The organism is uncultured Luteimonas sp., assembly GCF_947492465.1.
Lineage (GTDB): Bacteria > Pseudomonadota > Gammaproteobacteria > Xanthomonadales > Xanthomonadaceae > Luteimonas.
On sequence record NZ_CANLNF010000001.1, the window covers coordinates 341,597 to 453,588 of the forward strand.

A 111,992-nucleotide genomic window follows, 5' to 3' on the forward strand; every position below is an offset into this window, starting at 1 on the left:
GATCTCGCAGGCGCTGCTCAAGCGCGTCGGCGGCGGCCGCACCGCGGCCTGGGAAATCATGGTGGGCATCCCCGCCATCCGCAACCTGATCCGCGAGGACAAGGTGGCGCAGATGTATTCGTCGATCCAGACCGGCCAGCAGCACGGCATGATGACCCTCGACCAGCACCTGCAGGACCTGGTCAAGCGCGGCATGGTCACGCGCCAGCAGGCCAGGGAATACGCGAAGGAGAAGCGTCTTTTCGAGTGAGCGAAAAGACGCCGGAATTCGGGAATCGGGATTCGGGATTCGTAAAGGCCGGGAAGCGGGCGAAGGGTAGAGATTCGACGGAAGCGCGAACGCGCTTTCCCGAATCCCGAATTTCGAATCCCGAATCCCGGCTCCGCAGGAGCCATACATGAGCAGCATCGATTTCACCTCGTTCCTCAAGCTGATGGCGCACCAGAAGGCGTCGGACCTGTTCATCACCGCCGGCATGCCGCCGTCGATGAAGGTCCACGGCAAGATCCAGCCGATCACCCAGAACCCGCTGACGCCGCAGCAGTCGCGCGACCTCGTGCTCAACGTGATGTCGCCGCCGCAGCGCGAGGAGTTCGAGAAGACGCACGAGTGCAACTTCGCGATCGGCGTCTCCGGCGTGGGCCGCTTCCGCGTGTCGTGCTTCTACCAGCGCAACCAGGTGGGCATGGTGCTGCGCCGGATCGAGACCAAGATCCCCAGCATCGAAGAGCTCAACCTGCCGCCGATCATCAAGACGCTGGCGATGACCAAGCGCGGCATCATCATCTTCGTGGGCGCCACCGGTACCGGCAAGTCCACCTCGCTGGCGGCGATGATCGGCTACCGCAACCAGAACTCGACCGGGCACATCATCACCATCGAGGACCCGATCGAGTTCGTGCACAAGCACGAGGGCTGCATCATCACCCAGCGCGAAGTCGGCATCGACACCGACAGCTGGGACAACGCGCTCAAGAACACCCTGCGCCAGGCGCCGGACGTGATCATGATCGGCGAGGTGCGCACCCGCGAAGGCATGGATCACGCCATCGCCTTCGCCGAGACCGGCCACCTGGTGCTTTGCACCCTGCATGCCAACAACGCCAACCAGGCGATGGACCGCATCATCAACTTCTTCCCCGAGGACCGGCGCAGCCAGCTGCTGATGGACCTCTCGCTCAACCTCAAGGGCGTGGTCGCGCAGCAGCTGATCCCGACGCCGGACGGCAAGGGCCGGCGGGTGGCGATGGAGATCATGCTCGGTACGCCGCTGGTGCAGGACTACATCCGCGACGGCGAGATCCACAAGCTGAAAGAGGTGATGAAGGAGTCGACCAACCTGGGCATGAAGACCTTCGACCAGGCGCTGTTCGAGCTTTACCAGGCCGGCGAGATCTCCTACGAGGACGCGCTGCGCTTTGCCGACTCGCAGAACGAGGTGCGCCTGCGGATCAAGCTCGCCCAGGGCGGCGATGCGCGCACCCTGTCGCAGGGGCTGGACGGGGTGGAGATCGCCGAGGTCCGTTGACCGGGCCCGCGGCGCCGCAGCGGGCCGCGTACCGTCGCGGGCTCCCGGTCGCGTGGTTGCGATGACATCCGACGCCGCGCCTGGCATCGGCCCGGAGGTGGACCTGCTGCGCAACTGGCTGGACCCCGCCGCGGCTTCCATCCTGTTCGACACCCTGCACGCGACCCTGCCCTGGCAGGTGCACCGGGTGCGGATGTTCGGGCGCGAGTTCGATTCGCCGCGGCGCAGCTGCTGGATCGGCGATCCGGACGCGGCCTACCGTTATTCGGGCGTCCGCCACGAACCGCATCCCTGGCCCGCGGTCCTGCTGCCGCTCCGCGAGCGCCTGACGCGCGAGACCGGCGTCGCGCTCAACAGCGTGCTGGCCAACCTGTATCGCGACGGGCGCGACTGCATGGGCTGGCACAGCGACGACGAGCCCGAACTGGGTGAGCGACCGGTGATCGCCTCGCTGAGCCTGGGTGCGACGCGCCGGTTCCTGCTCAGGCATCGCCGCGATCCGTCCAGGCGGCTCGCCCTCGAGCTGCCGCACGGCAGCCTGCTGCTGATGCAGGGAGACACCCAGGCGCATTGGCGGCATGCGCTGCCACGCACGGCCAGGCCGGTGGCGCCGCGGATCAACCTGACGTTCCGTCGGATCGGGCCGCCTGAGAACGCAGCTGGCGGACCGGCGAGCGCCTAGGAGCGTTCCTCCGGATGTTCCTCGCGCTGGTGGGCATCGCCCGCGCCCAGGATCCAGTGCGCGAGTTCGCCGGTCAGCTGCTCCATGCCGCGCGAAAACGCGTCGGCGACCAGCCCGATCTCGGTACCCGTCGCCGGCTCGGCGTGCCGGAACGTGCGCGAGGCGACGATGAACTGGTCGCGCGAGTGGATCAGCTTGGCGTTGAACTCGATCGTCGCCGCCGGGACTGCATTGCCGGCGTAGTCGGCCTCGAAGCGGCGTACGTCCATGACCAGCTTGTAGTCGGCGGCGATGCCCGACCCCTGGCGGGCGACGGCGCCGATCCGCCCCGAATCCTCCAGCGCGCGCAGCAACGCGTCCTGCAGCATGTCCGGCGGCGGCTTCGCCCAGCTGGCGCCGCGATAGACCTGCAGTTCGCCCGGCGAAGGGCGCACGGCGATGCGCGAGCTCTCGATCATGCGCGCGGCCTGCGGCGCGGCCAGCGCCAGCTGCCAGCGCACGGTGGGCGCCGAGGCATCGAGCGTGACGCGCGGATCGGGCGCGTAGATCGTGGAAGGCTCCCCCTTGCCGCCGCCGAGCAGCGAGCAGCCGCCCAGGGCCAGCGCAAGCAGGGCCGCGGTGGCGGCGCGAAGCGGCGGCGCGGACGATGCCGGCCTGCGGATGGCGGTTCCCGGTCTGATCACGGTTCGAACTCCTTGGGGGCATCGCGGCCGAGCAGGTACTGCGCGGGATTGTCGTCGAGCCGGTCGCTGATCCTGCGCAGGTCGCGCACCAAGCCGCGCAGTTCGCCCAGGGTCGGGCCGAGCTGGGCGAGGCCGTCGTTGGCGAAGCTGCTGATCGCCGCGCGGTTCTCGTTGAGGATCGCGTCGGCGCCGCCGGCAGCGGAATCCAGCCGCCCCAGGGTGGTGTCGATCTTGGCCACCAGCGACGGCAGCTGCTGGACGAGTTCGCGGTCGAAGGTGTCCAGGGTGCGGTTGGCCGAGGACATCGTGACGTTCAGCTGTTCGCTGGCGGTGCGCGCGTTGATCAGGATCTCGCGCATGTCCTCGCGCTGTTCGGCGATGGTCCCGGTCATGCTCTGGATGTTGTCGAGGGTGGCGGTGAAGCGCTGCACGTTCTCCTCGCTGAGCATGTTGTCCAGGCGCTCGACCAGGCGGTTGGCGGTATCGGCAATGTTCTGCAGCGCCGAGGCCTCGGTTTCGATCACCGGCAGGCCGCCGTCGGGACCCGGGCGCAGCGGCGCGGCCTCCGGGCTGCCGCCGGTGAGCTGGATGATGGGCGGTCCGGTGAGGCTGGTCAGCGACAGGCGCGCGCGCGTGTCCGACCTGACCGGTGCGTCGGCCTGCAGCCGCAGCCGGGCGATCACCTGGCGCGGGTCGTTGGGCGCCAGCATCAGGTCTTCCACGGTGCCCACCGCGATGCCGTTGTAGTGCACGCTGCCGCCTTCGGTGAGGCCGGTGACCGGTTCGCGGAACACCACGTGGTATTCGTGCCAGTCGCGGTCGGAGGAGTACTTCGCCGCCCACAGCGCGAACAGCAGCAGGAACAGGGTCACCCCGATGGTGAACGCCCCGATCAGCACGTAGTTGGCCTTGGTTTCCATCTCAGGTGTCCTCAGCGATGGCCGCCGCCGCGTGCGCTGCACGTCCGCGCGGGCCATGGAAGTAGTCTTGGATCCACGGGTGGTCGGTGCGCTCGATCTCGTCCAGCGGCGCCACCGCGACCACCTTGCGGTCGGCCAGCACCGCGACACGGTCGCAAATCGCATACAGCGTGTCGAGATCGTGTGTGATCAGGAAGACGGTCAGCCCCAGCGCTTCCTGCAGGGTGCGGATCAGGCGGTCGAACGCGGCCGCGCCGATGGGGTCCAGGCCCGCGGTGGGCTCGTCCAGGAACAGCAACGGCGGATCCAGCGCCAGCGCGCGGGCAAGCGCGGCACGCTTGCGCATGCCGCCCGACAGCTGCGACGGCAGCTTGTCCAGCGCGTCGGCCGGCAGCCCGGCCAGGCGCACCTTGAGCAGGGCCAGTTCGTAGCGCAGCGATTCGGGCAGGTCGGGATGGTGCTCCTTGAGCGGCACCTGCACGTTCTCGCCCACGGTCAGCGAGGAGAACAGCGCGCCGTCCTGGAACAGCACCCCCGTGCTGCGCTCCAGGTGCACGCGATCGCGGGGATCGTCCGACCGCGGATCCACGCCCAGCACCGAGATCTCGCCCTCGTCGGGCTGGCGCAGGCCGATCAGCGACCGCATCAGCACCGACTTGCCGCTGCCCGAACCGCCCACCACGCCGAGGATCTCGCCGCGGTATACGTCCAGGTCCAGGTCCTCGTGCACGGTCTGCGCGCCGAAGCGGTTGACCATGCCGCGGACGGTCACGATCGCTTCGCGATCGTCGGGACTGGGGAGGACCAGACGTCCGTCTGCTGAAAGCGGGGATTCGGGATTCGTCAAGACGATGCCTCCCTTGCCCCCGCGCCCTGCGCGTTTGCGAGTCCCGAATCCCGAATTCCGAATCCCGGCTTCTCCATCACCAATCCATGTACATGAACCAGATCGCCGCGAACGCATCGAACACGATCACCAGCGAGATCGTCTGCACCACCGACGAGGTGGTGCGTTCGCCCACCGATTGCGCGGTGCCCTTGACCTGCATGCCTTCCAGGCAGCCGATCAGGCCGATCACCATCGCGAACAGCGGCGCCTTGGACATGCCGATCAGGAAGTGGCGCAGCTCCATCTCCTGTTGCATGCGCGCCAGGTAGGCCTGCGGCGGGATATCGAGGCTGAAGGCGCCGACCGACAGGCCGCCGAGCAGGCCGGCGACCATGGCGATGAAGGTCAGCAGCGGCAGCATCACCAGCAGCGCGATCACGCGGGGGATGACCAGCAGCTCGACCGGATCCAGGCCGAGCGTGCGGATCGCGTCCACCTCCTCGCGGCTGACCATCGCGCCGATCTGCGCGGTGAACGCGCTGGCGGTGCGGCCGGCCAGCAGGATCGCGGTGAGCAGCACGCCGAACTCGCGCAGGAAGGCGATCGACACCAGCTCGACCACGAAGATCGTGGCGCCGAAATCGACCAGGATCTGCGCGCCGAGGAAGGCGATCACCGCGCCGACCAGGAACGACAGCAGTGTGACCAGCGGCACCGCGTCCAGGCCGACCTGTTCCATGTGGTGCACGGTCGAGGTGAGGCGGAAGCGGCGCGGGTCGACGATGGTGCGGCCGAGCTTGTACAGGGTCTCGCCGAGGAAGCTGACCAGGGCGACCACTTCGCGGCCGTTGTCGTGGACGGCGTGGCCCAGTCGCGCCAGCGCGGCGGCGAAGCCGTACTCGCGCCTGGACTTGGGCCGCTCGTCGTGGATGTCCTCGATCGCGGTGACCAGCGCGCGGTGGTCCTCGCGGAAGCGGAAATCCTGGTAGTCCAGCTCGCGGCGCTTGGCGTAGCGCAGCAACTGCAGCACGCCCAGCGAGTCGAGCCGGTCGACCGCGGTGGCGTCGATGCTGGTGATCGAATCGGGTGCGTCGCGCAGCGCCTGGCCGATGGCGGTGGCGTGGTCGAGGGTCCAGCAACCGGCCAGGCGCAGCAGCGCTTCGTCGCCGGCATCGGCTCCGGCGGTGGGCGGTGGCGGGGCGGGTGCAGTCATCATGGGCGAGGATACAGGCAACGCCGTGCAAGGGCAGGTCATCGCCCGTCGTGCGACGCGGGGGCGGGCCATGCGATCCTGTGGCCATGCCCGCCGACACCATGCCCGCCACCGCCGCCTACGCGATCCGCATCGCCTTCATCGTGGAGCTGGCCGGACACCTGCACCGCCACGGCACCACGGCGCAGCGGCTGGAAGGGGCGATCGTGTCGGTCGCGCGCCGGCTCGGACTCGACTGCGAACCGTGGAGCAATCCGACCGGGCTGATCCTGAGCTTCAACGACCCGCAGCGCCCGCCCGGCGAAAGCGACACCACCCGCGTGATCCGCCTGCCGCCGGGAGAGACCAACCTGTCGAAGCTGTGCGAGGCCGACCGCATCGCCGAGGAGGTGACCGCCGGCCGGCTCGGCATCGCCGAGGGCCATGCCGCGCTGCGCGCGCTCGACCGCGGCGCGGACTGGCGCGCGCACCTGCGCCAGACCTTCGGCTTCGGTCTGGCGGCCGCCAGCGTGGCGGGCCTGCTGCGCCTGCCCTGGCTGGATATCGGCACCGCCGGGGTGATCGGCACGCTGATCGGCCTGCTGCTCTGGGCCAGCCGCAACAGCGCCCAGATGAAGGAGGCCGACGACGCCATCGCCGGCATGCTCGCCGGCGGACTCGCCGCCCTGGTGGCGGTTTTCGTCGGGCCGCTCAACCTCAACACCGTGGTGATCGCCTCGATGATCGTGCTGATGCCGGGGATGGCGCTGACCAACGCCTTCAGCGAGCTCACCAGCCAGCACCTGATGTCGGGCACGGCGCGCTTCTTCGGCGCGATGACCACCCTGCTCAAGCTCACCGTCGGCACCATGATCGCGCTGACCCTGGTGCAGCTGGTCGGCCTGGAACCGCAGGTGCGGGCCTGGCGCCCGCAGCCGGACTGGGTGGAATGGTGTGCGGTGATCACCGCGGCCTGGGCGTTCGCGGCGCTGTTCCGCGCCGCGCGCCGCGACTACCTGCTGGTGATGGCCGCGGCCATCGTCGGCTACCAGATCTCGCGGCTGGGCGGGCAGTGGCTGGGCAGCCCTGCCGGCGTGTTCCTGTCGGCGCTGGTGGTCACCGTCGCCGGCAACGGATATGCGCGCTGGATGAACCGGCCCGGTGCGCTGATCCGCGTGCCGGGCATCATCATGCTGGTGCCCGGCAGCACCAGCCTGCGCAGTCTGCTGGTGGCGGTGCAGCAGCAGGATGTCGCGGCCGGGCAGGGCGCGGCGATCACGGTGCTCAACGTGCTGCTGGCGCTGGTGGCGGGACTGCTGATCGGCAACCTGCTGCTGCCGGCGCGTCGCGATCTCTGAGGCGGCCGCGTCGTGCGGCGGAAGTTTCCGCTGGAAGAAGAATCGTTGTTGCGGACGATCGGAATTACCGGATCGAAGGGGGCGGGTGCTGTCGACCCGGTTTTCCCAACGGGGGCGCGAATGCCGCGTCGCCGTCCTCGCAGCTCATTGGCCCAGGAAGTGTCGCGGGGAAATGGCCGCATGGCGGCAACCGCTTGTTTCCGCTGGCACCTGCCGGAATGGGCGCTGCCGCGGCCGGTGCGGGTGACGGCGGAAAGCCCTGCCTTGCGGCCGGGGACTTTCCGCCGATGCCAGCCGTCCTACTTCTTGATCAGGAAGTCGTCCGGCTTCTTGCCCTTCTTCACCAGGGCCGCCATCCAGCGCGGCTGCTTGCCGCGTCCGGTCCAGGTTTCTTCCGCATTGGCGGGGTTGCGGTACTTCGGCGGCACCTTCCCGAGCTTGCGGCCCTGGGTGGTCGCGCGCTTGGTGGTCGCCTTCTTCGCGGTCCGTGCGCCGCCGGCCGCCTTGCCGCCGAACAGCTCTTCGACCGAATAACCTTCCGCCGCGGCGAAATCGACGATCCGCTTGCGGATCGCGGCGATGGGCTTGCGCTTCCTCAGCGTGGTCTTGCGCTGGCGTGCGGCGCTGATGAGCGCATCGAGTTCCTTGGGGGAAAGTGCATTCAGATCGATTGCCATTCAAAAACTCCGTGACGGGGAAAGGGGAATGGCCGCTCCTTGGCGAGGCGACATGGTAGTGGAATATGCCATGCGATCAAAACCGGGCCGTCACGACTCGGCGGACGGTCGATTATCCACGGCATATTGGCGCGGGATATCCGCCGGGGATTCCCGTCGGATTGTCAGGGAAAATCGCGGGCGGCTCTGCCGGCCGCATCGCCGCGTGAACGAGGCCGCCACCGCGAGACGGAACGCCACTCGAAGAGCGCGACCGCCCACCCCACAGGCACAGGCGAGCAAAGCCGTCAGCTGGCAGCCACGCGCGCCAGCAGCCCCTCGCGGTCGAGGTTGGCCGATTCGGCTTCGCCGCGCGCGCGATATTCGAAGGTGCCCGCGGCCAGGCCGCGTTCGGACACCACGATCCGGTGCGGGATGCCGATCAGTTCGATGTCGGCGAACATCGGACCCGGGCGCAGGCCGCGATCGTCCAGCGCGGCGTCGATGCCGCGCTGGCGCAGTTCGCTGTACAGCGCCTCGGCCGCGGCGGCGACCTCGGCGTTGCCCTTGGGATTGATCACGCACACCACCGCCTGCCACGGCGCCATCGGCGCGGGCCAGACGATGCCGGCGGCGTCGTGGTTCTGCTCGATCGCCGCGGCGACGATGCGCGACACGCCGATGCCGTAGCAGCCCATCGCCGGATGCACCGCCTTGCCGGCCTCGTCGAGTACGCTGCATCGCATGGCCTCGGAATAGCGGCGGCCCAGCGCGAACACGTGCCCGACCTCGATGCCACGCGCCAGCGACAGCGTGCCGCGGCCGTCCGGCGAGGGATCGCCCGCGACCACGTTGCGGATGTCGGCCACGTCGGCGGGCATGGGCAGGTCGCGCTCCCAGTTGACGCCGGCCAGGTGGAAGCCGTTTTCGTTCGCGCCGACCACGAAATCGGCCATCGCCGCCACGCTGCGGTCGGCGACGACGCGGACCGGCCTGCGCGGCCCGACCGGCCCGAGGAAGCCGGGATCGGCGCCCAGGTGGTCGCGGATCTCGGCTTCCGTGGCGAGCCGGTAGTCGGCCATGCCCGGCAGCTTGGCCAGCTTGATCTCGTTGACCACGTGGTCGCCGCGCACCAGCGCCAGCACGAAGCCGTCCTCGCCCCACAGCGCCACCGACTTGACCGTGCGCTGCAGCGCGACGCGCAGCAGTGCGGCCACGTCCTCGCAGGTCTTCTGGGTGGGCGTTTCGACCTTGCGCAGCTCCTCGCCCGCGGCCGGGCGTTCGCCGGCGGCCACGGCTTCGGCCAGCTCGACATTGGCCGCGTAGTCAGAATCCTGCGAGAACGCCAGCGCATCCTCGCCGGACTCGGCCAGCACGTGGAATTCGTGCGAGGCGCTGCCGCCGATGGCGCCGGTATCGGCGGCCACCGCGCGGAACTTCAGGCCGAGCCGGCTGAAGATCCGGGTGTAGGTGTCGTACATGTTGCGGTATTCGCGCTGCAGGTCGTCGTCGCCGACGTGGAACGAATACGCATCCTTCATGATGAATTCGCGCGCGCGCATCACCCCGAAACGCGGGCGGATCTCGTCACGGAACTTGGCGGTGACCTGGTAGAAGTTCACCGGCAGCTGCCTGTAGCTGGCGAACTCCTGGCGGAAGAAGTCGGTCACCGCTTCCTCGGCGGTTGGCGTGAAGCAGTAGTCCTGCTCCTTGCGGTCGCGGATCTTCAGCAGCTGCGGGCCGAACTTCTCCCAGCGCCCGGTTTCCTCCCACAGCTCCTTCGGCTGCACCGAGGGCATGGCCATCTCGATCGCCCCGGCGCGGTCCATCTCCTCGCGCACCACCGCCTCGACCTTGCGCAGCACGCGCAGCCCCAGCGGCGACCAGGTGTACAGGCCCGCGGCCAGCCGGCGCACCATGCCGGCGCGCAGCATCAGCTGGTGGCTGACGACCTCGGCGTCGGCGGGGGTTTCCTTTTCGGTACGGAGGTGGAACTGCGACAGGCGCATCGTCGGGCTCGGAACGGCGGGACGCGCATTCTGCCATGCGCCCCGCGCGCGTTCCGGGTGGCGCGCTCAGGGAGCGGCTTCGGGCACCGGATCCGGATCGATGAGGTTGCGCCGCTCGAGCGCGGCCACGTCCACGACCGTGTACTCGCGGCCGTCGGGCGGGATGTCGGTGATCTGGACGATGCCGGCCTCGTCGCGCCAGCGGTACAGCGCCGGCCCCGTGGCCGGACGGGCGGATGCGCCTGGATCAACGGGCGTGGCCGTCGCGCCCGGGACCGCCGGCTGCCCGGCTGGCGTGTCGCGCGCCTGCCACCAGGCCAGCGCGCCGGCGCCCAGGACGCCGGCGACGATCGCCCAGGCCGGTCGCATCGTCAGGTGCCGGGCGTACCGGTGACGCTGTCGCTGCAATAGGCCTTGACCGCGGCGTTGGCCAGCTCCAGCTGGCTGGCGCGCTCGGCGTCGTTGAGTGCGCGGCCCGGCTGTCCGTCGCTGCCGGCCTCGTGGACCGGGCGACCGCTGCCCAGCGCGGCCAGGTTGGCCTTGGCCGTGGCGCACCTGGACTCCTCGGTGGCGGTCGCGGCCTGGGCCACGACCGGCTGCGCGGTGCCGGCGCGGTCGGCGCTGATCACGCGCTGCTGGTAGCTGCCCCTGGGGGGCGGCGTCTGCGAATAGTGGGTGACGCCGTTGGCATCCTTCCACTGATAGACCTCGCCGCCCTGCACGGCGGATGCGGCCAGCAGGCCGGCGGCGGCGAGCGCCAGGATCGGAAGGCGGGGCATCGACTGACTCCTGGAGGACGCATGTGTCCGGCGCGATTGCAGCATTGCGCAGGCCCCCGCGCAAGCATCGCCGGGCGGAAACGTGAACCGAGCATCGCGCGGACGCGCGGTGGCGGGCCCGCCGGTCGCCCTCGGCGTCGCGCCGTCTGGCGCTACACTGCCCGGATGGATCACCCGACCCCAGCGCCGGCGCGCGGCCGCGGCATCTACCTGCTGCCCAACCTGTTCACCACCGGCGGCCTGTTTGGCGGCTTCTTCGCGATCATCGCCGCCTCGCAGGGGCGTTTCGGCGCGGCCTGCATCGCGATCTTCGTCGCCGCGATCCTGGACGGAATAGACGGCCGCGTGGCGCGCCTGACCAATACCCAGACCGAATTCGGCGTGCAGTACGACTCGCTGGCCGACCTGATCAGCTTCGGCATGGCGCCGGCGCTGGTGATGTACCACTGGGCGCTGATGTCGATGAAGCTCGACGGCCCCACGCTGGGCAAGATCGGCTGGCTGGCGGCCTTCCTCTATGCCGCCTGCGCGGCGCTGCGGCTGGCGCGCTTCAACAGCCAGGTCGGCACGGTGGACCGGCGCTGGTTCATCGGCCTGGCCAGCCCGGCCGCGGCCGGATTGATGGCCAGCTTCGTCTGGACCTGCGACGAACTGGGACTGGTCGGCGAGGAGCTGCGCTACGCCGCACTGGCGGTGACGGTGATCGCCGGGCTGCTGATGGTCAGCCGCCTGCGCTACACCAGCTTCAAGGGCAGCAGCACCGGGCCAAAGGCCGAGCGCGTGCCGTTCGTGGCTCTGCCGATCGCGGTGGGCGTGTTGATCGCCCTGTGGGTCGATCCGCCCAAGACGCTGCTCATCGCCGCCACCCTGTATGCGCTGTCCGGGCCGGTGCTGTGGTTCTGGCGCCGCCACGAGGGTGCGCGCGCGGAGCCGACGTGAGCTGGGATCTGTTCCAGCGCGACGCCCTGGAGGCGATGGGCCTGCGGCTGTACGCGGTCCACGGCACGCACGCCGGCGCAGTCGCGCCGGCGGCGTCGGCCGATGCGCCAGCCGCGCCCGACGTGGATGCGGAGTCGGGCAAGACGGTGGACGCCGCGGTGCTGCACGCGCTGCTGCGCGCCTGCGGCCGGCGCGCGGACGATGAGGCCGCACTGGCATTGTGCCGATCGCTGGTGCCGGCGGGCGGCCTGCGCGACGCCGCGTCGCGTCGCGCGCTGTGGCCAAGGCTGCGGGCCCTGCGGGCCAGGCCGGCACGATGAGCGCGCTCGCGTCCGACGCAGGGCAGGCCCGCGCCGCGCTGCGGCCGATGCGCGAGGACGACTTGGACACGGTGATGCGCATCGAGGTGCGCGCCTACCCGTTTCCGTGGACGGCGGGCATCTTCCGCGACTGCCTGCGTGCCGGTTACCCGGCCTGGGTGCTGGCGCAGGATGGCCGCATCTTCGGCTACGGCGTGCTCAGCATCGCCGCCGGCGAGGCCCACGTCCTCAACGTCTGCATCGATCCCGACGACCAGGGCCAGGGTCACGGCCGCCGGCTGCTGCGCGCGCTGGTGCATGCGGCGCGCGGGCAGGGCGCGCAGCGGGTATTCCTCGAAGTGCGCCCGTCCAACCCCGGCGCGATCGCGCTCTACCACGACGAAGGCTTCAACGAGATCGGGCGCCGGCCGCGCTACTACCCCGCCCGGGACGGACGCGAGGACGCGATCGTGATGGCGCGAGAACTGGTCGCCGACGACATCAGCCGGATGCCGCCGCTGTAGCGGCGGCGGCACCGTCTTTCCGCGGCCCGGCGCGCGGCGCCGGGGGGTTGCTGCCTACGCCAGGCGCGCGCGCTGGCTGGCCAAGGCCTCGTGCTGCGCGGTCCAGTCGGCCAGGCGCTGGCGCTCCTGTTCGACCACCGCTGCCGGCACCTTGTCGCTGAACCTGGCCAGCTTGGCCGCGCTCTTGTCCTTCTCGGACGACACGCGCGCAAGCTCCTTGTCCAGGCGTGCGCGCTCGGCGTCGAGGTCGACCAGGCCTTCCAGCGGCACGAACAGCCGCAACTCGCCGACCAGGCCGCCGGCCGACGCCGGCGGATCGCCGTCGACCGCCTCGATGCGGTCGAGCCGGTTGAGGAAGCGCAGCTGCGCATCGAAACGCTGCAGGCGCGCGCGATCGTCGGCGCTGCCGGCCTGCACCAGCAGCGGCACATGGCGCGAGGGCGACACGCCCAGCTCGCTGCGGATGCGGCGCAGCGCGGTCACCATCTGCTTGAGCCATTCGACGTCGGCATCGGCGCGGGCGAAGTCCGCGCCGGCGTAGTCGCCTGGCTGCGGGTAGCGCTGCAGCGAGATGGTGTCGCCGGCCACGCCCAGGCGCGGCGCGACCTGGCGCCACAGCTCCTCGGTCACGAACGGGATCAGCGGATGCAGCAGGCGCAGCAGCGCCTCCAGCACCTGCAGCAGGGTGCGGCGGGTGCTGTCGGCGGCCGCGGCGTCGCTGCCCTGCAGCGCCGGCTTGGCCAGCTCGACGAACCAGTCGCAGAACTCGTTCCACGCGAACTCGTACAGCGCCTGCGCCAGCAGGTCGAAGCGGTATGCCGCGAAATGCGCTTCCGCCTCTGCGGCGGTTTTCGCCAGACGGGAAAGGATCCAACGCTCCGCATCCGTCGCCGGCGAGTGCTTTCCCGATTTCAGATTCCCGGTTCCAAATTCCCGGCCCTCCGTGTTCATCAGCACGAAGCGGGTGGCGTTCCACAGCTTGTTGCAGAAATTCTTGTAGCCCTCGGCGCGGCCGAGGTCGAACTTGATGTCGCGGCCGGGGCCGGCGAGCGCGGCCATGGTGAAGCGCAGCGGATCGGCGCCATGCGCGGCGATGCCCTCGGGGAACTCCTTGCGCGTGGCCTTCTCGATCTTCGGCGCATCGGTCGGCTTCATCAGGCCGCTGGTGCGCTTGGCGACCAGCGCATCGGCGCTGATGCCGTCGATGATGTCGAGCGGGTCGAGCACGTTGCCCTTGGACTTGGACATCTTCTGGCCGTCCTTGTCGCGCACCAGGCCGGTGATGTACACGTCGTCGAAGGCGACCTTGCCGGTCAGCGCGTCGGTCATCATGACCATGCGCGCGACCCAGAAGAAGATGATGTCGAAGCCGGTCACCAGCACGCTGGTCGGCAGGAACTCGTCGAAGCCGCGCTCGCGCATCGCCGCCTCGTCCGGCCAGCCCAGCGTGCTGAACGGCCACAGCGCCGAGGAGAACCAGGTCTCGAGCACGTCCTCGTCCTGGCGCAGCACGACCTCGTCGCCGAGTCCGCCGCGCGCGCGCGCCTCGGCCTCGTCGCGGCCCACGTAGACGTTGTTGGCCTCGTCGAACCAGGCCGGGATGCGGTGGCCCCACCAGAGCTGGCGGCTGATGGTCCAGTCCTGGATGTTCTCCATCCAGTGGCGATAGGTGTTGATCCAGTTCGGCGGCACGAACTTCACCGAACCGTTCTCGACCAGTTCCATGCCGCGACGGCCCATCTCGTCCATCGCCACGAACCACTGGTCGGTGAGGAAGGGCTCGATCACCTGGCCGCTGCGGTCGCCGAAGGGCTGCATGATCGGCTTGGCGTCGACCACCGGCTGGCCCTCGGCATCGGTCACGGCCAGGCCTTCGGCGGTGATCGCCGCAACCACGCGGGCGCGCGCCTCGTAGCGGTCGAGGCCGCGCAGTTCCTCGGGCACCAGGTTGATCGCGCCGACGTCCTCGTGGCTGCGCTCGCCGCGCGCGATCGCGCCGGCGATGGCGGCGCTCTCGGCGTAGGACAGGCCGTCGCTGCGCATGCGCGCGGAGCCGTCCATCAGCGCGTACAGCGGCAGGTGGTTGCGCTGCGCGACGCCGTAGTCGTTGAAGTCGTGCGCGCCGGTGATCTTCACCGCGCCCGAGCCGAAGGCCGGATCCGGGTATTCGTCGGTGATGATCGGCACCAGGCGCCGGTGTTCCTTCGGTCCGACCGGGATCTCGCACAGCTTGCCGACGATCGGTGCGTAGCGCGCATCGGACGGATGCACCGCCACCGCGCCGTCGCCGAGCATGGTTTCGGGGCGGGTGGTGGCGATCGAGATGTAGTCGCGGGTCTCGCGCAGGGTGACGTTGCCGTCGGCGTCGCGCTCGACGTACTCGTAGGTCTCGCCGCCGGCCAGCGGGTACTTGAAGTGCCACATGTGGCCGGGCACCTCGCGGTTTTCCACCTCCAGGTCGGAGATCGCGGTGTTGAGCACCGGGTCCCAGTTGACCAGGCGCTTGCCGCGGTAGATCAGGCCCTTCTCGTGCAGGCGCACGAAGGCCTCGATCACCGCCTGCGACGGGCCTTCGTCCATGGTGAAAACCTTGCGCGACCAGTCGCCGGACGTGCCCATGCGCCGCATCTGCCGCTCGATGGTGTCGCCGGAGTGCTGCTTCCACTCCCAGACCTTGGCGATGAATCCCTCGCGCCCGAGCGAGTCGCGGGTTTCGCCGGTGCCGGCGATGGCGAGGTTGCGGCTGACCACCATCTCGGTGGCGATGCCGGCGTGGTCGGTGCCCATCTGCCAGAGCGTGCGGTAGCCGCGCATGCGGTGGTAGCGCACCAGCGCGTCCTGCAGCGTGTGCTGGAAGGCGTGGCCCATGTGCAGGGTGCCGGTGACGTTCGGCGGCGGCAGCAGGATGGTGTAGGCGGGGCCATCGCCGCGCGGCGCGAACGCGCCGCCGGCCTCCCATTCGGCGTAGAGGCGGGATTCGAAGTTGCCGGGGTCGTAGCTGGAGGCGAGGGTGTCGGTCATGGCGTGCATTGTAGGTGCGGGCCGTGCCCGCGACGGGTCTCCGGGCGGCTCGCCTTGGTCACGCGTGGCGACGCGTCCGCCGGTGCCGGAGGTGGGACGGGCCTGGCGCAGGCGCGGCGGGCGCCGCGCTCACATGTCGTACTTGTTGGGTTCGATGCCCTGCGCCTTGTAGTGCTTCCAGCGCTCGCGCAGCGGGCCGCGCGCGGATTCGTCGGCGGGCACCACTTCCAGCACGCGCTCGAAGCCGCCGGCCACCGGCGCATCGCGCAGGTTGATCACCAGTGGGCGCATCGGCGCATCGGCCTGCGGGTCGGCGATGAGCACGGGGGTGACCTCGTCCTCCTCGTCGCGCCCGGCGATCTGGTGCGGGATGTACTCGTCCTCGCCCATGTCCCAGAGCAGGTCGTCGAGTTCCTCGGCCTGGGCCGCGTCGCGTGCCAGCACCAGCGTCCACAGGTCCGCCGCGTAGGCCTTGCGCACCAGTTCGCAGACCAGCCGCAGCGGCTGGTCGCGGAAACGCGGCTTGGCGATCAGGTAGAAATCGGCGCGGGCCATGGGGCAGGGGGTCCGGGTGCGGGGGCGAGGGGGTCAGAGTGCAATTTCGCTTGCGAAATTGCACTCTGACCCCGGTTCTCCCTCAGCCCGCAGCCGCGCCGCTGGCACGATCCAGCAGCCACTGGCTCAGCAGGCCCACCGGGCGGCCGGTGGCCATGCCCATCTTGCCGTCGCCGCTGGCGCTGCCGGCGATGTCCAGGTGCGCCCAGCGCTGGCCCTCGGTGAACCGCGACAGGAAGCAGCCGGCGGTGATCGCGCCGCCCCAGCGGCCGCCGATGTTGTAGACGTCGGCGAAGTTGGACTCGAGCAGGGTCTGGTATTCGTCCCACAGCGGCAGGCGCCAGGCGCGGTCGAACACATGCTCGCCGGCTTCCAGCAGCTCGGCCGACAGATCGTCGTGCTTGCTCATCAGGCCCGAGGCGTAGCGGCCCAGCGCGACCATGCAGGCGCCGGTGAGCGTGGCCACGTCGATGAGCGCCTGCGGCTTGAAGCGCTCGGCGTAGGTCAGCGCGTCGCACAGGATCAGGCGGCCCTCGGCGTCGGTGTTGCCGACCTCGATGGTCTTGCCGGCCATGCTGGTGATCACGTCCGAGGGACGGTAGCTGTTGCCGTCGATCGCGTTCTCGACCGCCGGTACGATCACCACCAGGTTGATCGGCAGCTGCATGCCGACCGCCGCGACGAAAGTGCCGAGCACGCCGGCCGCGCCGCACATGTCGAACTTCATCTCCTCGATGCCGCCCTGGGTCTTGAGGTTGACGCCGCCGGTGTCGAAGGTGATGCCCTTGCCGACCAGCACGTAGGGGCTGGCGTCCCCGCCGTTGTTCCACTTCAGCACCACCAGGCGCGGCCGGTTGGCCGAACCGCGCGCCACCGCGAGCAGGGCGCCCATGCCTAGCTGCTCCATCTGCGCCTCGTCCAGGATCTCGGCCTCGGCCCGGTCGAAGCGCGCGGCGAACTCCTGCGCCTGCTGCGCCACGTAGGCGGGATTGCAGATGTTCGGCGGCAGGTTGCCCAGCTCGCGCGCGAACTTCACGCCGGCCGCGATCGCCTTGCCCTGCGCCAGTGCGGTCTCGTCGTCGCCCTGCACCGCGAATGCGGCCAGGCCGGTTTCGCTGCGCTTCTTGTTCTTCGCGCCCAGCGTGGTGGTGTAGCGGTAGGCGGCATGGTCGGCGGCGATGACCGCCTGGCGGATGTTCCAGGCCGCGTCGCGGTCCTTGACGTCGAGTTCGGACAGCGTGAACAGCGCCGACTTCGCCGGCCCGGTGCGCAGTGCGCGCACTGCGTCGGCCACGGCCTTGAGGTACTGCGCGACCCCGAACTTGGCCTTCTCGCCCAGCCCGATCACCAGCACGCGCGGCGCGGACACGCCGGGCAGGTCGTGCACGATCTGGCTGCGCCCGGTGGCGCCGGAGAGGTCGCCCCTCGCCACCAGCGCGGCCAGCCGCCCCTCGCCGTCGAGCGCCTGCGCGGCGGGGCTCAGCGAGCCGTCGGAGAACGCGCCTACCACGACGCAGTCGGTACCGGTGGTGCCCGGAGCCGAGCGGTTCAGGGTGAATTCGAGGGTCATCAATCAGATTCCGATGGGTATTTCCGTACAATCGGCGCCCGCCCAGTGCAGGGCCGCCGGCCGCGTCGATCAGGGCCGCAGTCGCGGCCGGACGCAATACCCTAGTCTAATCGAACCCCCCGCCCGATGCCGAAGCTCGACAGCTACCTGTTCCGCGAATTCGCGCAGACCACGTTCGCGGCGCTGGTGGTGCTGATGGTGGTGAGCCTGGGCGGCGTGTTCGCCGACGTGCTCAAGGACATCGTGGGCGGCAAGGTGCCGGCCGGCATCATGCTGACCCAGCTCGGCCTGCAGCTGCTCAACTACCTGCCGCTGATCCTGCCGCTGGGACTGATGCTCGGCCTGCTGCTGGGCGTGGGGCGCCTGTACCGCGACAGCGAGGCGCCGGTGCTGGCCTCGATCGGGGTCGGGCCGCGCCGGCTGCTGCGGCCGCTGCTGATGCTGGTGCTGCCGTTCGTGCTGGTGGTCGGGGCCTGTTCGCTGTGGCTTGGCCCGTGGGCGCGCGCCTATTCGCAGCAGATGATCGAGGCCGGCCAGCGCACGCTGCTCGTGTCCGGCCTGGAGGCCGGGCGCTTCGTCGAGCTGCCGGGCGGTGGCGGCGTGGTCTACGCCAATTCGATGTCCAGCGACGGCACCTACCTGGGACGGGTCTTCATCTATCGCCAGGACGAGGGCCGGATGGACATCACCTCGGCCCGCACCGGCACGCTCGCGGTCGACGGCAACACCCGCTACCTCAAGCTCGACGAAGGGTTCCGGGTCGAAGGGCCGATGGACGGGGGCAAGGATTTCCGGTTGATGCGCTATGCCTCCAACGAGGTGCGCCTGCCCGACGCCGAGAGTTCCGACGGCGACAACGATCCGGAGCTGATGCCCACCCTGGCGCTGTTCTCCGACGGCCGCCCGGAGGCGAATGCGCAGCTGCATTTCCGCGTCGCGCCGCCGCTGCTGGCGCTGGCCTTCGCCCTGCTGGCGGTGCCGCTGGCGCGCAGTCCGCCGCGCCAGGCGCGCTGGGGACGGATCCTGCTGGGGCTGCTGGCCTACGTCTTCGGCATCAACCTGATGCTGCTGGGCACCAACGCGCTGGCGTCGGGCCGGCTGCCCGCGCCGCTGGGCCTGTGGTGGCTGGTGCTGCCCCTGCTCGCGTTCGGGCTGTGGATGTACTTCACCGATGGACGCGTGAAGCGCGCCAGGCTGCCGCGCGTGGCGGGGGCGGCGCGATGAGGCCGTTCCCGAAGCTGCACGACCTGCTGGTGGCGCGCGTGGTCATCGGCACGGTGCTGCTGACCTGGGCGGTGCTGACCGGGCTCGACCTGGTGCTGGCGATGGTCGACGAGCTGCGCAGCGTCGGCCAGGGCAGCTACGACTTCCTCAAGGCGGTCAACTACATCGCCCACACCACGCCGCGCCGCGCGTACATGATGTTCCCCACCGCGGCGGTGATCGGTTCGCTGATGGGGCTGGGCCAGCTGGCCGCGAGTTCGGAGCTCACCGCCCTGCGTGCCGTGGGCGTCTCGCGCCGGCGGCTGAGCCTGTCGGTCGCGCTGCCGCTGCTGCTGCTGACCGGCCTGATGATGGTCAACGCCGAGACGGTGGGGCCCTGGGCGCAGCGCAGCGCCGACATGATGAAGTCCGCGGCGCGCTCCAACGACATGATCGTGGCGCAGTACTCGGGCCTGTGGGCGCGCGAGGGCGATACCTTCCTCAATGCCCAGTCCGGCCGCGAGCGTACCGAGGGCGGCGAGCACTGGCTGGAACTGGACGACGTGCGGCTGTTCGAGTTCGACGAGGATGGCCGGCTGGCCTCGGTCGCCCGCGCCCGCGTGGCCGAGCATCGCGCCGACAGCGGCTGGCTGCTCCGCGACGTCCAGCGCACCTGGTTCGAGGAGCGCGCGGTCAGCCAGACCGACTCGGCCGAGGAGCGCTGGGAGTCGAACCTGGATTCGGCGACCCTGGCCGCGAACGCGAGCAACATCTGGCGGCCGCGCTACATGACCGCCGCGGAACTGCGCCAGGGCATCGACTACCGCAAGCGCAACCAGCTCGACGCCAGCGAGTTCGAGGAGCACTACTGGGGCCACTGGTTCTACCCGCTCAACGTGCTGGCGCTTTGCCTGGCGGCGATTCCCTTCGCCTTCGGCAGCCTGCGCAGCGGCGGCCTGGGCCGGCGCCTGTTCATCGGCGTGGTCTTCGCCTTGGGTTTCTGGCTGCTGCAGACCCAGGTGGTGAAGCTCGCGGCCGTCTACGGCTTCGACTACCGCCTGGCTTACCTGATTCCGCCGCTGGCGATGCTGTCGGTCTCCTGGTTCCTGTTCCGACGGCGGAGTGGGTGAGGAGCGCCTGCTTGCGCGGCACTGCCGCGCAGGCGCTCCGAACGCCCGGCGCGCTGCGCCGGGCCGGATAAACCGGCGACGCTTGCGCGGCACTGCCGCGCAGGCGCTCCGAACGCCCGGCGCGCTGCGCCGGGTCGGATAAGCCAGCGACGCTTGCGCGGCACTGCCGCGCAGGCGCTCCGAACGCCCGGCGCGCTGCGCCGGGCCGGATGAGCCAGCGACGCCTGCGCGGCATTGCCTCGCGCTGCCCCGAACGCCCGGCGCGTTGCTCCGGGCCGGATAAGCCAGCGACGCTTGCGAGGCCCCGATCGGAGCAGGAACATGCGACACGCTGTGTGGACTCCCCTGTGGGAGCGACCTCGGTCGCGAAAGCCTTCGCGCGCGAGCGCGCTCCCACACCAGGGCCTTGGAACCTCCGCGCGCGAGCGCGCTCCCACAACAGGGCCTTGGAACCTTCGCGCGCGAGCGCGCTCCCACGTGGACGACGGTCCCGCCGGCCCGACTCACCGGCCCTTCGGCACCCGCACCACCCGCGTCCTGCCGGCGCGGTCGTGCCAGGTCAACCGGTCGCGATCGAACCAGGCCCACCAGAACCCGGCGCCGGCCGCCAGCAGCGACAGCGTCGCCACCGCGTAGCGCCGCCACGTGGCCGCGCGCGTCGGCGCGCCGCCGTCCATCGACACGACCCGCAGCCGCCACGGCCGCATCCCCAGGGTCTGGCCGCCGCGCCGCCAGCTGACGGTCGCATACAGGCCGGTCACGCCCCAGCACGCCAGCCACAGCAGCCACTGCAGCAGGCTCAGCGGGCCGATGTTGTGGCGGACATCGCCGCTCAGCGCGACGTCGACCAGCACGAACGGCACCGCCACCAGGAACCACAGCGCCACCGCCACGAACAGGTCGTACAGCAGCGCCAGCAGGCGGCGACCGATGAGGGCGGGCTGCTGCTGGGGTGCGGCGTGGTCTGCGGGCTTGGCGTGCATCGGCACAGGATAGCGGCTGGCGGCGTCGGCTAAGCTGCGCCGATGCCGAGCACCACGCCCGCCGAACGTCGCCAGCGCAGCCTTCAGCGGCCGCCGCTGCGCGCCGCCGACGGCGATGCCATCGACGGCTTCCTCGACGCGCTTTGGGCCGAAAGCGGCGTCGCCCGGCAGACGCTGGACAGCTATCGGCGCGACTTGGAAGGGCTCGCGCGCTGGCTGGACGGGCGCGGCGGCGGACTGGCGGCGGTCGATCGCGCGGCGCTGTTCGACTATCTCGCCGCGCGCACCGCCGACGGCTATTCGGCGCGCAGCAATGCCCGCCTGCTGACCGCGCTGCGTGCCTTCTTCGCCCACCTGCGCCGGCGCGGCCTGCGCGCGGACGATCCGGTCGCGCTGATCGACCCGCCACGGCTGCCGCGCTCCCTGCCCAAGGCGGTGGGCGAGGGCGAGGTCGAGGCGCTGCTGGCGGCGCCCGATATCGAAACGCCCGACGGCCTGCGCGACCGCGCCATGCTCGAACTGATGTATGCCTGCGGCCTGCGCGTGAGCGAGCTGGTCGGGCTGCCGGCGACCGCGGTGAACCTGCGGCAGGGCGTGCTGCGCGTGACCGGCAAGGGCGGCCGCGAACGGCTCGTGCCGCTGGGCGAGGAGGCGCAGCACTGGCTGGAACGTTACCTCGCCGAGGCGCGGCCGCTGCTGGCGGGCAGGCGGGTGCTGCCGTCGCTGTTCCTCACCGCCTCGGGCGAGCCGCCGACCCGGCAGCGGTTCTGGGCGATCGTGAAGCGGTCCGCGGCGGCGGCTGGCCTGGACCCGTCCAGGCTCAGCCCGCACGGTCTCCGCCACAGCTTCGCCACCCATCTGCTCAACCACGGCGCCGACCTGCGCGCCCTGCAGATGCTGCTGGGCCACAGCTCGCTGTCGACCACGCAGATCTACACCCTGGTGGCGCGCGAAAAGCTCAAGCAGCTGCACGCCCGCCACCACCCGCGCGGCTGAGCGCGTCCGGGTCGCCAGTCGCGTGGCGCTCGATGCTGCGCTGCCGCAAGCAATCCCGGCATGGAATGTTAGCGTTAACACTCTTTCCAGGGGAGCCTCCGCACATGCCGTATCCAGCCCGTCGCCGACTGCTTGCCGCCGCCCTTGCGCTTGCGGCGGCGGGGCCGGCGCTTGCCGCGCCGCCCGCGCTCAACGAGCTCGAGTATTTCAGCAAGCCGGGGCTGGACGTGCTGGCCTTCAACAACTACTACGACGGGCTGTTCAGCGATGCCAAGCACGCCGGCGTGGAGCTGATCCACCACGGCGTGCGCACCGCGACCAACGGCGACGTGCGCCTGAGCCCGACCCCGGAGCAGTGGGATCCGGTGGCGCTGATGGTCGATCGCAAGGTCGATGCGCGCACCAGCACGGTCACCACCCGCCTGGGCTACGCCGCGCACGATTTCGAGTACGACATCCGTGTCTCGCCGGCCGGGGAGGGGGTGAAGCTGCAGGTGGTGTTCGACAGGCCGCTGCCGCGCGCGCTGGAGGGCAAGGCCGGCTTCAACCTCGAGTTCCTGCCGTCGGCCTACTGGGGCAAGGCCTGGGTGACCGACACCGGCAGCGGCCAGCTGCCGCTGTATCCGGCCGGGCCGACCACCCGCGGCAGCGACGGCACGCCGGTGCGGCTGCCGATGGCCTCCGGACGCAGCCTGACCCTGGCCCCGGAGGACCCGCAGCGCCGCGTCACGATCGCCGCCGGCAGCGGCGAGCTGGCCATCTTCGACGGCCGCAACCAGGCGCAGAACGGCTGGTACGTGGTGCGCGGACTGCTGCCGGCCGGCAAGACCGGCGTGGTGCTGGAGTGGACGCTAGAAGGCAATACCGTCCCCGGCTGGACGCGGCCGACCGTGATCGGCCATTCGCAGGTGGGCTACCACCCCGCGCAGCGCAAGGTGGCCGTGCTCGAGACCGACCGCCGCGCCGCCGCGCCCGGCACAGCGCGCCTGCTGCGCATCGACGCCGATGGCCGCGAACATGAAGCGCACGCCGCCAGGGCCGAGCGTTGGGGTCCCTACCTGCGCTATGACTACTACACCTTCGATTTCTCGGATGTGCGCGAGCCGGGCATCTACGTCATCGAGGCCGCCGGCCAGCGCAGCAACGCCTTCCGCATCGCTGCCGACGCCTACGCGAACGCCTGGCAGCCGACCCTGGACGTGTTCTTCCCGGTGCAGATGGACCACATGTTCGTCAACGAGGCCTACCGCGTCTGGCATGGCCGCTCGCACATGGACGATGCGCGCCAGGTGGAACCGAACAAGGAACACTTCGACCTGTTCGGGCAGGGGCCGGACCTGGATTCGCCGTTCCAGCCGGGCGAGCACATCCCCGGACTGAACTACGGCGGCTGGTTCGACGCAGGCGATTACGACATCCGCACCCAGACCCACTACGCCACGGTGCTGTCGCTGGTGGAGACATGGGAGCAGTTCCGGCCCGAGCGCGACGAGACCTCGATCGACCAGGACAGGCAGCACGTCGAGCTGCATCGTCCGGACGGCGTTCCGGACATGCTGCAGCAGATCGAGCACGGCACGCTGGCGCTGATCGCCCAGCACCGCGTGTTCGGCCATGCGATCCCGGGCATCGTCGAGCCCGACCTCGGCCAGTACACCCACCTGGGCGACGCGGCCAGCAAGACCGACGGCAAGGTCGACGACCCCAACGATCCCGACTCGCCCCGCGACGACCGCCTGGCCTTCACCACCAACACCACCGCGCTCAACTACGGGTCGGCCGCGGCGCTGGCCGCCGCCAGCCGCGCGCTGCGCGGCCACAACGACGCGCTGGCCGACGAGTGCCTGGCCACCGCGCAGAAGGTCTGGGAGTTCGAGCATGCGCGCGAGCCCAACCTGTTCCGCGTCGGCAACACCACCGGCGGCGACCCGCAGGACGAGGAACTGCGCGCGGCGGTGCAGCTGCTGCTCGCGACCGGCGATGCGCAGTACGGCGCGCGCATCGAGGCGCTGTGGCCGGCGATCGACGCGCGCTTCGGCTTCAATGCCGGCCTGGCCATTGCGGCCCTGCCGAAGATGGACGCGGCCTTCGCGACGAAAGTGCGCGCGCGCGCGGAAGCCTTCAAGGCCGAGCGTGCGCGGATGGTGGCCGAGAATCCCTACGGCGTCCTCATCACCCGCGGTGGCTGGGCCGGCAACGGCGCGGTCATCGGCATGGCCAACACCAACTACCACCTGCACAAGGCCTTCCCGGACCTGTTCGACATCGAGCCGACCCTGCAGGGGCTGAACTACCTCTACGGCACCCATCCGGACTCGAACGTCTCGTTCGTCTCGGCGGTCGGCGCGAAGTCCAAGCAGGTGGCCTACGGCATGAACCGGGCCGACTTCAGCTTCATCGCAGGCGGCATCGTGCCGGGCGTGCTGGTGCTCAAGCCCGATTTCCCGGAGAACAAGGAGGACTGGCCGTTCTTCTGGGGCCAGAACGAGTACGTGATCAACCTCGGCGCCAGCTACATCCACCTGGTGCACGCAGCCCAGGACCTGCTGTCGCGTCAATAGCCGGCAACGGGGCCGGCCGGTGGAACCGGCGGCCGGCCTCAGCCCTGCAGCGAGTTGAGCAGGGCGAACGCCACCGCCAGCACCAGTGCCGCGCGCAGCAGCACGATGCCGGCCTGTTCGCCCAGTTTGCGCAAGGGAAGATCGGGTAGGTTCATGGCTGCGGTCGCCGGTCGGGCCGTCACCGCTGTTGACGGCGCGGGTACGGCAAGCAGGAGTCGTGCCTGGCCGAACTGCGACCGGCAGCGCGCTTTCCCGCGCAGAAGCTGACGCTGGCCGGCAATTCGCGGCATCGGCGCGCGCGGATCCTGACCCTGGTCCGGGCGCGCATGGCGCCGGGCGGGATCCGGTGGCCGGGGTTTCCGGCGGATCGGGCGAAGCCGCCAATACGCAAAAGCCCCCTTGCGGGGGCTCTGGCGGATCTGGCGGGGAGGGGGGGATTCGAACCCCCGAGGCGCTATAAACGCCTGCCTGATTTCGAGTCAGGTACATTCAACCGCTCTGCCACCTCCCCGGAATGCGGATGTCGCGCGGTCCCGGCGCTGAACGCCGGGGGCGCAATCATACGGGGGCGGCTGCCGCCGGACAAGGCGCGGAGTAGACTGGCCGGCCCGATTTTCCGCAGGAACCGCGTCATGTCCGAGATTTCCGTGCCCGTGTCGTTCGGCGAGCTGCTGGACAAGATCGCGATCCTGCAGATCAAGTCCGAGCGCATGACCGATCCGGCCAAGCTCGCCAACGTACGCAACGAGCTGACGGCGCTGGAGAACACCTGGATGGCGCATCCCGCCGCCGGCAAGGACATCGCCCGCCTGCGTGCCGACCTCAAGGCGGTGAACGAGCGCCTGTGGGTGATCGAGGACGACATCCGCCTCAAGGAGAAGGCGCAGGCCTTCGACGAGGAGTTCATCCGCCTGGCGCGCAGCGTCTACTTCGAGAACGACATCCGCGCCCGGGTCAAGAAGGAGATCAACCTCGCCCTGGGCTCGGCCTACGTCGAGGAGAAGTCCTACCAGGACTACGGGACCGGCAAGGGCGCCTGAGCGACGCAACACCCGGCAACGGTCCCGGCACAACGCCCCGGCAAAACGGCCCGCCGCAGCGGCACGGCAACCACCCGCGCGACGCCACGGCGCTGCGTGCCGGGTGATCGGTTTCGCACCAGGTTGCATCGGATCGCACTGCAGACATGGTTTCCGTCGCCGTGCTCCTTCCCCCGCCGTGCGGGGGAAGGCCGGGATGGGGATGCGCCGCAGGCGCGTGCTGGAGACCAATCCCCCGGGTTATCCGCCGTGATCTGCCCGGCAGCGCTCGAACGCGGCGATGGCGTCGTCCACCGTGACCAGCTCCATCACCCCGTCGAACTCGATCTTGGTACCCCACTTCAGCTCTGCGGCGGGCTTGCCCAGGTACTTGCGCGCGGCATCGTCGTAGCGGTCGACGCAGTAGCGGCGGTCGGAGTAAGGGCCGCTGCGCGCCGGGTTGCTGGCCGCGTGCAGGCCCAGCACCTTCGTGCCCATGGCGTTGGCGATGTGCATCGGGCCCGAGTCCGGGGTCATCACCAGCGCGGCGCGTTCGAGCAGGGCAGGCAGCTGTTTGAGCGTGTCCTTGCCGACCAGGTCCAGCGCGGGCGACGACATCGCGGCCTGGATCGCATCGGCGGACTCGCGTTCGAGCTGGCTGCGGCCGCCGCACAACACCACGCGCCAGCCCTGCGCCGCGGCGTGGTCGGCAACGGCGGCGTAGCGGTCGGCGAACCAGTTGCGGCGCACGTGGCTGGAGCAGGGCGAGACCAGCAGCGCCGGCCGCCCGTCCTCGGGCCACTGTGCGCGCGCCCATTCGCGGGCTTCGGCCGGAACCGGCATCTCCCAGCGCACCGGCTGCGGGCGCAGGCCCAGCGGTTCGCAGAAGCTGCCGATGGCGTCGAGCACGTGGATGCCGGGGCGATCGGGGATGCGTTCGTTGATGAACAGCCCATGCAGGTCCTTGGAGCGCGAGCGGTCGTATCCGATCCGTCGCCGCGCCGGAATGAAGGCCGACAGCAGGTTGGCCCGCGCCGCCACCTGCATCTGCAGCAGGGCGTCGAAGCGCCGGTCGCGCAACCCGCGGCGCAGGGCGCGCATGCCGGCCAGGCCGGTCTGCTTGTCGTAGACGATGAACTCCACGCCGGGCAGGCCGTCGAGCAGGCGTTGTTCGCCCTTGCCGATCACCCAGGTCAGGGCGACGTCCGGCCAGGCCGACCGCAGCGTATCGACCAGCGGCAGCACGTGGGTCACGTCGCCGAGCGCCGACAGGCGCAGCAGGCAGATCGAGCGCGGAACGGGAGGAGGTTGGGCCACGGCTTGCTAGACTCGCTGGATGGTCGCGTTCGACGCCACTGAGAGCCTGACGCCCTTCCGCGATCCGCGCGGCAGCGGCGAGTATGGGGCGATTCTGTTCGACTCCACGCAGTTGCGGCAAGTGGACCCGCGCTGGTTCGACGCGGAGGAGTGGGGCATGCGCGCGCGCGCGGTCACCGGCAGCGGCCGCGGCAACGCCTGGTTCATCGACGCCAGCCACGGCCCCTGTGTGCTGCGCCAGTACCTGCGCGGCGGTATGGCGGCGAAGTTCAGCCGCGACCGCTACCTCTGGCGCGGCGCCGATCGCACCCGCAGTTTCGCCGAGTTCCGCATCCTGCGCGAACTGCTGCGGCGCAAGTGCCCGGTGCCGCAGCCGGTCGCCGCCTGCTACCTGCGCGGACGCTTCAGCTACCGGGCCTGGATCATCGTCGAGCGCCTGCGCGAGGTGCGTTCGCTGGCCGACCTGGTGCGCGAGGCGCCTGCCGACGCGCCGTGGGAGGACACCGGGGTGCTGATCGCGCGCTTCCATCGCGAGGGTCTCGACCACGCCGACCTCAACGCGCACAACGTCCTCTACGACGCCCGCGGCAAGGGCTGGCTGATCGACCTGGACAACAGCCGCATGCACATCCCGGCCACCGCCTGGCGCGAGCGCAACCTGCAGCGCCTGCTGCGGTCCCTGCACAAGGTTGCCGGCGCGGCCGAGGCCGTGGCGGTGGAGGCCGGGTTCGCCCGGCTGCGCAAGGCCTACGACGCGCGCTGGGCGCGCGGCAACTGAAGATGGCGCGCCGGCTGCTCCACATCGTCTTCGCGGGCCTCGCGCGGTGAGCTGGGCGCTGCGCTTCCACGGCGTGGGCAACGCCTCGGCGGTCGAACTGGGTTCGCCGATGGCGACGATCGAACGCGACGGCCTGCCCTGGCTCACCATCGACTGCGGCAACGAGGGCCTGAGCGCCTTCCTGGCCCACTACGGCCAGCCACCGCCGGCGCTGTTCATCACCCACACCCACCTCGACCACGTCGGCGGATTCGAGCGGCTGTTCGTATCGGAATATTTCGATCCCGCGCGGCGCGGGCGGATGCCGGTGTACGTGCCGGCCAGCGTGGTCCCGCTGCTGCACCAGCGCGTGGGCGCGTATCCGAACGTGCTGGCCGAGGGCGGCGCCAACTTCTGGGACGCGTTCCGGGTGATCCCGGTGGGCGATGCGTTCTGGCACGACGGCCTGCGGCTGGAGGTGTTCCCGGCGCGCCACCACTGGCCGGACACCGCCTTCGGCCTGCGTCTGCCCGGCAGCCTGGTGTGGACCGGCGATACCCGGCCGATTCCGGAGCAGCTGCGCAGGCACGCCGACCGCGACGAGCTCGTCGCGCACGACTGCGGCCTGCACGGCAATCCCTCGCACAGCGGCCTCGACGACCTAGAGCGCGAATACGCACCGTCGCTGCTGGCGCGCTGCGTGCTGTACCACTACGCCAGCGCGGCCGACGGCCAGGCGATGTCCGCGCGTGGCCATCGCGTCGCACTGCCGGGCGAAACGTTCCCGCTGGGGGAGCCGGCTGCGCCTCCCGGAGCGCCGGCATGAATGCGCAGCCCGGCTTTCCGGTCGCGCTCGCGGACCGGCTGGCGCGACCGCTGCGCGACCTGCGTCTGTCCGTGATCGAGGCCTGCAACTTCCGCTGCGGCTACTGCATGCCGGCCGACCGGATTCCGGACGACTACGGCCTGGATGCCGCCGGGCGCCTGTCCTTCGACCAGATCGAAACGCTGGCGCGCGTGGCCGCGGGGCTTGGCGCGACCAAGCTGCGCATCACCGGCGGCGAGCCGCTGCTGCGGCGCGGCCTGGCCGGGCTGATCGAACGGCTGGCACGCATCGAAGGCCTCGACGACCTGGCGATGACCACCAACGGCTCGCTGCTGGCGCGCAACGCCGCGGCATTGCGCGCGGCCGGCCTGCGCCGGATCACGGTGAGCCTGGATGCGCTGGATCCGGAGCAGTTCCGCGCGCTGTCGGGCGGGCGCGGCGAGGTCGCCGACGTGCTGGCCGGCATCGCCGCGGCCGAAGCGGCCGGCTTCGGTCCGCTCAAGATCAACTGCGTGGTCCAGCGCGGCGTCAACGACGACCAGGTATTGCCGCTGGTCGCGCATTTCCGCGGCAGCGGCCACGTCCTGCGCTTCATCGAATACATGGACGTGGGCACCTGCAACGGCTGGCGGCGCGAGGGCGTGGTGCCGTCGGCCGAGCTGCGCGACCGCATCCATGCGCGCTGGCCGCTGCGCGCGCTCGACGCCAACTACCGCGGCGAAGTGGCCGAGCGGCATGCCTTCGACGACGGCGGCGGCGAGGTCGGCTTCGTCAGCTCCGTGACCGCGCCGTTCTGCGGGGACTGCCACCGCGCGCGCGTCTCGGCCGACGGGCAGCTGTACACCTGCCTGTTCTCCTCGCAGGGCCTGGACCTGCGCCCGGCCCTGGTGCAGGGCGAAGCCGCGCTCGCGGAGAGGCTCGCCGACATCTGGTCGCAACGCGCCGACCGCTATAGCGAGCTGCGCGGCAGCGCGCGTGCGCAGCGACGCCACGTGGAAATGTTCCTGGTCGGCGGATGAGCCCGCGGGCGGGCCGAGCGGCTACGATGGCGCCATGGCGACAGGCAAGACACTCACCCATCTGGATGCCCAGGGCCGCCCGGCCATGGTCGACGTTTCCGGCAAGACGGTCACCGCGCGGCAGGCACTGGCCGAGTGCCGCGTGCGCTTTCCCGCCGACGTGGCCGCGCAGCTGCGCCGCTCGGGCCTGCGCAGCGCCAAGGGCGGCATCGTCGATACCGCGGTCATCGCCGGCACGATGGCGGTCAAGCGCACCCACGAACTGATCCCGTTCTGCCATCCGCTGCCGATCGACGGCGTGCGCATCGCCATCGACTGGCACGGCGAACGCGATCTGCGCATCGAGTGCCTGGTCAGGACCACGCATCGCACCGGGGTGGAAATGGAGGCGCTGACCGGCGCCACCGTCGCCGCGCTCACCGTCTACGACATGTGCAAGGCGCTGTCGCACGCGATCGTGTTGGGCCCGGCGAAGCTGGCCGGCAAGCGCGGCGGCAAGCGCGATTTCGGGAAGGCCGGCTGATGGCAAGGGTGACGCTGCTGTACTTCGCGAGCCTGCGCGACGCCGCCGGTGCCGCCTCCGAGACGCTGGAGACCGATGCGGCCGACCTGGCTGCGCTCTACGCCCAGGTGCGCGACCGGCATGGCTTCGCGCTGCCGGTCGAGCGCCTGCGGGTGGCGGTGGACGGCGATTTCGCCCGCTGGGCCGATCCGGTCCGCGAGGGCGCGGAAGTGGCGTTCATCCCGCCGGTGTCCGGAGGATGAGGATGGACCGCATGACCGCAGTGAACCCGATGCGGGTCGGGGCGGATGACGCGCGCCTGCGCGACCGGCGGGCGGCATGACGCGTTTCCGCATCGCAGACGCCCCGTTCGACATTGCGCCGCTGCGCGAGGCCCTGCTGCACGACCAGGCCGGTGCCTTCGCCGCCTTCGAGGGCTGGGTGCGCGACCACAACGAAGGACGCCCGGTGCGCGGCCTGCGCTACGAGGCCTACGTCGGACTGGCGGACGCCGAAGGCGGGCGCATCGTGGACGAGGCGCTGGCCCGGTTCGGGGCGATCGACGCCTGCTGCGTGCATCGCATCGGCGAACTGGCGATCGGCGAGCTTGCGGTGTGGGTCGGCGTCAGCGCCGCGCATCGCGGCGCCGCGTTCGATGCCTGCCGCTGGATCATCGACGAGGTGAAGTCGCGCGTGCCGATCTGGAAGCACGAGCGCTATGCCGATGGCGATGCCGACTGGCTGCATCCGCGCCAGGCCGACCCTTCCGACTCCGGCCACTGATACCGTCGCCACGGGCGGAATCACAGGGCAACCCCCGGGGGGGCGAGGCCGATTGGCGTGATCGCAGGTCCGTCGCGCTGACGTGTGTCCTTCGCGATAGGCGGCGTAGGCCGGGCGGCCATGGTCCATACCGACCATTGGCCCGCTGGAGTCCTGGTCGATGGACAGGCCGTCGCGCGCGCTGCATCTGGTCCGGTAGGATCGGTCGCGGACAGGGACCAGGAGGCAGGGATGCGGTTGCGAACGGGTCTGTGGATGGTGCTGTGCGTGGCGGGCGTGGCAGGCTGTCGTTCGACACCGGTCGAGCCACCCGAACCGGTGGCCAGCGTGGACGTGGCCGTGGTGCCGCCACCGCCCGGCGCCTCGCGCATGCAGCTCGATCCGAGCCAGGCCTTCGTGTTCCCGCTGCTGCTGCAATCGGAGATGCCGGCGTATCCGCCCGACCTGCTGGCGCAACGGCTGCCGCCACTGACCCTGTGCGTCGACGTGGATATCGGCGCCGACGGCGTCGTTACCGGGGTCGGGCACCGCCAGGACGAAGATTGCCCGGGCGCCGGGCCACATGCGCCGCGCTTCGCCGACGCGCTCGAGACGTCGGTGCGCCGGTGGCGGTTCGATCCTGCGCTGGTCTGCCGCACGCCCGACGGCCGTGCGGCGGAGGACGCCTGCGCCGAGCCCGATTCGATCGACACACCGGTCGCGCTGCGCCTGTCGTACGCGTTCGTCTTCAGCCAGGAAGACGGTCTGCCGCAGGTGGAACTGGCGTCGGGCGAACGCTGAGCGCGCCGGGTGCGGGACAGTCGCGGCCCGTTGGCCGTGGAGCGACCCCGTGGCGACGGGGCCGGGAGAATGAATCGCCCGGCCGTTCGCGCGAAGTCCGGTTGCCGAAAGGGTAATGGCCCCGCCAGCTTGCCTCGGCACCCGCGTCGATCGATACCGCGCCCGACCACACCGTTCGCCGCCATGAGGACGAACCCGTCGCCACGGGCCACGACAACAAAGCGCCGGCTTTTTCGCGCGCAGGATAGGGACAGGAAAGGGTGATGGCCCCGCCAGCTTGCCTCGGCACCCGCGTCGATCGATACCGTTGCTGCCTTCCGGCCCTGGCGGGGTTTTCGACCTAGCGTCGCGAGGGGCCGACGGGGCCACCATAGAACAGGGCCGCGCAACGCGCGGCCCGTGAACCTGAAACTGGCGGAGAGAGGGGGATTCACTCGGCGCTGCGCGCCTCGCCCTTCGGGCGGCTTCGCCGTGCAGGCCGCTGTGCGGCCTGTCGAACCCGGGGGTTCTCACCCCCTCTCCGGTGTCGCCGGCGAAACTCACGCGACCCGAACCATCTAACCACTTGAAACTGGCGGAGAGAGGGGGATTCGAACCCCCGAAGCGCGGTTTAGACGCTTACACACTTTCCAGGCGTGCTCCTTCAACCACTCGGACACCTCTCCGTGAGGTCCCGGCAGGCGGCTTCCAGTCGCAGCAGGGGCGCAAATTCTAGCGGTGGCGCGGCCGCACCACAACCAAGCGGTGCTCCGAGGCCTGAACGGACGCATCCGGGCAGGCAAACTCGTGCGCGGCGCGGCACAATGGGCGCATGTCGTATCTCGTCCTCGCCCGCAAGTGGCGCCCCAGGCGGTTCGCCGAGCTGGTGGGCCAGGAACACGTGGTCCGGGCGCTGAGCAACGCGCTCGATTCGGGCCGCGTGCACCACGCCTACCTGTTCACCGGCACCCGCGGCGTGGGCAAGACCACGATCGCCCGGATCTTCGCCAAGAGCCTGAACTGCGAGAAGGGCACCGGCGCCGATCCCTGCGGCCAGTGCGAGACCTGCCTGGCGATCGACGCCGGCCGCTACATCGACCTGCTCGAGATCGATGCGGCCTCGAACACCGGCGTCGACAACGTGCGCGACCTGATCGACAACGCGCAGTACATGCCTTCGCGCGGCCGCTACAAGGTCTACCTGATCGACGAAGTCCACATGCTGTCCAAGCCGGCGTTCAACGCGCTGCTCAAGACGCTGGAGGAGCCGCCGGAACACGTGAAGTTCCTGTTCGCGACCACCGACCCGGAAAAACTCCTGGTCACGGTGCTGTCGCGCTGCCTGCAGTTCAACCTCAAGCGGCTGGACGAGGCGCAGATCGGTGGGCAGATCGCGAAGATCCTCGAGGCCGAGAACATCGCGGTCGAGCCTGGCGCCGTGCGCCAGCTGGCGCGCGCGGCCGACGGCAGCCTGCGCGACGGCCTGTCGCTGCTCGACCAGGCGATCGCCTACACCGGCGGCAACCTGTCCGATGCCGGCGTGGCGACGATGCTCGGCACCGTCGACCGGACCCGCGTCGGCACGTTGCTGGAAGCGCTGGCGACCGGCGATGGCGCCCGGCTGATGGCGGAAGTGGAGGCCCTGGCCGAGTTCTCGCCCGACTGGTCCGGGGTGCTGGACGCGCTGGCCGGCGCATTGCATCGCATCCAGGTCAGGCAACTGGTGCCGGGCAGCCCGGGCGAGGCCGACGGCGTCGACATCGAGCCGCTGGCCGCGACGCTGCGGCCCGAACTCGTGCAGCTGTGGTACCAGATGGCGCTCAACGGCCGCCGCGACCTGCCGATCGCGCCCAGCGCGCGTTCGGGATTCGAGATGAGCCTGCTGCGCATGCTGGCGTTCCGTCCGTCCGAAGGCGGGCAGCAGGCCGCGGCGCCGGTGGCCGGTGCCGCGCCGGCGCGTGGCGAACGCGGCGCGGCCGCCGCGGCGCGCGCCGCGCTGGAGGCGGACCTGGCGCGCTCGGCGCCTGCCAGGCGCGAGGACGCGGCACCACGCGAGGCGTCCGCACCGCAGCGCGAAGCCGCCCCTGCGGCCATTGCCAGGCCCGCACCGCCGCCGGGCGCGGAGCCGGTCGCCGAAGCGCCCGCATCGCCTGCACCGCCCCCTGCGCCCGCTCCGCCTGCTGCGCCGGCCAGGCCCGCAGCGCCGACCGCGCCGGTGGCGCTGGACGGCGCCGGCTGGGTCGATCTGATCGCCAACCTGGGGCTGCGCGGACCGGTACGCGAACTCGCGGCGCATGCGTCCTTCATCGACTGGAGCGGCGGCGTCCTGCGCCTCTCGCTGCCGGCCAGCGACGACCATCTCAAGGCGCCGTTCCTGGTTTCACAGCTGGCGAATGCGCTGTCGCCCAGCCTGGGGGCCGCGCCGCAGATCCGGTTCGACGAGGTCGCCGCGGCCGCCGGCGAAACCCTGCATGCGCGCACCGCGCGCGAGCGCGACGAACGCCAGGCGGCGGCGGAAAGCGACTTCCTGTCCGATCCGAACGTGCAGCGGCTGATGCGGCAGCACGGGGCCCGGGTCGTTCCCGATTCCATCCGACCATTCGACGAAGCCTAGGAACACGACATGCGTGGAAACATCGCCCAGCTGATGCAGCAGGCGCAGAAGATGCAGGAGAACATGCAGCGCGTGCAGCAGGAGATCGCCGCGCTCGAAGTCACCGGCAGCGCCGGCGGCGGCATGGTCAGCGTGACCCTGTCGGGCGCCAAGGAATGCCGCAAGGTGCGCATCGATCCGAGCATCCTGTCGGACCAGGAGATGGTCGAAGACCTGATCGCGGCCGCCTTCAACGATGCCTCCAACCGGATCGACGCAGCGTCCAAGGAAAAGATGGCCGGCGCCACCGCCGGCATGCCGATCCCGCCCGGGATGAAGCTGCCGTTCTGATCCTGCAGGCCGGGCGCCAGCTCCTGCCCGCCGCCGGTGGGGCGCGCGGCGTGGTGGTCCCTGTCGCAGCGGTCCGCCCGGCCATTGCCGTGAACCCGACACCATGTCCCTGCTCGAACAGCTGATCGAAGCCTTCCGCGTGTTGCCGGGCGTCGGCCAGAAGAGCGCCCAGCGCATGGCCTACCACGTGCTCGAGCGCGAGCGCGACGGCGGGCGGCGGCTGGCCGCGGCGCTGGCCGAGGCGGTGGAGCGGGTCGGCCACTGCACGCGCTGCCGCGACTTCAGCGAGAGCGAGGTCTGCGCCACCTGCGCCAGCGCCTCGCGCGATGCGCACCAGCTGTGCGTGGTCGAGTCGCCCGCCGACCGCCTCGCGATCGAGCAGGCCACCGGCTACCGCGGCCTCTATTTCGTGCTGCAGGGACGGCTGTCGCCGCTGGACGGCATCGGCCCGCGCGAGATCGGCCTGGATCGCCTGGACGCGCGCCTGCGCGAGGGCGAGGTGCAGGAACTGATCATCGCCACCAATCCCACGGTCGAAGGCGAAGCGACCGCGCACTACCTGGCCCAGCTGGCGCGCCAGCACCAGGTCAAGCCCAGCCGGCTGGCCCACGGCGTCCCGCTGGGCGGCGAGCTGGAGTACGTGGATCGCGGCACCCTGTCGCACGCGTTCGGCTCGCGCAGCGAGATGGCCTGAGCGGATCGCCGGTCCGTGATCCGGAACGAGGATCGCGCCAGGCGCTGGCCATTGCGGCCTGGATCCGGTGCCGGGCGCACGGTCGGCGGATGGACGTCACTCCACGCATCCAGTGCGTACTCCTCACCTCAACCCATCTAGAGCGTTGCCATGCCCACCGTCTTCCAGCGGATCATCCGCCGCGAGATTCCTGCCGACATCGTGTTCGAGGACGAGCACCTTATCGCCTTCCGCGACATCGCGCCGCAGGCGCCGGTGCACGTGCTGTTCGTGCCCAAGGATGAATTCGCGACCTTGAACGACGTGCCCGCCGACCGCCCGGAGATCGTCGGCCGCCTCGCCATCGCGGCCGCCGCATACGCCAGGGCGCAGGGCTTCGCCGAGGACGGCTATCGCATCGTCATGAACTGCAACGGCGACGGCGGCCAGACCGTGTTCCAGATCCACCTGCACCTGCTGGCCGGCGCGCCGCTGCGCGGGTTCGGCGCGTAGCCGCCGGCGGGTCAGCGCGCCGCCATCACCACCAGCCCCACCACGGCCACGGCTCGGGGCGGCTGATCACCCGCACCGCTTCGCGCTTGGGCCACAGGTAGACCACGTCCGCGGCGACCTTCGGGAAGCGATAGTCGTATTCGCCGATGCGGCGCGTGTCGTAGCCGCTGACGGTGCCGGAGAAGGTGACTTCGCGGTTCACCTCGAACACCGCCGGGTCGTAGAAGCCGGCGCGGCAGGCGATGAAGCGACCGTTGCTGTCGTCGCTGCCCCACCAGGGACGCCCGGTGGACGTCAGGCGGGTGGAGATCATCTCGAAGCAGGTCTCGTTCGGTCCCGGCTCGACCTGGACGATGCGCCCGCCCCAGCGGACCGCAAGGCCGGTGGCGTCGGATTCGACCGCGGCGTGCGGCGTGATCGGACTGAAGTCGCCCCGCAGCGGTTTCGGCTGGGAGGCGCAGGCGGCCAGCAGCAGGGCCGCGGTGGCGGGAAGCAGGAGGCGGACAGTCATCGTGGCGGTTCCGTGGGTCGGGTCATGCGGGGCGATGCCGGCGCAGCGCGCGGATCAACGGGCGTGGATCGGCGTCGGCACTGCGTGGAGCGTAACGCCAGGTTTCGAAACGCGCAGTGAGCGCCAGCAGCGCGTCGGCGTCGCGCGGACGCGCCGCCGCCACGCGCCTGGCCCACTGCAGCGACGGTTCGTGCGCCGCACGCGCAAGCCCCAGCTTCGCGTAGCGGGCGCCCAGCCGCCGCCATGCCGCCACCACGGCGTCGCCGCCGCGTTCGGCGCGTGCGGTCAGCCACAGCATCCAGGCCAGGGCCAGGCCGGCAAAGGCCGCAAACAGCGCCACCAGCCCGCGCATTCCGGCGCCGTCCAGGCCGAGCGGCCGCAGCATCGCCATCTGCCGGCTGGCGTCGAAGCCCAGGACCAGGTCGTTCCAGCCGCGACGCAGCCAGTCGCCGAGGTCGAGCATCGGCACCACGCCGGGCAGGCCGGCGAAGCCGCCGCCGGCGCGATCGTCGATGGTGTCGTAGATGCGCTCGGGCGCGACCGCGGCCGTGGGATCGGCGCGCACCCAGCCGCGGCCGTCCAGCCACACCTCGGCCCAGGCATGGGCATCGGAGTTGCGCACGATCCAGTAGCCGCCGATCGGATTGCGGTAGCCCCCGGCATAGCCGGTCACTACGCGTGACGGAACGCCGGCCGCGCGCATGAGGATCACGAAGGCCGAGCTGAAATGCTCGCAGAAGCCCTGCTTCCATTCGAACAGGAACTCATCGGCGGAGTGGCGGCCGGGCAGCGGCGTGGACAGGGTGTAGCCAAACTCGGCGCGGATCATCGCCATCGCGCGCTCGACGATGGCCGCGTCGCCGGCGCCGCCCAGTTCGCGCCGCCATTGCCGCCCCAGGGCGACGGTGCGCGGATTGAATCCTTCCGGCAGCCGCAGCGCGCTGTCGCGCACGAACGGGAGCAGGCGCGGCTCGAAGCTGCGCGCGGGCGCGGCGTCCATGCGCCAGCGCGTCGCCGAATTCATCGGTGCGCCTGCCTCCAGCGTGTAGTCCCAGGACAGCCGCGCGCCCTGCGGCGCGGCGCCGGGAAGCTCCAGTGCGACCACGGTGCGCCGGTCGGTCGGCTCCAGCACCATCTCGTAGTTCCAGCGCGTGGGGACGCGGGTGGTCGCGGCTGGCGGCAGCGCCTGCAGGCGCCGCGCCCGCGTCCACGTGCGCCCGTCGTAATCCATCAGCACCGGCCCGCGCCAGTACATCTGCGACTGCGGCGGCGCCGGGCCGAGGAAGTCCACGCGCAGCGCCGGGCGGTCGTCGTTCATCAGCTCCAGCCATTCGCCCGGCGCCATCTCGTCGGACAGCCCGGGTCGCGCCAGCGCGCGTTCGGGCACGCCCCACAGCGGCGATCCCAGCCGCGGGAACAGCCAGAATGCCGCGAGCGCGAGCGGCAGCCCGATCAGCAGCAGCCTGGCCACGATCGCCACGCGCCGCCGCGGCGCGGTGCGCGCCGTTTCCCCCGACTCCTGCTCGGCCAGCTGCGCCAGCGCGGCCAGGGCGACGATCGCGCCGACCAGCCCCAGCGCCAGCGACAGCGGGCCCTGGTCGAGCAGGAAGGTGGAGAACGGCGCGAACAGCGCGAAACCCACCAGGCTGCGCGCATCGCGCAGCGAGGCCAGTTCGCCGGGCTTGATCGCCAGCATCGCCGCGAGCAGGGCGCAGGCGGTGTCGCGCCCCAGGCTGAAGCGCGACATCGACAACACCACGCCAAACAGGCACAGCGCCAGCACGATGCGCAGCCACGCCGGCAGCGGCCGTCGACGCGAGGCCAGCGCGACCAGCAGGCCAGCGCCGACGCAGCCGGCCGCGACCGCCACGGGCAGCTGCGGCAGCAGCGGCAGCAGGCAGGCGGCCGCAGCGGCCAGGGCCCAGTGGCGGCTGGCGCGGGTGAGCGGCGCCGGATCAGGACGCGGCAACGGACCCTCCCTCGCGTGGCAGCAGCGCCAGCGCGCGCAGGCAGGCGTGCCGGTGCGCGGCGCCATGGGCGGGACCGAGTTCGGGCTGGCCGGGCAGGCGCAGGCGGTAGCGCCGCGACTCGCGTTCGGCCTCGTCCACCCAGCGTGCCAGCCGGCGGATGCGATCCTCATGGCGCAATGCGTGTAGCGCCTGCCAGTCGAGCACGATGTCCGCGCCGGCGGGCTGTTCGAACTCGCGCACCAGCAGCGCATCGCGCCGCGCCGAGGCCTTCCAGGCCACCGCGCGCAGGCTGTCGCCGCGACGCCATTCGCGCAGGTGGTGCACGTCGTCGCCGCTGGGCGTCAGCCGCGGCTGCGCGTGTTCGCCCTGTCCGGCGGGCAGCGGCGGCCCGGCCGGCTCGGGTGCGGGATAGACCAGCAGCGGCGCATCCGCCCACGCATAGGCCCAGGCCCGTGCCAGGCCCAGCGGGCGCGTGGTCGAGATTCGCAGCCGTCCGGGATCGAGCCAGCCGCGCACGCTGGTGGCGAGCGCCAGGTCGGCTTCACCGGCGCCGTTGTCCAGGGTCATGCGGGTGGCCTGGCCCGCGCATTCCAGGCGTAGTCCGCGCCGCTCGCGCCCGGCGTCGGCGCGCGCGTGCACGCGCAGTTGCAGCGGCGTGCCCGCGGCGACCGGCTCGGCGCCGATCGCGTGGATCTCCAGCCCGCTCAGCTGCAACTGCGCCTGCAGCAGGCTGGCGATGCCCGCACCGCCCAGCAGCAGGCACAGCAGCAGCGCCGGATTGTTGTTGTAGTTGAGCGCGCCGGCGCCCATGGTCAACAGCAGCAGGCTGAAGAACAGGCCGAAGCGGGTCGGCAGCACGTAGATGCGGTGGCGGTCGAAGCGCACCGGAAGCGAGGCCGGCGTGCGCCTGCGCGTCCAGGCGTCGAAGCGTGCGTCCAGCCGCCGTCGCAGCCGCTGCAGCATCAGCGCGCCGGCCGGGCGCACGGGCCCGTGCCACCTGCAGCGGCAGGCGCCGGGAAGAAAGCGGGGACGTCGGCTGCCATGGCGCGACCGCCTCAGTCCACCGGCACGTCCTGCAGGATCGACATCGCCAGCGCGGCGCCGTCGCTTCCCGCTTCGATCTCCGGGACCAGCCGGTGCGCGGCCACCGCGCCGAACAGGGCCTGCACGTCCGCAGGCGTCGCGCTGGTGCGCCCCTGCAGCAGCGCATAGGCGCGCGCGGCGCGCAGCAACGCGATGCCGGCGCGCGGCGACAGGCCCACGCGGACGCCCGGCGCGTGCCGGCTGCGCGCCAGCAGCGCCTGCACGTAGCCCACCAGCGCCTCGCTGGCATGCACGGCGGTCACCGCCTGGCGCAGGCGGACCACGTCGTCGCCGCCGAGCAGGGGCGTGGCGCGCGCAATCAGTCCGCGCCGGTCCTCGCCCGCCAGCAGGGCGCGTTCGGCGGTCTCGTCCGGATAGCCCAGCGACAGCCGCAGCAGGAAGCGGTCGAGCTGCGAGTCGGGCAGGGGATAGGTGCCCGACAGGTCCACCGGATTCTGCGTGGCGATCACGAAGAACGGTTCGGGCAGCCGGTGGGTGGTGCCGTCCACGGTGACCTGGTGCTCGGCCATCGCTTCGAGCAGCGCGCTCTGGGTGCGCGGTGGCGCCCGGTTGATCTCGTCGGCGAGCAGCACGTTGGCGAACACCGGGCCCGGGTGGAACTCGAAGCGGCGCGCCTGCGCATCGAAGATCGACACGCCCACGATGTCCGAAGGCAGCAGGTCGGAGGTGAACTGCACGCGCTGGAAACCCAGTCCCAGCGTCGCGGCCAGGGCATGCGCCAGGGTGGTCTTGCCCAGGCCGGGCAGGTCCTCGATCAGCAGGTGGCCGTCGCACAGCAGTGCGACGAAGGCCAGCCGCACCTCGCGCGCCTTGCCCAGCACCAGGCTGTTGACCTGCGCCTGCGCTGCCGTCAACGCCTCTTGATCCTGGTCAGTTAGCATGGCGGGTTGGTGGATGGCGGCGGACACGACGCTCTCCGTTGGACAGGCGGATTTCGAGTGTACGGGGTTGCGGCGCATGCAGGAACGGAACGGACAGCGGACGGCGTTCATCGCGCTGTGGACCTGCGTGGTGATCGCCAAGCTGCTGGTGGCCGCGCGCCTGCCGCTGTTCGTCGACGAGGCGTTCTACTGGCAGGAAGGCCAGCACCTGGCCTGGGCCTATTCCGACCTGCCGGGCCTGACCGCGTGGACGATCCGGCTCGGCGGTGAGCTGTTCGGCGACAGCGTGCTGGCCGCACGCTCGCTGTTCGTCGTCGTCTCCGCCGCGTTGCCGTGGCTGGTGGTGCGCATCGCAAGGCGCGAGTCCGAGCCGGAGCTGGCCTGGATCGCGGGCTGTGGCGCGCTGGTGCTGCCGCTGTTCGCCACGCTCGGAGTGCTTGCGCTGCCGGACGTGCTGATGGCGCTGGCCACACTGTTCTGCCTCGATGCGCTGACCCGCATGCTGCGCCAGGTCAGCTACGGCAGCGCGGTGCAGCTGGCGCTGGGCCTGGCCATCGGCGCACTGAGCCACTACCGCTTCATCGCCGCCATCGGCGCGGGCCTGGTCGCGCTGCTGCTGCTCGCGCGCGGTCGTGAACTGCTGCGCGATCCGCGCGTGATCATCGCCGTCGCGTTCGGCGCCGCGGCCTGGATGCCGCTGCTGGCCTGGAACATCGAGAACGCCGAAGCCGGGCTGCGCTTCCAGCTTGTCGACCGGCACCCGTGGGCGCTGCATCGCGAGGGCATCGACTTCGTGCCGATCCAGGCGGCGTTCGTGACCCCGCTGCTGCTGGTCGCCCTGCTGGTCGGCGCCTGGCGCTTCCGCCGCCACGACAGGGACGGGCTGCGGCTGCTGGCGCTGTCGGGCGGCATCGTGGTGCTGGGTTTCTTCCTGCTGGGCTTCTTCGCCGACACCGAGCGGGTGAGCTTCCACTGGCCGCTGCCCGGCTACGTCGCGCTGCTGCCGCTGCTGCCGCTGGTGCTTGCCGCGTGGCCGCGCTGGCTGCGGGTGCTCACCTGGGCGATGGCGGTGGTCGGCATGCTGGCGATGCTGGGCTACTACGCCGCGGTGTCGTCGCCGGACCTGCGCGAGCGCAGCGCCGCCGGCAAGTGGTATCCGCAGAACTTCTCGGGCTGGGACGAACTGGCCACCGCGGTGCGCAAGGCGCGGGCCGGGATGCCGGACGGCACGCGCGTGGTGGCGGACAACTTCAAGGTCGGCGCCGAGCTTGGCTTCGCGCTGGGCGATGCGTCCATCCCGGTGCTGCCGCATGCGCTCAATCGCGCCCATGGCCGCGCGCCGCAACTGCAGCTTTGGGGGCTGGAGTACGACGGACGGACCGGCAGCGAGGGGCCGGCGCTGCTGGTGGTGTCTCCCAGCGACGTCAAGCTCAGCGAACTGCTCGACCACTACCAGGCACTGTGCCGCCGCTTCGGCGCGCTGCCGGCGCCGCAGGTGGTCGACGCCGACGGCGGCGGCAGGCGATTCCTGCTGTTCGCCCTCGAGGGCAGCGCGGACGGCAAGGCGGACGCGGAATGCGTGCCGCCGGCGATCGCCCATCTCAACACGCCGGAGGCCGGGGCGCGGCTGCCGGCGAAGTTCGAGGCCACCGGCTGGGCGATCAAGGACGTGGCCGGCGTCGAGCGCGTTTCGCTGACGCTGGACGGGCGGGTGGTGGCGCAGGCCGAATACGGGCTGCAGGACGACTGGCCGCAACGCTTCTACGGCGGCCGCTCGAAGGATCCCGCACAGCCGCGGGTGGGCTTCCGCGCCACGATCGATGCAAGCGCACTGCCGCCGGGGCGCTACTGGCTGGGACTCGAGGTGGCCGGCAAGGACGGCAGCGTGGAGCGCTTCGCCGGGCAGCCGGTGGAACTGCTCGGGGAATGACGCGCAGCGCGCGGAATCCGCAGGACGAAGAGGGCCGGATGACGACGATCCCGGGACGCGCGTGGATGGCGTTCGCCGCACTGGCCGCGCTGCTGCTGGCGGGCACCATGGCCTGGCACCTGCCGATGATGCTCTGGGACCACATCGACCTGGTCCCGATGTACGAGGCCTGGCAGGACGGAACGCTGGCGTCCTCGGCCTTCTGGCAGGTCCACGACGGCAGCCACCTGCACGTGGCCGCCTATGCGGTGCTGCTGGCCACCACCTGGGCTTCGGGCGGGCAACCGTGGCTGGACTGCCTGGCGAGCTTCGCCCTGCTGCTGGTGCAGGCGGTCGTGCTGTTGCGCATCGCCGGCGCGGCGCCTTCCGGCAGGATCCAGGGCGTATGGCTGATGGTCCTGCTGCTCATCGCACTGCACCCGGGTCACCTGGCCAACCTGCAGTGGGGCTGGCAGGTCGCGGTGTTCATCAGCACGCTGGGCGCCGTCGCCGCGATCGCACTGCTGACGCGCCCCGGTCTGTCGATGGCCGCCAACCTGCTGGCCGTCGCGCTGGCGTCTGTGGGCGTGCTCGGCTTTTCGACCACGCTCGCCGCCTTCCCGGTCGCGCTGGGGCTGGTGGCGCTGCATCCGCGGCTGTCGCACGGTCAGCGGCTGCTGCTGGCGCTGCCCTGGCTGGCCGCCGCCGTGGCGCTGCTGGCCTGGCTGTCGGTAGGGCGGGCCGCCGTCGGCGGCACGTTCCCGGGCCTCGGAACCACGGTGCTCTACGTCCTCAACTACCTGGGCGGCGGGGTGTCGCGACTGGCTACCGCGGCCGCGCCGGTCTGGGCGGCGATCGCGCTGGCCACCGCGGGCTGGGCCGCGGCGCGGCGCTGGCAACCGGCACTGCTGCCGTGGCTGGCGCTGATGGCGTTCGGCCTCGGCTGCGCGCTGCTGACCGCGCTGGGACGGGCCGACGCGCACGGCACCGACCACGCCTTCGTGACCCGCTACGTCAGCTTCTCGTCGATGTTCTGGTTCGGATGGACCGGGGCGATGCTGGTGGCCTGGCGCGAGGCGCAGCCGGCCTGGCGGCGCTGGGTGCGGCCGCTGCTGTCGGTGCTGCTGGTGTTCCTGCTCGCCAATGGCGTCCACATGGCCAAACAGGCGCGGCAGCTGCACGGACGCGCCGAAGGCCATGCGGCGCAGATCCTGGCCGCTTACCCGGACGTCGATCCTGCGGTGATGGACGCCGCCTACGGCTGGCGCGCCGGGGCCGCGCACGGGCACCTGGCTGCGTTGCGCGAACGCGGCTTCGCGCCCTTCGATCGCACGCCCGCCGCGGCCGATCGCTCAGGGCAGGACGAAGCCGGCCGCGCGCAGTAATCGCGCCGTCGCGATCAGGGGCAGGCCGACCAGCGCGGTCGGATCGCGCGTCTCGATGGCCTCGAACAGGGTGATGCCCAGACCCTCGCAGCGGAAGCTGCCGGCGCAGTCCCAGGGCTGTTCGGCGTCGATGTAGCGCGCGATCGCGTCGTCGCCCAGTGGCCGGAAGCGCACCACGGTGGTGTCCAGGGCCTGTCCGGCTTCGACGCCGGGTCCCGCCACCGCCACCGCGGTCAGGAACACGGCCTCGCGCCCGGACATCGCCCGCAGCTGCGCGAGCGCGGCCTCGCGCGAGCCCGGCTTGCCCAGCAGCCGCCCGTCGCAGCTGGCGACCTGGTCGGAGCCGATCACCACCGCCTGCGGATGCCGCCCGGCCACGGCGTCGGCCTTGGCCGTCGCCAGGCGCAGGGCCAGGGTTGCCGGCGGCTCGGCCGGATGCGGGGTCTCGTCGACCTCCGGGTGCACCGTATCGAAGGGCAGGCGCAGCCGTTCGAGCAGCTGCCCGCGCCAGCGCGAGGTGGAGGCGAGGATGAGGTCGCGGGACATGGCTCAGTGCAGCGAGGCGCGGGCGCGCTCGATCTGCATCAGCTGCGTGTCGATGCTGTCGCGGGCGGCGTCGATCGAGGCGCGGACGCTGTCGAGCTGCTCCAGCGACGCGGACTGGCCGTGCTGCTGCAGCCACAGCCGCTGGCGCAGCATCTCCTGCATCGCCTCGCGCACGGGATTGTGGTCGTCGCCGGCGATGGCCTCGATTTCCGAGCGCGCGGTGCGCAGCCGGTCCTCCAGGGCGTCGGCGGCGTCGAGCAGCTGCGCCATGGCGCGGTTGCGGCGGCTGCCGCGGCTGCGCAGCCATGCGGTCAGGGCCGCTGCGGCGGCAACGACCAGCACAGACAGGACAAGAACGGTCACAATGGCACTCCCCCGGACTGGACGGCAGTCTGCCCGCCGTCGCGGCGCCGGGCAAATTCCCTGCCCGCACAACGGCTTGCCCGCCATGGGGCGGTTTGACAGGGGGGACTTCGACCTTTAAAATCCTACAGCTTATGTCCGCCGAACTGCCCGAAATCCTGGACGCCTGGCGGATGGTCGCCGCGCGGCGGGAGTTCAAGGGCCGGGTCGCGCTGGCGGCGCTGCCGAGGCTGCGCGACGCACTGTTGGACGCCGAGGGCGAAGTGGTTTTCGCACTGGGATTCGATTGCGACGCGCTGCGGGTGCCGTACCTGGAACTCAAGATCGACGCGGAGCTGCCGCTGCAATGCCAGCGCAGCCTGCAGCGGTTCCTGTTCCCGGTGCAGCTGGAGCAGCGGCTGGGGCTGATCCGGGACGAGGAGGAGGAAGCCGGCCTGCCCGGTGGCTACGAGCCGCTGCTGGTCGACGCCGACGGCATGCTGCGGCCGCTGGACCTGGTGGAGGACGAACTCATCCTCGCCATTCCAGTGGTGCCGGTGAAGCCGGGCTCCGAGGCGGTCGAGCGCGACTGGCCGGTGTCCGCGGAAGAGGAAGAGCGTACCAATCCCTTCGCCGGCCTGGCCGCGCTGAAGAAGAAACAATGAAGCGGTTCGCGCCCCCGTGGCGCAACCGGCAGTAGCAACAACCGAATCGTTCCTGGAGCAATCCCATGGCTGTGCAGAAGTCCCGCGTCACCCCGTCCCGTCGTGGCATGCGTCGTTCGCACGACGCCCTCACGGCCAAGCAGCTGGCCACCGACCCGACCACGGGCGAGACCCACCTGCGCCACCACATCACCGCCGACGGCTACTACCGCGGCAAACAGGTGATCCAGCCGAAGACCAAGGTCGTCGACGAGGATTGACCCAGCGTCCGGGCCCGCATGCGGGCCTGGCGACATCGGCCCGCACCCCGTGTCCGCGTCCGCGCGGCTGCCGGCGTCGCGGGCCGCCCGCTTCGACCCGAGGGCCGTCCACGAGATGAGCAGCAGCGCGCGGATCTATTCACGTATCGCCGGGACCGGCAGCTACCTTCCCAGCAAGGTGCTGACCAACGACGACCTGTCCAGGATCGTCGACACCAGCGACGAGTGGATCGCCTCGCGCACCGGCATCCGTGAGCGCCATATCGCCGCCGAAGGCGAAACCACCGTGGACCTCGCGTACCACGCGGCCACGCGTGCGCTCGAGGCGGCCGGCACCCGTGCCGACGAGCTCGACCTGATCATCGTCGGCACCACCACGCCGGACCTGGTATTCCCGTCCTCGGCCTGCCTGCTGCAGGAACGGCTGGGGATCGCCGGATGCGGCGCGTTCGACGTCAATGCTGCCTGCTCGGGCTTCCTGTACGCGCTGTCGGTCGCCGACAAGTTCATCCGCTGCGGCGATGCGAAGACCGTGCTGGTGGTGGGCGCCGAGACGCTGACCCGCATGGTCGACTGGACCGAGCGCACCACCTGCGTGCTGTTCGGCGACGGCGCCGGCGCGGTCGTGCTCAAGGCCGATGCCGAGACCGGCGTGCTCAGCACCCACCTGCATGCCGACGGCAGCAAGAAGGAACTGCTGTGGAATCCGGTGGGCGTGTCGGTGGGCTTCGACGAGAACGCCAAGAACGCCGGCGTGCGCATCCGGATGTCGGGCAGCGACGTGTTCAAGTACGCGGTCAAGGCGCTCGATTCGGTGGTCGAGGAAACGCTGCAGGCCAACGGCCTGGACCGTCACGACATCGACTGGCTGATCCCCCACCAGGCCAACCTGCGCATCATCGAAGCCACCGCCAAGCGGCTGGAAATGCCGATGGAGCGGGTGATCGTCACCGTCGACAGGCATGGCAACACCTCGTCTGGTTCGGTGCCGCTGGCGCTGGACGAAGCGGTGCGTTCGGGCAAGGTGCAGCGCGGCCAGCTGGTGCTGCTCGAGGCCTTCGGCGGCGGCTTCACCTGGGGCTCGGCGCTGCTGCGCTACTGACCGTTCGGCGGCGCCGCGCCGCGGCGTCCGCGATCCGCGTCGGGTCATTGGCGTCTTCCTTCCGGTTCGACCAGGCGCGCTCCTGCGGTCGAACCTTAGCGTGTGCCTGGCCGCCTGGCCGCCTGGCCGCCCGGCAGCCTGCCGGGACGGAGCGGGGGTTCCGGTTGGCGGGAACCCCGGCCGCCGTCCAAGCGCGGTGGCATGCCGCGGGCCTGGCAGGCCCTCCAGCATCGGTACACCAGGTTCGATGGTCGCAGCGAAGGGCACGCACCGGCGCGAAAGGCGTCACTTCGGCTTCGGGCCTCGCGACCCTCACCTCGCGCATCCGCAACACGCCTCCCACGCCCCGGTGCGCTCCGCACCACGGCCGGCGGGCATACGCCCCGGTACAGACGAGGCCACGGCTTTGCCCGTATCATCGCGCCCTGATTTTCACCCGGATGCTGGCGTGACCGATCCACAACTCGCGTTCGTGTTCCCCGGCCAGGGTTCGCAGTCGGTGGGCATGCTCGCGGAACTCGCCGAGCGGCACCCTGTCGTGCGCGACACCTTCGCCGAAGCCTCGCAGGGCGCGGGGGTCGACCTGTGGTCGCTGGCGCAGGGCGGTCCGGAGGACCAGCTCAACCGCACCGAGTTCACCCAGCCGGCGCTGCTGGCCGCGGGCGTCGCGGTGTGGCGCGCATGGCTGCAGCAGGGCGGCGCGCGTCCGGCGCTGCTCGCCGGCCACAGCTTGGGCGAGTACGCGGCGCTGGTCGCCGCCGGCGCGCTGTCGCTGGAAGATGGCGCGCGCCTGGTGCGCCTGCGCGGCCAGCTGATGCAGGACGCGGCGCCCGCCGGCTCCGGCGCGATGGCGGCGGTGATCGGCGCCGAGGACGCGCTGGTCGACGAGGTCTGCCGGGATGCATCGCAGGACGGCGTGGTGGTGCCGGCCAACCACAACTCGCCGGGCCAGATCGTCATCGGCGGCCACGCGGCCGCGGTCGACCGTGCGCTGGCGCTGCTGGCCGAGCGCGGCGTGCGCAAGACGGTGAAGCTCGCGGTCAGCGTGCCCTCCCATACCCCGCTGATGCGCGAGGCGGCCAACCGCCTGTCGCAGGCGATGGCCGGCCTGTCCTGGAACGAACCTGCGATCCCGGTGGTGCAGAACGTCGATGCTGAGGTGCACGCGGGCGCGCAGGCGATCCGCGATGCGCTGGTGCGCCAGCTCTACCTGCCGGTGCAGTGGACGCGATGCGTGCAGGCGCTGGCGGCGAACGGCGCGACGCGCGTGGCCGAGTGCGGCCCGGGCAAGGTGTTGGCCGGGCTGGTGCGCCGCATCGACAAGGGCATCGACATGCGCGCGCTCGGCACGCCGGGCGAGTTCGATGCCGCGATGGAGGCCTGGAAAGGCTGATCGACGCGCGACCCGCGCGGGTCCCGCGGTTCGGCGCGCGGTCCCCCGCGGCCATCGGCGGAATCCGCGGCAGAATGCTCCAGTTGCACACAGGTGGATGAAGAGATGACCCAGGAACTCAAGGGCGAGATCGCGCTGGTCACCGGCGCCAGCCGCGGCATCGGCGCGGCGATCGCCGATACGCTTGCCGCGCAGGGCGCGACCGTGATCGGCACGGCGACCTCCGAAGCGGGCGCCAGCGCCATCGGCGACCGGCTCGCGGCGCACGGCGGCCATGGCCGCGTGCTCGACGTGTCGGTGCCAGGCCAGGTCGAAGCGCTGATCGAGGCCATCGGCAAGGAGATCGGGCCGCTGTCGATCCTGGTCAACAACGCCGGCATCACCCGCGACGGCCTGCTGATGCGCATGAGCGACGAGGACTGGCAGGCGGTCCTCGATACCAACCTAAGCAGCGTGTACCGCTCCTCCAAGGCCGCGATGCGCGGGATGATGAAGGCACGCAAGGGCCGCATCATCAACATCGCCTCGGTGATCGGCGTCACCGGCAACGCGGGCCAGACCAACTACGCCGCGGCCAAGGCCGGCATCATCGCCTTCAGCAAGTCGCTGGCGAAGGAGATCGGTTCGCGCGGCGTCACCGTCAACGTGGTCGCGCCGGGCTTCATCGAGACCGACATGACCGCGGCCCTGCCCGAGGAAGTGAAGAAGGGCCTGGTGGGCCAGATCGCGCTTGCGCGCCTGGGCCAGGCATCGGACATCGCCAACGCGGTGGCCTTCCTTGCAGGCGCTGGCGCCGGGTACATCACCGGCGAAACCATCCACGTCAACGGCGGCATGTACATGCCCTGACCCGACCAGCCTTCCGGGACGTGCCGCGGCGTTTTGCGCTGCGTCCCTAAGTTGCCGATTTCAAAGGGAATGCGTGGCCGGTAGTTGCGGCGCGCAGACCCGCCCCGGGGCCGCGCAGCGGCAACGCGCTATCCTCGCCCCGGATCAGACCTTACACTTGTCACCGTAACAGCCTCCGCGGAGCTACAACCAATGAGCAGCATCGAAGAACGCGTCAAGAAGATCGTGGTCGAACAACTGGGCGTCAAGGAAGAGGAGGTCAGCGCCAGCGCTTCCTTCGTCGACGACCTCGGCGCGGACTCGCTCGACACCGTCGAACTGGTGATGGCGCTCGAAGAAGAGTTCGAGTGCGAGATCCCCGACGAGGAAGCCGAGAAGATCACCTCGGTGCAGCAGGCGATCGACTACATCAAGACCCACGTCAAGGCGTGAGTCCTGCCGGCGCGCCTGGCCCGAGCGGCCAGGCGTCGCCAAGCCTGCGATACCGCCGACCCGTCCGGGCCGGCACGTAACAACCCGGGGCCGCATTGCGGCCTCGTGCGTTTTGCATCGCGCCGCCTCGGCGGCGCGATGCCCACGAATGCATCGAGGAGAGAGCCGCCCATGTCCAAGCGCCGCGTCGCCATCACCGGCATCGGCATCCTGTCGCCGCTCGGCAACGACCTGGCCACGAGCTGGGACGGCATCGTCAGCGGCCGCTCCGGCATCGGCCCGATCACCCATTTCGACGCCTCCGCCTTCGCCACCCGCATCTCGGGTTCGGTCAAGGATTTCGATCCGACCCGGTGGATCGCGGCGAAGGACGTCAAGAAGATGGATCCCTTCGTCCATTACGGCGTGGCTGCGGCGCTGATGTCGATCGCCGACGCCGGGCTGGAGATCCGCGAGCCCGACGCCGACCGCATCGGCGTGGCCATCGGCGCCGGCATCGGCGGACTCAAGGGTATCGAAGAGACGTCGATCAAGTACCACGAGGGCGGGCCGCGCAAGGTCTCGCCGTTCTACGTGCCCAGCACCATCATCAACATGGTCGCCGGCCAGGTCTCGATCATGACCGGCGCGCGCGGTCCCAACATCGCCGTGGTCACCGCCTGCACCACCGCCACGCACAACATCGGCCTGGCCGCGCGCATGATCCAGTACGGCGATGCCGACGCGATGATCGCCGGCGGCTCCGAGTTCGCGACCACGCCCACGTCGCTGGGCGGCTTCTGCGCGATGAAGGCGCTGTCCACGCGCAACGACGATCCGGAGCGGGCATCGCGCCCCTGGGACGCGGAGCGCGACGGGTTCGTGATGGGCGACGGCGCCGGCATCCTGGTGCTCGAGGAGTGGGAACGCGCGAAGGCGCGCGGCGCCCGCATCTACGCCGAACTCGTCGGCTTCGGCATGAGCGGCGACGCGCACCACATGACCGCGCCCAGCGAGAACGGCGAAGGTGGCGCGCGCTGCATGGTCGCCGCGCTGCGCGATGCGGGCATCGACCCGTCCGAAGTCGGCTACATCAACGCCCACGGCACCTCCACGCCGCAGGGCGACCTGGCCGAGACCATGGGCATCAAGTCCGTGTTCGGCGCGCACGCCTCGAAGCTGATGGTCAGCTCCACCAAGTCGATGACCGGCCACCTGCTCGGCGCGGCCGGCGGCGTCGAGGCGGTGTTCTCGGCGATGGCGCTGCACACCGGCGTGATTCCGCCGACGATCAACCTCGACAATCCGTCCGATGGTTGCGACCTCGACTACGTGCCGCACACCGCGCGCGAGGCGAAGATCGACATCGCACTGTCGAACTCCTTCGGCTTTGGCGGCACCAACGGCACGCTGATTTTCCGCCGGGTCTAGAGTCGCGACGCTCGCGCCAGGGCGGCGGCGCGTTCCGTCGCCGGCGCGGGTGCCGCAGGGGCGTATTTCCGCAAGCACGCATCGGGGCCTTTTCGCGGCCCCGTCCAGCCCGGCCCGGTCACCAGAAGCGAGTCCAGGGTGCTGATCAGCAGGCCGCTACCGCCGGATACGGACCTCCTGGCGCTGCATCGCCTGGACCCCGCCGGCTGCCCGCTGCTGCTGCAGTCGGTCGCGCATGGCACGGCGCAGGCGCGCTGGGACCTGCTGCTCGTCGCCAGCGGCGAGTCCCTGACCCTGGGCGTCGATGGCGTCACCCGCGACGGAACCGGCATCGCGTCCACGGGTACGTTCCTGCAGGCGCTCGACGCGGCCTGGAGCGCGCTGCGGCTGCCGCGCGAGGAGCCGCGCTGGCCATTCCGCGGCGGCTGGGCGCTGCTGCTGGGCTACGAGCTGGCGGGGCAGGTCGAGCCGGTGCTGCGGCTGCCCGCGGCGGAGGGCGGCCTGCCGGTGGCGCAGGCGCTGCGCTGCCCGGCCGCGATCCTGCGCGACCATGCCGGCGGCGAATGTGTGGCGGTGGCGGAATCCGGTCACGGCGCGATGCTCGATGCAATCGAGCGGAAACTGGCCGCCGCCGCGGGGCTCGATCCGCTGCCCGCGTGGCAGCCGCCCGTGGAGGTGCGCGAGGACGCGCCGGAGCGCTTCACCGACGGGGTCGTGCGCATCCTCGACTACCTCGCCGCGGGCGACGTGTTCCAGGCGAACCTCTCGCGCGGCTGGCGGGCTGGATTCGCCGCGCCGCTGGATCCCGCGCGGCTCTACGCGCGCATGCGCCAGGCCAATCCCGCGCCCTTCGCCGGCCTGTACGCCGGCGACGGCTGGGCGGTCGCGAGCGCCTCGCCCGAGCGCTTGGTCTCGGTGCGCGGCGACGTGGTCGAGACGCGGCCGATCGCCGGGACCCGGCCGCGCATGCCGGGCGACGACGATGCCGCACGGATGCGCGAACTGATCGGCCATCCCAAGGAACGCGCCGAGCACGTGATGCTGGTCGACCTGGAGCGCAACGACCTGGGCCGCGTCTGCGTGCCCGGCAGCGTCGAGGTCGACGAGCTGATGACTATCGAAAGCTATGCGCACGTGCACCACATCGTCAGCAACGTGCGCGGACGCCTGGGCGCCGACGCCGGTCCCGGCGAGGTGATCGCCGCGACCTTCCCGGGCGGCACCATCACCGGCTGCCCCAAGGTGCGCTGCATGCAGGTCATCGCCGAACTCGAGGGCGGCGGGCGCGGGGCCTACACCGGCGCGATGGGCTGGCTCAACCGCGACGGCGACCTCGACCTCAACATCCTGATCCGCAGCGCCGAGGTCGAAGGCGCGCAGGTGCGTTTCCGCACCGGCGCCGGGATCGTGGCCGATTCGGACCCGGCGCGCGAACTCGACGAAACCCGCGCCAAGGCGCGCGGCATGCTCCAGGCGCTGGCGGCGGATGCCGGCGGGGCCACGGTATCCTAGGCCGATGAGCATTCCTTTCCGGACGATGGAGCAGGCGCGTGGCCAAGGCCGCTAGCCGTTGGCGCGGCCTGCGGCTGCTGTTCGTGCTGTCGGCACTGGTGGCTGGCGCCGCGGCGTTCTGGCTGTACGACCGCTACACCGGCTTCGCGGATGCGCCGCTGTCGGGGATCGAGGCGGGCGAAACGGTGCGGGTGGAGCGCGGCGATTCCTTCCGGCGCGTGCTGTCGAAGCTGCGCGAGAACGGCGTGCACGACGGCCACGACCTCGAATGGCAGGCGCTGGCGCGCCAGCTGGGCGCCGACGCGCGGGTGCAGGTGGGCGAGTACGCGCTGGAGCCGGGCATGTCGCCGCGCACCCTGCTGCAGCGCATGCGCGATGGCCGCGTGCTCAGCTACCGCTTCACCATCGTCGAGGGCTGGAACATCCGCGAACTGCGCGCGGCGCTGGCGCGGGCCACGCCGCTGGTACAGAGCATCGGCGACCTGGACGATGCCGCGCTGATGGCGAAGCTCGACCGCGCCGGCGTGCACCCCGAGGGCCGCTTCCTGCCTGAAACCTACGTCTACACCCGCGGCGACACCGACCTGGACCTGCTGCGTCGCGCCAACCAGTCGCTCGAACGCGCGCTGCAAGAGGCCTGGGAAGCGCGCGCGCCGGACCTGCCGCTGCAGGACGCCGGGCAGGCGCTGGTGCTGGCCTCGATCATCGAGAAGGAAACCGGCATCGCCGAGGAGCGCGCGCGCATCGGCGGGGTGTTCGTGCGCCGCCTGCAGCGCGGCATGCGCCTGCAGACCGATCCGACCGTGATCTACGGCATGGGCAGCCGCTACGCCGGCAACATCCGCCGCGCCGACCTGCTGGCTGACACGCCCTACAACACCTACACCCGCGACGGCCTGCCGCCGACCCCGATCGCGATGGCCGGCGTCGACGCGCTCCGCGCGGCGACCCGGCCGGCCGAGGGCGACGAGCTCTACTTCGTCGCGGTCGGCGACGGCAGCGGCCGCCACGTGTTCTCGCGCACGCTGGACGAACACAACGCCGCGGTGCGCGAGTACGTGCGCCGCTACCGCACGCAGTTCGGGCCGTGATGCAGTCGCTGCGCACGCATGCGCGCTTCGTCTCGCTGGAGGGCGGCGAGGGCGCGGGCAAGACCACCGTGCTCGACGCCCTGCGCGAGGCGCTGCGCGAGGGCGGCCAGGAAGTGGTCTGCAGCCGCGAGCCCGGCGGCACGCCGCTGGCGGAGATGATTCGCCGCCTGCTGCTCGACCCCGCGCACGAACCGCCCGCCGCCGAGACCGAGCTGCTGCTGATGTTCGCTGCCCGTGCCCAGCACGTGCGCGAGACGATCGTGCCCGCGCTCGAGCGCGGCGCCTGGGTCCTGTGCGACCGCTTCACCGATTCGAGCTACGCCTACCAGGGCGGCGGGCGCGGGCTCGACGTGGACTGGATCGCGGACCTGGAGCGGCGCGCGGTCGGGCTGCGTCCCGGCCTGACCCTGCTGCTGGATGTCGAAGTCGGCCGCGGTCGCGAGCGCACCCGCGGCCGCGACCTCGTGCCCGACCGCATCGAGGCCGAGCGCGACGAGTTCTTCGAACGCGTGCGCGCCAGCTACCGCGCACGCGCCGCCGCCGAGCCGCAGCGCTTCCGCGTGGTCGACGCCTCGCCGCCGGCTGCCGAGGTGGCGTATGAGGCGGTGCGGCTGTTGCGCGACTGGATGGGACGCGCATGAGCGGCCCGCTCGCCCCCTGGCAGCAGCGCGCCTTCGACCACGCCGCGCGCACGCTGTCGGAAGGCCGCCTCGGCCATGCGCTGCTGATCTGCGGGCCGGCGCGGCTGGGGAAGCGCGCGGTGGCCGAACGCCTGGCCGCGCACCTGCTTGGCGCGCACGGTCCGCGGTCCGACCACCTCATCGAGGCCGGTACGCACCCGGATTTCCACGTGGTCACGCTGCAGCCCAACCGCGAAGGCACCAAGCTGCGCAGCGAGATCGTGATCGAGCAGATCCGCGAACTGTCGGAGAAGCTGTCGCTGACGCCGCAGTACGGCGCCGCGCAGGTGGCGATCGTCGATCCGGCCGATGCCATCAACACGTCCGCGGCCAATGCCCTGCTCAAGACGCTGGAGGAGCCGCAGCCGGGCCGCTACCTGTGGCTGGTCGCGTCGAACCCGGCGCGCCTGCCGGCGACGATCCGCAGCCGCTGCCAGCGGCTCGAGTTCGGTCTGCCGCGGCGCGACGAGGCGCTGGCCTGGCTGCAGGCGCAGGGCCATGCGTCCGGCGTCGCCGTCGAGGCGCTGGACGCGGCGCGCGGCCACCCCGGCCTGGCCGATGCCTGGCTGCGCGATGGCGGCATGCGGCTGCGTCGCGAGGTCGGCGAAGACCTGGCCAGGCTAGCGCGCGGCGAGGCTGCGCCGATCGAGACCGCGCAGCGCTGGACCGGCGACGAGCACGCCGACCTGCGCCTGCGCCATGCCGCCGACCTGGCGCTGGACGAGGCCGCGGGCTTGACCGATCCGGCGCGAATCCGGAAGCTGGCGCAGTGGTTCGATGCGGCCAACCGCACCCGCGACCTGCTGCGCACCACGGTGCGCGCGGACCTCGCAGTCGCGGAGCTGCTGCTGTCCTGGCGCGGCGGGCAAGCGCCGGGTCCGGCATCCGCAAACACGAGGTATCGATGAACACGACCGCGGGCGGCGCGCGCCAGGGCATCCTTTCGCTGGCACTGAAGGACAAGGCGCAGCTGTACAGCGCCTACATGCCTTACCTGAAGAACGGCGGCATCTTCGTGCCCACGCCGCGGCGTTACTTCCTCGGCGACGAGGTGTTCCTGCTGCTGACCCTGCCCGAATCCCACGAGCGCCTGCCGGTCGCCGGCAAGGTGGTCTGGGTCACCCCGACCGGCGCGCAGGGCGCGCGCACCGCGGGCGTCGGCGTGCAGTTCGCCGATACGCCGGAAGGCGAGACGGTGCGGGGCCGGATCGAAACGCTGCTCGCCGGCACCCTGGCCGCCGAGAAACCCACGCACACGATGTGATGCGGGCCACCGCCCCGCGCCTGCGCCGCGCCGCCGCCCTGCTGCTGGGCGTGGCGCTGTGCGCGAACGCGGCGGCGACCGAAGAAACTGCCGGGCCCGCTGCCGCGGCGTCCGCTCCGGAGCGCGTGCGCCTGGACGACGGCCACCTGCAGGTCGAAGTGGCGCCCGCGATCGGCGGCCGCGTGGTGCACCTGTCGCTGCCCGGGCGTGGCAACGTGCTCAAGGTCGGTCCGGCGCTCGACACGGTGCCCGCGCCGGAACCCGCCGCCGATGGTCCGGACCTGCCGTACTTCGGCCATGAGCTTTGGCTGGGCCCGCAATCGCGCTGGTGGCAGGACCAGGACGTGAACCCGCAGCGCCGCGCCGCGGCCGCGCCCTGGCCGCCGGATCCGTGGCTGGCGCATGCGCGCAACCGCATCGTCGAACGCAGCGCGCACGCACTGGTGCTCGAAGGCGTGGCGAGCCCGGTGAGCGGGCTGCAGGCGAGCCAGTCGTTCCGCCTGTCGGGCCGCGCGCCGGCGACGCTCGAACTCGCCGCCGAAGCGGTGAACCGGCGCGACCGCGCGCTGCGCCGCGACCTGTGGTTCAACACCCGCCTGCCCGCGGGCAGCCGCGTGTTCGCGCCGGTGGCCCGGCCCGAGGACGCGCGCCTGCGGGCCGATGGCGACGCGGTGTTCGACGGGCCGGTCGCCTGGTGGGAGGACGGGCTGTATTCGCTGCAGCTGGTGCCGCCTCCGCCGGGCAAGGCCGGTCGGCGCGGAAAGGTCTTCATCGCGCCCTCGGCCGGCTGGATCGCCGGCTTCAATGCCGGGCAGCTGCTGCTGATCCGCTTCGAGCGCCAGGACGATGCGCGCATCGACCCCGAGCACGGCCAGGTCGAGATCTACCAGCAGTGGCACCACGACGATCCGCAAGCGGGGATCCTCGAACTCGAGGTCCACGCCCCGCTGCGCACGCTGGCACCCGGCGAAACGATGCGGGCCGGCGAAACCTGGACCGTGTTCCCGTACGAAGGGCCGGATACGCTCCAGGCGCAGCGCGAGGCGCTCGAGGCCGCCCTGCGCAGCCTCGGCCTGGAGCGCTGAGTCCGGCAGCGCCGGACGCAGCGCCCTGCGGCCGCGGATGCGGCGCCTGCCCCGGCCGGCACTGGGATGGCCGACCATCGCCCGGGTCGCCGTTGGAAAGGCTGCGGACCCGCGTGGTGCAGTCTTCCTGGCCTGGAGGCGACGCCGTCGGGTTGCCGCATCCGGCCTCCCGCTTCCCCCGTTTTCGCGAAGGCCGGATGGAAGAGGCATCGCCTCGCCCGCCCCGCGTCCACCGTCCCGCATCGGGAACGCGTGGCGCATCCCCGGCATTCATCGCGATCCGCGCGTGCCGGTGCCCTGAAGCCGACCGTGGAGGTCCCCGCACATGAAAGCCAACGTCCTGACCCTGGCCTGCCTGGTCGCCGCATCCGCGCTGCTCGCCTGCGACCGCCCCGCCGCCCCCGGCGCCGTCGCCGCAGTGCCCGACGTCTCGCCCCCGGAAATGGCGATGATCGGCGCGCATCTGCTCGAAGGCCTGGGCGACTACCGCTTCGAGGTCACCACCCGGCATCCGGACGTGCAGCGCTGGTTCGACCAGGGAATGATGCTGGCCTACGGCTTCAACCACGATGCGGCCGAGCGCTCCTTCCTCAAGGCGACCGAACTCGATCCGGATTGCGCGATGTGCTGGTGGGGCGCGTCGCTGGTGCTGGGGCCGCACGTCAACGCGGCGATGGATCCGGCCGACAACGCCGACGCCTGGCAGCGCCTGCAGCGCGCGCGCGAACTGGCGCCCGCGGCCAGCGAACGCGAGCAGGCCTTCATCCAGGCGCTGTCCGCGCGCTACGCGGAGCAGCCGCCGGAAGACCGGCGCGCGCTCGACGAGGCCTACGCCGCCGCCGCGCGGGAACTCGCCGGCAAGCGCCCCGACGATGCCGACGCCGCGGTCTTCCTCGCCGAAGCGCTGATGGACCTGCAGCCCTGGGACTACTACGACGCGCAGCAGAAGCCCAAGGGCCATACCGCGGAAGTGGTGCGCACGCTGGAGTCGGTGATGGCGCGCGCCCCCGACCACGCCGGCGCGCTGCACCTGTACGTCCATGCGGTCGAGGCATCCGCCGATCCGCAGCGCGGCGCGGACGCCGCCGACCGCCTGCGCACCCTCGTGCCCGGTTCGGGCCACCTGGTGCACATGCCCGCGCACATCTATGCGCGCGTCGGCCGCTGGCATGACGCGGTGATCGCCAACCAGCGCGCGATCGAGGCCGACGATGCCTACCTCGCACTGTGCCGCGGCAACACCCAGGGCGTGTATCCGCTGGGCTACGTGCCGCACAACCATCATTTCCTGTGGTTCGCCGCGAGCATGGAAGGCAATGCCGGGGTCGCCCGGAGTTCGGCGCTGACCACGTCCGAACGCACCCACCTGCCGGAACTGATGCGCGAGCCCGGCTTCGCCGGCCTGCAGCACTACTGGCTCACGCCCTGGTTCGACCTCGTCCGCTTCGGCCGCTGGGACGAGATCGCAGGGGCCGGCAATCCCGCGCCCGACCTGCCCTATGTCACCGCGATCTGGCACTACGCGCAGGCGATGGCGGCGATCCGGCAGGAGCGGATGGACGATGCCGACGCCCACCTCGCCGCACTGCGGCCGCTGGCCGCGGACCCCGCGATGGACGCGCTGCTGGTGTGGGAACGCTATCCGCTGGCGCACGCCGCGCGCATCGCCGAGCGCACGGTGACCGCGGAGCTGGCGGCCGCCCGCGGCGGATACGACGAAGCGGTGGCGGCGCTGGAGGAAGCGGTGGCGATCGAGGGGGGCATTCCCTACGACGAGCCGCCAGGCTGGCACGCGCCGGTGCGGCAAACGCTGGGCGCGATCCTGCTGCAGGCCGGCCGCAACGCCGAAGCCGAAGCGGTGTACCGCGAGGAGCTGCGGCGCAATCCGGGCAACGGCTGGTCGATGTTCGGCCTGGCGAAGAGCCTCGAGGCGCAGCGCAAGCCGGACGCCGCGGCGGCGATGGACGCCTTCACTGCCGCGTGGGCGCAGTCCGATGTCGTGCTGCGTTCGTCGAGGATGTAGACGCGCCGGGCGTCCTTCGCGCGAGCGGCCTGACAGCGGAAGGGGCGAGCTTCCCGCTCGCCCCCGGTTCCGCGAAACCGTTCTGCGAAACAGCTTGCGCCGGGACTCAGCGCCTCACGACGTCAGTCCGGTCGTCTCCGCATCCTTGCGCAGGGCCGGGCTGTCCCAGCCGGCGCGTGGCGCGAAGCGATCGCCGTACTTCGCCTGCAGCGCCTGCAGGCGGGCCAGCAGCACCTGCGCACCGACCTCGCGGATGGTCTGGATCGGGCCACCGCGGAAAGGGGCATAGCCGGTGCCGAAGATCACGCCGGCGTCGAGCAGTTCGGCATCGGACACCACGCCATCGTGCAGCGCCGCCACCGCCTCGTTGAGCAGCGGCAGGATCAGGCGGTCCTCCAGGTCGTCGGGGGCCTTGTAGTCCTTGGGGACCTCGGGCTTCTTCGGCTTGCTGCCCTTGCCGGTCTGCTCCCAGGCGTAGATGCCCTGGCCGTCCTTCTTGCCGCGCTTGCCGGCTTCGGGCGGATTGGCCAGCGCCGGCGGGATCTGCAGGCCCAGGAAGGGCGCGAGCTCCTGGCCGACGCTGTACGCGACGTCCAGGCCCACGGTGTCGATCAGCTCGATCGGCCCCATCGGCATGCCGTACTTGACCGCCGCCTTGTCGATCACCGGCGCCGGGATGCCTTCGGCGTATGCGGTTGCGGCCTCGAGCATGTACGGGAACAGCAGCCGGTTGACCAGGAAGCCGGGCGTGCCGGCGACCGGCACCGGCAGCTTGTCCAGCGCCTTGCAGAACGCGGCCAGGCGTTGCTCGGTCTGCGGCGACATCGCGTCGTGGCGCACGATCTCGACCAGCGGCATCGACGCCACCGGATTGAAGTAGTGCAGGCCGGCGAACTGCGCCGGACGCGCGATGTGTTCGTGCAGTTCCTCCAGCGGGATCGACGAGGTGTTGGTGGTCAGCAGCGCGTCGGGCTTGAGCCGCGGCTCGACCCCTGCATACAGTTCGCGCTTGGCATCGGCGCGCTCGATGATCGCCTCGATCACCAGGTCGGCACGAGCCACGCCATCGCCGGCCAGGTCGGAGGTGAGTCGCGCGGCGACCGCCGGCCGTTTCGCCTCGTCCTTGACCTTCTTCGCGAACAGTTCCTGCGCGCGTGCCAGCGCGCCATCGATGAACTTCTGTTCGCGATCCTGCAGGGTGACCTCGAAGCCCTTGTAGGCCGACCACGCGGCGATGTCGCCGCCCATCACGCCGGCGCCGACCACGTGCACGTGGTTGATCCCGTGTGGATCCTTGCCGCCCAGGCCCTTGAGCCGCTCCATCAGGAAGAACACGCGGGTGAGGTTGCGCGCGGTCGGCGTGCCGGCCAGCTTCACCACCGACTTCTGTTCGGCGCGCAGCAGCGCCTGGATGCCGCCACCGCTGCGCCGCCAGGTCTCGATCAGCGCGTAGGGCGCGGGATAGTGGTCCTTGCGCGCCTTGCGCGCGACCTGCTTGACCAGCATCGGCGCGAGCAGCTGCCGCGCCGGCCAGGTGTTGGTGATCCAGCCCAGGAAACGCTGCCGGAACGGGCGCTGGCTGCCGCGCAGCGCGAGCTCGGCCGCGGCGTCGAGCAGCAGCGCCGGCTCGACCACCTTGTCGACCACGCCCATGGCGCGGGCCGAGGAGGCCGACAGGTTGCGCCCGCTCAGCATCACGTCCATCGCCGCCGGCGCGCCCACCAGGCGCGGCAGGCGCACGCTGCCGCCCCAGCCGGGATAGATACCCAGCTTCACTTCGGGCAGTCCGATGCGCGTGGACGGGTCGCTGCTGGCGACGCGGTAGTCGCAGGCGAGCGCGATCTCGGTGCCGCCGCCCATGCAGAAGCCGTGGATCGCCGCCACGGTGGGGCAGGGCAGTTCGGCCAGGCGCTGGAACGCCTGCTGGCCGCGGCGGATCGAATCGCCGATCGTGCCCTTGCGGTCGAACTCGGCGAACTCGCGGATGTCGGCGCCGGCGATGAAGCCCTTGTCCTTGGCCGAGCGCAGCACCAGGCCCTTGGGCGGGTCGAGCGCCAGGCGCTCGAGCAGGCCATCGAGTTCCAGCAGCACGTCCTGGGCGAAGGTGTTGACCGACTCGTTCGCGCGGTCGAACGAGAGCACCAGCACCCCGTCCGGGCGCAGCTCGACCTGCCAGTGGCTGAAGCGCAGTCCATCGAGGCCAGCGATCATGCGGGACCATCCGTTAGGGTATGGGAAGCCTCTTATGATCCAGAGGTTGTTTCCCTGCCGTCAAATCGGCGGGTCCGGAGCGTCCGCACGCCGCCTGCGATGCGGCTTGATGCGTGCCGGCCGAGCCCCCAGATCCAGCCGATGCGGGAACTTCCCGCCCCACCGCAGGTCATAGCGCCCGGCCCGGCCGGCCAACCAGGAGTGCCCAGGCCCGATGGCCGAGATCGACACCCAGACACTGGACCTCGAGCTGGTCAAGCGCGTGCAGCGCGGCGACAGCGCCGCGTTCGACCTGCTGGTGCGCAAGTACCAGCACCGCATCGCCGCGCTGATCGGCCGTTACGTCCACGACTGGAGCGAAGTCCAGGACGTGGCCCAGGACACCTTCATCCGCGCCTATCGCGCGATCGGCAACTTCCGCGGCGATGCGCAGTTCTACACCTGGCTGCACCGGATCGCGGTGAACACGGCCAAGAACCATCTGGTCGCCGGCAACCGGCGCCCGCCGGGCGCGGATATCGACGTCGAGGACGCCGAACAGTTCGATTCGGGCATCCGCCTGCGCGACAGCGATACCCCCGAGCGTGAACTGATGCGACAGCAGCTGGAACAAACGGTGGTCCGCGCGGTCGAAGCACTGCCCGAGGAGCTCCGGCTGGCCATCACGCTGCGCGAGGTGGACGGCCTGAGCTACGAGGACATCGCCCAGCGCATGGATTGCCCGATCGGCACGGTGCGCTCGCGCATCTTCCGTGCGCGCGAGGCGATCGACCAGGAAATGAAACCCCTGTTGGACAGCGATACCAGACCGGAGCGTGCGGCACGATGACTTCCGTCGACGACAACGACACCGTCCAGATTGTCCCCGACCCGGACAAACTGTTCGTCTACCACCGCCAGCAGCTGTCGGCCATGCTCGATGGCGAACTGTCGCCGGACGAGGCGAAGTTCATGCTGCGACGGCTGCAGCACGACGTCGAGCTGGCTGCCTGCTGGGAACGCTGGCAGGTCTGCGGCGACGTCCTGCGTGGCCAGCGCAACGACCTGCTGCCGGCCGACTTCGCGCGCCGCGTCGCCGTGGCGGTCGGAGCCGGTGGTCATGCCGCGGCGGACATGCACGAAGCGCGCGTGCCGCGCCGGCCGCGCCTGGCGCGGTGGGGCGGTGGCGCAGCGGTCGCTGCCTCGGTCGCGCTGATGGCGGTGTTCGTGGGCCGGCAGTTGCCCGAGGCCGCGCTGGAGCCCGTTGCCGAACCGGTGCCGATGGTCGCGCAGGCCGGTTCCGCCCCTGCGCAGGCGCAGGACCCGGTCGCGCCCGAAACAGCCCCTGACGTCCCGGTCGCGACGATCGCCGCGGCCGACGTCCCGGCACCCGAGACCCCGGTGGCGCAGCCCGACGCCGCAGTGGCGCTGGCGGCCGTGGCCGCAGCGGCAGAAGCGCCCAGGCGCGCCGCGCAGCGCCGTGCGACGCGCACGCAGCCGCGCGCGGCTGCCGCGCAGACGGCCCAGGTGCCGGTGGCGATCGCGGCGGCGAACGACGCGCTGCCGCCTGCCTCCTTCGCCGATGGTGCGATGAGCGCGTCCGATGCCTTCGCGATGCCGCAGGCCACGGCGCGGCCCTGGCCGCGTGCGCTGCTGTCGCCGCAGTCCGGCTTCACGGTGTCCAGTGGCGGACTGCTGCCGCGCGAGCCGCGGTTCGAGCCGCGGCTGCCCGGCGGCCATCTCGCGCCCTGGGGCACCCCGCTCGCCGCGCCGGCCGAGCCGCAGGCGGACGCCGCCGTCCAACCCTGACGCGCGGCCCTGCCGCGTCTCCAGGCTTCTTCTCTTTCCACGCTTGTCGAGGGCCCTGTCCCGATGAAAACCCCGCTGCACGCATTCGCGCTGATCCTGCTCACCTCGGCGGCCACCACCGCCATCGTGCTGCCCATCGCCACCGCCCAGCCTGGCCCGGAGGCGACGGCTGCCGCGCCGCTGGCCGGTCAGGCGACGGCGGTGCCGGCCGCGCCGCTGGTGACCGGCCTGCCCGATTTCACGCGCCTGGTCGAAGAGGTCGGCCCGGCCGTGGTCAAGATCGACACCACCATCGGCAGCCGGCGCACCGCGCAGCAGCCTGACGACACGCTGCCCGGCGACGAGCAGATCCCGGAGATCTTCCGCCGCTTCTTCGGCCCGGGCTTCCAGATGCCCGGGCCGGGCGGTCCCGGCGGTCGCGCCCCCGCGCCGCGCGGACGCGCGATGGGCACCGGCTTCCTCATTTCCGACGACGGCTACGTGCTGACCAACCACCACGTCATCGACCGCGCCGACGAGGTCAAGGTCACCCTGAGCAACCTGCGCGAGTACACCGCCAAGGTAGTGGGCAGCGACGAGCGCTCCGACGTGGCCCTGCTCAAGATCGACGGCAAGGACCTGCCGATGCTGCGCACCGGCGATGCCTCCAGTGTGAAGCCGGGGCAGTGGGCCGTGGCGATCGGATCGCCGTTCGGCTTCGAGCAGACCGTCACCGCCGGCATCGTCAGCGCGGTCGGGCGCAGCAACCCGTATGCCAACCAGCAGTACGTGCCCTTCATCCAGACTGACGTCGCCATCAACCAAGGCAACTCCGGTGGTCCGCTGCTCAACACGCGTGGCGAGGTGATCGGCATCAACTCGCAGATCTTCAGCAACTCCGGCGGCTACATGGGCGTGGCCTTCGCGATCCCGATCGACGTGGCGATGAAGTCCCGCGGCCCTCGACCGCGCCGTGCGCGGCGTGAAGGCGGGGCAGACGGTGATGCTGCTGGTCCGCGGCCAGGGCGGCAGCCGCTTCGTGGCGATCACGCCGGGCGAAGAAGAGTAGCGCCATCCCGGCCCTCGCCCCGCCCCTGGCGGGCGAGGGCCGGCAGCCCCGCCGCAGCGTCTCCGGGCGCCCGCGGGGGTGGCTCCGGGCCGCACCGCCCGCGAAGGCCGGCGCCCGCCCTATGCGATAATCTCCGGCTGTCCTGACGACGGCCCTGCCGCTCCCCCATGTCCGACCCCATGCGGCAGATCCGCAACTTCTCCATCATCGCCCACGTCGACCACGGCAAGTCGACGCTCGCCGACCGCATCATCCAGCTGTGCGGCGGCCTGACCGAGCGCGAGATGGAAGCGCAGGTGCTCGACAACAACCCGATCGAGCGCGAGCGCGGGATCACCATCAAGGCCCAGTCCGTCTCGCTGCCGTACACCGCGCGCGACGGCCAGACCTACCACCTCAACTTCATCGATACCCCCGGCCACGTCGACTTCTCCTACGAGGTCAGCCGTTCCCTGGCCGCCTGCGAGGGCGCGCTGCTGGTGGTCGACGCCGCGCAGGGCGTGGAGGCGCAGTCGGTCGCCAATTGCTACACCGCGGTGGAGCAGGGGCTGGAAGTGGTGCCGGTGCTGAACAAGATCGACCTGCCCACCGCCGATATCGACCGGGCCAAGGCCGAGATCGAGGCGGTCATCGGCATCGATGCCAGCGACGCGGTCGCGGTCAGCGCCAAGACCGGCCTGAACGTGATCGAGGTGCTCGAGGCCATCGTGCAGCGCATCCCGCCGCCGCAGCCGCGCGATACCGACAAGCTGCAGGCGCTGATCATCGACTCCTGGTTCGACAACTACCTGGGCGTGGTCTCGCTGGTGCGCGTCATGCAGGGCGAGATCAAGGCCAAGAGCAAGCTGCTGGTGATGTCGACCGGCCGCACCCACGAGGTCGACAAGGTCGGCGTGTTCACCCCCAAGCGCAAGGAAATGCCGGCGCTGCGGGCGGGCGAGGTGGGCTGGATCACCGCCTCGATCAAGGACGTCCACGGCGCGCCGGTCGGCGACACGCTCACCTTGTCCGGCGACCCGGCGGCCAAGCCGCTGCCCGGCTTCCAGGAAATGCAGCCGCGCGTGTTCGCCGGCCTGTTCCCGGTCAATGCCGAGGACTACCCGGACCTGCGCGAGGCGCTGGACAAGCTGCGCCTCAACGACGCCGCGCTGCGCTTCGAACCCGAGAGCTCCGAGGCGATGGGCTTCGGCTTCCGCTGCGGCTTCCTCGGCATGCTGCACATGGAGATCGTGCAGGAGCGCCTGGAGCGCGAGTACGACCTCGACCTGATCAGCACCGCGCCCACCGTGGTGTACGAGGTGCTGCGCACCGACGGCGAGGTGATGCCGCTGGACAACCCGGCCAAGCTGCCGCCGGTGAACCAGGTCCAGGAAGTGCGCGAACCGATCATCCGCGCCAACATCCTCACGCCCGAGGCCTACATCGGCGCGATCATCAAGCTGTGCGAGGACAAGCGCGGCGTGCAGCTTGGCATCCAGTACCTGGGCAGCCAGGTGCAGATCAGCTACGAGCTGCCGATGGCCGAGGTGGTGCTGGACTTCTTCGACAAGCTCAAGTCGGTCAGCCGCGGCTACGCCTCGCTCGACTACCACTTCCTGCGCTTCGACGCCGGTCCGTTCGTGCGCGTGGACACGCTGATCAACGGCGACAAGGTCGACGCGCTGTCGATCATCGTGCACCGCAGCCACGCCGACCGCCGCGGCCGCGAGCTGACAGAGAAGATGAAGGAACTGATCCCGCGCCAGCAGTTCGACGTGGCGATCCAGGCCGCGATCGGTTCGCAGGTCATCGCCCGCACCACGGTCAAGGCGCTGCGCAAGAACGTGTTGGCCAAGTGCTACGGTGGCGACATCAGCCGCAAGAAGAAGCTCCTCGAGAAGCAGAAGGAGGGCAAGAAGCGGATGAAGCAGGTTGGTCGCGTCGAGATTCCGCAGGAAGCGTTCCTGGCGGTGCTGCAGGTGGACAACAAGTAAGGGATGGCGTGACATGATGAAATGGTTCGAGCTCGGGCTGGTCGTGCTGACCTTCGCCAGCGGCATCACCTGGCTGCTCGACCGGCTGTTCTTCGCCAGGCGGCGCGCGCAGCGCGCCGGCCTGCTCGAGGAGAAGGAGCCGATCCTCGTCGACTACGCCAGGGCGTTCTTCCCGGTGCTGTTCGTCGTCCTGATCCTGCGCAGCTTCATCGCCGAACCGTTCCGCATCCCGTCCAGCTCGATGATGCCGACCCTGCTGATCGGCGACTTCATCCTGGTCAACAAGTTCAGCTACGGCATCCGGCTGCCCGTCACCAACAGGAAGGTGGTCGCGCTGGGCGAGCCCGAGCGCGGCGACGTGGTGGTGTTCCGCCCGCCGCACCATCCCGATCAGGACTGGATCAAGCGCGTGGTCGGCCTGCCCGGCGACGTCGTCGCCTACCGCGACAACACCGTGTACGTGAACGGCGAGCCGTTCGCCTATGGCGAGCCGGAGCGCTATGTCGGCGTCGGCCGCGGCAGCGACATGACCGGGGCCGGCCTCATCGACGAGACGATGCCGGGGCGCACCCACCAGGTGCTCGAGACCCGGCGCCCGGGCATGCTCGATCCGGGCGAGGGCGAATGGCGGGTGCCGGAAGGCGAGTATTTCGTGATGGGCGACAACCGCGACCGCAGCGACGACAGCCGGTTTTGGGGTACGCTGCCGGAGAGCCAGCTGCGCGGGAAGGCGTTCCTGGTCTGGATGAACCTCGACAGCAGCGCGCCGGGCTGGATCGACTGGAGCCGGATCGGCAGCCGCATTCCGTAGCGCCGGCGCGGAAGGCTGTCAGCAGGCCGGCACATCTGCAGCAAACGGGGGATCGAAATCATGGGTATGCGTCGCAGGCAGGGCGGCATCACGCTGCTGGGCTTCATCTTCGTGGCCGGCCTGGTCGGCTTCCTGCTGTTCATGGGGATCAAGCTGTTCCCGATGTACTCCGAGTACTACAGCGTCAAGTCCGCGCTCAAGAGCCTGGCGGCCGAGCCGGGCGTGGGCAACTACTCGCCGGGCAAGATCCAGGACCTGTTCTTCCGCCGGCTCAACATCAGCTACGCGGAGAACATCAAGAAGGAACACGTCAAGATCGTGCGCAAGGACGCCGGCTGGCAGATGGACGTGCAGTACGAAGTGCGCAAGCCCATGATCGCCAACCTCGATGCAGTGGGCCGGTTCCATGCGAGCGAGCACCTGACCGGGACCGGCGGTGCCGCGAACTGATCCGCAGGCTGGGGCGTTCGACGCGCACACGTTCGTCGAACCCGCGCTGCTGCGGCAGGCCCTGAGCCATCGCAGCGCCGGCGCACCGCACAACGAACGACTGGAATTCCTCGGCGACGCCGTGCTGGGCCTGATCGTGTCCGAGGCGCTGTATGCGCGCTGGCCCAAGGCCGACGAAGGCTCGCTGACCCGCGCACGCGCCGAGCTGGTGCGAGAATCCTCGCTGGCCGAGGTGGCGCGGCGCCTGGCGATCGGCGAACGGCTGACGCTGGGGCCTGGCGAAATGAAGTCCGGCGGCCATCGGCGCGACTCGATCCTGTCCGATGCGCTGGAAGCGGTGATCGGCGCGATCTACCTCGACGCCGGCTACGAGGCCTGCCGTGCGGTGGTGCTGCCGTGGTTCGAACAGGCGGTGTCGGCGGTACCGGCCAGCAAGGTCGGCAAGGACGCCAAGACCCGCCTGCAGGAATGGCTGCAGGGACGGCAGAAGCCGCTGCCGCAGTACGAACTCAAGTCCGAGAGCGGCGAGGAGCATGCGCGCGTGTTCGTCGTGCGCTGCGTGGTGTCCGACCCGCCCGCGGCGGGCGAAGGCGAGGGCGGATCGCGACGCGCCGCCGAGCAGGTGGCGGCTGGCGCGGTGCTGGAGCTGCTGGAAGCGGGCGGCTGAGCCCGGCGGGCGGCGCCCGCCCCGCCGATCACCCGCCATGGACCCGCAACTCCCCTACAATCCGCGCCATGTCGCAGAACCCTCCCGCCGCGCACCGCGCTGGCCACCTCGCCGTCATCGGCCGCCCGAACGTGGGCAAGTCCACCCTGGTCAACGCGCTGGTGGGCGCCAACGTCAGCATCGTCTCCAACCGTCCGCAGACCACGCGCCATCGGCTGCTGGGCATTGCCACGATGCCCGCGGGGCAGATCGTCCTGGTCGATACGCCCGGCCTGCACCTGGAAGGCGGCAAGCGCGCCTCGTCGGCGCTCAACCGGGTGCTCAACCGCGCCGCCCGCGGCGCGCTCGAGGGCGTCGATGCCGCCGCGCTGGTGGTCGAGGCCGGGCGCTGGGACGAGGAAGACACGCTCGCCTACGACACGCTGCACGCCAGCGGGTTGCCGCTGGTCCTGGTGGTCAACCAGGTCGACCGCATCAGCGACAAGGCCACGCTGCTGCCCTACCTGCAGCGCGTCACCGAGGGCCGCAGCTTCGCCGCGGTGCATCCGGTCTCCGCGCTCAAGCGCACCGGGCTGGACACGCTGGTCGCCTCGCTGCTGGCGCAGCTGCCGGAGCAGCCGCCGCTGTACGGCGAGGACGAGATCACCGACCGCAGCCAGCGCTTCCTCGCCGGCGAACTGCTGCGCGAGCAGCTGATGCGCCAGCTCGGCGCGGAGTTGCCTTACGCCACGACGGTGGAGATCGAATCGTTCACCGAGGAACCGTCGCCCAAGGCCGGCGTGATGTACCGCATCGGCGCGGTGATCTGGGTCGAGCGCGAGGGCCAGAAGGCGATCGTGATCGGCAAGGGCGGCACCCGCCTGCGCGACATCGGCAAGCGTGCGCGCGAGCGCATGGAACAGCTGTTCGACGCCAAGGTGTTCCTGCAGACCTGGGTGCGCGTGCGCGAGGGCTGGTCGGACGACGAATCGGCGTTGCGCACGCTCGGCTACGAGTAGCCGCCGCGCGCTGAGGACAGGCAACCGTGCGCTACGACGCCGAGCCGGCCTACGTCCTGCATGCGCGACCCTGGCGCGAGACCAGCCTGCTGGTCGACGTGCTGACCCGCGCCCACGGCCGTCTCGGCCTGCTCGCCCGCGGCGTGCGCGGACCGCGCAGGCAGGCGCAGTTCGCCGCGCTGCAGCCGCTGCAGCATGTGCGCCTGGCGGCGGTGCAGCGCGGCGAACTGGCCAATCTGGTTTCGGTGGAAGCGCTGGATGCCTCGCCGCTGCTGCCCGGGCATGCCGCGCTGGCCGCGTTCTACGTCAACGAGCTGGTGCTGCGGCTGGCGCCGCGACAGGATCCACACCCCGAGCTCTACGAACGCTACGGGCAGCTGCGTGCGCAACTCCATGATGTCGCGCAACTGGCCTGGAACCTGCGCCGCTTCGAGCGCGACCTGCTGCAGGCGCTCGGCTTCGGCTTTGAACTCGACGTGGACGGCGACGGCATCGCGATCGATCCGGCCGCGCGCTACCGGCTCGATGCCGAGCACGGGCCGCGCCGCGTGCTGGGCGAACGCCTCGGCGAATCGCGCGCACGCTATGCCACCGGCAGTGCGCTGCTGGCCCTGGGCGAGGACCGCCGGCCCGGTCCGGCCGACCTCGACAGCCTGCGCGGCGCGATGCGCGACGTGCTATCGCAGCATCTCGGGGCGCGCGGACTGAAATCGTGGGAGCTGGCCGGTGAACTGGGCAGGCTGTCGCGCGGGGCGGATCAGGCACCCGGCAGCGTGTCCTGAGCCGCGCTTTCGAACCCCTGCAGGACTTCGCCCGCGCCCGGCGACGCGCGCAGTCGCGCGACCGCCGCGCCGAGCCGGGCTGCGCCGACGAAGCCGCAGCCTGCTTCCAGCCGGTGCAACGCCGCACGCAGCGCCTCCAGGTCGCCGGCGGCCGCGGCCGCGACGATGCTGTCGCGCGCGCCCGGCAGTTCGGCCAGGAACAGCCTGCGCATGGCGGCCACGTTGCCGGCGTCGCCTGCCAGCGCCGAAAGCGCCTGTGCGTCGTCCCACACCGCCAGATCGTAGTCCGCGGGCGGTTGTCCAATCCGGTGCGCGCCGGATTCCAGGGGCTCCGCTCCACCGCGGTCGGGTCCCGCCAGCGCGCGCCGGATCGCGGCAAGCCACTCCCCGGCCGGCAGCGGCTTGGCCAGCGTGGCCAGGAAGCCCGCCGCCAGCAGCGCCTGGTGTTCGGCGCGCTCGCGCGAGGCGGTGTGCGCGAGCGCCGGCGTGGATGCGCCGCCCGCGCGCAGCCGCGCCAGCAGTTCGCTGCCGCTGCCGTCGGGCAGGTTGGCGTCGATCAGCCACAGCGCGTGGGCATGGGCGCCGGCCAGCGCGAGCGCTTCGGCCATGCTGGCCGCGGCGTCGACCTGCGCGGGCAGCGATTCGGTCGCCGCCTGCAGGAAGGCGCGGCTCGTAGGGTCGTCCTCGACCAGCAGGATCCGTGGATTCATCGTCGCTCCCCGCGCAGCGGATATGCTCGCCCGATGCCTTGGCGCATCTTAACGCTGTTGCTGCTGGCGCTGGCGGCGGCCCCCGCCGTCGCGCGGACGGCGACCGCGCGCATCGACGCCATCACGTCCGCGGGCGTGGAGCTGCGCGACGTGCGCGTGCGCCTGCACTGGCCGGCGCAGGCGGCGCAGGGCGAACTGCGGATCGAGGCGGCGCGGATCGAAGCGCCGGCGCTGGGTTACCGCTTCACCGGCGTGCGCTGGCAGTGCCCGCTGGCGCGGCAGCAGGGCGAGGCCTGGCGCTGCGAAGGTCCGCTGCGGGGGCAGGGCGGCGCGCCGCTGCATCTGGCGGTGGATCTGTCCCCGGCCAGCACCGATGCGGTGCTGTCTGGCGGTGACGCGCGGCTGGCGCTGCATCGCAATGCGGGCAGCCCAGACGCCACGCAGCTCGAGCTCACCCGCGTGCCGATGCTGTGGGCGCAGGCGCTGCTGGCGCAGGCCTGGGCCGGCGGGCGCCTGGCCGCCGGCACGATGGACGGCACGATCGCGCTGCATGCGCCGGACGCGCGTCCGCTGCAGGTCGAGGGCCGGCTGGCGCTGGCGGGACTGGGCCTGGAGTCGGACGATGGCAGCGTCGCGCTGGGCGATGTCGACGGTACGGTGCGCTTCGATCTGCGCGTGCCGCAGGACGGCGGCATGCTGCTGTCGCTCGACGGCGGGATCGCGCGCGGCGAGGCGCTGTTCGGCAACGCCTATCTCGCACTGGGCGGGCCGCCGGTCGCGTTTGGAATCGATGCGCGGCAGCTGGCCGGTGGCGGCTGGTCCGCGCCGCGGGTCGAGTGGCGCGATGGCGACGCGCTGCAGGCGCAAGGCAGCGCCGAACTCGATGCGCAGGCCAGCCTGCAAAGCCTTGAACTGACCGCCCGCAGCCAGGCGCTTGCCGCCTTGCCCGACCGTTACCTGTCGGGGTGGCTCGGCCTGGCGGGACTGTCGGGACTCGCGCTGGACGGTGCGGCGACCGCGCGCGTGCAGCTCGACGGTGGCCAGCTGCAGGCGCTGGACCTGTCCCTGGACCAGGTCGGCATCTCCGATCCACGCGGACGCTTCCGCATCGAAGGCCTGGAGGGCGACCTGCGCCAGGCGGCCGGCGGCGAGGTCGACAGCGAACTGCGCTGGCGCGGCGGGGCACTCTACGAGCTTGGCTTCGGTCCGGTGCGCCTGCCGCTGCGCAGCGGCTCGGGCACGCTGCGACTGCGCGAGGCCGCCACCCTGGAGATGCTCGGTGGCCAGGTGCGTCTGGAGGACTTCAGCCTGACCCCGCCGCAGGCGGGCGCAGGCCTGCGGGTGGGCTTCGGCCTGGCACTCGACGCACTCGATGTCGGACAGCTCGCCAGCGCCCTGGGCTGGCCGGAGTTCCGCGGCACCCTGTCCGGCCGCATCCCCACTGCACGCTATGCGGACGAGCGGCTGGACTTCGACGGCGGCCTGAGCGTGCACCTGTTCGATGGCCGCATCGACGTGGGTGCGCTGTCGATGGAGCGCCCGTTCGGCGTCGCGCCCACGCTGTCGGCCGACATGTCGCTGCACGACCTCGACCTGCTCGACATCACCGGCGTGTTCGACTTCGGCAGCATCAGCGGGCGCCTGCATGGACGCATCGACGGATTGCGCCTGGTCGACTGGACCGCGACCGCCTTCGACGCTGAGTTCCACACCGAGCCGCGGCGCGGCGTGCGCCAGCGCATCAGCCAGCGCGCGGTGCAGGACATCTCCAGCGTGGGCGACGCGTCCTTCGTGAGCAGCCTGCAGGGACGGCTGATCGGCCTGTTCGACGACTTCGGCTATCGCCGCATCGGCATCGGCTGCCGCCTGGCCAACGAGGTCTGCGCGATGTCCGGTCTGCATTCAGCGGGCAATGGCTTTACTATCGTCGAAGGCGCAGGGGTGCCGCGTCTGCAGGTGGTCGGGTTCAACCGCAACGTCGACTGGCCGACCCTGCTCGAACGCCTGGCCGCGGTCGCCACCGGCGATGTCGCGCCGGTGGTGGACTGAGGTCGCCGCATCGTCATCAACGTCGGGAGTCATCGCATGCGCCGTGTCCTGGGAATCTCGCTGCTGTCGCTGGTGCTGTGCGCCTGCGTGACGATCAACGTCTATTTCCCCGCGGCCGAGGCGCGCGAAGCCGCGCGCGAGTTCGTCGAGAACGTGATAGGCGACGAGGCCGCGCCGGCGCCGGCACCCACGCCCGGCGATGGCGGCATGGCGATGCACCAGCTGCGTTTCGATCCGTGGATGCTGCTGGGCATCGGCAGCGCGCAGGCGCAGGCGCAGCCCGACATCACCATCCGCACGCCGGCCATCCAGGCGATCCAGTCGCGCATGGAATCGCGCTTCGCTTCGGCGCTGCGGCCGCATTTCGATTCCGGCGCGCTGGGCTTCGCCGGCGACGGCACGGTGGTGGTGCGCGATGCGTCCAGGCTGGCGATCAAGGACCGGGTCGCGGTCAATGCCGCCGTGGCCGACGACAACCGCGATCGCAAGGCCGTGTATCGCGAGATCGCCGTGGCCAACGGCCATCCGGAGTGGGAACCGCAGATCCGCGACGTGTTCGCCCGCCAGTGGATCGCGAGTGCACGCCCGGGCTGGTGGTACCAGCAGGGCGGCACCTGGAAGCAGAAGTAGGCGGGACGCCGGGGCGCCAAGCCCGGGCGACGCGGCGGCATCTGCGACAATGTGCGGCCTTCCCGCACGCAGCTGACGACACGTGGCCCGGATCGACCAGACGCCCTTCGAACTCGAGATCAACGACCTGAGCCATGACGGGCGCGGCGTGGCGCGCCGCGAGGGCGGCAAGACCGTGTTCGTCGCCGATGCGCTGCCGGGCGAACGGGTGATGGTGCGCCAGACAGCGCGTTCGCGCAGTTTCGACGAGGCCACCACGCTCGAGGTGCTGCAGGCCTCGCCCGACCGCGTCGAGCCGCGCTGCGCCCATTTCGGCGTGTGCAGCGGCTGCGTGTTGCAGCACCTGGACGAATCGAAGCAGATCCTGGCCAAGCAGCGCGTGCTGCTGGAGAACTTCGAGCGCATCGGCCACGTCGGCCCCGGCGGCGTGCTGCCGCCGCTGACCGGCGGCGCCTGGGGCTACCGCCGCAAGGGCCGGTTCTCGGTGCGCCGCGTGGAGAAGAAGGACAAGACCCTGGTCGGCTTCCGCGAGCGCGATCCGCGCTTCGTCGCCGACCTGCGCGAGTGCCACACCGTGGTGCCCGGGGTTGGCGCCCTGATCGCGCCGCTGTCGGCCCTGGTCGACGGCCTGCAGGCGCGGCGCGACGTGCCGCAGATCGAGTTCATCGTCGGCGATGCGCAGCCCGGCTTCGACGGCGTGGCGCTGGTGTTCCGCCACCTGCAGCCCTTCGGCGAGGCGGACCTGGCGGCGCTGCGCGGGTTCGGAGAACGGCATCGGGTGGCGATCCACCTGCAACCCGGCGGCCTGGATTCGGTGCACGCGCTGTGGCCGGAGCAGCCCTCGCTGTCGTTCCGGCTCGAGCCCTGGGACATCACGTTCGCGTTCCGCCCGCTGGACTTCATCCAGGTCAATGCCCGCCTCAACGAGGACATGATCGCGCGCGCGTTCGAACTGCTGGACCTGCAGCCGACCGACCGCGTGCTCGACCTGTTCTGCGGACTGGGCAACTTCACCCTGCCGATGGCGCGCCTGGTCTCCGAGGCGGTCGGCGTCGAGGGCGAGGCCGGCCTGGTGGCGCGCGCACGCGAGAACGCCGGGAACAACGGCCTGGCGAACGCGGCCTTCCACGCCGCCGACCTCACCCGGGACCAGCGCGGCGCCGCCTGGATGCGGCAGGGCTTCGACAAGCTCCTGCTCGATCCGCCGCGCTCGGGCGCGATCGACGTGCTCAGGCAGTTGCCGCTGGAGCGCTTCGGCCGCATCGTCTATGTCAGCTGCCACCCCGGTTCGCTGGCGCGCGACGCCGGCTATCTGGTCAACGAGCGTGGATGGAAGCTGGCGAGCGCGGGGGTGATGGACATGTTTCCCCAGACCGCGCACGTCGAGAGCATTGCGCTGTTCGTGCGCCCATGAAAGGGCCCGGGCGTGGTGGTGACTGCCTTGCGCGTGGCGACGCGCTCATCATCCGGGCACCCCGGTCTGGATGGAGGCGCGGACATGTTTCCCCAGACCGCGCACGTCGAGAGCATTGCGCTGTTCGTGCGCCCATGAAAGCACCCGGCCGTGGTGGGGACTGCCTTGCGCGTGGCGACGCGTTCATCGTCCGGGCAGCCGGCCTGGATGGTGGCGCGGACATGTTCCCGCAGACCGCGCACGTCGAGTCGATCGCCCTGTTCGGGGAGGCATGACGATGGCCGTCGAGATCGAACGCAAGTTCCTCGTCACCGGCGACGGCTGGCGCGCCGCCGCCCACGCGGTCCTGCCGATGGCACAGGGCTACATCAACGACCTGGGCGCGATGGACAGCGGCGGGCAGAAGGCTTCGGTGCGCGTGCGCATCCAGGGCGAGGCGGCCTTCCTCAACCTCAAGTCGCGCGAGCTGGGGCGCAGTCGGCAGGAGTTCGAGTACCCGGTGCCCGTCGAGGATGCGCGCGCGCTGCTGGCGCTGTGCGTGGGCGGGGTGATCGACAAGCGCCGCCACCTTGTGCGCCACGAGGGACACCTCTGGGAGGTGGACGAGTTCCTCGGCGACAACGCCGGCCTGGTCGTGGCCGAGATCGAGCTGTCCAGCCCCGACGAGCGTTTTGCGCTGCCGGCCTGGGCCGGTCGCGAGGTCACCGACGAATCGCGCTACTACAACCTCGCGCTCGCATCGCATCCCTACGCGCGCTGGAGCGCGGACGAGCGTCGCGGGACGGGCTGAGGGCCATCGCCCGCGGGAGCGCGCTTGCGCGCGAAGGGACATTCGCGACCCGGGTCGCTCCCGCAGCAGCTGCAGCCTTGGCTGCGGCCCGTTCTGCCGCCATGATCGGCGCATGAGAATCGATGTCTGGTCCGACGTGGTCTGCCCCTGGTGCTGGATCGGCAAGCGCCGGCTCGAGCGCGCGCTGGCGCTGCTGGGCGATGCGGCGCCCGAGGTCGAACTGCACTCGCATCCGTTCCTGCTCGACCCCGAGGCCGGATCCGAACCCGTCCCGCTGCGCGAGGCCTATGCGCGGAAGTTCGGTGGCGCCGAGCGCAGCGCGCAGATGCTCGCCAGCACCCAGGCCACGGCGCGCGCGGAAGGACTGCCCTTCGATTTCGATCGCGGCCAGGTGCGGGTGACCACGCTGCCGGCGCACCGGCTGCTGTGGCTGGCCGCGCGCGAGGGCGGTGCAGGACGCGCTGCGGAGGCGCTGTTCCATGCCCATTTCGCCGAAGGCCGGAATCTTGCCGACCCCGGGGTGCTGGTCGCGGCGGGCCAGGCCGCGGGCCTGCCCGAGGCGCGAATCCGCGCCCTGCTCGCCGGCGACGAGGGCGAGGCCGAGGTCCGCGCCCAGGTGGCGCAGGCGCAGGCGATGGGCATCCGCTCGGTGCCGACCTTCGTCATCGACGGCCGCCACGTGGTGCAGGGTGCGCAGCCGCCCGACCTGTTCGCGCAGGCGCTGCGCCGTGCCGGTGCCGTCGCCGCAGCCGCGCCGGAGGCGGGCACCGGCGACGCGGCCTGCGGCCCGGACGGCCGGCGCGCCTGAACCGGCTGGCCGGCGCCAGGACGCCGGGTCGGCGGCCATCTGCGACAATGTCCCGGTGCGCGCCCGCGCACGTGAAGGAGACCCGCGGATGCTCGTGATCGGCCTGGCCGGCATGGAACTCGGCGCGCAGGAGCGCGACTGGCTGCAGAACGACGCCTGTGCCGGCGTGATCCTGTTCAAGCGCAACTTCAGCTCGCGATCGCAGGTGATGGAGCTGTGCGCGTCGATCCGCGAGGCGACCGTGCGTCCGCAGCTGATCTGCGTCGACCAGGAAGGCGGCCGGGTGCAGCGCTTCCAGGACGGCTACAGCGCGCTGCCGCCGCTGCAAGGTTTCGCCGCACTGTATGCGCAGGATCCGCAAGCGGCGCTGGCGCTGGCCGAGGAACACGCCTGGCTGATGGCCAGCGAGATCCGCGCCACCGGCGTGGACCTGAGCTTCGCCCCGGTGGTCGATGTCGGCCACGGCAACCTCGCCATCGGCGACCGCGCGTTCTCCGACGATCCGCAGGTCGTGGCCGAATTCACGCGCGCCTACGTGCGCGGCATGCATTCGGTGGGCATGGCGGCCACGCTCAAGCATTTCCCCGGACACGGCACCGTGCGCGAGGACACGCACTTCGACAATGCGGTGGACAACCGCCCGCTGGACGAGATCCGCGCCCAGGACCTGGTGCCGTTCGTGGCCGGCATCGACGCCGGCGCCGACGCGGTCATGCTCGCGCACGTGGTCTATCCGCAGGTCGCGCCCGAGCCGGCCGGCTATTCGCCACGCTGGATCAACGAGATCCTGCGCGGGGAGATGGGCTTCCGCGGCGTGGTGTTCTCCGACGACATCGGCATGGCGGCGGCGTTCTCGGCCGGCGGCATCAAGGCGCGCGTGGACGCGCACCTGGATGCGGGCTGCGACGTGGTGCTGGTCTGCCACCCGGAACTGGTCGAGGAATCGCTGGCGGCGGTGGAACATCGCAGCCTCAACACCATGGCCCTGGTCGGCCTGCTCGGCCGCGGCGGCCTGGGCTGGGACGGCCTGCTGGCCGATGCGCGCTACAGTGGCGCGCAGGCGCAGCTGGCTGCGCGACTGGGACGCACCGCATGAACGTGCCGAAGCTGTCGGAAATCCTCGACAAGGCCGACCTCCTGTTCGACCGCGACGAGCTCGAGGACGCGGTCGAGGAGATGGCCGACGCGATCCAGCCCGACTACGCCGACGACGAACAGCCGCCGCTGTTCCTCACGGTGATGCACGGCGGCTTGCCGTTCGCGGGTCAGCTGGCGTTCGCGCTGGGCGAGCGCGGGCTCGACCTGGAGTTCGACTACCTGCATGCCACCCGCTACCGCGGCAACACCACCGGTTCGGGACTGGCCTGGCTGCACCGTCCGGCCACGCCGATGCGCGGCCGCCGGGTACTGCTGGTGGACGACATCCTCGACGAGGGCCACACGCTCAAGGCGGTCCGGTACTGGTGCGAGGACCAGGGCGCGGCCGACGTGCGCGTGGCCGTGCTCGCGGTCAAGCAGCACGATCGCTGCGTCGACGGCATCTGTGCCGACTACATGGGCGTGGAAGTGCCGGACCGCTACGTGTTCGGCTACGGCATGGACTTCCACGAGCAGGGCCGCAACCTGCCGGGGATCTACGCGCTCGGCGAGTAACCGGCGCGGGGTTATCCTTCGGCTCCACGCGTCCGGTCCCGATCCGCATGACTCCCGATCCCATCGATCTCGCCGTCGTCGGCGGCACCGGCCTGTATGCGCTCGCCGGGCTGCAGGACATCGAAACCCACCAGCCGGTCACCCGCTACGGCGCGCCGTCAGGGCCGGTGCGCATCGGCAGCCTGGACGGACGCCGGGTGGCGTTCCTCGCGCGCCATGGCGAAGGCCATTCCGTGCCGCCGCACCGGATCAACTACCGCGCCAACCTCGCGGCGCTGCAGGCGCTCGGTGCGAGCCGGGTGCTGGCGCTCAATACCGTCGGCGGCATCGGCGAACGCTTCGGCCCGCGCGTGCTGGCCTGCCCGGACCAGCTGATCGACTACACCTGGGGGCGGATTTCCACGTTCTGCGAGGAGCCCGGAACCGAGGTGCTGCACGTGGATTTCGGCGATCCCTACACGCCGTCGCTGCGCGGGCAGGTGCTGGATGCGGCCCGGATCGCCGGCGTGGCGCTGGTCGATGGCGGCTGCTACGGCGCGACCCAGGGGCCGCGCCTGGAAACCAAGGCCGAAATCGCGCGCATGCGCCGCGATGGCTGCGACCTGGTCGGCATGACCGGGATGCCGGAGGCCGGACTGGCGCGCGAGCTGGGCCTGGAGTACGCCTGCCTGGCGATCGTGGCCAACTGGGCGGCGGGGGCGGGGCCGGATCCGGACGAGGTGATCACGCTGGAGGACGTGCTGGCGAACGTGGCCGCGGCGACTTCCGGCGTGCCGACGCTGATCTCGACACTGTTGCATCGGTGATTGCAACACCCCGGCCGGGTTTGCATACTCGGCGTGCGCGACCGGCCGCCGACCGCGTCCGGGCGGGCGCCACCAGCCATCACGAGGTTTGACGAGTCATGCAATACGGCACAGTGAAGTGGTTCAACGACGCCAAGGGATTCGGATTCATCGCGCCTGAAGACGGCAGCGCCGATGTCTTCGTGCACTACTCGGCGATCGATTCGAAGGGCTTTCGCAGTCTCCAGGAAGGCCAGCGCGTCCAGTATGAAGTCACCCAGGGTCCGAAGGGTGCGCAGGCGGCAGGGGTACAGCCGGTCGTCTGAGTTGCCGGCGACGAGATTTTGAAGCCCCGCCCAGGCGGGGCTTTTTTCTGGCGATCCGCCGGAGAATTTTGCGGCTTGGCTTTCGGGACGCGGGTATGGAGTTCTTGGGGAATGTCTCTGCCTTCGATTGCGGGCGTAGCGAACCGACGGTCCCCGCTGCCGGCAGCAGGCCTGCTCCGCGAATGTCCCCCGGCATCCGCCCGGCGGCGGATGCCTCCTCCTTGATTTCGCCGCGCAGGCCTGCCGGCAGCGGTGGGGCCAGGCTTGCGGATACGCGAAGGGAAGCCGCGATCCCGGCTGCGGCCGTGTTGAACTGCCGAGCGACCTTCCACGGCGGCTGTGGGTGTCCCTGGATGCGAAACCAAGGAGGAGGCGTTGGCCGCAGGCCAGCGCCGAGGGACATGTGCATCCAGGGACACCCGCAGCCGACGCCGCGCGACCGGTACCGCTCGCCCGCTTTTCCAGCGGCTCGCAGCGCGCATCGGTGGGTGCCTGTTCGATGAAGCGTCGCGTCGCCATCGTCGGCTATGGCAGTGCCGGCCAGTGCGCGGCGGTGCTGCTCGAGCGCGACGGCCACCGCGTGGAGGTGTTCGAGCGGGTGCCGCAGCCCGGCCCGGTCGGGGCAGGGTTCCTGCTGCAGCCCAGCGGACTGCAGGTGCTGTGGCGGATGGGGCTGCTGCCGCAGGTGCTGGCGCATGGCGCCGTGGTCGAGCGGCTGTTCGGCGACACGCCCTGCGGGCGCGCGGTGATGGAGATGCGCTACGACGGGCTCGATCCGCGCCTGGCCGGCATCGGCCTGCAGCGCGGCGCGCTGTTCTCGATCCTCGCCAGCGCCTTCGAAGGTCGCGGCGGCGTGCGCGCGGGCCTGGCGATCACCCGGCTGGAGGACGACGGACGGGTGCTGGTCGATGCCGGCGGCGGTCGGCACGGCCCCTACGACCTGGTGGTGGTCGCCGATGGCGCGGCCTCGCTGCTGCGCGGCCATGCCGGTCGCGTGCGCCTGGACAAGCCCTATCCCTGGGGCGCGCTGTGGTGCCTGCTGCCGTCATCGGGCTGGCCGCACCTGCGTGAGCTGCGCCAGCGCTATGTCGCCGCGCGGCGCATGATCGGGCTGCTGCCGGTTGGCACGCGCCCGGACGACGACACGCACCGGCTGAGCTTCTTCTGGAGCCTGCCCACCGCCGCCTTCAATGCCTGGCAGCAAGGGGGCATCGATGCCTGGAAGGCCGAGGTGCTGGCGCTGTGGCCGGAAATCGCGCCGCTGCTGCACGGCCTGTGCGCGCCGACGCAGCTGGCCCGCGCCAGCTACCGCGATACCGTGGTCACGCAGTGGCATCGCGGGCATGCGGTGCTGATCGGCGACGCCGCGCATGCCATGAGTCCGCAACTGGGGCAGGGCGTGAACATGGCGCTGCTGGACGCGATGGCACTGGCCTCGGCGCTGCGTGCGCGCGGCCCGGTGCAGGATGCGCTGCAGCAACTGCAGCGCGAGCGTCGCCGCCACGTCGCCATCTACCAGCTGTGGAGCCGCTGGCTGACGCCGATGTTCCAGTCCGACCTCGACACGGTGGCGCGCCTGCGCGACCTGGCGCTGCGTCCCGCCGGCCTGCTGCCGCCGGGCAGGACGCATATGCTGCGGGTGCTGAGCGGCACGCAGCAGGGGCTGTTCGGCCGGATCGCGCTCGACGAGGCCTTCGCCGACGCACTGGCCGAGGGCGCCGGCCTGCGCACATGAGGACAGGAGGGCAGGATGAGCGGATCGGCCACGCACAGCGTCGACAACCAGCCGCCGGAGTTCGCGCCGCGCGACCTTTGGCGCGATGACCGCGCGCTGCGCGAGGCGCTGCGGCGCGAAGGCGCGACCGGCTTCACCGATGCGGTCGCCGCCTACGGGGCGCTGACCGGGAGTGAGCTGCTGGCGCTGTCGTTCGATGCGCACCGGGACCGTCCGCGCCTGCGCAGCCACGACCGCTACGGTCATCGCATCGACACGGTCGAATTCCATCCGCACTACCACCGCATCCTGCAGGCCGCGATCGGCCATGGCGTGGCGGGGCTGTCCTGGGCGCAGCCGCAGCCCGGCGCGCACGTCGCGCGCGCGGCGCTGGCCTACCTGCACTACCAGGTCGAACCTGGCAGCAGCTGTCCGCTGACGATGACCCATGCCGCGGTGCCGGTGCTGGCGGGCACGGCGTCGCTGGGCGAGTGGCGCGCGAAGGTCGCGGCCTGCCGCTACGATCCGCGCGACCTGCCCATCGCCGACAAGCACGGCGTCACCCTGGGCATGGGCATGACCGAGAAGCAGGGCGGCAGCGACGTGCGCGCCAACACCACCACCGCCACGCCGCTGGCGGGCGCCGACGACTACGTGCTGCGCGGGCACAAGTGGTTCTTTTCCGCGCCGATGAGCGATGGCTTCCTGGTGCTGGCGCAGGCGCCGGCCGGGCTGACCTGCTTCCTGATGCCGCGGCGGTTGCCGGACGGCGCACTCAATGGCTTCCGGCTGATGCGGTTGAAGGACAAGCTGGGCGACTGGAGCAACGCGTCGTCGGAAATCGAGTTCGACGCGGCGATCGTGCAGCGCGTCGGCGACGAGGGCCGCGGCGTGGCGACGATCATCCAGATGGTGATGCTCACGCGACTGGACTGCATGCTCGGGTCGGCGGGGCTGATGCGCATGACGCTGGCGCAGGCGCTGCACCACTGCCGGCACCGCAAGGTGTTCGGCCGGGCGCTGATCGACCAGCCGCTGATGCGCAACGTGCTGGCCGACCTCGCCATCGAGGCCGAGGCGGCGCTTGCGCTGTCGATGCGGGTGGCACGCGCGGTCGACGCGGCGCCGCACGATCCGGGCGAGGCGGCGTTCGCGCGCATCGCCACCGCGATCGGCAAGTACTGGATCTGCAGGCGCGCGCCGGCCTTCGCCAGCGAGGCGCTGGAATGCCTGGGCGGCGCGGGCTACGTGGAGGAATCGCTGCTGCCGCGGCTGTACCGGCAGGCGCCGCTGAACTCGATCTGGGAGGGCAGCGGCAACATCCAGTGCCTGGACGTGCTGCGCGCCCTGTCGCGCGAACCGGAAGCGGGCGACGCGCTGCTGGCACGGCTCGACGCGGCGGCCGGTCGCGACGCGGATTTCGATGCCGCGCTGGGGCAGTTGCGCGACGCGCTCGCGGCCGCTCCGGTGGAAGCGGGCACGCGTCGGCTGGTCGAGACGATGGCGCTGCTGCTGCAGGCGGCGGTGCTGCTGTGCGCGGACAGTCCGCTGGCGGGCGCGTTCTGCCGCAGCCGGCTGCGCGGACGCGGCGTGGGCATGTTCGGGACGCTGGATCCACAGCTGGAGTTCGGACCGCTGTTGGCGCGGGCGATGGGGGCGTGACCTTCGGTGTGACGGTGGGTGTGCCTGATTCGCCTTCTGATCCTTGCGCGGTGCGTGGTTCCTCACAGGGGCGGAGAGGATGCGGTGCGTCCAGCCCAGCGTGTCGGAGCGGCTGGTGTTCCTTCGGGATGATGGATGCTGGCTTGTTCTTTCGCGACCGGAAGGTCTCGCCGTGTCCGGCAGGCCGGCTCCACGAATGTCCTCCGGCATGCGCCTGCAGGCGCATGCCTCCCCCCTGATTTCGCTGCGCAGGCCCGCCGGACACGGCGAGCTCGGCTCCGGATGGGGTCGGGACCGGCGTCCTTCACTACCCAGGCGTGGCCTGCTCGCTGACGGCCGCGGGTTGCGGGATGGGATTCGAGGAAGCCCGCCGTGCTGCCGGGGTAGTCAGGGGCGGCCGGGAACTGTCGCCTGGTGTTCCGGAAGCTGCACGGTGCGCGAATCGCCGGCGACAAGGGCCGGCCGCGGACGTTGCCTCCGCGGCCGGCGGGTATCGCCTGCCACCTATCTGGACAGGAACGCCAGCAGGTCCTGGTTGAGCCGGTCCTTGTGGGTGTCGGTGATGCCGTGCGGCGCGCCGGGGTAGAGGATCACTTCGGCGTGCGCGACGTGGCGCGGCACCAGTTGGGCCGACATCGCCGGCGGCACGATCCGGTCGTCGCCGCCATGGATCACCAGGGTCGGCACGTCGAACTTGGCCAGGTCGCCGCGGAAGTCGGTGGCCGAGAACGCCGCGATCGATTCGTAGGTGTTCCTGTGTCCGGCCTGCATGCCCTGGCTGTAGAAGTTCTGGACCAGGCCCTGGTTCGGCGTCGCGCCGGGCTTGTCGAAGCCGAAGAACGGGCCCGAGGCGATGTCGAGGTACTGCTGCGCTCGGTTTTCCTGCGCGGCCTTGCGGAAGCCGTCGAACAGTTCGATGGGCGCCCCGTCGGGGTTGTCGTCGGTGCGCAGCATGAAGGGCGTGACCGCACCGACCAGCACCGCCTTCTTCACCCGTGCGGTGCCGTGGCGGCCGATGTAGCGCGCCACTTCGCCGCCGCCGGTGGAGAAGCCGACCACGGTGACATCGCGCAGGTCGAGCGCGGCGATCACGGCGGCCAGGTCGTCGGCGTAGTGGTCCATGTCGTTGCCGTCCCACGGCTGGCTGGAGCGGCCGTGGCCGCGGCGGTCGTGGGCGACGACGCGGTAGCCCTTCCCGGCCAGGAACAGCATCTGCGACTCCCAGCTGTCCGAGCTCAGCGGCCAGCCGTGGCTGAAGGTGACCACCGGGCCGTCCTTCGGGCCCCAGTCCTTGTAGTAGAGGCGGACCTTGTCGCGGGTGACGATGTAGCTGCCGTCGACGGCGGCGGCGCGCGCGGCCGCCTGGAGGTTGGCGGCGTCTGGTTGCCCGGCGTGGGCCCCGCTGGCATGGACGGCGAGGGCGAGCAGGCTGGTGGCGAGGGTGCGGCGGAACAGATTCATGACGGGTCCTTGATCGAAGCGGTAGGAGGGGCGATGCGGCTGCGGGGTCGCGTCAGTCGGCGATCGACAGCGAGACGTCGATGTTTCCGCGGGTGGCGTTGGAGTAGGGGCAGACGATGTGGGCCTGCTCGATCAGCGCCTGCAGCGTGGCGCGGTCGACGCCGGGGGCGGACACCGTGAGCGCGGCCTCGATGCCGAAGCCGGTCGGGATCCGGCCGATGCCGACGCGTCCGCTGACGCTGGTCGATTCGGGCAGCGCGACCTTCTGGCGACCGGCGACGAACTTCAGGGCGCCGAGGAAGCAGGCCGAATAGCCGGCGGCGAACAGCTGTTCGGGATTGGTGCCGGGGCCGCCGGCGCCGCCCAGCTCGCGTGGGGTGGACAGCTGCACGTCGAGCGCGCCGTCCTCGGAACGGGCGCGTCCTTCGCGGCCGCCGCTGGCGACGGCGGTGGCGGTGTAGAGGATCGTGTCGATGGCCATGGGGCAACTCCTGTCGGTGGTGGGTGACCGGGGTGCGTCCCCGGTGAACGCCACTTTGGACGCCTCGTCCGGACCATTGGTGATGTAAAGTCCGAAAAACTTGACCGGGAGTATTCGATTGGCTGACAGGCTTGCCGCGCTCATGGCGCATTTCCCGGTCGCCGCGCAGGTGTTCAACGCCGGGCCGCTGTGCGGGATCAATGCGGTCGAGGACGACGGCCGGCACGGCCAACTGCACCTGGTGCGCGAAGGCGTGGTCGACGTGGTGCACGGTCGCGACGCGCTGCGCATCGATCGGCCGTCGCTGCTGCTGTATCCACGTCCGCTCGCGCACCGCTTCGTCACCGATCCGGTGCGCGGCGCGGACATGGTTTGCGCGCATCTGTCCTTCGAGGGTGGCGCCGGCAATCCGATCGCCATTTCGTTGCCGCCGCTGGTCTGCCTGCCGCTGGCGGAAATTGCCGGTGCGGAGCCGGTGCTGGATCTGCTGTTCGAGGAAGCGTTCGAGCAGCGCTGCGGGCGCGTGGCGCTGGTGGAGCGCCTTTTCGAGGTGGTGATGATCCAGGTGCTGCGACAACTGATGGAGCAGGGCGGCATCAGCGGCGGCATGCTCGCGGGCCTGTCCCATCCGCGCCTGCGTGGCGCCCTGGTGGCGATGCACGAATCGCCCGCGCGCCCCTGGACGCTCGATGCGCTGGCGCGCGAAGCGGGCATGTCGCGCAGCGTGTTCGCCGCCGCGTTTCGCGACACGGTGGGCATCACGCCCGGGCACTACCTGCAGGAATGGCGGATCGGGCTGGCGCAGCAGGCACTGCGGCGCGGCCGGCCGCTCAAGGCGGTGGCGGCCGACGTGGGCTACGGCAGCGAGGCGGCACTGTCCCGCGCGTTCAGGGCGAGCACGGGACGCTCGCCGCGCGAGTGGCGCAGGCAGCTGACGGAGGACGGGTCCGCGTAGCAGGCGTGGGCGCCCGTCCTAGGGCGGACTGGCGCCCCGCACCTCCGCGTAGGCCCCGGTCACCGCCCGCATCGCCGCGAGGTAGGGGCCGGGACCGTGGCTCACGCGCGCGACGCCGAGCCGGGCCAATGCATCGAACGCGGGGCAGCCGGGCACCCACATGATGTTGACCGGCACCGGCGACCCCTGCACCACGCGCTCGATCAGCGCGGGTGTGACCAGCCCCGGCACGAACAGCCCATTGGCGCCGGCGGCGGCATAGTCCCGTGCACGCGCCAGCGCCTCGTCCACCAGGGCGGCATCGTGCGTATCGGCGGGTCGCTGCAGGAACAGGTCGGTGCGGGCGTTGATGAAGAACGGCAACCCTGCGACGTCGGCGGCCGCGCGCACCTGCGCGAGCCGCGCGGCTTGGTCCTCCAGCGGGCGCAGGCCCGACGCCAGTCCGTCCTCGAAATTGCCGCCGACCGCGCCGGCCGCGATGGCGCGCGCCACGGTGTCGGCCGGATTGTCGTAGCCGCGTTCCAGGTCCACCGTCAGCGGCAGCCCGCTCACCCTCGCGATCCGGGCGACAGTCTCAAGCGTCGCCTCCAGCGGCAGCTGTTCGCCATCGGGCAGGCCGTGCGCGGCAGCCACCGACCAGCTGCTGGTGGCCAGCGCCTCCGCGCCGCAGCCGGCGATGGTCTTCGCGCTGCCCGCGTCCCAGGCGTTGAACAGCAGCAATGGCCGGGGACCCTGGTGCAGGGCGTGGAGGCGACGTGCGAGCGGGGTGCGGGGATGCATGGCGTGGCTCCGGGCCGTGTGGTTGCGGCGCAGGCTGCGCGCACGGCGTGCGGGCGGCAATGACGCGCAGGTCATGGCGGCCGGGTGGCGGGCGGCCGTATCCTCGCGGCATGGACGGCGCGCGCCAGCGACACAGCAGCGATCTCGTGCCGATGGCGGTTGGTGCGCGGCTGCGCGAGTGGCGCAATGCACGGCACCTGAGCCAGCTCGATCTGGCACTCGCCGCCGACGTCTCTGCCCGCCACCTGAGCTGCATCGAAACCGGCAAGTCGCGGCCCGGACGCGAGCTGCTGGCACGGCTGGCCGACGCGCTGGAACTGCCGCTGCGCGAGCGCAACGCGCTCCTGCTCGACGCGGGCTTCGCGCCGCAGTTTCCCGAGACCGCGCTCGGCGCGCCGGTGCTGGCGCGCATCGACCAGGCCATCGACGCGATCCTCGCCCAGCAGTCGCCGTACCCGGCGTTCCTGATCAACCGCCGCTGGGACGTGCTGCGCGCCAATGACGCCGCCATGCGCGTCAACCGGCTGATGCTCGGCGGCCGCGACAGCGCGCACGCCAACATCATGCGCCAGTTCTTCGACCCGGCCGACCTGCGCGAGGCGATCGCCAACTGGGAGGAGGTGGCGGGCGAACTGATCCGGCACCTGCACGAGCAGGTCGCCGCGGCGCCCGGCGACCGCGTCGCGGCCGGGCTGCTGCAGGAGATGCTGTCGTATCCGGGCGTGCCTGCGCGCTGGCGCCTGCGCGACCTGTCCTACCCGCTGTCGCCGCTGCTGACGACCGTCCTTCGCAGGGATGGGATCGAGTTGCGCTTCTTCTCGACCATCACCACCTTCGCCATGCCGCGCGACATCACCCTGGACGAGTTGCACATCGAGTGCTGCTTCCCGATGGACGATGCGACCGCAGCCCACTGCCGCGCGCTGGCGGCGGCCACGGACGGAGCGGACGCCCGCGGCCTCAGTCGATGAACTGCAGCCGCGCCAGCTCGGCGTAGAGCCCGCCCTGCGCAAGCAGCTGCTCGTGGGTGCCCTGGGCCACGATGCGGCCCTGGTCCATCACCACGATGCGGTCGGCCTTGAGGATGGTGGCCAGGCGGTGCGCGATCACCAGCGTGGTGCGGCCTTCCATCAGGTGTTCCAGGGCGGTCTGTACCGCACGCTCGCTCTGCGCGTCGAGCGCCGAGGTGGCCTCGTCGAGCAGCAGGATCGGCGCATCGCGCAGCAGCGCGCGGGCGATCGCGATGCGCTGCTGCTGGCCGCCGGACAGACGCGCGCCGCGTTCGCCCAGCTGTTCGTCGTAACCTGCGGGCAGGGCGCGGATGAATTCGTGCGCCTCGGCCGCGGACGCGGCGGCCTCGACGTCTGCGTCGCTGGCGCCGAGCCGGCCATAGCGGATGTTGTCGCGCGCGCTGGCGGCGAAGATCGCCGGCTGCTGCGGGACCAGCGCGATCGCCTCGCGCAGCGCCACCGGATCGAGCGTGGCCACGTCGATGCCATCGACGGTGATCGTGCCCGACTGCGGATCGTGGAAGCGCAGCAGCAGCGCCAGCACCGTGCTCTTGCCGGCGCCCGACGGCCCGACCAGCGCCACCGTTTCGCCAGGCGCCACGTCCAGGCTGAAGCCATGCAGCGCCGGTGCATCGGGCCGCGAGGGATAGTGGAACGAGACGTCGTCCAGGTGCAGGGCGCCGCGCAGCGGCCGCGGCAGCGAGGCCGGATGCGCGGGCGCGACGATGCCGCTGCGCTCGCCCAGTAGTTCGCTGATCCGGCCCATGCCGCCGGCCGCGCGCTGCAGTTCGTTCCACACTTCGGCCAGCGCGCCTACCGAACCGGCGCCCAGCAGGGCATACAGCACGAACTGGCCCAGCGTGCCGGCGGTCATGTCGCCGCGGATCACGTCGTGCGCGCCCGACCACAGCACCAGGATGATCGCGCCGAAGATCAGCGAGATCGCCACCGCGGTGACCAGCGACTGCACGCCGATGCGCCGGCGCGCGGTCGCCACCGATAGCGCCACCGCATCGGTGAAGCGTCCGCGTTCGTACTCCTCGCGCGCGTGCGACTGCACCGTGCGGATCGCGCCCAGCGATTCGGCGGCGAGCGAGTTGGCATCCGCCACGCGGTCCTGGGCCTGGCGCGAGATCTTCTGCAGCCGGCGTCCGCCCAGCACCAGCGGCAGCACGAACAGCGGGATGCCCACCAGCGCCCACACCGCCAGCTTCGGGCTGGTGACCACCAGCATCACCACGCTGCCCAGCACGGTGACCACGCTGCGCAGGGCCACCGACATGGTGGAGCCGATCACGCTGCGCAGCAGTTCGGTGTCCGCGCTCAGGCGCGAGACCAGCTCGCCGCTGCGACTGCGCTCGAAGAACGCCTGGTCCAGCCCGACCAGGTGCCCGTACAGTCGGTTGCGCAGGTCGGCCACCACGCGCTCGCCCAGCAGCGAAACGAAGAAGAAGCGGGCCGCGGTGGCGAAGGCCAGCGCGAGCGCCACCAGCAGCACCATGGCGAAGGTCGCGTCGATGTTGCTGCCGCTGCTGAAGCCCTGGTCGATCACGTGGCGCACGGCGACCGGCAGCGCGAGCGTCGCGCTGGAGGAGGCCGCTAGCGCCACCAGCCAGGCCGCGAACAGCTTCTTCTGGCGCATGACGAAGGGCCACAGCGTGCGCAGCGATCCGATCGGAGCCTTGCCGGCGCCGGACGCGTCCGGCGCGGTGTCGCGGGCGCCGTTGCGCCTGTCACGGGAAAACGCCATCAGCCTTCGTCGTCGAATCGTGCCCGGTCACGGGTGGCGTCGCGCAGCCGGTTTTTCAAGGCGTCGGCCTGTTCCGAGGGCAGTTCGAGCGCGATCCGGGCACCGTCGGCGTCGAACGCCTCGCCCTGCTTGGTCGCCGAAAAGGCCGGCAACAGGTGGTGCAGCAGCGAAATGTCCTCGAACGCGACGTGCACCGCGAGCCGCGTGGTCTCGACCAGCGGCAGGCGCGGCGCCAGGCGCAGGCACTCGGCGGCGGCCCCGCCGTAGGCGCGCACCAGGCCGCCGGCACCGAGCTTGATCCCGCCGAACCAGCGGGTGACCACGACCACGATCCGGTCGTAGCCCTGGCCGTCGATCGCGGCCAGGATCGGGCGTCCGGCAGTGCCGGACGGTTCGCCGTCGTCGCTGCTGCGATAGTCGCCGCCCAGGCGCCAGGCCCAGCAGTTGTGGGTGGCGTCGGGCACGGCCACGTCGCGCAGGAAGCCGGCCGCGTCCATGGGAGTGACGATCGGAGCGGCATGGGCGAGGAAGCGGCTGTGCCTGACCTCGAGGGCGTGCTGCACCGGTGCAGCCAGCGTGTCCAGCGTCATCCGTCGAGCATCGGGCGCAGGTCGGCCGGAATCGCGGCCTGCGGATGCCGGCGCACGAACTCGCGCAGGCTGTCGCGGGCTTCGTCGCCGCGGCCGGCATCGCGCAACTCGCGGATGCGCTGCAGCCAGCGCTCGCGGATGGCCGGCGAGTCGGCCGAGGCGGGCGGGCGGTCGTCGAGTGGCTGGTCGGCGAGCACGTCCACCTCCTCGGCGACGCGGCTGCCGCTGACCTCGATCCTGTCGAGCGCGGGCGACGGCGCCTGCGCGCGCGCCGCGGGTTCCGGCAGCGGTGCAGGAGAAGGTGCCACCGGCGGAGCGTGGGCGGCCTCCACCGTGGGCGGCGCCGGTGGCACAGGCGGAGGCGGCGGCGACAGCACGAATTCCGGCGTCCGGGCCGCGGCAGCCGGGGCCAGCCGCAGCGCCTCGGACGGTGCGTCCGCCACCGCGGGTTCGGCGGGGGGCGGCGGCGCGACGGGCGCGGCCTGCCGGGCCTGCGCCGCCTGGCTGCGGGCGGCGCGCTGCGCGTCCTGTTCGCGCGCGCGCATCGCCTGCGCCTGGTCCTGCCGCGCGAGGTCGGAAACGGGCTGCGCCGCCTGCGTGGAATGTGCACGGTCGGGGACCGGGGCCGCTGTCGCGCGCCGCGGTCGCGGCGCCGGAGAAGGCGGGGGCGCAGCCGTCACGGGATCCGTGTCCTCGCGCGTCGTCGGGCTGGCGCCGTCGTCCGGGGGCATCTCGGCGTCGGCGGCAGGCGCCGCCACCACGGCGGCAGCGGGTGCAGCCGCGCCGGTCCGCGCGGTCGTTTCGGCTGGCGCGTCGATCACGTGGCTGTCGGGCTGTGGCCGCAGTTGCCAGGCCACGCCCACCGCCACCACCAGCGAGGCCGCCAGTCCCATCGCCACCGGCCAGCGGCGGTGCGGCCGCAGGGGCGTCGCCGGCCGGGGCGCGGCAGCCTGGCCGCCGCTGCGGGCGGATTCCAGGATGCGGGCGTCGAGCGAGGCCGAGGGCGACGCACTGGACTCCAGGCGCGACAGCCGGAGCGCCAGGTCGCGCTCTTCGGCCGTCAGCGGTTCATGCCCGCGACGGCTCATGGCGCGGAACTCCCCAGCCGGGCGCGCAGCTTGTCCATGGCGTAGCGCAGGCGCGACTTCACCGTCTCGCGGCCTACCCCGGTCACCTGGCCGATCTCCTCGAGGCTCAGTTCCTGCTCCAGGCGCAACACGATCACCTCGCGCTGCTCGGGCGGCAGTTCGTCGAGCGCCAGCTGCAGGCGGCGGCGCTGTTCGAATTCCGACAGCTGCCGCTCCGGCGTTTCCGGATCGGGCACGCGCGCGGTGCGCTCGTCCGCGTCCGCGGGCGCCGGCGGCCGGTGCTGCAGCGCGCGCCAGTGGTCGGCCAGGCGGTTGTGGGCGATGCGGTACAGCCAGGTCGCGAAGGCCGCGTCGGGGGTCCAGCTGGCGCGGGCCCCGATCAGCTTCTGCCACACGTCCTGGAACAGCTCGTCGGCCAGCGCCGCATCGCGCAGCTGGCGCATCAGGTACCGGTACAGGCGCAGCCGGTGGCGCCCGTACAGGGCCTCGAAGGCGGCCACGTCGCCGCCGGCATAGGCCAGCATCAGCGCCTCGTCGCTGGGTTCGGGATCGCTGGCGGGCGCGGCTTCGTTCACCGGCAGCAGGGTAAGCGCTGGCCCGGTGCGAGTGAAGCCGGCGTGCGGTCCGGGGGCCGGCTGGAGGGCGAGGACGGGGGACATGGGCATTGGCAACGGGCCAGGGGCGCGGACGGGGTTGCCGGATCGCGCGCCGGATCCCGTTATGCTTTTCCGATGGAGGTGTCGTCGTCGTGAATATCCCCGTGGTCGAGGCGCAGATTCGGGACCCCGGGGACCAGGCCGGCCTGTCCGGGCTGGGCCCGTTGCTGGCCGGAACGCTGCCTCCCGGCGCCGTGGTGGCCGTCGGCTGGGACGATCCCCTGCTGGGCGCCGGCATCTCGCAGGGTGGCGGCGACGGTGCCGCGCCCGCCGAGGCGGTGGCGCGGATGCTCGATGGCGGCGACGTCTCGCCCGGCCGCGACGGCCTGGCCCTGTCCTGGACGCTCGACTCCACCCGCGTGGCGCTGCTGGTGCAGCCCGCGCGCCGGCTGTCGGCCCCGTTGCGCGAGAGCTGGGCCGGGCTGGCCCGCGGTACGGTCGACGCGCACTTCGCCAGCGCCCGCGCGCAGTCGCGCTTCGAAGGCCTGCGCAAGTCCGAGCGCCTGCGCCAGGCGCTGTACGAGATCGCCGACCTGTCCGGCGCCAGCCTCGACATGCAGGAGATGCTGGCGCGCATCCACGCCATCGTCGGTACGCTGATGCCGGCCGAGAACTTCTACATCGTGCGCTACGACGAGGTTCGCGAAACCCTGCGCTTCCTCTATTTCGTCGACCAGCGCGACCCCTGGCAGGCCGATCCCGACGCGGAGATCCCCCTGGCCGAGATGCCTACCAGCCTGACCGTGGCGATGCTGCGCCACGGCCAGCCGATGCTGGGTTCCTCCGAACAGGTGCGGCGCACGCTGGGCGTGAATACCGATCCGGGGCACGGCCCCGACAGCGCCGACTGGCTGGGTGTGCCGATGCGCCGCGAAGGCTGCGTCAGCGGCGCGGTCGTGGTGCAGAGCTACGACCAGCCCCAGCGCTACACGCAGGAAGACCGCGCGCTGCTGGAGTTCGTGGCCCAGCACATCCTCACCGCGCTCGACCGCAAGTCCGCGCAGGAGGAGCTGGAGCGGCGCGTCGACGAGCGCACCCGCGAACTGCAGCACGCCAACTGGGTGCTCGAAGCGGAGATCGTCGAACGCGAGCGCGCCGAAAACCTGCAGCGCGCGCTGTTCCGGATCAGCGAACTGTCGATCACCGCCGGCAGCATCGAGCGTTTCTACGCCGACGTGCACGGGATCATCGACGAGCTCCTCGACGCGCGCAATTTCTACATCTCCCTGCTGTCGGAAGACGGCAGCGCGCTCGAGTTCCCGTATTCGGTGGACGAGCACGACCCGGTGCGGCGTCCGCGCCGGCTCGGTTCGGGCCTGACCGAATACGTGATCCGCAACGGCCAGGCGCTGCTGGTGGACCGCCACGGCATGGCGCAGCTCGAACACGCCGGGCAGGTGCGCGGCCACGGCACGCTCGCGCACTGCTGGCTGGGCGTGCCGCTGAGCCGCGACGGCGTCACCTGCGGCGTGATCGCGGTGCAGAGCTACGGCCCGGACGTCATCTTCACCCCCGCCGACCAGGACCTGCTGACCTTCGTCGCCCACCATGTCGATGGCGCGCTGGCGCGCAAGCGCGCGCAGGAAGCGCTCAAGGCCACGCACGCCGAGCTGGAATTCCGGGTGGAGGCGCGCACGCGCGAACTCGAACAGGCCAACCGCGAGCTGCGCGCGCAGATCGGCGAACGCGTGCGCGCGCAGCAGCGCCTCACCCACCAGGCGCGCCACGACGACCTGACCGGGCTGCCCAACCGCGTGTTCCTGCTCGACCGGCTCGACGGGATGATGCGGCGCATGCACGAGGCCGGGCGGCAGCCGTTCGCGGTGCTGTTCCTGGACCTGGACCGCTTCAAGCTCATCAACGACTCGATGGGCCATGCGGCCGGCGACGCCATGCTGATCGAGATCGGCCGCCGGATCCGCGCCGCGATCGGCGCCGAGGACGTGGTCGCGCGCCTGGGCGGCGACGAGTTCGCGATCGTGCTGGCGGCGGTGGTCGATGCACAGGCCGCCGAAGCGCGTGCGACGCGCATCCTGCGCAAGCTCGGGCGCTCGATGTGGGTGGCCGGGCGCGAACTGTTCCCGTCGGCCAGCATCGGCATCGCCCTGTGGCAATCGCGCTACCGGCACGCCGACGAGCTGCTGCGCGACGCCGATGCCGCCATGTACCGGGCCAAGGCCTGCGGGCGCGACCGCAGCGCGCTGTTCGACGAGGAGATGCGCGCCGAGGCGATGCGCCTGCTCGACCTGGAAGCCGACCTGCGGCGCGCGATCCAGCGCGACGCCTTCGAGCCCCACTTCCAGCCCATCGTGCGCCTGTCCGACGGCGCGGTGGTCGGGCACGAGGCGCTGCTGCGCTGGAAGCACGAGCTGCATGGCTGGCTGCCGCCCTCGGAGTTCCTGCGGGTGTGCGAGGACAGCGGCCTGATCGAACAGGTCGACTGGCTGCTGTACCGGCGCGTGGTCGCCTGGATGGCGGGCAATCCGGAAGGCTACGTCTCGATCAACGTCTCGCCGCGGCATTTCCACGCCGAGGACTTCGCCGAGCGCCTGCTGCGCATCGCCGACGAGGCCGGGGTCGATCCGCGCCGGCTGCGCATCGAGATCACCGAGGGCGCGCTGCTGGACGATGCGCCGCGCGCTGCGCGCATCCTCGGCACGCTGCGCTCGCAGGGCGTGCTGGCGCAGCTCGACGATTTCGGCACCGGCTTCTCGGCGCTGTCGTACCTGCACCGCTTCCCGATCCAGGCGCTGAAGATCGACCAGAGCTTCATCGCCGGCCTGTCCGGGGATACCCAGGCCGAGAGCCTCGCGCTGGTGCGGGCGATCCTCGCGCTGGCCGGCACCCTGGGCATCGACACGATCGGCGAAGGCGTCGAAACCGCGCACCAGCGGCAGCTGCTGTTCGAGCTGGGCTGCGCCTACGGCCAGGGCTACCTGTTCGGGCGGCCGCGGCCCGCGCAGGCCACGGCCGCCCTCCTGCAGACGGCCTGAGTTACCGGGCCACCGGCGGCGCCGGCGTGGCGCCGATGTCGCGGCTGGCGATGATCGCGGCCGACGCGTCCACCAGTTCGGCGAACTCGGCGCGCAGCTTCCAGGGATCGCGGCCCTGCGTATCGCGTGCGTTGGCCGCGATCGCCGACCAGTCCCAGCTGCCCAGGTGGGTGCCGCCGCGCAGCGCATCGGCGAACGCGGCCACGGTGGCGGCGAAGCGCATCGACTCGCCCGGCTGCGCGCGCATCGCCGCGCGCGTGACCGGGGTTTCGATCAGCCGGCTCTGCGCCTGGCCGGGAAGCTTGTAGCGCAGCCGCAGGTGCGCGAATTCCCCGGACCTGGCCGCTTCCGGCGTGGCGCCCGGCTGCGCGTAGCGCAGTGCCGGCAACTGTTCGGCGCCGGAGCCTGCGAGCGTGATCTCGTACAGCGCGGTGACCTCGTGGCCGGCGCCGATGTCGCCCGCGTCGACCCGGTCGTTGGCGAAGTCCTCGCGCGCGAGCATACGGTTCTCGTAGCCGACCAGGCGGTATTCCGACACCAGCGCCGGGTTGAATTCGAGCTGGATCTTCACGTCCTGGGCGATGGTGAGCAGGGTCGAGGACATTTCCTCCACCAGCACCTTGCGCGCCTCGAGCAGGGTGTCGATGTAGGCATGGTTGCCGTCGCCGGCATCGGCCAGGCGTTCGGCCAGGTGATCGTTGTAGTTGCCCTGGCCGAAGCCGAGCGTGGTCAGGGCGACGCCGGCCTTGCGCTGGTCGGCGACCATGGTTTCCAGCGAGCCGCCATCGACGGTGCCGACGTTGAAATCGCCGTCGGTCGCCAGGATCACGCGGTTGACGCCGCCGTCGATGAAGCCGCGCCGCGCCATCGCGTAGGCCAGGCGGATGCCGTCGCCGCCATTGGTGCTGCCGCCGGCCTGCAGGCGATCGAGCGCGGCCAGGATCTCGTCCTTGCGATCGCCCGGCGTCGGCGGCAGCACCAGGCCGGCGGAACCGGCATAGACCACGATCGAGACGCGGTCCTGCGCGCGCAGCTGGCCGGTGAGCTCGCCGAAGGCCTGCTTGAGCAGGGGCAGCTTGTCGGGCGAGTTCATCGAGCCGGAGGTGTCGAGCAGGAACACCAGGTTGGCCGGTGGCAGCTGCGCCCTGGGCACGTCGTAGCCCTTGATGCCGATCATCAGCAGGTGGCGGCGCGCGTCCCAGGGCGCCGGTGCGATCTCTGCGGTGGCGCGGAACGGGGTCTCGGTCGAATCCGGGCCGGGGTGGCCGTAGTCGAAGTAGTTGAGGAACTCCTCGGCGCGCACCGCATCGGCCGGTGGCCGGACGCCGCTGCGGATCATCCGGCGCACGTTGCTGTAGCTGCCGGTGTCGACGTCGATGGAAAAGGTGGAGACCGGTTGTTCGGTCACGCGCTGCACCGGGTTGTCCTGGCGCTCGGCGTACTGCTCGGTGTTGGCCTGCGGTGCGGCCTCGAGGTACGGCAGCGGCGCCGGCGGCGGCGCGGGCAGGGCCACCAGCGTGGCGGGCATCGCCGCGTGCCGCTCGCGCTGCGCCCGGGCCTGCTCGGCGTGCAGGCGCACGCCCGACACGCTGATCGAGTCGAGCGCGGCGTCGGCCGCGGGGGCGGGCGGGGCTTCGGCCACCCGGTCGGAGTGGAGGCTGCAGGCGGTGGTGGCGATGGCGGCGACCAGGGCGACGGCAAGGGCGTGGCGATGCATGGCGGACTCCGTTGGTGGACGGGAGGTTGAACGGGCGCTCCGGTGAAACGGGGTTGGGTCGCGTCGAACTGGCGCGGGCGGGCCGGGGTGGGCCCCGGGCCCCGGCGGGTCCTGTCCCGTCCCGAAGCCCCGGATCCGCGCCTCCCGTCGCTCCCGCCCCGATAATCCCCCCATGCCCGCCGACACCCGCCCTCCCGCCATCGCCCTGATGGGCCCGACCGCCTCGGGCAAGACCGCGCTGGCGCTGGACTGGGCCGGGCGCTACGGCGGCGAGATCGTCAGCGTCGATTCGGCCCTGGTCTATCGGGGCCTGGACATCGGTTCGGCGAAGCCCGACGCCGGCGAGCGCGCCCGCGCTCCGCACCACCTGCTCGACATCCGCGATCCCTGGCAGGCGTACTCGGCCGCCGACTTCGCGCGTGATGCGCGCGATGCCATCGACGGAATCCTCGCGCGCGGACGCCTGCCGATCCTGGCCGGCGGCACCGGCCTGTATTTCCAGGCGCTGCTGCAGGGCCTCTCGCCGATGCCCGGGGCCGACCCGGCGACGCGGGCGGCGATCGCGGCCGAGGCGGACGAGCGCGGCTGGACGCGGATGCACGGGGAACTGGCGCGCGTCGATCCGGTCGCCGCCGCCCGGATCCAGCCCGGCGATCCGCAGCGCATCCAGCGCGCGCTGGAAGTGTTCCGGCTCAGCGGCCGTCCGATCAGCGACTGGCAGCGCGACCCCGGCGCCGCGCCGCGGCTGCCGGTGCGGGTGCTGAAGCTGGTGGTCGCGCCGCACGAGCGCGCCGTGCTGCATGCGCGCATCGCCAGCCGCTTCGACGCGATGCTCGCCACCGGCTTCCTCGACGAGGTGCGCGCGCTGCGGGCGCTGCCGCAGCTGCAGGCCCATCCGGCCCCGCTCGACCTGCCCGCGGTCCGCGCGGTCGGCTACCGCCAGGCCTGGGAGCACCTCGACGGCCGCAGCGACGCGACGGGCTTCCGCGACCAGGCCATCGCCGCCACCCGCCAGCTGGCCAAGCGCCAGCTCACCTGGCTGCGCGGACAGCTCGACGCGCGCTGGTTCGACCCGGCCGCGCAGGCCGACGGTCTCGACGCCGCGGTCCGCGGCTTCCTGGGCGACTGAGCCGGACGTCCGGAAGCCGGGGGAGGGCCGCCCAGGCCGTCCGCCGACCTGTCGGAGGCCCAAGACAGCTCGCCTTCGCCCGACTTCCGCCCGGGGTTCGTGCCGGAACCGCTGCTTCTGTGACCTGGTCGGCGCCTGCGGCTCGCGCAGGCGCGCCGGTTGTGTACCATCGGGAGGTCGCCGCCGCCGGGGAAACTGCGGGTCGGGCGATGCGGCCGGGGAGGCCCGTGCAGGGCGCCGGACGGACACAACAATAACCAAGCTGGGGAAACACCATGTCCAAGGGACAGTCCTTGCAGGATCCTTTCCTGAATGCGCTGCGGCGCGAACGCGTTCCCGTCTCGATCTACCTGGTCAACGGCATCAAGCTGCAGGGCGTGATCGAATCCTTCGACCAGTTCGTGGTCCTGCTGCGCAACACAGTCAGCCAGATGGTCTACAAGCACGCCATTTCCACCGTGGTGCCGGCGCGCAACGTGCGCGTGGGGCCGGGTGGCGGGGTGGTGCAGGCCGCCGATGGCAGCGAAGAGGCCTCGGTCGATCCGGCCTGAGCCGACCCGGGGCGCCCGCGCGGCGCCCCGGCGGTTGAAGACGGGCGGGACGGCCTCCATGTCGATGGCCTGAGCCGACCGCCGAGATCCGATGCCGACCCAACTGTTCGAGCGCTCCCGCAAGGGTGAACACGCGCTGCTGATCCAGCCCCATGCCGGGGGCGCACCCGACGACGCCGAACTCGAGGAGTTCGCCGAGCTGGCGCGGTCGGCTGGCGCCACGGTGGCCACCGTGCTCACCGCCCGCATCGACAAGCCCAATCCGGCGATCCTGATCGGCACCGGCAAGCTCGAGGAAGTGAAGGCGGCCTGCGAGGCCTCCGGCGCCGACCTGGTGCTGGTCAACCACCACCTCACGCCCGGCCAGGAGCGCAACCTGGAAAAGGCGCTGGAGCGGCGCGTGGTCGACCGCACCGGCCTGATCCTGGACATCTTCGCCCAGCGCGCGCGCAGCCACGACGGCAAGCTGCAGGTCGAACTGGCCCAGCTCAAGCACATGTCCACGCGCCTGGTGCGCGGCTGGACCCACCTCGAGCGCCAGCGCGGCGGTTCGATCGGCCTGCGCGGCCCCGGCGAAACCCAGCTCGAGACCGACCGGCGCCTGCTGCAGAAGCGGGTGGACATGCTGCAGAAGCGGCTGGCCAAGGTGCAGGTGCAGCGCGACCAGATGCGCCGTGCGCGCGTGCGCAGCGAACTGCCGCGCGTGGCCCTGGTCGGCTACACCAACGCCGGCAAGTCGACCCTGTTCAACGCCCTGACCGGCGCTGATGCCTACGCCGCCGACCAGCTGTTCGCCACGCTCGATCCGACCGTGCGCCGGATCGGCCTGCCCAGCGGGCCGGTGGTGCTGGCCGACACCGTCGGCTTCGTGCGCGACCTGCCGCATGAGCTGGTGGCCGCGTTCCGCTCGACCCTGTCCGAGGCGCGCGAGGCCGACCTGCTGCTGCACGTGATCGACGCGGCCGACCCGCTGCGCGAGGAGCGCATCCGCCAGGTGGACGCGGTGCTGGGCGAGATCGGCGCGGGCGACATCCCGCAGCTGCTGGTGTTCAACAAGATCGACCGGATCGAGGGCGCCCAGGCCCGCCGGGATGCGCCCGAGCCGGGCAATGGCGACGCCGGCGACGCACTGCCGGGCGGCACCGTGGGCGTCGGCCGCGAGCGCGTCTGGATCTCGGCCCGCGACGGCCTGGGCCTGGACCTGCTGCAGGAAGCACTGTCGCAGCGCCTGGCCCAGCGCCGGATCGTCGCCGAACTGGCGCTTCCGCCCGAGGCCGGTCGCCTGCGCGCGCGCCTGCACCAGCTCGATGCGGTGCGCGCCGAATCGCAGGACGAGCACGGCTGGCGGCTGCAACTGGACCTGTCGGAGGCCGACGCCGCCCGCCTGGCCGCGCAGGCCGACGGTGCCGCGCTGCGTCCGCTCTTGCCGGAACTCGAGCCCGACCCCACCCTGTAAACTAGCGAACCCGCTGGAGCGGGTCCCGTTCGCGACCGGTTGCCAGCCATCCGTTCGCATCCACGGGCGCTCCGGCACCCGCAATCGGTACACAGATGCGCAGCGCACCCGGCGCGGCGCACCCAGACTGGAGCAGGCATGGCCTGGAACATTCCCGGCAAGAACAACGGCGAGCGGCCCGAACGTCCGCGCCCCGGCGGCGACGGCCGTAATCCCTGGCCGCCCAAGCGCCGTCGCGGCGGTGGTGGCCTGGGCGATCTCGGTGATCGCCTGCGCGGCCTGTTCGGCGGCGGCGGTGGCGGCGGGAGCCCGCTGCGCTGGATCGGCATCGCGCTGGTGGTGTGGCTGGTGTTCAACTGCTTCGTGCTGATCGGCGAACAGCAGCGCGGCGTGGTGCTGCGCTTCGGCGAGGTCGCCCGCGTGATGCAGCCGGGCCCCAACTTCAAGGCTCCGTGGCCGATCGAAACCGTGGTCAAGGTCGACGCCACCAGCGTGCGCACCTTCACCAACAGCCTGCCGGTGCTGACCCGCGACGAGAACATCGTCACCGTGTCGTTCAACGTGCAGTACCGCGTGGCCGATCCGGAGATGTTCCTGTTCGGCACCCAGAACGCGGTGCGCGTGCTCGAGCAGATCGCCCAGAGCGCCGTGCGCGAGCAGATCGGCCGCGCCGACCTGGACACCGCGCTCAACGCGCGTGGCCCGCTGTCGATCGCGGCGTCCACCGCGCTGCAGGCCTCGCTGGAGGCCTACCGCACCGGCCTGGTGGTGACCGAGCTCAACCTGCAGGACGCGCGTCCGCCCGAAGAGGTCAAGCCGGCCTTCGACGAGGTCAACAGCGCCCAGCAGACCAACGAGCGCCTGGTCAACGAAGCCCGCGCCTACGCCGCCAAGGTGGTGCCCGAGGCGCGCGGCGACGCGCAGCGCCTGCGCACCACCGCCGAGGGCTACAAGACCGCGTCGGTGGCCCGCGCCACCGGTGACGCCGAACGCTTCACCCTGCTGGTGGACGAGTACCGCAACGCGCCCGACGTGACGCGCAAGCGCCTGTGGCTGGAAACGGTGCAGCAGGTGCTGGCCGACAACCGCAAGGTCGTCGGTGGCGACGGCCGCCAGCTGATCTACGTGCCCATGCCCCAGGGCGATGGCGCATCGGGCAACGTGCAGACGCCGCTGCTGCCGCCGGAGGTGGTGATTCCGCCGAGCGGCACCGGCACGGAGGCCACGCTGCCGCGGCCGCCCCGTGGTTCGCGCGGTGAAGGAGGCAACCGATGAGACTCAACCTGATCATCCCCATCGTGGTGGTGGCCCTGCTGCTCCTGCTCGGCTCGGTCTACGTGGTGCGCGAAGGCCAGACCGGCCTGGTGCTCAACCTGGGCCGCGTCGCCCGTACCGACATCGGCCCGGGCCTGCACTTCAAGGTGCCGCTGATCGAATCGGCGCGGGTGTTCGACCGTCGCTTCTACGCCGCCGAGTTCTCGCCCGAGCGCTACCTCACCTCCGAGCGCAAGGACGTGAGCGTGGACTTCGTGGCGATCGGCCTGATCAGCGACGTGGCCGACTTCTACCGCGCCACCGGCGGGCAGATGGACCTGGCCAGCGAGCGCCTGGCGCCGATCATCAAGGACTCGCTGCGCAACGAGATCAACGCCCGCACCCTGCAGCAGCTGGTGTCCGGCGACCGCTCGGAGATCATCGCCAGGCAGCTGGAAGGCATCAACGAGGCCGCCAAGACGCTGGGCATGCGCGTGATCGACATCCGCCTCAAGCAGATCGACCTGCCCACCGACAGCGACGTCATCGCCCAGGTCTATGACCGCATGCGCGCCGAACGCCGCCAGGTGGCCAGCCGCCTGCGCGCCGAGGGCGAGGAGCAGGCCCGCATCATCCGCGCCGAGGCCGACCGCGAACGCACCGTGCTGGTCGCCGAGGCCGAGCGCGACGCGCAGAAGCTGCGAGGCGAGGGCGATGCCGAAGCCACCCGCATCTACGGCCAGGCCGCCAGCCGCGATCCGTCGTTCTACGCCTTCCAGCGCAGCCTCGAGGCCTACCGCGCCGCCTTCGCCGACGGCAACGGGGTGATCGTGCTCGAGCGCGACGATCCCTTCCTGCAGTACATGCGCAGCGACCGCTGACGCAACGCGCGCGCCGTTCGCGGCGCGCGTAACCCGGCCTTCCTTCCACCCGTCCGCGAGGCATTGCGCCCCTCACGGGTGGAAGGTGCCGAAGGCAATCGGAGCTTCGCTCCGACCGCCGCGTTCTTCACCCCACCAGCCAAGGAACCCGACCCATGCAGGATCTCTGGGCGGCCCTGTCCCTGGTCGCCGTGATCGAAGGCCTGATCCTGTTCGTCGCGCCCGGCGGCTGGAAGCGCACCGCCGAGCAGCTGCAGGCCCTGTCCGAATCGCAGCTGCGCCGCATCGGCGCCATCATCCTGGCCTGCGGCCTGGCCGCGCTGTACTTCGTGCGGGGCTGATCCTCGCGCTGCATCCGAACCCATGCGCCCCTTCGGCGCGTGCCCCCCATGTCGGCCCTCCAACCATGAAGGGCGCTATGCCGCGGGAGCGGGGGCAGGGGGCAAAACGAGAGGCGTGGCGCCCGCGTTCCCTCCACGCATCGCGCCTCGACTCCCTCCCCCGCTTGCGGGGGAGGGTTGGGGTGGGGGTACGCAGGTCGCCGCGCCACCTGACGCGCGCCCCCATCTCGCCCTTCCCCGCGATCGGGGGGGTGAAGGCCGAACGCCGGCCCGCCCCAAAGCTGGCCCCTCCGTGCCAAAACCCGGATAATGCATAAAAGCCGGTCGGGGACAGTCTCCCCACCGGCTTTTTCCGTGTCTGGCCCGGCGTGGCGGACGGCGCCCCGATGGCGTCTTCCCACATGCACGAGGGCGCCGGACCCGGCCAATCCCGCGGCCCCGATGGCCGCACGTAACAACAGGAGCCATGGCCATGGGCCAGTCAGTCGTCGTTCTCGGCGCCCAGTGGGGCGATGAAGGCAAGGGCAAGATCGTCGACCTGCTCACCGAGGAGATCGGTGCGGTCGTGCGTTTCCAGGGCGGCCACAACGCCGGCCACACCCTGGTCATCAACGGCAAGAAGACGGTGCTGCACCTGATCCCGTCGGGGATCCTGCGCGACGATGCGCTGTGCCTGATCGGCAACGGCGTGGTGATCTCGCCCGCGGCCCTGATCAAGGAGATCGAGGAGCTGGAAAGCGCCGGCGTGGAAGTGCGCTCGCGGCTGAAGATCTCGCCGGCCGCGCCGCTGATCATGCCCTACCACATCGCCCTGGATCAGGCGCGCGAGAAGGCCGCCGGCGGCAAGGCCATCGGCACCACCGGCCGCGGCATCGGCCCGGCCTATGAGGACAAGGTGGCGCGCCGCGGCATCCGCATCGCCGACCTGCATTACCCCGAGCAGCTGGCCGAAAAGCTCAAGGCCGCGCTGGACTACCACAACTTCGTGCTGACCAAGTATCTCGGCGTGGAGCCGGTCGACTTCCAGAAGACCCTGGACGAGGCGCTGGCCTTCGGCGAGTACGTCGAGCCGATGAAGTCCGACGTCGCCGGCATCTGCCACGACCTGCGCAAGCAGGGCAAGCGCGTGCTGTTCGAGGGCGCACAGGGCGCGCTGCTCGACATCGACCATGGCACCTATCCCTACGTCACCAGCTCCAACACCACGATTGGTGGTGCGCTGGCCGGCACCGGCGTGGGCGCCGATGCGATCGACTACGTGCTGGGCATCGCCAAGGCCTACGCCACGCGCGTGGGCGGTGGTCCGTTCCCGACCGAGCTCGACGACGAAGTGGGGCAGGGCATCCGCGATCGCGGCGCCGAGTACGGTGCGTCCACGGGGCGTCCGCGCCGCTGCGGCTGGATGGACATCGTCGCGCTCAAGCGCGCGGTGGCGATCAATGGCATCTCCGGCCTGTGCATCACCAAGCTCGACGTGCTCGACGGCATGGAGAAACTGAAGATCTGCATCGCCTACGAATACCGCGGCAAGCGCACCGAGTACGCGCCGCTCGACGCCCACGGCTGGGACGAGATCACGCCCGTGTACCTCGAGTTCCCCGGCTGGAGCGAGAACACCCACGGCATCACCGTGTGGGACGACCTGCCGCCGGCCGCACGCGCCTACCTGCGCGCGCTGGAGGAACTGGCCGGCTGCCCGATCAGCATCGTCAGCACCGGTCCGGATCGCGACCACACCATGGTGCTGCAGGACCCGTTCGCCTGACGGCGCCGCGGAGCACGCCTCACCGCCCCCGGCAAAGGCGGCATCCAGGGTCGTGAACGAAGCCCCGCGAAAGCGGGGCTTCCTGCGTCTGGCCCCGCAACGTCCCGCGAGCAGGGACCAGTTGTGGGGGCAGCGGGGGAAGGGGAGGCGGGAGGCGGCGGGAGGCAGCGGGAGGCAGCGGGAGGCAGCGGGGGCACGGGGCAGCGGGGCAGCGGGGCAGCGGGGCAGCGGAGGCAAGCGGAGGCGGGACGGGAGGCAGCGGGAGAGAGCGGGAGGCAGCGGGAGGCAGGGGCGGGCGGCGCTTTCGACGCCCTCCCCCGCAAGCGGGGGAGGGTTGGGGTGGGGGCCTCGCAGCCGCACAATCCACTCACCCACGCACGCCCCGCAGGCCCGCCATGACCGCCCGCACCACCACCAGCCTCCTTGCCGCAACCCTGGTCCTCCTCGGCTGCACCAGCACGCCCACCACCACGGGCGCGCCAGCATCGCGTCCAGACACCGCCGCCCAGCGTTCCGCACTGGAAGGCTTCGCCACCCCGGTCGCGGGCATCCGCTCCGGCGGCCGCATCAGCGCCGACGACCTGCCGGCCCTGCGCGCAGCCGGCATCGTCCACGTCATCGATCTCACCCCCGACGCCGAGACTCCCGGCTTCGACGAAGCCCACGCCGTGCGTGCGGCCGGCCTGGCCTACGACAACCTGCCCATCGCCGGCGCCGCCGACCTCAGTCCCGCTTCCGTGGCCGCCTTCGACCAGCTGCTGCGCGACGTCGAAGGCCCTGCCCTGGTCCATTGCGCCAGCGGCAACCGCGTCGGCGCGCTCGCTGCGCTGCGCGCCGCCTGGCTGCAGGGCGCCGACGAAGAAGCCGCGATCGCCGAAGGTCGCCGCTGGGGTCTGCGCAGCCTCGAAACGGAAGTGCGGAACCGCCTGGCCCGCGAACGTTGCGTGGCGTCCGCCAAGGGCCCGGACGAAGCCGCAGCCTGCCACGGCAGCTGACCGCCTGACCCGCCCGCCCGTTTTGCTCCCTCCCCCGCTTGCGGGGGAGGGTTGGGGTGGGGGAGCAGCAGGTCGCTGCGTTACCAGACGCGCGCCTTTGGCGCGCCCCCCCCATCCCAGCCTTCCACCCCTGAAGGGCGCAATGCCCCGCGAGCGGGGGAAGGAGCAAGGCGGGAGACCTTGCGCGCCCGCGTTCCCTCGACGCATCGCGCATCGACTCCCTTCACCGTTCGCGGGAGAAGGGCCGGGCGGGGCCCGTCCCAGCCGCTGCGACACCTCCCAGCCAGCATGCGACCCAACACCAGGGGGACCACCGCATGACCCTTCCAGCCCAACCCATCGCCCGCGTCATCGACGCCATTGCCTTCGCCGCGCACGCCCACCGCGGCCAGCGCCGCAAGGACGCCGACGCCACGCCCTACATCAACCATCCCGTCGCGCTCGTGCGCATCCTCGCCGTCGAGGCCGGCATCGACGATCCCGACATCCTCTGCGCCGCGGCGCTGCACGACTACCTCGAGGACTGCTGCGGTGGCGACGGCCAGCCCGGCCTCGACAAGGGTCGCGACCAGCTGCGCGCGCGCTTCGGCGACGCCGTGCTGGCCTATGTCGAAGTCCTGACCGATGACAAGACCCTGCCCAAGGCCGAACGCAAGCGCCTGCAGGTCGAACGCGCCGCGCACGCCTCGCATGGCGCGCGCCTGGTCAAGCTGGCCGACAAGATCGCCAACCTGCGCGACCTGATCGAATTCCCGCCCGCCGACTGGCCCGCCTACCGCCGCCGCGAGTATTTCGACTGGACCGCGGAAGTCGTCGCCAGCCTGCGCGGCACGCATGCACGGCTCGAGGCGCTGTTCGACGGCGTGCAGGCGCTGCGGCCGATGTAGCGGGCGCCATGACGGAGGGTTCTCGACAGGTTGGTGCGATTCCATCCGGGGAGCGACCTTGGTCGCAAATTCCCTTCGCGCGCAAGCGCGCTCCCACGTGTCTAGCGATTTCCATCTAGTGTGGGAGCGACCATGGTCGCGAATGCTTTTCGCGCGCGAGCGCGCTCCCACGATTGCAACGATTCTATCCGGTGTGGGAGCGACCTTGGTCGCGAATGCCTTTCCGGCGCAAGCGGGTTCCCACCGCCCGCTGGCCGAATCGTCAGCGCTCCTTCTCGAGCGTCGACGGCAGCGTCGCCACGCAGCGCTGCAGCAGGCCCACCAGCTGCTCCTGTTCGGCAGGCGAGAGCACGCCCAGCGCGCCGTCGATCACGCCCTGCGCCACGTCGGCACCGTGCGTCACCAGTTCGCGTCCCGTGTCGGTGATCCGGAACGACATCACCCGGCCCAGCCAAGGGTGCGGCGCGCGCGTCACCAGGCCGTCGCGCTCCAGCCGCAGCAGGATCTGGTGCATGGTCTGCGGCGAGACCGCGCTCATCCGCGCCAGCTCGGCGTTCGAGGCGCCGGGATGCTCCAGCAGGTGCATCAGCACCAGCGCCTGCGGCCGCGACAGCTCGATGCCGTGCTCGCGCAGGCCTTCCTCCATCACCACCGTCAGCCCCAGGTGCAGGCGCTTGAGCAGCACGGTCGCCCGGTACGCGGTCGAGTTCCTGAACGCTTGCAGGGGGCTGGCGTCGCTGTCGGCCATCGGGCCACCTCGCGGGTTCCACCGGATATCAGTGTGCTGATAGAGTATCAGCCTTCTGATAAGAGACAAACCCCCATGCCTGCCATCTTCCTGCGCGCGCTGGCTGTTGCCGGACTGCTTGCCCTGGCTGCCTGCGGCGACGACGCGCCCCCCGAGGCGACGCCGAGCCTGACCGTATCGCTGGCCGCGCCACGGCAGGGTGAAGTGGTGCGCGAGGTGGTGGCCTCCGGCGCGGTCGCGGCCTGGGAAGAGGTGTCGGTGGGCGTCGAGCTGTCCGGCCTGCGCGTGTCCCGCGTCGAGGTCGAGGTGGGCAGCGTGGTGGAGCAGGGCGACGTACTGCTGCGCCTGGACGACCGCACCATGGCCTCGCAGCTGGCGCAGTCCGAGGCGCAGGTGAAGGAGGCGGCCACCAATCTCGAGACCGCGCGCCGCAAGGCCGCCCGCGTGCGCGAACTGGCCGACTCGCAGATGGTCTCGCTGCAGGATGCGGAGGAAGCCGAAGCCGCTCGCGCCAACGCGCAGGCGCGGCTCAACACCGCCATCGCCAGCCGCGACGCGGCGCGCGTGCAGCGCGACTTCACCGTGGTGCGCGCACCGGTCGACGGCGTGGTGTCCGCGCGCAGCATCCAGCCTGGGCAGGTGGTGGGCGCCGGCGGCGAACTGCTGCGCCTGATCCGCGACGGCCGCCTGGAATGGCGTGCCGAACTGGCCGAGGCCGACCTGCTGCTGGTCGCGCCCGGCGCCAGCGTGCAGGTGGAGACGCCGGCCGGCGCGGTCGCCGGCACGGTGCGTCGCGTCTCGCCGGCGCTGGACGCGCAGAGCCGCACCGGCACGATCTATGCCGACCTGCCCGAACCCGGCGGCCTGCGCGCGGGCATGTTCGCGCAGGGCCGCATCGCCCTGGGCCGGGCGCAGGCGATGCTGATTCCCGTCGAGGCGGTGGTGCGTCGCGACGGCCGCGCCTATGTGTTCACCGTCGGCGACGACAGCCGCGCGCGCGAACGCGGCATCGAGGTCGGACCGACCCATGGCGAGCGGATCGAAGTGCGCAGCGGCCTGCCGGCCGACGCGCGCGTGGTCGCCCGCGGTGCGGGCTTCCTTGGCGATGGCGACCTGGTGCGGGTGGTGGAATGAACTTCTCCGCCTGGTCCATCCATCGCCCGCTGCCGGCGATCCTGGTCTTCATCCTGCTCACCGCGGCCGGGCTGCTGGCCTTCAACCGCCTCGCCGTCTCGCAGTTCCCCGACCTCACCGTGCCGGTGGTCAACGTCACCGTGACCCTGCCCGGCGCCAGCCCCAGCACCCTGGAAACCCAGGTCACGCGCAAGGTCGAAGACGCCACCGCCAGCATCCCCGCGTTGGACAACATGGTCTCGATCGTCAACGAGGGCGTGTCCACCACCGTGCTCACCTTCGAGATCGAGAAGGACGGCACCATCGCCAAGGACGAGGTGCGCGACGCCATCGACCGCGTGCGCATCGACCTGCCGCGCGATGTCGAACCGCCGATCGTCTCGCTGGTCAACGTCACCGGCGGCGACATGCTGCACTACGCCGTCACCGCCGACGGCTGGAGCGACGAGGAGCTCAGCTGGTTCATCGACGACACCGTCGCCAAGCGCCTGTTCGCCGTGCCCGGCGTGGGCGCGGTGCGGCGCATCGGCGGGGTGGACCGCGAGATCCGCGTCGCCCTGCGGCCCGAGGCCGTGCAGGGTTTCGGCGCCAGCCCGGCGCTGATCAGCCAGCAGCTCGCGCGCATCCAGCTCGAGCAGCCCGGCGGCCGCACCACCGTGGGCGGCGGCGAACAGGCCGTGCGCACGCTCGGCACCGTCGACGATGCGCGTGACCTGGCCAACTTCCCGATCTCCATGCCTGACGGCCGCAGCGTGCGCCTGTCCACCCTGGCCACCGTCACCGACGGCAGCGCCACCGCCGTCCAGCGCACCACGCTCGACGGCCGCCCGGTGATCGGCTTCGCCGTGCAGCGCACCACCAACACCAGCGAAGTCGACGTCGGCAACGCCGTGCGCGAAGCCGTGGCCGCGCTGCAGGAGGAGCAGCCGCGCGTGCGCATGGTGGAAGTGGCCTCCACCACCCAGGTGGCCGAGGATTCGTTCGAATCCTCGATGCACATGCTCTACGAAGGCGCCGCGCTCGCGGTGCTGGTGGTGTTCCTGTTCCTGCGCGACATCCGCGCCACGCTGATCAGCGCGGTGGCGCTGCCGCTGTCGATCATCCCGACCTTCGCGGTGATGCACTGGTTCGGCTTCAGCCTCAACATGATCACCCTGCTGGCGCTGGCCGTGGTGGTCGGCATCCTGGTGGACGATGCGATCGTCGAGGTGGAGAACATCGACCGCCACCTGCGCATGGGCAAGTCGCCGAAAACGGCCGCGCTCGAGGCCGCCGACGAGATCGGCCTGGCGGTGATCGCCACCTCCTGCACCCTGGCCGCGGTGTTCATCCCGGTGGCCTTCATGCCCGGCATCCCGGGCAAGTTCTTCCGTGAGTTCGGCTGGACCGCCGCTGCCGCTGTGATGTTCTCGCTGCTGGTCGCGCGCCTGATCACGCCGATGATGGCCGCCTACCTGCTCAAGCCGCTGCCCGAGCACAAGGGCGACTCCAAGCTGATGCAGTGGTACCTGCGCTTCGTCGACAACTCGCTCAGGCACCGCAACCGCACGCTGCTGGTGGCGCTTGCGATCTTCATCGGCTCGCTGGCGCTGCTGCCTCTGCTCAAGGTCACCTTCATCCCGCCCAGCGACGGCATCCAGAGCAGCGTGCTGCTCGAGTTGCCGCCCGGCACCGCGCTCGCCACCACGGAAGAAGTCGCCGAAACCGCGCGCCAGCGCATCGCCGACATCCCCGAGATCGAGCACGTGTTCGTCACCGCCGGCAGCACCTCCGGCCCCGGTGGCCCGGCGGGCGACCTGACCAGCGCCGAGCTGCGCAAGGCCACGCTCACCATCCGCTGGAAGGACGACCGCGACCTGACCCAGTACGAACTCGAATCGCAGGTGCGCGAGCGCCTGGCCGACCTGCCCGGCGTGCGCCTGAGCTTCCAGGGCGGCGAACCCGGCCGCGCGCTGCAGCTGGTGCTGGCCGGCGACGACCCGGTGAAGCTTGCGACCGCCGCGCGCGACGTCGAGCGCGGGATCCGCCAGCTGCCCGGCCTGGGCACGGTGAGTTCGTCGGCCGCGCTGGTGCGCCCGGAAATCATCGTGCGCCCCGATGCCGCGCGCGCCGCGGACCTGGGCGTCTCCACCGAGGACATCGCCGCCGCCACCCGCGTGGCCACGCGCGGCGACTACGAGCAGTTCCTGTCCAAGCTCAACCTGCCCGAGCGCCAGGTGCCGATCCGCGTGCAGCTCGACGAGGCCGCACTCTCGGACCCGGCCCTGCTCGGCCAGCTGCGCGTACCCACCGCCAGCGGCGGCAGCGTGCCTCTCTCGTCGGTGGCCGACATCACCACCGCCAGCGGCCCCTCGCAGATCGACCGCTTCGACCGTCGCCGCAACGTCACGATCACCGTCGACCTCAACGGCATGGCCATGGGCGAGGTGGAAGGCCAGATCGACGCACTGCCCGCGCTGCAGAACCTGCCGCCGGGCGTGGAGCGCCAGGCCGCCGGCGACAGCGAGGTGTTCGCCGAGATGTTCGGCGGCTTCGTGATGGCCATGGTGGCCGGCATCTTCTGCGTGTACGGCGTGCTGCTGCTGCTGTTCAACCACGCCAGCCAGCCCATCACCATCCTGGTGGCGGTGCCGCTGGCCGCCGGTGGCGCGTTCGGCGCGCTGCTGGTCACCGGCCTGGACATCTCGCTGTCGGTGCTGATCGGCCTGATCCTGCTGATCGGCATCGCGGTCAAGAACTCGATCCTGCTGGTGGACTACGCGGTGATGGCGCAGGAGCAGGGCATGTCGCGCCACGAGGCGCTGATGGACGCCTGCCACAAGCGCGCCCGCCCCGTGATCATGACCACCATGGCCATGGGCGCCGGCATGCTGCCGATTGCATTGGGCCTGACCGCCGACGCCAGCTTCCGCATGCCCATGGCCGTGGCCGTGATCGGCGGGCTGATCACCTCCACCGTGCTCAGCCTGGTCGTGGTGCCGGCGGCGTTCACGCTGGTGGACGACGTGGAAGAGCGGCTGATGGCGAAGTTCCGCAAGCCGAAGGTGGCAACGGCCTGAACCCGCCGCGTCGGCAAGCGCGGTGTCGCCCGTCCCCGCTCTGCATCCGCCTCCGTTCTGCAGCGTCTGGACAGCCGCGCCAGCGCGGGTGTCCGCTGTCTTCCCGTATTCAAGGGAAGCCGCTCCAGCCACATCCGGGCTTCGGATCGACGTCACGTCCAGTCGGTCGGGGCTTGCTGTCGGCCATGCCCATGCTTTTGGCCCGACCGCTTCTCTCGTGGGAGCGACCTTGGTCGCGAATGCCTTCGCGCGCGAGCGCGCTCCCACGGATGACCCGGCCGCCCCGCGTGCAGACCGTCAAGTTCTGCCTGCCGCGTCCCGTCCAGGACTCCCCTGGCCGCGGGGCCGATCCAGGCATTGCAGTCCGACCCACCGGGACCAGGATTTTTGTCTGCGTGGGAGCGACCTTGGTCGCGAATGCCTTCGCGCGCGAGCGCGCTCCCAGGGATGACCCGGCCGCCGCGCGTGCAGACCGTCAGTTCTGCCTGCCGTGCCCCGGTCCGCCACGACCTTGGCGGCAGGCCTGATCCAGGCATTGCAGTCGGACCCATCGGGAGCAGGATGTTGTTTCCTGCCGCTCGACTTGCCCGAGCGGCCCGGCAGCTCCACCAGCGGCCGCGACTCACGCGGCGCCGACCGCGGGACTGGTCCACTTGCCGCCATGCCGACGCATGCACCTTCCACTGCCAATACGGTTCCGCCGCTTCTGGAGACGCGCGCCCGCGCTCGTTTGCGCGACACGCCGCTGCCCCTGCCGGGCCGCGGCGACACGCTTGCCCGCTGGCGCGCTTTGGCCCGGCTGGGCGTTGAAGACCTGGCCTTGGCCAAGGTGCTCGAAGCCCACCACGACGCGCGCGCGATCATGGCCGAACTGGACGCCGCGCCACCGCCCGCCGACACCCTGCTGGCGGTCTGGGCCGCCGAAGGCCCGGAGTCGACGGTCGCGGTGCGCGACGCGCCCGGCGGGCCGCGCCTGTCGGGGCGCAAGCCCTGGTGCTCGGGCGCGCGCTTCGTCGATGCCGCGCTGCTCACCGCAGGCGAGGGCGATGCGCGGCAGCTGGTGCTGGTGCACCTGCGCCAGCCCGGCGTCGCCATCCCCGATGCCGGCTGGCAGGCGGTCGGCATGGCCGCCATCGAAAGCGGGCCGGTGGAGTTCGACGCCGTGCCCTGCACGCGCATCGGTGCGCCAGGCGCCTACCTGACACGGCCCGGCTTCTGGCACGGCGGCGCCGGCGTGGCCGCCTGCTGGCTCGGCGCCGCGGTGGAGATCGCCCAGCGCATGGCCGACCCGGCGCGCGTGGCGCGCGATCCGCACCTGGCCGCGTTGCTGGGGCGCGTCGACATGGCACTGGGCGCCGCATCCGCGCTCATGCGCGAACTCGCCACGCGGATCGACGCCGACCCCGCGCAGCCCCACCAGCGCGACGTGGTGCGGCTGCGCTCGGTGGTCGAGCGCGCCTGCCACGACGTCCTCGATGCCGCCGCGCGCAGCCTCGGCCCCGGCCCGCTGTGCCGCGACGGCGAACACGCGCGGCGCTGCGCGGACCTCGCCGTATTCGTGCGCCAGAGCCACGCCGATCGCGACTGGGCCGCGCTGGGCGCGCAGGTCGCAGCCCTGGAGGCGGACGCACGATGGCCGCTGTAGCCCCGCCGCGCATCCATGGCGCGGGCCAGTGCGAATCCGCATGGCGCGCGTCCCCATGGCTGGCTGCGCTGGACGAACAGCCACCAACGCAGCTGCTGCAGGGCCGACACCGCGTGGTGCTGCTCTCGCCGCATCCGGACGACGAGACCCTCGCATGCGGCGGTCTTCTGCGCGCCGCCAGCGAGGCCCGGCTCGACATCCAACTGGTGGCAGTGACCGATGGCGAGGCCTGCTATCCCGGCGACGCCGCCTGGACGCCCGCGCGCCTGCGCGACGTGCGTCCGCGCGAAGTCATGCAGGCCTTCGATGCCCTCGGCGTACGCGCGCAAGTGCAGCGGCTGGGCCTTCCCGATGGCGGGGTAGGGAGTCACGCCGCGGCGCTCGAGGCCGCGCTGCGCACCCTGCTGCAGCCCGGCGACCTCGTGCTCGCGCCATGGGAGCAGGACGGCCACCCCGACCACGACGCCGTCGGCCGCGCCGCGCTCGCCACGGCGCAGCCCGGCATGCGCCTGCTGCGCTATCCGGTCTGGGCCTGGCACTGGCTGTCGCCGCACACCCATCGTGCGCCCTTCGATGCGATCCGCATGCCACTCACGCCAGACACGGTCGCGCGCAAGCAGCGCGCCATCGCCTGCTTCGCCTCGCAGCTGCAAAGCGACGCGCCACGCGCGCCCGCGCCGATCCTGCCGCCGCACGTCGTGCAGCGCTTCCACCGCCCGTTCGAGGTCTACCTGCCATGACGCTCGCGCGTTATTTCGAGCAGGTCTGGCAGGAAGGCGACGACCCCTTCGGCTACCGCAGCCGCTGGTACGAAACCCGCAAGCGCGACCTGCTGCTGGCCGCGCTGCCGCGCCCGGAGTTCGAACGCGGCTGGGAGATCGGCTGCGCCAACGGCGAGCTGACCCGCAAGCTGGCGACACGCTGCGACGCCCTGCTGGGCACCGACCTCAACCCGCGCGCCGTGACCGTGGCGCGCCAGCGTTGCGCCGGCCTCGGTCACGTCGAGCTGCGCTGCATGGAGCACCCGCGCGAATGGCCCGATGGCCGCTTCGACCTAGTGGTGGTCGGCGAGATGGGCTACTACCTCGACGACACCGCCATGCAGGCCTTCGCCCACAGGATCGAAACCTCCCTCGCACCGCGCGCCGTGCTGCTGGCCTGCCACTGGCGCCACGGCTTCGACGGCCGCCACAGCGACACCCTGGACGTACATGCACGGCTGGCGGCCATCCCCGGCCTCAGCCGCATCGCCCACTACCGCGACCAGGACTTCATCCTCGATTGCTGGAGCAGCGACACCACCTCGGTGGCGCAGCGCGAGGGCCTGCGATGATCGGCGTCCTTGTGCCTGCGCACAACGAAGAAGCCCTGATCGGCGATTGTCTGCGCTCGATCCTCACCGCCGCCAGGTCGCCCGCGCTGGCCGGCGAACCCGTCGAGGTGGTGGTGGCCC

At 71.4% G+C, this 111,992-nt stretch carries 106 protein-coding genes, 2 tRNA genes, 1 other RNA gene and 2 pseudogenes (2 of these 111 running past the window's edge); 78 read left to right on the forward strand and 33 right to left on the reverse strand.

All coding sequences use genetic code 11. From position 1 onward, the window contains the following. From Q0863_RS01485 to Q0863_RS01495, 3 genes are all read left to right on the forward strand, one after another. Positions 1–250 carry the end of a type IV pilus twitching motility protein PilT gene (locus tag Q0863_RS01485; RefSeq protein WP_298573801.1) on the forward strand. The gene continues 788 nt to the left of window position 1, outside the view, so only the last 250 of its 1,038 coding nucleotides appear in the window; the start codon falls outside the window, past its left edge; the stop codon is at positions 248–250. A gap of 148 nt (positions 251–398) precedes the next feature. Further along, positions 399–1,529: a PilT/PilU family type 4a pilus ATPase gene (locus Q0863_RS01490; protein ID WP_298573803.1), complete on the forward strand. Its 1,131-nt coding sequence runs from the start codon at positions 399–401 to the stop codon at positions 1,527–1,529. Positions 1,530–1,590: 61 nt separating this feature from the next. Continuing rightward, positions 1,591–2,211: an alpha-ketoglutarate-dependent dioxygenase AlkB gene (locus Q0863_RS01495; RefSeq protein ID WP_298573805.1), complete on the forward strand. Its 621-nt coding sequence runs from the start codon at positions 1,591–1,593 to the stop codon at positions 2,209–2,211. Here the strand turns inward: Q0863_RS01495 and Q0863_RS01500 are convergent. From Q0863_RS01500 to Q0863_RS01515, 4 genes are all read right to left on the reverse strand, one after another. Continuing rightward, positions 2,208–2,822, reverse strand: coding sequence for an ABC-type transport auxiliary lipoprotein family protein (locus tag Q0863_RS01500; RefSeq protein WP_298575825.1), 615 nt, complete (start codon positions 2,820–2,822; stop codon positions 2,208–2,210). The two genes, Q0863_RS01495 and Q0863_RS01500, sit on opposite strands and share 4 nt — an antisense overlap. A 68-nt stretch (positions 2,823–2,890) precedes the next feature. Continuing rightward, positions 2,891–3,814 (reverse strand): MlaD family protein, encoded by a 924-nt coding sequence (locus Q0863_RS01505; RefSeq protein ID WP_298573807.1) that lies wholly within the window; start codon positions 3,812–3,814, stop codon positions 2,891–2,893. A 1-nt stretch (position 3,815) separates the two neighbouring features. Next, positions 3,816–4,622, reverse strand: a complete 807-nt coding sequence (locus tag Q0863_RS01510; protein ID WP_298575828.1) for an ATP-binding cassette domain-containing protein — start codon at positions 4,620–4,622, stop codon at positions 3,816–3,818. Between the two features lie 115 nt (positions 4,623–4,737). Continuing rightward, complete coding sequence (locus Q0863_RS01515; RefSeq protein WP_298573809.1) at positions 4,738–5,856, reverse strand: ABC transporter permease; 1,119 nt, start codon at positions 5,854–5,856, stop codon at positions 4,738–4,740. Between the two features lie 86 nt (positions 5,857–5,942). On the opposite strand from Q0863_RS01515, the gene Q0863_RS01520 reads away from it, so the two are divergent. Then, complete coding sequence (locus Q0863_RS01520) at positions 5,943–7,193, forward strand: threonine/serine exporter family protein (protein WP_298573811.1); 1,251 nt, start codon at positions 5,943–5,945, stop codon at positions 7,191–7,193. 302 nt (positions 7,194–7,495) lie between these two features. Here Q0863_RS01520 and Q0863_RS01525 read toward each other — a convergent pair. The 4 genes and pseudogenes from Q0863_RS01525 to Q0863_RS01540 all read right to left on the reverse strand — a co-directional run. Beyond that, positions 7,496–7,870, reverse strand: a pseudogene (locus Q0863_RS01525) (H-NS histone family protein); the annotation flags it as partial. A gap of 287 nt (positions 7,871–8,157) precedes the next feature. Continuing rightward, positions 8,158–9,858 (reverse strand): proline--tRNA ligase, encoded by a 1,701-nt coding sequence (locus Q0863_RS01530; protein WP_298573813.1) that lies wholly within the window; start codon positions 9,856–9,858, stop codon positions 8,158–8,160. Between the two features lie 66 nt (positions 9,859–9,924). After that, a complete protein-coding gene (locus Q0863_RS01535; protein ID WP_298573815.1) occupies positions 9,925–10,227 on the reverse strand; it encodes a DUF4124 domain-containing protein in 303 nt (100 codons plus the stop codon). Positions 10,228–10,229: 2 nt separating this feature from the next. Then, complete coding sequence (locus Q0863_RS01540; protein WP_298573817.1) at positions 10,230–10,637, reverse strand: DUF4124 domain-containing protein; 408 nt, start codon at positions 10,635–10,637, stop codon at positions 10,230–10,232. A 165-nt stretch (positions 10,638–10,802) separates the two neighbouring features. On the opposite strand from Q0863_RS01540, the gene pssA reads away from it, so the two are divergent. From pssA to rimI, 3 genes are read left to right on the forward strand one after another with little or no spacing between them, the layout of a single operon-like run. Next, positions 10,803–11,576 carry a CDP-diacylglycerol--serine O-phosphatidyltransferase gene (pssA, locus tag Q0863_RS01545; protein ID WP_298573819.1) on the forward strand — a complete coding sequence of 258 codons (774 nt, stop codon included), beginning with the start codon at positions 10,803–10,805 and terminating at the stop codon, positions 11,574–11,576. Beyond that, complete coding sequence (locus Q0863_RS01550) at positions 11,573–11,896, forward strand: hypothetical protein (protein WP_298573821.1); 324 nt, start codon at positions 11,573–11,575, stop codon at positions 11,894–11,896. The genes pssA and Q0863_RS01550 overlap by 4 nt, the downstream gene beginning before the upstream one ends. After that, positions 11,893–12,399 carry a ribosomal protein S18-alanine N-acetyltransferase gene (rimI, locus tag Q0863_RS01555; RefSeq protein WP_298573823.1) on the forward strand — a complete coding sequence of 169 codons (507 nt, stop codon included), beginning with the start codon at positions 11,893–11,895 and terminating at the stop codon, positions 12,397–12,399. The genes Q0863_RS01550 and rimI overlap by 4 nt, the downstream gene beginning before the upstream one ends. Before the next feature lie 54 nt (positions 12,400–12,453). Here rimI and Q0863_RS01560 read toward each other — a convergent pair whose 3' ends face one another. From Q0863_RS01560 to Q0863_RS01570, 3 genes are all read right to left on the reverse strand, one after another. Continuing rightward, positions 12,454–15,420, reverse strand: coding sequence for a valine--tRNA ligase (locus Q0863_RS01560; protein WP_298573826.1), 2,967 nt, complete (start codon positions 15,418–15,420; stop codon positions 12,454–12,456). Between the two features lie 129 nt (positions 15,421–15,549). After that, complete coding sequence (locus Q0863_RS01565; RefSeq protein ID WP_298573828.1) at positions 15,550–15,975, reverse strand: DNA polymerase III subunit chi; 426 nt, start codon at positions 15,973–15,975, stop codon at positions 15,550–15,552. Between the two features lie 82 nt (positions 15,976–16,057). Then, positions 16,058–17,545, reverse strand: coding sequence for a leucyl aminopeptidase (locus Q0863_RS01570; RefSeq protein ID WP_298573830.1), 1,488 nt, complete (start codon positions 17,543–17,545; stop codon positions 16,058–16,060). Positions 17,546–17,671: 126 nt separating this feature from the next. Here Q0863_RS01570 and lptF point away from each other — a divergent pair, with 126 nt between their 5' ends. Beyond that, on the forward strand, positions 17,672–18,769 hold the full coding sequence (gene lptF / locus Q0863_RS01575) for an LPS export ABC transporter permease LptF (protein WP_298573832.1): 1,098 nt from the start codon (positions 17,672–17,674) through the stop codon (positions 18,767–18,769). Then, the gene (gene lptG, locus Q0863_RS01580; protein ID WP_298573834.1) at positions 18,766–19,878 is read left to right on the forward strand and encodes an LPS export ABC transporter permease LptG; all 1,113 of its coding nucleotides are present in this window, start codon (positions 18,766–18,768) and stop codon (positions 19,876–19,878) included. The genes lptF and lptG overlap by 4 nt, the downstream gene beginning before the upstream one ends. 503 nt (positions 19,879–20,381) lie before the next feature. On the opposite strand, the gene Q0863_RS01585 is transcribed toward lptG, so the two are convergent. After that, positions 20,382–20,861 (reverse strand): RDD family protein, encoded by a 480-nt coding sequence (locus tag Q0863_RS01585; protein ID WP_298573836.1) that lies wholly within the window; start codon positions 20,859–20,861, stop codon positions 20,382–20,384. 42 nt (positions 20,862–20,903) lie between these two features. Between Q0863_RS01585 and xerD the strand changes: the two genes are divergently transcribed. Both xerD and Q0863_RS01595 read left to right on the forward strand, forming a co-directional pair. Next, the gene (xerD, locus tag Q0863_RS01590; protein WP_298573838.1) at positions 20,904–21,857 is read left to right on the forward strand and encodes a site-specific tyrosine recombinase XerD; all 954 of its coding nucleotides are present in this window, start codon (positions 20,904–20,906) and stop codon (positions 21,855–21,857) included. A gap of 104 nt (positions 21,858–21,961) precedes the next feature. After that, a complete protein-coding gene (locus Q0863_RS01595) occupies positions 21,962–24,418 on the forward strand; it encodes a glycoside hydrolase family 9 protein (protein ID WP_298573840.1) in 2,457 nt (818 codons plus the stop codon). A gap of 420 nt (positions 24,419–24,838) precedes the next feature. Here the strand turns inward: Q0863_RS01595 and Q0863_RS01600 are convergent. Further along, a tRNA-Ser gene (locus Q0863_RS01600) sits at positions 24,839–24,929 on the reverse strand. A gap of 121 nt (positions 24,930–25,050) precedes the next feature. On the opposite strand from Q0863_RS01600, the gene Q0863_RS01605 reads away from it, so the two are divergent. Continuing rightward, the gene (locus Q0863_RS01605; protein ID WP_298573842.1) at positions 25,051–25,458 is read left to right on the forward strand and encodes a DUF6165 family protein; all 408 of its coding nucleotides are present in this window, start codon (positions 25,051–25,053) and stop codon (positions 25,456–25,458) included. A 240-nt stretch (positions 25,459–25,698) separates the two neighbouring features. Here Q0863_RS01605 and Q0863_RS01610 read toward each other — a convergent pair whose 3' ends face one another. Beyond that, complete coding sequence (locus tag Q0863_RS01610; protein WP_298573844.1) at positions 25,699–26,754, reverse strand: glycosyltransferase family 9 protein; 1,056 nt, start codon at positions 26,752–26,754, stop codon at positions 25,699–25,701. Positions 26,755–26,773: 19 nt separating this feature from the next. Here Q0863_RS01610 and Q0863_RS01615 point away from each other — a divergent pair, with 19 nt between their 5' ends. From Q0863_RS01615 to Q0863_RS01645, 7 genes are all read left to right on the forward strand, one after another. Continuing rightward, positions 26,774–27,532, forward strand: coding sequence for a 3-deoxy-D-manno-octulosonic acid kinase (locus Q0863_RS01615; RefSeq protein WP_298573846.1), 759 nt, complete (start codon positions 26,774–26,776; stop codon positions 27,530–27,532). A gap of 46 nt (positions 27,533–27,578) precedes the next feature. Further along, positions 27,579–28,337, forward strand: a complete 759-nt coding sequence (locus Q0863_RS01620) for an MBL fold metallo-hydrolase (RefSeq protein ID WP_298573848.1) — start codon at positions 27,579–27,581, stop codon at positions 28,335–28,337. Continuing rightward, on the forward strand, positions 28,334–29,356 hold the full coding sequence (gene moaA, locus Q0863_RS01625; RefSeq protein WP_298573850.1) for a GTP 3',8-cyclase MoaA: 1,023 nt from the start codon (positions 28,334–28,336) through the stop codon (positions 29,354–29,356). The genes Q0863_RS01620 and moaA overlap by 4 nt, the downstream gene beginning before the upstream one ends. Positions 29,357–29,390: 34 nt before the next feature. Then, on the forward strand, positions 29,391–29,879 hold the full coding sequence (gene moaC, locus Q0863_RS01630; protein ID WP_298573852.1) for a cyclic pyranopterin monophosphate synthase MoaC: 489 nt from the start codon (positions 29,391–29,393) through the stop codon (positions 29,877–29,879). Next, positions 29,876–30,121 (forward strand): MoaD/ThiS family protein, encoded by a 246-nt coding sequence (locus tag Q0863_RS01635; RefSeq protein WP_298575831.1) that lies wholly within the window; start codon positions 29,876–29,878, stop codon positions 30,119–30,121. The genes moaC and Q0863_RS01635 overlap by 4 nt, the downstream gene beginning before the upstream one ends. A 76-nt stretch (positions 30,122–30,197) precedes the next feature. Then, entirely contained in the window at positions 30,198–30,641 is a 444-nt protein-coding gene (locus tag Q0863_RS01640; RefSeq protein ID WP_298573854.1) for a molybdenum cofactor biosynthesis protein MoaE, read from the forward strand. Positions 30,642–30,872: 231 nt separating this feature from the next. Beyond that, positions 30,873–31,421: a hypothetical protein gene (locus Q0863_RS01645; protein ID WP_298573856.1), complete on the forward strand. Its 549-nt coding sequence runs from the start codon at positions 30,873–30,875 to the stop codon at positions 31,419–31,421. 266 nt (positions 31,422–31,687) lie between these two features. On the opposite strand, the gene ffs is transcribed toward Q0863_RS01645, so the two are convergent. After that, positions 31,688–31,784, reverse strand: an RNA gene (ffs, locus tag Q0863_RS01650) — signal recognition particle sRNA small type. Between the two features lie 209 nt (positions 31,785–31,993). Beyond that, positions 31,994–32,086: transfer RNA gene (locus Q0863_RS01655), tRNA-Ser, on the reverse strand. Between the two features lie 146 nt (positions 32,087–32,232). Between Q0863_RS01655 and dnaX the strand changes: the two genes are divergently transcribed. The 4 genes from dnaX to Q0863_RS01675 all read left to right on the forward strand — a co-directional run bounded on the left by dnaX (position 32,233) and on the right by Q0863_RS01675 (position 35,530). Continuing rightward, a complete protein-coding gene (dnaX, locus tag Q0863_RS01660) occupies positions 32,233–34,014 on the forward strand; it encodes a DNA polymerase III subunit gamma/tau (protein ID WP_298573858.1) in 1,782 nt (593 codons plus the stop codon). Between the two features lie 9 nt (positions 34,015–34,023). Next, positions 34,024–34,344: a YbaB/EbfC family nucleoid-associated protein gene (locus Q0863_RS01665; protein WP_298573860.1), complete on the forward strand. Its 321-nt coding sequence runs from the start codon at positions 34,024–34,026 to the stop codon at positions 34,342–34,344. Between the two features lie 103 nt (positions 34,345–34,447). Then, positions 34,448–35,038 carry a recombination mediator RecR gene (recR, locus tag Q0863_RS01670; RefSeq protein ID WP_298573862.1) on the forward strand — a complete coding sequence of 197 codons (591 nt, stop codon included), beginning with the start codon at positions 34,448–34,450 and terminating at the stop codon, positions 35,036–35,038. 150 nt (positions 35,039–35,188) lie between these two features. Then, the gene (locus Q0863_RS01675) at positions 35,189–35,530 is read left to right on the forward strand and encodes a histidine triad nucleotide-binding protein (protein WP_298573864.1); all 342 of its coding nucleotides are present in this window, start codon (positions 35,189–35,191) and stop codon (positions 35,528–35,530) included. A gap of 25 nt (positions 35,531–35,555) precedes the next feature. Here Q0863_RS01675 and Q0863_RS01680 read toward each other — a convergent pair whose 3' ends face one another. From Q0863_RS01680 to Q0863_RS01695, 4 genes are all read right to left on the reverse strand, one after another. After that, entirely contained in the window at positions 35,556–36,041 is a 486-nt protein-coding gene (locus Q0863_RS01680; protein WP_298573866.1) for a Slp/YeaY family lipoprotein, read from the reverse strand. Positions 36,042–36,063: 22 nt separating this feature from the next. Further along, positions 36,064–38,010, reverse strand: a complete 1,947-nt coding sequence (locus Q0863_RS01685) for a DUF3488 and transglutaminase-like domain-containing protein (protein WP_298573868.1) — start codon at positions 38,008–38,010, stop codon at positions 36,064–36,066. Continuing rightward, on the reverse strand, positions 37,997–38,995 hold the full coding sequence (locus tag Q0863_RS01690; protein WP_298573870.1) for a DUF58 domain-containing protein: 999 nt from the start codon (positions 38,993–38,995) through the stop codon (positions 37,997–37,999). Before Q0863_RS01690 ends, Q0863_RS01685 begins: the two co-directional genes overlap by 14 nt. A gap of 71 nt (positions 38,996–39,066) precedes the next feature. Further along, positions 39,067–39,996 carry an AAA family ATPase gene (locus Q0863_RS01695; RefSeq protein ID WP_298573872.1) on the reverse strand — a complete coding sequence of 310 codons (930 nt, stop codon included), beginning with the start codon at positions 39,994–39,996 and terminating at the stop codon, positions 39,067–39,069. 76 nt (positions 39,997–40,072) lie between these two features. On the opposite strand from Q0863_RS01695, the gene Q0863_RS01700 reads away from it, so the two are divergent. Together Q0863_RS01700 and Q0863_RS01705 are read left to right on the forward strand one after the other, a co-directional pair. Next, entirely contained in the window at positions 40,073–41,926 is a 1,854-nt protein-coding gene (locus tag Q0863_RS01700) for a glycosyltransferase family 39 protein (RefSeq protein WP_298573874.1), read from the forward strand. Between the two features lie 38 nt (positions 41,927–41,964). Next, the gene (locus tag Q0863_RS01705) at positions 41,965–43,290 is read left to right on the forward strand and encodes a hypothetical protein (RefSeq protein WP_298573876.1); all 1,326 of its coding nucleotides are present in this window, start codon (positions 41,965–41,967) and stop codon (positions 43,288–43,290) included. Here Q0863_RS01705 and Q0863_RS01710 read toward each other — a convergent pair. Both Q0863_RS01710 and Q0863_RS01715 read right to left on the reverse strand, forming a co-directional pair. Then, positions 43,258–43,836, reverse strand: a complete 579-nt coding sequence (locus tag Q0863_RS01710) for a Maf family protein (protein ID WP_298573878.1) — start codon at positions 43,834–43,836, stop codon at positions 43,258–43,260. The two genes, Q0863_RS01705 and Q0863_RS01710, sit on opposite strands and share 33 nt — an antisense overlap. Before the next feature lie 3 nt (positions 43,837–43,839). After that, on the reverse strand, positions 43,840–44,199 hold the full coding sequence (locus Q0863_RS01715) for a hypothetical protein (protein ID WP_298573880.1): 360 nt from the start codon (positions 44,197–44,199) through the stop codon (positions 43,840–43,842). Between the two features lie 134 nt (positions 44,200–44,333). On the opposite strand from Q0863_RS01715, the gene Q0863_RS01720 reads away from it, so the two are divergent. The 14 genes from Q0863_RS01720 (at position 44,334) to Q0863_RS01785 (ending at position 57,944) form a co-directional block, all read left to right on the forward strand. After that, positions 44,334–44,843: a YceD family protein gene (locus Q0863_RS01720; RefSeq protein WP_298573882.1), complete on the forward strand. Its 510-nt coding sequence runs from the start codon at positions 44,334–44,336 to the stop codon at positions 44,841–44,843. 65 nt (positions 44,844–44,908) lie between these two features. Further along, entirely contained in the window at positions 44,909–45,103 is a 195-nt protein-coding gene (gene rpmF, locus Q0863_RS01725; protein ID WP_298573884.1) for a 50S ribosomal protein L32, read from the forward strand. A gap of 115 nt (positions 45,104–45,218) precedes the next feature. Further along, the gene (locus tag Q0863_RS01730; RefSeq protein WP_298573885.1) at positions 45,219–46,205 is read left to right on the forward strand and encodes a beta-ketoacyl-ACP synthase III; all 987 of its coding nucleotides are present in this window, start codon (positions 45,219–45,221) and stop codon (positions 46,203–46,205) included. 448 nt (positions 46,206–46,653) lie between these two features. Continuing rightward, entirely contained in the window at positions 46,654–47,598 is a 945-nt protein-coding gene (fabD, locus tag Q0863_RS01735; RefSeq protein ID WP_298573888.1) for an ACP S-malonyltransferase, read from the forward strand. A gap of 105 nt (positions 47,599–47,703) precedes the next feature. Further along, complete coding sequence (fabG, locus tag Q0863_RS01740) at positions 47,704–48,447, forward strand: 3-oxoacyl-ACP reductase FabG (RefSeq protein ID WP_298573895.1); 744 nt, start codon at positions 47,704–47,706, stop codon at positions 48,445–48,447. A gap of 192 nt (positions 48,448–48,639) precedes the next feature. Continuing rightward, the gene (gene acpP / locus Q0863_RS01745) at positions 48,640–48,879 is read left to right on the forward strand and encodes an acyl carrier protein (RefSeq protein ID WP_298573903.1); all 240 of its coding nucleotides are present in this window, start codon (positions 48,640–48,642) and stop codon (positions 48,877–48,879) included. Positions 48,880–49,050: 171 nt separating this feature from the next. Then, entirely contained in the window at positions 49,051–50,289 is a 1,239-nt protein-coding gene (gene fabF / locus Q0863_RS01750; RefSeq protein WP_298573919.1) for a beta-ketoacyl-ACP synthase II, read from the forward strand. A gap of 138 nt (positions 50,290–50,427) precedes the next feature. Next, positions 50,428–51,801 carry an aminodeoxychorismate synthase component I gene (locus tag Q0863_RS01755; RefSeq protein WP_298573925.1) on the forward strand — a complete coding sequence of 458 codons (1,374 nt, stop codon included), beginning with the start codon at positions 50,428–50,430 and terminating at the stop codon, positions 51,799–51,801. Between the two features lie 38 nt (positions 51,802–51,839). Beyond that, on the forward strand, positions 51,840–52,892 hold the full coding sequence (gene mltG, locus Q0863_RS01760) for an endolytic transglycosylase MltG (RefSeq protein WP_298573932.1): 1,053 nt from the start codon (positions 51,840–51,842) through the stop codon (positions 52,890–52,892). Beyond that, positions 52,889–53,533 carry a dTMP kinase gene (gene tmk / locus Q0863_RS01765; RefSeq protein WP_298573940.1) on the forward strand — a complete coding sequence of 215 codons (645 nt, stop codon included), beginning with the start codon at positions 52,889–52,891 and terminating at the stop codon, positions 53,531–53,533. Before mltG ends, tmk begins: the two co-directional genes overlap by 4 nt. Further along, a complete protein-coding gene (locus Q0863_RS01770; RefSeq protein ID WP_298573946.1) occupies positions 53,530–54,480 on the forward strand; it encodes a DNA polymerase III subunit delta' in 951 nt (316 codons plus the stop codon). The genes tmk and Q0863_RS01770 overlap by 4 nt, the downstream gene beginning before the upstream one ends. Next, on the forward strand, positions 54,477–54,836 hold the full coding sequence (locus Q0863_RS01775; RefSeq protein ID WP_298573961.1) for a PilZ domain-containing protein: 360 nt from the start codon (positions 54,477–54,479) through the stop codon (positions 54,834–54,836). Before Q0863_RS01770 ends, Q0863_RS01775 begins: the two co-directional genes overlap by 4 nt. Then, positions 54,836–55,921, forward strand: coding sequence for a DUF4380 domain-containing protein (locus Q0863_RS01780; protein ID WP_298573969.1), 1,086 nt, complete (start codon positions 54,836–54,838; stop codon positions 55,919–55,921). The genes Q0863_RS01775 and Q0863_RS01780 overlap by 1 nt, the downstream gene beginning before the upstream one ends. Positions 55,922–56,246: 325 nt before the next feature. Then, a complete protein-coding gene (locus tag Q0863_RS01785; protein ID WP_298573974.1) occupies positions 56,247–57,944 on the forward strand; it encodes a hypothetical protein in 1,698 nt (565 codons plus the stop codon). A 114-nt stretch (positions 57,945–58,058) separates the two neighbouring features. On the opposite strand, the gene Q0863_RS01790 is transcribed toward Q0863_RS01785, so the two are convergent. After that, positions 58,059–60,155 carry a 3-hydroxyacyl-CoA dehydrogenase NAD-binding domain-containing protein gene (locus Q0863_RS01790; RefSeq protein WP_298573975.1) on the reverse strand — a complete coding sequence of 699 codons (2,097 nt, stop codon included), beginning with the start codon at positions 60,153–60,155 and terminating at the stop codon, positions 58,059–58,061. Positions 60,156–60,369: 214 nt separating this feature from the next. On the opposite strand from Q0863_RS01790, the gene rpoE reads away from it, so the two are divergent. From rpoE to recO, 9 genes and pseudogenes are all read left to right on the forward strand, one after another. Continuing rightward, positions 60,370–60,984: an RNA polymerase sigma factor RpoE gene (gene rpoE, locus Q0863_RS01795; protein WP_298573977.1), complete on the forward strand. Its 615-nt coding sequence runs from the start codon at positions 60,370–60,372 to the stop codon at positions 60,982–60,984. Further along, positions 60,981–61,943 carry an RseA family anti-sigma factor gene (locus Q0863_RS01800; RefSeq protein ID WP_298573985.1) on the forward strand — a complete coding sequence of 321 codons (963 nt, stop codon included), beginning with the start codon at positions 60,981–60,983 and terminating at the stop codon, positions 61,941–61,943. Before rpoE ends, Q0863_RS01800 begins: the two co-directional genes overlap by 4 nt. A gap of 63 nt (positions 61,944–62,006) precedes the next feature. Further along, positions 62,007–62,867, forward strand: a pseudogene (locus Q0863_RS01805) (trypsin-like peptidase domain-containing protein); the annotation flags it as partial. Between the two features lie 303 nt (positions 62,868–63,170). After that, a complete protein-coding gene (lepA, locus tag Q0863_RS01810; RefSeq protein WP_298575833.1) occupies positions 63,171–64,964 on the forward strand; it encodes a translation elongation factor 4 in 1,794 nt (597 codons plus the stop codon). 16 nt (positions 64,965–64,980) lie between these two features. Next, positions 64,981–65,775 carry a signal peptidase I gene (lepB, locus tag Q0863_RS01815; protein ID WP_298575836.1) on the forward strand — a complete coding sequence of 265 codons (795 nt, stop codon included), beginning with the start codon at positions 64,981–64,983 and terminating at the stop codon, positions 65,773–65,775. A 66-nt stretch (positions 65,776–65,841) separates the two neighbouring features. Continuing rightward, positions 65,842–66,225: a DUF4845 domain-containing protein gene (locus Q0863_RS01820; protein WP_298575839.1), complete on the forward strand. Its 384-nt coding sequence runs from the start codon at positions 65,842–65,844 to the stop codon at positions 66,223–66,225. Then, entirely contained in the window at positions 66,212–66,892 is a 681-nt protein-coding gene (rnc, locus tag Q0863_RS01825; RefSeq protein WP_298574003.1) for a ribonuclease III, read from the forward strand. Before Q0863_RS01820 ends, rnc begins: the two co-directional genes overlap by 14 nt. A 68-nt stretch (positions 66,893–66,960) precedes the next feature. Next, complete coding sequence (gene era / locus Q0863_RS01830; RefSeq protein WP_298574009.1) at positions 66,961–67,890, forward strand: GTPase Era; 930 nt, start codon at positions 66,961–66,963, stop codon at positions 67,888–67,890. A 26-nt stretch (positions 67,891–67,916) separates the two neighbouring features. Next, on the forward strand, positions 67,917–68,672 hold the full coding sequence (gene recO, locus Q0863_RS01835; protein WP_298574017.1) for a DNA repair protein RecO: 756 nt from the start codon (positions 67,917–67,919) through the stop codon (positions 68,670–68,672). Here recO and Q0863_RS01840 read toward each other — a convergent pair. Further along, on the reverse strand, positions 68,648–69,382 hold the full coding sequence (locus Q0863_RS01840; RefSeq protein WP_298574025.1) for a response regulator: 735 nt from the start codon (positions 69,380–69,382) through the stop codon (positions 68,648–68,650). The genes recO and Q0863_RS01840 overlap by 25 nt on opposite strands. Before the next feature lie 33 nt (positions 69,383–69,415). Between Q0863_RS01840 and Q0863_RS01845 the strand changes: the two genes are divergently transcribed. The 12 genes from Q0863_RS01845 (at position 69,416) to Q0863_RS01900 (ending at position 81,213) form a co-directional block, all read left to right on the forward strand. Then, positions 69,416–71,431: a hypothetical protein gene (locus Q0863_RS01845; RefSeq protein ID WP_298574031.1), complete on the forward strand. Its 2,016-nt coding sequence runs from the start codon at positions 69,416–69,418 to the stop codon at positions 71,429–71,431. A gap of 36 nt (positions 71,432–71,467) precedes the next feature. Next, the gene (locus Q0863_RS01850; protein ID WP_298574040.1) at positions 71,468–72,061 is read left to right on the forward strand and encodes a YdbL family protein; all 594 of its coding nucleotides are present in this window, start codon (positions 71,468–71,470) and stop codon (positions 72,059–72,061) included. A gap of 82 nt (positions 72,062–72,143) precedes the next feature. Beyond that, complete coding sequence (gene rlmD / locus Q0863_RS01855) at positions 72,144–73,475, forward strand: 23S rRNA (uracil(1939)-C(5))-methyltransferase RlmD (RefSeq protein ID WP_298574062.1); 1,332 nt, start codon at positions 72,144–72,146, stop codon at positions 73,473–73,475. Positions 73,476–73,609: 134 nt separating this feature from the next. Then, positions 73,610–73,750, forward strand: coding sequence for a hypothetical protein (locus Q0863_RS01860; RefSeq protein WP_298574070.1), 141 nt, complete (start codon positions 73,610–73,612; stop codon positions 73,748–73,750). A 2-nt stretch (positions 73,751–73,752) separates the two neighbouring features. After that, entirely contained in the window at positions 73,753–74,265 is a 513-nt protein-coding gene (locus tag Q0863_RS01865; protein ID WP_298574078.1) for a CYTH domain-containing protein, read from the forward strand. Positions 74,266–74,377: 112 nt separating this feature from the next. Next, positions 74,378–75,073: a DsbA family oxidoreductase gene (locus Q0863_RS01870; RefSeq protein ID WP_298574086.1), complete on the forward strand. Its 696-nt coding sequence runs from the start codon at positions 74,378–74,380 to the stop codon at positions 75,071–75,073. 88 nt (positions 75,074–75,161) lie between these two features. Continuing rightward, positions 75,162–76,169, forward strand: a complete 1,008-nt coding sequence (nagZ, locus tag Q0863_RS01875) for a beta-N-acetylhexosaminidase (RefSeq protein WP_298574094.1) — start codon at positions 75,162–75,164, stop codon at positions 76,167–76,169. After that, a complete protein-coding gene (locus Q0863_RS01880) occupies positions 76,166–76,726 on the forward strand; it encodes a hypoxanthine-guanine phosphoribosyltransferase (RefSeq protein WP_298574102.1) in 561 nt (186 codons plus the stop codon). The genes nagZ and Q0863_RS01880 overlap by 4 nt, the downstream gene beginning before the upstream one ends. 47 nt (positions 76,727–76,773) lie before the next feature. Then, positions 76,774–77,532, forward strand: a complete 759-nt coding sequence (locus Q0863_RS01885; protein ID WP_298574110.1) for an S-methyl-5'-thioinosine phosphorylase — start codon at positions 76,774–76,776, stop codon at positions 77,530–77,532. 98 nt (positions 77,533–77,630) lie between these two features. Continuing rightward, positions 77,631–77,837 carry a cold-shock protein gene (locus tag Q0863_RS01890; RefSeq protein ID WP_298574132.1) on the forward strand — a complete coding sequence of 69 codons (207 nt, stop codon included), beginning with the start codon at positions 77,631–77,633 and terminating at the stop codon, positions 77,835–77,837. Between the two features lie 499 nt (positions 77,838–78,336). After that, on the forward strand, positions 78,337–79,572 hold the full coding sequence (locus Q0863_RS01895) for an NAD(P)/FAD-dependent oxidoreductase (RefSeq protein WP_298574140.1): 1,236 nt from the start codon (positions 78,337–78,339) through the stop codon (positions 79,570–79,572). 15 nt (positions 79,573–79,587) lie between these two features. Continuing rightward, positions 79,588–81,213 carry an acyl-CoA dehydrogenase family protein gene (locus tag Q0863_RS01900; RefSeq protein ID WP_298574157.1) on the forward strand — a complete coding sequence of 542 codons (1,626 nt, stop codon included), beginning with the start codon at positions 79,588–79,590 and terminating at the stop codon, positions 81,211–81,213. Positions 81,214–81,717: 504 nt separating this feature from the next. Here Q0863_RS01900 and Q0863_RS01905 read toward each other — a convergent pair. Further along, positions 81,718–82,674, reverse strand: a complete 957-nt coding sequence (locus Q0863_RS01905) for an alpha/beta hydrolase (protein ID WP_298574162.1) — start codon at positions 82,672–82,674, stop codon at positions 81,718–81,720. Between the two features lie 52 nt (positions 82,675–82,726). Beyond that, positions 82,727–83,155, reverse strand: a complete 429-nt coding sequence (locus Q0863_RS01910) for an organic hydroperoxide resistance protein (protein WP_298574170.1) — start codon at positions 83,153–83,155, stop codon at positions 82,727–82,729. Positions 83,156–83,273: 118 nt separating this feature from the next. On the opposite strand from Q0863_RS01910, the gene Q0863_RS01915 reads away from it, so the two are divergent. Continuing rightward, on the forward strand, positions 83,274–84,110 hold the full coding sequence (locus tag Q0863_RS01915) for an AraC family transcriptional regulator (RefSeq protein WP_298574189.1): 837 nt from the start codon (positions 83,274–83,276) through the stop codon (positions 84,108–84,110). An 18-nt stretch (positions 84,111–84,128) separates the two neighbouring features. Here Q0863_RS01915 and Q0863_RS01920 read toward each other — a convergent pair whose 3' ends face one another. Next, positions 84,129–84,890, reverse strand: coding sequence for an isocitrate lyase/phosphoenolpyruvate mutase family protein (locus Q0863_RS01920; protein WP_298574196.1), 762 nt, complete (start codon positions 84,888–84,890; stop codon positions 84,129–84,131). 152 nt (positions 84,891–85,042) lie between these two features. Here Q0863_RS01920 and Q0863_RS01925 point away from each other — a divergent pair, with 152 nt between their 5' ends. After that, a complete protein-coding gene (locus Q0863_RS01925; RefSeq protein ID WP_298575843.1) occupies positions 85,043–85,861 on the forward strand; it encodes a helix-turn-helix transcriptional regulator in 819 nt (272 codons plus the stop codon). Here the strand turns inward: Q0863_RS01925 and Q0863_RS01930 are convergent. From Q0863_RS01930 to Q0863_RS01945, 4 genes are all read right to left on the reverse strand, one after another. Continuing rightward, entirely contained in the window at positions 85,851–87,575 is a 1,725-nt protein-coding gene (locus Q0863_RS01930; protein WP_345780510.1) for an ABC transporter transmembrane domain-containing protein, read from the reverse strand. The genes Q0863_RS01925 and Q0863_RS01930 overlap by 11 nt on opposite strands. Before the next feature lie 74 nt (positions 87,576–87,649). Then, entirely contained in the window at positions 87,650–88,240 is a 591-nt protein-coding gene (locus Q0863_RS01935; RefSeq protein ID WP_298574211.1) for a YigZ family protein, read from the reverse strand. After that, positions 88,237–89,328: a hypothetical protein gene (locus Q0863_RS01940; RefSeq protein ID WP_298574219.1), complete on the reverse strand. Its 1,092-nt coding sequence runs from the start codon at positions 89,326–89,328 to the stop codon at positions 88,237–88,239. The genes Q0863_RS01935 and Q0863_RS01940 overlap by 4 nt, the downstream gene beginning before the upstream one ends. Continuing rightward, positions 89,325–89,987, reverse strand: a complete 663-nt coding sequence (locus Q0863_RS01945; protein WP_298574227.1) for an RNA polymerase sigma factor — start codon at positions 89,985–89,987, stop codon at positions 89,325–89,327. Before Q0863_RS01945 ends, Q0863_RS01940 begins: the two co-directional genes overlap by 4 nt. Before the next feature lie 89 nt (positions 89,988–90,076). On the opposite strand from Q0863_RS01945, the gene Q0863_RS01950 reads away from it, so the two are divergent. Next, complete coding sequence (locus tag Q0863_RS01950) at positions 90,077–92,977, forward strand: EAL domain-containing protein (protein ID WP_298574235.1); 2,901 nt, start codon at positions 90,077–90,079, stop codon at positions 92,975–92,977. A 1-nt stretch (position 92,978) separates the two neighbouring features. On the opposite strand, the gene Q0863_RS01955 is transcribed toward Q0863_RS01950, so the two are convergent. Beyond that, positions 92,979–94,694 (reverse strand): VWA domain-containing protein, encoded by a 1,716-nt coding sequence (locus Q0863_RS01955; protein ID WP_298574244.1) that lies wholly within the window; start codon positions 94,692–94,694, stop codon positions 92,979–92,981. Between the two features lie 172 nt (positions 94,695–94,866). Here Q0863_RS01955 and miaA point away from each other — a divergent pair, with 172 nt between their 5' ends. The 9 genes from miaA to Q0863_RS02000 all read left to right on the forward strand — a co-directional run bounded on the left by miaA (position 94,867) and on the right by Q0863_RS02000 (position 103,953). Then, positions 94,867–95,823, forward strand: a complete 957-nt coding sequence (gene miaA, locus Q0863_RS01960) for a tRNA (adenosine(37)-N6)-dimethylallyltransferase MiaA (protein WP_298574251.1) — start codon at positions 94,867–94,869, stop codon at positions 95,821–95,823. 275 nt (positions 95,824–96,098) lie between these two features. Continuing rightward, positions 96,099–96,374, forward strand: a complete 276-nt coding sequence (gene hfq, locus Q0863_RS01965) for an RNA chaperone Hfq (RefSeq protein WP_298574259.1) — start codon at positions 96,099–96,101, stop codon at positions 96,372–96,374. A 103-nt stretch (positions 96,375–96,477) separates the two neighbouring features. Continuing rightward, positions 96,478–97,830 carry a ribosome rescue GTPase HflX gene (gene hflX, locus Q0863_RS01970; protein WP_298575846.1) on the forward strand — a complete coding sequence of 451 codons (1,353 nt, stop codon included), beginning with the start codon at positions 96,478–96,480 and terminating at the stop codon, positions 97,828–97,830. A gap of 138 nt (positions 97,831–97,968) precedes the next feature. Next, positions 97,969–99,105, forward strand: coding sequence for an FtsH protease activity modulator HflK (gene hflK / locus Q0863_RS01975; RefSeq protein ID WP_298574278.1), 1,137 nt, complete (start codon positions 97,969–97,971; stop codon positions 99,103–99,105). Then, positions 99,102–99,965 (forward strand): protease modulator HflC, encoded by an 864-nt coding sequence (gene hflC / locus Q0863_RS01980; RefSeq protein WP_298574297.1) that lies wholly within the window; start codon positions 99,102–99,104, stop codon positions 99,963–99,965. The genes hflK and hflC overlap by 4 nt, the downstream gene beginning before the upstream one ends. Before the next feature lie 155 nt (positions 99,966–100,120). Then, positions 100,121–100,306: a DUF2065 family protein gene (locus Q0863_RS01985; RefSeq protein ID WP_298574305.1), complete on the forward strand. Its 186-nt coding sequence runs from the start codon at positions 100,121–100,123 to the stop codon at positions 100,304–100,306. 472 nt (positions 100,307–100,778) lie between these two features. Further along, complete coding sequence (locus Q0863_RS01990) at positions 100,779–102,071, forward strand: adenylosuccinate synthase (RefSeq protein ID WP_298574313.1); 1,293 nt, start codon at positions 100,779–100,781, stop codon at positions 102,069–102,071. A 395-nt stretch (positions 102,072–102,466) separates the two neighbouring features. Beyond that, positions 102,467–103,066, forward strand: coding sequence for a sulfur transferase domain-containing protein (locus tag Q0863_RS01995; protein ID WP_298574321.1), 600 nt, complete (start codon positions 102,467–102,469; stop codon positions 103,064–103,066). Between the two features lie 317 nt (positions 103,067–103,383). Beyond that, positions 103,384–103,953: an HD domain-containing protein gene (locus Q0863_RS02000; RefSeq protein ID WP_298574328.1), complete on the forward strand. Its 570-nt coding sequence runs from the start codon at positions 103,384–103,386 to the stop codon at positions 103,951–103,953. A gap of 262 nt (positions 103,954–104,215) precedes the next feature. Here Q0863_RS02000 and Q0863_RS02005 read toward each other — a convergent pair whose 3' ends face one another. Next, positions 104,216–104,701, reverse strand: coding sequence for a MarR family transcriptional regulator (locus Q0863_RS02005; protein ID WP_298574346.1), 486 nt, complete (start codon positions 104,699–104,701; stop codon positions 104,216–104,218). Positions 104,702–104,776: 75 nt separating this feature from the next. On the opposite strand from Q0863_RS02005, the gene Q0863_RS02010 reads away from it, so the two are divergent. The 6 genes from Q0863_RS02010 to Q0863_RS02035 form a co-directional block, all read left to right on the forward strand. Continuing rightward, positions 104,777–105,835 (forward strand): efflux RND transporter periplasmic adaptor subunit, encoded by a 1,059-nt coding sequence (locus Q0863_RS02010; protein ID WP_298574354.1) that lies wholly within the window; start codon positions 104,777–104,779, stop codon positions 105,833–105,835. Continuing rightward, positions 105,832–108,894, forward strand: coding sequence for an efflux RND transporter permease subunit (locus tag Q0863_RS02015; protein ID WP_298574362.1), 3,063 nt, complete (start codon positions 105,832–105,834; stop codon positions 108,892–108,894). Before Q0863_RS02010 ends, Q0863_RS02015 begins: the two co-directional genes overlap by 4 nt. Positions 108,895–109,723: 829 nt before the next feature. After that, positions 109,724–110,539 carry an acyl-CoA dehydrogenase family protein gene (locus tag Q0863_RS02020; RefSeq protein WP_345780511.1) on the forward strand — a complete coding sequence of 272 codons (816 nt, stop codon included), beginning with the start codon at positions 109,724–109,726 and terminating at the stop codon, positions 110,537–110,539. Then, on the forward strand, positions 110,527–111,279 hold the full coding sequence (locus Q0863_RS02025) for a PIG-L family deacetylase (RefSeq protein WP_298574369.1): 753 nt from the start codon (positions 110,527–110,529) through the stop codon (positions 111,277–111,279). The genes Q0863_RS02020 and Q0863_RS02025 overlap by 13 nt, the downstream gene beginning before the upstream one ends. Continuing rightward, entirely contained in the window at positions 111,276–111,872 is a 597-nt protein-coding gene (locus Q0863_RS02030) for a class I SAM-dependent methyltransferase (RefSeq protein WP_298574385.1), read from the forward strand. The genes Q0863_RS02025 and Q0863_RS02030 overlap by 4 nt, the downstream gene beginning before the upstream one ends. Next, positions 111,869–111,992: the 5' end (the start) of a glycosyltransferase gene (locus tag Q0863_RS02035; RefSeq protein ID WP_298574394.1), read on the forward strand. It continues 533 nt past the right edge of the window; the window shows 124 of its 657 coding nt (coding positions 1–124); its start codon is at positions 111,869–111,871; its stop codon lies beyond the right edge, outside the window. The genes Q0863_RS02030 and Q0863_RS02035 overlap by 4 nt, the downstream gene beginning before the upstream one ends.

Bases quoted from the DNA above. Each gene is read 5' to 3' on its own strand.
- Q0863_RS01490 (WP_298573803.1), top strand. From the start codon at position 399: ATGAGCAGCATCGATTTCACCTCGTTCCTCAAGCTGATGGCGCACCAG.
- Q0863_RS01495 (WP_298573805.1), top strand. From the start codon at position 1,591: ATGACATCCGACGCCGCGCCTGGCATCGGCCCGGAGGTGGACCTGCTG.
- Q0863_RS01505 (WP_298573807.1), bottom strand. From the start codon at position 3,814: ATGGAAACCAAGGCCAACTACGTGCTGATCGGGGCGTTCACCATCGGG.
- Q0863_RS01515 (WP_298573809.1), bottom strand. From the start codon at position 5,856: ATGACTGCACCCGCCCCGCCACCGCCCACCGCCGGAGCCGATGCCGGC.
- Q0863_RS01520 (WP_298573811.1), top strand. From the start codon at position 5,943: ATGCCCGCCGACACCATGCCCGCCACCGCCGCCTACGCGATCCGCATC.
- Q0863_RS01530 (WP_298573813.1), bottom strand. From the start codon at position 9,858: ATGCGCCTGTCGCAGTTCCACCTCCGTACCGAAAAGGAAACCCCCGCC.
- Q0863_RS01535 (WP_298573815.1), bottom strand. From the start codon at position 10,227: ATGCGACCGGCCTGGGCGATCGTCGCCGGCGTCCTGGGCGCCGGCGCG.
- Q0863_RS01540 (WP_298573817.1), bottom strand. From the start codon at position 10,637: ATGCCCCGCCTTCCGATCCTGGCGCTCGCCGCCGCCGGCCTGCTGGCC.
- pssA (WP_298573819.1), top strand. From the start codon at position 10,803: ATGGATCACCCGACCCCAGCGCCGGCGCGCGGCCGCGGCATCTACCTG.
- rimI (WP_298573823.1), top strand. From the start codon at position 11,893: ATGAGCGCGCTCGCGTCCGACGCAGGGCAGGCCCGCGCCGCGCTGCGG.
- Q0863_RS01560 (WP_298573826.1), bottom strand. From the start codon at position 15,420: ATGACCGACACCCTCGCCTCCAGCTACGACCCCGGCAACTTCGAATCC.
- Q0863_RS01565 (WP_298573828.1), bottom strand. From the start codon at position 15,975: ATGGCCCGCGCCGATTTCTACCTGATCGCCAAGCCGCGTTTCCGCGAC.
- Q0863_RS01570 (WP_298573830.1), bottom strand. From the start codon at position 17,545: ATGACCCTCGAATTCACCCTGAACCGCTCGGCTCCGGGCACCACCGGT.
- lptF (WP_298573832.1), top strand. From the start codon at position 17,672: ATGCCGAAGCTCGACAGCTACCTGTTCCGCGAATTCGCGCAGACCACG.
- lptG (WP_298573834.1), top strand. From the start codon at position 18,766: ATGAGGCCGTTCCCGAAGCTGCACGACCTGCTGGTGGCGCGCGTGGTC.
- Q0863_RS01585 (WP_298573836.1), bottom strand. From the start codon at position 20,861: ATGCACGCCAAGCCCGCAGACCACGCCGCACCCCAGCAGCAGCCCGCC.
- xerD (WP_298573838.1), top strand. From the start codon at position 20,904: ATGCCGAGCACCACGCCCGCCGAACGTCGCCAGCGCAGCCTTCAGCGG.
- Q0863_RS01595 (WP_298573840.1), top strand. From the start codon at position 21,962: ATGCCGTATCCAGCCCGTCGCCGACTGCTTGCCGCCGCCCTTGCGCTT.
- Q0863_RS01605 (WP_298573842.1), top strand. From the start codon at position 25,051: ATGTCCGAGATTTCCGTGCCCGTGTCGTTCGGCGAGCTGCTGGACAAG.
- Q0863_RS01615 (WP_298573846.1), top strand. From the start codon at position 26,774: ATGGTCGCGTTCGACGCCACTGAGAGCCTGACGCCCTTCCGCGATCCG.
- moaA (WP_298573850.1), top strand. From the start codon at position 28,334: ATGAATGCGCAGCCCGGCTTTCCGGTCGCGCTCGCGGACCGGCTGGCG.
- moaC (WP_298573852.1), top strand. From the start codon at position 29,391: ATGGCGACAGGCAAGACACTCACCCATCTGGATGCCCAGGGCCGCCCG.
- Q0863_RS01640 (WP_298573854.1), top strand. From the start codon at position 30,198: ATGACGCGTTTCCGCATCGCAGACGCCCCGTTCGACATTGCGCCGCTG.
- Q0863_RS01645 (WP_298573856.1), top strand. From the start codon at position 30,873: ATGCGGTTGCGAACGGGTCTGTGGATGGTGCTGTGCGTGGCGGGCGTG.
- dnaX (WP_298573858.1), top strand. From the start codon at position 32,233: ATGTCGTATCTCGTCCTCGCCCGCAAGTGGCGCCCCAGGCGGTTCGCC.
- Q0863_RS01665 (WP_298573860.1), top strand. From the start codon at position 34,024: ATGCGTGGAAACATCGCCCAGCTGATGCAGCAGGCGCAGAAGATGCAG.
- recR (WP_298573862.1), top strand. From the start codon at position 34,448: ATGTCCCTGCTCGAACAGCTGATCGAAGCCTTCCGCGTGTTGCCGGGC.
- Q0863_RS01675 (WP_298573864.1), top strand. From the start codon at position 35,189: ATGCCCACCGTCTTCCAGCGGATCATCCGCCGCGAGATTCCTGCCGAC.
- Q0863_RS01680 (WP_298573866.1), bottom strand. From the start codon at position 36,041: ATGACTGTCCGCCTCCTGCTTCCCGCCACCGCGGCCCTGCTGCTGGCC.
- Q0863_RS01695 (WP_298573872.1), bottom strand. From the start codon at position 39,996: ATGCTAACTGACCAGGATCAAGAGGCGTTGACGGCAGCGCAGGCGCAG.
- Q0863_RS01700 (WP_298573874.1), top strand. From the start codon at position 40,073: ATGCAGGAACGGAACGGACAGCGGACGGCGTTCATCGCGCTGTGGACC.
- Q0863_RS01705 (WP_298573876.1), top strand. From the start codon at position 41,965: ATGACGACGATCCCGGGACGCGCGTGGATGGCGTTCGCCGCACTGGCC.
- Q0863_RS01710 (WP_298573878.1), bottom strand. From the start codon at position 43,836: ATGTCCCGCGACCTCATCCTCGCCTCCACCTCGCGCTGGCGCGGGCAG.
- Q0863_RS01720 (WP_298573882.1), top strand. From the start codon at position 44,334: ATGTCCGCCGAACTGCCCGAAATCCTGGACGCCTGGCGGATGGTCGCC.
- rpmF (WP_298573884.1), top strand. From the start codon at position 44,909: ATGGCTGTGCAGAAGTCCCGCGTCACCCCGTCCCGTCGTGGCATGCGT.
- Q0863_RS01730 (WP_298573885.1), top strand. From the start codon at position 45,219: ATGAGCAGCAGCGCGCGGATCTATTCACGTATCGCCGGGACCGGCAGC.
- fabG (WP_298573895.1), top strand. From the start codon at position 47,704: ATGACCCAGGAACTCAAGGGCGAGATCGCGCTGGTCACCGGCGCCAGC.
- acpP (WP_298573903.1), top strand. From the start codon at position 48,640: ATGAGCAGCATCGAAGAACGCGTCAAGAAGATCGTGGTCGAACAACTG.
- fabF (WP_298573919.1), top strand. From the start codon at position 49,051: ATGTCCAAGCGCCGCGTCGCCATCACCGGCATCGGCATCCTGTCGCCG.
- Q0863_RS01770 (WP_298573946.1), top strand. From the start codon at position 53,530: ATGAGCGGCCCGCTCGCCCCCTGGCAGCAGCGCGCCTTCGACCACGCC.
- Q0863_RS01775 (WP_298573961.1), top strand. From the start codon at position 54,477: ATGAACACGACCGCGGGCGGCGCGCGCCAGGGCATCCTTTCGCTGGCA.
- Q0863_RS01780 (WP_298573969.1), top strand. From the start codon at position 54,836: ATGCGGGCCACCGCCCCGCGCCTGCGCCGCGCCGCCGCCCTGCTGCTG.
- Q0863_RS01785 (WP_298573974.1), top strand. From the start codon at position 56,247: ATGAAAGCCAACGTCCTGACCCTGGCCTGCCTGGTCGCCGCATCCGCG.
- Q0863_RS01790 (WP_298573975.1), bottom strand. From the start codon at position 60,155: ATGATCGCTGGCCTCGATGGACTGCGCTTCAGCCACTGGCAGGTCGAG.
- rpoE (WP_298573977.1), top strand. From the start codon at position 60,370: ATGGCCGAGATCGACACCCAGACACTGGACCTCGAGCTGGTCAAGCGC.
- Q0863_RS01800 (WP_298573985.1), top strand. From the start codon at position 60,981: ATGACTTCCGTCGACGACAACGACACCGTCCAGATTGTCCCCGACCCG.
- lepA (WP_298575833.1), top strand. From the start codon at position 63,171: ATGCGGCAGATCCGCAACTTCTCCATCATCGCCCACGTCGACCACGGC.
- lepB (WP_298575836.1), top strand. From the start codon at position 64,981: ATGAAATGGTTCGAGCTCGGGCTGGTCGTGCTGACCTTCGCCAGCGGC.
- Q0863_RS01820 (WP_298575839.1), top strand. From the start codon at position 65,842: ATGCGTCGCAGGCAGGGCGGCATCACGCTGCTGGGCTTCATCTTCGTG.
- era (WP_298574009.1), top strand. From the start codon at position 66,961: ATGTCGCAGAACCCTCCCGCCGCGCACCGCGCTGGCCACCTCGCCGTC.
- Q0863_RS01840 (WP_298574025.1), bottom strand. From the start codon at position 69,382: ATGAATCCACGGATCCTGCTGGTCGAGGACGACCCTACGAGCCGCGCC.
- Q0863_RS01845 (WP_298574031.1), top strand. From the start codon at position 69,416: ATGCCTTGGCGCATCTTAACGCTGTTGCTGCTGGCGCTGGCGGCGGCC.
- Q0863_RS01850 (WP_298574040.1), top strand. From the start codon at position 71,468: ATGCGCCGTGTCCTGGGAATCTCGCTGCTGTCGCTGGTGCTGTGCGCC.
- Q0863_RS01860 (WP_298574070.1), top strand. From the start codon at position 73,610: ATGAAAGCACCCGGCCGTGGTGGGGACTGCCTTGCGCGTGGCGACGCG.
- Q0863_RS01865 (WP_298574078.1), top strand. From the start codon at position 73,753: ATGGCCGTCGAGATCGAACGCAAGTTCCTCGTCACCGGCGACGGCTGG.
- Q0863_RS01870 (WP_298574086.1), top strand. From the start codon at position 74,378: ATGAGAATCGATGTCTGGTCCGACGTGGTCTGCCCCTGGTGCTGGATC.
- nagZ (WP_298574094.1), top strand. From the start codon at position 75,162: ATGCTCGTGATCGGCCTGGCCGGCATGGAACTCGGCGCGCAGGAGCGC.
- Q0863_RS01880 (WP_298574102.1), top strand. From the start codon at position 76,166: ATGAACGTGCCGAAGCTGTCGGAAATCCTCGACAAGGCCGACCTCCTG.
- Q0863_RS01885 (WP_298574110.1), top strand. From the start codon at position 76,774: ATGACTCCCGATCCCATCGATCTCGCCGTCGTCGGCGGCACCGGCCTG.
- Q0863_RS01890 (WP_298574132.1), top strand. From the start codon at position 77,631: ATGCAATACGGCACAGTGAAGTGGTTCAACGACGCCAAGGGATTCGGA.
- Q0863_RS01895 (WP_298574140.1), top strand. From the start codon at position 78,337: ATGAAGCGTCGCGTCGCCATCGTCGGCTATGGCAGTGCCGGCCAGTGC.
- Q0863_RS01900 (WP_298574157.1), top strand. From the start codon at position 79,588: ATGAGCGGATCGGCCACGCACAGCGTCGACAACCAGCCGCCGGAGTTC.
- Q0863_RS01905 (WP_298574162.1), bottom strand. From the start codon at position 82,674: ATGAATCTGTTCCGCCGCACCCTCGCCACCAGCCTGCTCGCCCTCGCC.
- Q0863_RS01910 (WP_298574170.1), bottom strand. From the start codon at position 83,155: ATGGCCATCGACACGATCCTCTACACCGCCACCGCCGTCGCCAGCGGC.
- Q0863_RS01920 (WP_298574196.1), bottom strand. From the start codon at position 84,890: ATGCATCCCCGCACCCCGCTCGCACGTCGCCTCCACGCCCTGCACCAG.
- Q0863_RS01925 (WP_298575843.1), top strand. From the start codon at position 85,043: ATGGCGGTTGGTGCGCGGCTGCGCGAGTGGCGCAATGCACGGCACCTG.
- Q0863_RS01935 (WP_298574211.1), bottom strand. From the start codon at position 88,240: ATGACGCTGGACACGCTGGCTGCACCGGTGCAGCACGCCCTCGAGGTC.
- Q0863_RS01940 (WP_298574219.1), bottom strand. From the start codon at position 89,328: ATGAGCCGTCGCGGGCATGAACCGCTGACGGCCGAAGAGCGCGACCTG.
- Q0863_RS01945 (WP_298574227.1), bottom strand. From the start codon at position 89,987: ATGTCCCCCGTCCTCGCCCTCCAGCCGGCCCCCGGACCGCACGCCGGC.
- Q0863_RS01955 (WP_298574244.1), bottom strand. From the start codon at position 94,694: ATGCATCGCCACGCCCTTGCCGTCGCCCTGGTCGCCGCCATCGCCACC.
- miaA (WP_298574251.1), top strand. From the start codon at position 94,867: ATGCCCGCCGACACCCGCCCTCCCGCCATCGCCCTGATGGGCCCGACC.
- hfq (WP_298574259.1), top strand. From the start codon at position 96,099: ATGTCCAAGGGACAGTCCTTGCAGGATCCTTTCCTGAATGCGCTGCGG.
- hflK (WP_298574278.1), top strand. From the start codon at position 97,969: ATGGCCTGGAACATTCCCGGCAAGAACAACGGCGAGCGGCCCGAACGT.
- hflC (WP_298574297.1), top strand. From the start codon at position 99,102: ATGAGACTCAACCTGATCATCCCCATCGTGGTGGTGGCCCTGCTGCTC.
- Q0863_RS01985 (WP_298574305.1), top strand. From the start codon at position 100,121: ATGCAGGATCTCTGGGCGGCCCTGTCCCTGGTCGCCGTGATCGAAGGC.
- Q0863_RS01990 (WP_298574313.1), top strand. From the start codon at position 100,779: ATGGGCCAGTCAGTCGTCGTTCTCGGCGCCCAGTGGGGCGATGAAGGC.
- Q0863_RS01995 (WP_298574321.1), top strand. From the start codon at position 102,467: ATGACCGCCCGCACCACCACCAGCCTCCTTGCCGCAACCCTGGTCCTC.
- Q0863_RS02000 (WP_298574328.1), top strand. From the start codon at position 103,384: ATGACCCTTCCAGCCCAACCCATCGCCCGCGTCATCGACGCCATTGCC.
- Q0863_RS02005 (WP_298574346.1), bottom strand. From the start codon at position 104,701: ATGGCCGACAGCGACGCCAGCCCCCTGCAAGCGTTCAGGAACTCGACC.
- Q0863_RS02010 (WP_298574354.1), top strand. From the start codon at position 104,777: ATGCCTGCCATCTTCCTGCGCGCGCTGGCTGTTGCCGGACTGCTTGCC.
- Q0863_RS02015 (WP_298574362.1), top strand. From the start codon at position 105,832: ATGAACTTCTCCGCCTGGTCCATCCATCGCCCGCTGCCGGCGATCCTG.
- Q0863_RS02025 (WP_298574369.1), top strand. From the start codon at position 110,527: ATGGCCGCTGTAGCCCCGCCGCGCATCCATGGCGCGGGCCAGTGCGAA.
- Q0863_RS02030 (WP_298574385.1), top strand. From the start codon at position 111,276: ATGACGCTCGCGCGTTATTTCGAGCAGGTCTGGCAGGAAGGCGACGAC.